This window comes from Pedobacter sp., from assembly GCF_039594775.1.
Taxonomy (GTDB): Bacteria; Bacteroidota; Bacteroidia; order Sphingobacteriales; family Sphingobacteriaceae; genus Pedobacter.
This window is the reverse complement of the sequence record NZ_JBCNMT010000001.1, coordinates 230,686-343,407: the sequence shown is the minus strand read 5'-3', so window position 1 is coordinate 343,407 and position 112,722 is coordinate 230,686. Positions and strand designations below refer to the sequence as shown.

The 112,722-nt window shown below is 39.2% G+C and carries 113 protein-coding genes and 1 tRNA gene (2 of these 114 cut by a window edge); 44 read left to right on the top strand and 70 right to left on the bottom strand.

Features of this window, described 5'->3' with window-relative positions:
• The 3 genes from ABDV71_RS01530 to ABDV71_RS01520 form a co-directional block, all read right to left on the bottom strand.
• Window positions 1-645, bottom strand: partial view of a TerC family protein gene (locus ABDV71_RS01530; protein WP_343530657.1) — the 5' portion only. The gene continues 144 nt to the left of window position 1, outside the view; only the first 645 of its 789 coding nucleotides appear in the window; its start codon is at window positions 643-645; the stop codon falls past the left edge of the window.
• A gap of 80 nt (window positions 646-725) precedes the next feature.
• Complete coding sequence (locus ABDV71_RS01525; RefSeq protein ID WP_343530656.1) at window positions 726-1,130, bottom strand: hypothetical protein; 405 nt, start codon at window positions 1,128-1,130, stop codon at window positions 726-728.
• A gap of 91 nt (window positions 1,131-1,221) precedes the next feature.
• Window positions 1,222-2,526 (bottom strand): DUF6600 domain-containing protein, encoded by a 1,305-nt coding sequence (locus tag ABDV71_RS01520; RefSeq protein WP_343530655.1) that lies wholly within the window; start codon window positions 2,524-2,526, stop codon window positions 1,222-1,224.
• Between the two features lie 285 nt (window positions 2,527-2,811).
• Between ABDV71_RS01520 and ABDV71_RS01515 the strand changes: the two genes are divergently transcribed.
• The gene (locus ABDV71_RS01515; protein WP_343530654.1) at window positions 2,812-3,525 is read left to right on the top strand and encodes an SAM-dependent methyltransferase; all 714 of its coding nucleotides are present in this window, start codon (window positions 2,812-2,814) and stop codon (window positions 3,523-3,525) included.
• Between the two features lie 8 nt (window positions 3,526-3,533).
• Here ABDV71_RS01515 and ABDV71_RS01510 read toward each other — a convergent pair whose 3' ends face one another.
• The 9 genes from ABDV71_RS01510 to ABDV71_RS01470 form a co-directional block, all read right to left on the bottom strand.
• Complete coding sequence (locus tag ABDV71_RS01510; protein WP_343530653.1) at window positions 3,534-3,968, bottom strand: hypothetical protein; 435 nt, start codon at window positions 3,966-3,968, stop codon at window positions 3,534-3,536.
• Entirely contained in the window at window positions 3,958-4,329 is a 372-nt protein-coding gene (locus tag ABDV71_RS01505) for a phage holin family protein (protein ID WP_343530652.1), read from the bottom strand. Before ABDV71_RS01505 ends, ABDV71_RS01510 begins: the two co-directional genes overlap by 11 nt.
• A gap of 27 nt (window positions 4,330-4,356) precedes the next feature.
• Window positions 4,357-4,623 (bottom strand): YtxH domain-containing protein, encoded by a 267-nt coding sequence (locus ABDV71_RS01500; RefSeq protein ID WP_113638336.1) that lies wholly within the window; start codon window positions 4,621-4,623, stop codon window positions 4,357-4,359.
• A gap of 197 nt (window positions 4,624-4,820) precedes the next feature.
• Window positions 4,821-6,263, bottom strand: a complete 1,443-nt coding sequence (locus ABDV71_RS01495) for an ATP-binding protein (protein ID WP_343530651.1) — start codon at window positions 6,261-6,263, stop codon at window positions 4,821-4,823.
• 10 nt (window positions 6,264-6,273) lie between these two features.
• Window positions 6,274-6,684 carry a response regulator gene (locus ABDV71_RS01490; protein WP_343530650.1) on the bottom strand — a complete coding sequence of 137 codons (411 nt, stop codon included), beginning with the start codon at window positions 6,682-6,684 and terminating at the stop codon, window positions 6,274-6,276.
• Window positions 6,681-8,981 (bottom strand): PAS domain-containing protein, encoded by a 2,301-nt coding sequence (locus ABDV71_RS01485; RefSeq protein ID WP_343530649.1) that lies wholly within the window; start codon window positions 8,979-8,981, stop codon window positions 6,681-6,683. The genes ABDV71_RS01490 and ABDV71_RS01485 overlap by 4 nt, the downstream gene beginning before the upstream one ends.
• Window positions 8,982-9,127: 146 nt before the next feature.
• Window positions 9,128-10,549, bottom strand: a complete 1,422-nt coding sequence (locus ABDV71_RS01480; protein WP_343530648.1) for a sigma-54 dependent transcriptional regulator — start codon at window positions 10,547-10,549, stop codon at window positions 9,128-9,130.
• Between the two features lie 138 nt (window positions 10,550-10,687).
• Complete coding sequence (locus ABDV71_RS01475; RefSeq protein WP_343530647.1) at window positions 10,688-11,470, bottom strand: enoyl-CoA hydratase-related protein; 783 nt, start codon at window positions 11,468-11,470, stop codon at window positions 10,688-10,690.
• Between the two features lie 5 nt (window positions 11,471-11,475).
• Window positions 11,476-11,895, bottom strand: coding sequence for a cobalamin B12-binding domain-containing protein (locus ABDV71_RS01470; RefSeq protein ID WP_343530646.1), 420 nt, complete (start codon window positions 11,893-11,895; stop codon window positions 11,476-11,478).
• A 199-nt stretch (window positions 11,896-12,094) separates the two neighbouring features.
• Between ABDV71_RS01470 and ABDV71_RS01465 the strand changes: the two genes are divergently transcribed.
• A complete protein-coding gene (locus ABDV71_RS01465) occupies window positions 12,095-13,744 on the top strand; it encodes a glutamine--tRNA ligase/YqeY domain fusion protein (RefSeq protein WP_343530645.1) in 1,650 nt (549 codons plus the stop codon).
• 80 nt (window positions 13,745-13,824) lie between these two features.
• Here the strand turns inward: ABDV71_RS01465 and nadD are convergent, their stop codons facing one another.
• The 4 genes from nadD to ABDV71_RS01445 form a co-directional block, all read right to left on the bottom strand.
• A complete protein-coding gene (gene nadD / locus ABDV71_RS01460; protein WP_343530644.1) occupies window positions 13,825-14,394 on the bottom strand; it encodes a nicotinate (nicotinamide) nucleotide adenylyltransferase in 570 nt (189 codons plus the stop codon).
• 108 nt (window positions 14,395-14,502) lie between these two features.
• A complete protein-coding gene (gene gmk / locus ABDV71_RS01455) occupies window positions 14,503-15,069 on the bottom strand; it encodes a guanylate kinase (protein WP_343530643.1) in 567 nt (188 codons plus the stop codon).
• Window positions 15,070-15,146: 77 nt separating this feature from the next.
• Window positions 15,147-16,010: a YicC/YloC family endoribonuclease gene (locus tag ABDV71_RS01450; protein WP_343531554.1), complete on the bottom strand. Its 864-nt coding sequence runs from the start codon at window positions 16,008-16,010 to the stop codon at window positions 15,147-15,149.
• A gap of 99 nt (window positions 16,011-16,109) precedes the next feature.
• Window positions 16,110-16,847 (bottom strand): lysophospholipid acyltransferase family protein, encoded by a 738-nt coding sequence (locus ABDV71_RS01445; protein WP_343530642.1) that lies wholly within the window; start codon window positions 16,845-16,847, stop codon window positions 16,110-16,112.
• 72 nt (window positions 16,848-16,919) lie between these two features.
• Here ABDV71_RS01445 and ABDV71_RS01440 point away from each other — a divergent pair, with 72 nt between their 5' ends.
• Complete coding sequence (locus ABDV71_RS01440) at window positions 16,920-17,657, top strand: hypothetical protein (RefSeq protein WP_343530641.1); 738 nt, start codon at window positions 16,920-16,922, stop codon at window positions 17,655-17,657.
• A 71-nt stretch (window positions 17,658-17,728) separates the two neighbouring features.
• Here ABDV71_RS01440 and rnc read toward each other — a convergent pair whose 3' ends face one another.
• The 3 genes from rnc to ABDV71_RS01425 all read right to left on the bottom strand — a co-directional run bounded on the left by rnc (window position 17,729) and on the right by ABDV71_RS01425 (window position 20,061).
• Window positions 17,729-18,457 carry a ribonuclease III gene (gene rnc, locus ABDV71_RS01435; protein WP_343530640.1) on the bottom strand — a complete coding sequence of 243 codons (729 nt, stop codon included), beginning with the start codon at window positions 18,455-18,457 and terminating at the stop codon, window positions 17,729-17,731.
• A gap of 85 nt (window positions 18,458-18,542) precedes the next feature.
• A complete protein-coding gene (fabF, locus tag ABDV71_RS01430) occupies window positions 18,543-19,796 on the bottom strand; it encodes a beta-ketoacyl-ACP synthase II (protein ID WP_343530639.1) in 1,254 nt (417 codons plus the stop codon).
• 28 nt (window positions 19,797-19,824) lie between these two features.
• The gene (locus tag ABDV71_RS01425; protein ID WP_008508386.1) at window positions 19,825-20,061 is read right to left on the bottom strand and encodes an acyl carrier protein; all 237 of its coding nucleotides are present in this window, start codon (window positions 20,059-20,061) and stop codon (window positions 19,825-19,827) included.
• A 153-nt stretch (window positions 20,062-20,214) separates the two neighbouring features.
• Here ABDV71_RS01425 and ABDV71_RS01420 point away from each other — a divergent pair, with 153 nt between their 5' ends.
• From ABDV71_RS01420 to ABDV71_RS01400, 5 genes are all read left to right on the top strand, one after another.
• The gene (locus ABDV71_RS01420) at window positions 20,215-20,634 is read left to right on the top strand and encodes an IPExxxVDY family protein (protein WP_343530638.1); all 420 of its coding nucleotides are present in this window, start codon (window positions 20,215-20,217) and stop codon (window positions 20,632-20,634) included.
• Between the two features lie 130 nt (window positions 20,635-20,764).
• Window positions 20,765-22,195, top strand: coding sequence for a pyruvate kinase (gene pyk, locus ABDV71_RS01415; RefSeq protein WP_343530637.1), 1,431 nt, complete (start codon window positions 20,765-20,767; stop codon window positions 22,193-22,195).
• An 85-nt stretch (window positions 22,196-22,280) separates the two neighbouring features.
• Window positions 22,281-22,368, top strand: a tRNA-Ser gene (locus tag ABDV71_RS01410).
• Between the two features lie 166 nt (window positions 22,369-22,534).
• Window positions 22,535-23,137: a Crp/Fnr family transcriptional regulator gene (locus tag ABDV71_RS01405; protein ID WP_343530636.1), complete on the top strand. Its 603-nt coding sequence runs from the start codon at window positions 22,535-22,537 to the stop codon at window positions 23,135-23,137.
• Window positions 23,138-23,229: 92 nt separating this feature from the next.
• On the top strand, window positions 23,230-23,724 hold the full coding sequence (locus ABDV71_RS01400; protein WP_343530635.1) for a GNAT family N-acetyltransferase: 495 nt from the start codon (window positions 23,230-23,232) through the stop codon (window positions 23,722-23,724).
• A gap of 240 nt (window positions 23,725-23,964) precedes the next feature.
• Here the strand turns inward: ABDV71_RS01400 and ABDV71_RS01395 are convergent, their stop codons facing one another.
• Window positions 23,965-24,153: a hypothetical protein gene (locus ABDV71_RS01395; RefSeq protein ID WP_343530634.1), complete on the bottom strand. Its 189-nt coding sequence runs from the start codon at window positions 24,151-24,153 to the stop codon at window positions 23,965-23,967.
• Between the two features lie 137 nt (window positions 24,154-24,290).
• Between ABDV71_RS01395 and ABDV71_RS01390 the strand changes: the two genes are divergently transcribed.
• Both ABDV71_RS01390 and ABDV71_RS01385 read left to right on the top strand, forming a co-directional pair.
• Entirely contained in the window at window positions 24,291-24,752 is a 462-nt protein-coding gene (locus ABDV71_RS01390; RefSeq protein WP_343530633.1) for a hypothetical protein, read from the top strand.
• 74 nt (window positions 24,753-24,826) lie between these two features.
• Complete coding sequence (locus ABDV71_RS01385; RefSeq protein WP_343530632.1) at window positions 24,827-25,864, top strand: S66 peptidase family protein; 1,038 nt, start codon at window positions 24,827-24,829, stop codon at window positions 25,862-25,864.
• A gap of 261 nt (window positions 25,865-26,125) precedes the next feature.
• Here ABDV71_RS01385 and ABDV71_RS01380 read toward each other — a convergent pair whose 3' ends face one another.
• Genes ABDV71_RS01380 through ABDV71_RS01370 form a run of 3 tightly spaced genes read right to left on the bottom strand, consistent with a single transcriptional unit; the run spans window position 26,126 to window position 28,382 of the window.
• Window positions 26,126-26,572: a GNAT family N-acetyltransferase gene (locus ABDV71_RS01380; protein WP_343530631.1), complete on the bottom strand. Its 447-nt coding sequence runs from the start codon at window positions 26,570-26,572 to the stop codon at window positions 26,126-26,128.
• A gap of 18 nt (window positions 26,573-26,590) precedes the next feature.
• Window positions 26,591-27,430, bottom strand: coding sequence for a GNAT family N-acetyltransferase (locus ABDV71_RS01375; RefSeq protein WP_343530630.1), 840 nt, complete (start codon window positions 27,428-27,430; stop codon window positions 26,591-26,593).
• A gap of 52 nt (window positions 27,431-27,482) precedes the next feature.
• Window positions 27,483-28,382 carry a DMT family transporter gene (locus ABDV71_RS01370; RefSeq protein ID WP_343530629.1) on the bottom strand — a complete coding sequence of 300 codons (900 nt, stop codon included), beginning with the start codon at window positions 28,380-28,382 and terminating at the stop codon, window positions 27,483-27,485.
• A gap of 94 nt (window positions 28,383-28,476) precedes the next feature.
• On the opposite strand from ABDV71_RS01370, the gene ABDV71_RS01365 reads away from it, so the two are divergent.
• A complete protein-coding gene (locus ABDV71_RS01365; protein WP_343530628.1) occupies window positions 28,477-29,901 on the top strand; it encodes a PLP-dependent aminotransferase family protein in 1,425 nt (474 codons plus the stop codon).
• Here the strand turns inward: ABDV71_RS01365 and ABDV71_RS01360 are convergent.
• The 5 genes from ABDV71_RS01360 to ABDV71_RS01340 form a co-directional block, all read right to left on the bottom strand.
• On the bottom strand, window positions 29,898-30,644 hold the full coding sequence (locus tag ABDV71_RS01360) for a type 1 glutamine amidotransferase (protein WP_343530627.1): 747 nt from the start codon (window positions 30,642-30,644) through the stop codon (window positions 29,898-29,900). The two genes, ABDV71_RS01365 and ABDV71_RS01360, sit on opposite strands and share 4 nt — an antisense overlap.
• Window positions 30,631-31,362 (bottom strand): YggS family pyridoxal phosphate-dependent enzyme, encoded by a 732-nt coding sequence (locus ABDV71_RS01355; RefSeq protein WP_343530626.1) that lies wholly within the window; start codon window positions 31,360-31,362, stop codon window positions 30,631-30,633. Before ABDV71_RS01355 ends, ABDV71_RS01360 begins: the two co-directional genes overlap by 14 nt.
• Entirely contained in the window at window positions 31,359-32,081 is a 723-nt protein-coding gene (locus ABDV71_RS01350) for an ATP-binding protein (protein WP_343530625.1), read from the bottom strand. Before ABDV71_RS01350 ends, ABDV71_RS01355 begins: the two co-directional genes overlap by 4 nt.
• A complete protein-coding gene (locus ABDV71_RS01345; RefSeq protein ID WP_343530624.1) occupies window positions 32,082-32,489 on the bottom strand; it encodes a GNAT family N-acetyltransferase in 408 nt (135 codons plus the stop codon).
• 61 nt (window positions 32,490-32,550) lie between these two features.
• A complete protein-coding gene (locus ABDV71_RS01340) occupies window positions 32,551-33,006 on the bottom strand; it encodes a GNAT family N-acetyltransferase (protein WP_343530623.1) in 456 nt (151 codons plus the stop codon).
• 95 nt (window positions 33,007-33,101) lie between these two features.
• On the opposite strand from ABDV71_RS01340, the gene ABDV71_RS01335 reads away from it, so the two are divergent.
• On the top strand, window positions 33,102-34,520 hold the full coding sequence (locus ABDV71_RS01335; protein ID WP_343530622.1) for a PLP-dependent aminotransferase family protein: 1,419 nt from the start codon (window positions 33,102-33,104) through the stop codon (window positions 34,518-34,520).
• Window positions 34,521-34,611: 91 nt separating this feature from the next.
• A complete protein-coding gene (locus ABDV71_RS01330) occupies window positions 34,612-36,930 on the top strand; it encodes a DPP IV N-terminal domain-containing protein (protein WP_343530621.1) in 2,319 nt (772 codons plus the stop codon).
• A gap of 96 nt (window positions 36,931-37,026) precedes the next feature.
• Here ABDV71_RS01330 and ABDV71_RS01325 read toward each other — a convergent pair whose 3' ends face one another.
• From ABDV71_RS01325 to ABDV71_RS01305, 5 genes are all read right to left on the bottom strand, one after another.
• Entirely contained in the window at window positions 37,027-38,751 is a 1,725-nt protein-coding gene (locus ABDV71_RS01325; protein ID WP_343530620.1) for a CocE/NonD family hydrolase, read from the bottom strand.
• Between the two features lie 34 nt (window positions 38,752-38,785).
• A complete protein-coding gene (locus ABDV71_RS01320; RefSeq protein ID WP_343530619.1) occupies window positions 38,786-39,493 on the bottom strand; it encodes a LytTR family DNA-binding domain-containing protein in 708 nt (235 codons plus the stop codon).
• On the bottom strand, window positions 39,490-40,551 hold the full coding sequence (locus tag ABDV71_RS01315) for a histidine kinase (protein ID WP_343530618.1): 1,062 nt from the start codon (window positions 40,549-40,551) through the stop codon (window positions 39,490-39,492). Before ABDV71_RS01315 ends, ABDV71_RS01320 begins: the two co-directional genes overlap by 4 nt.
• A gap of 175 nt (window positions 40,552-40,726) precedes the next feature.
• On the bottom strand, window positions 40,727-40,954 hold the full coding sequence (locus ABDV71_RS01310; protein WP_343530617.1) for a hypothetical protein: 228 nt from the start codon (window positions 40,952-40,954) through the stop codon (window positions 40,727-40,729).
• A gap of 36 nt (window positions 40,955-40,990) precedes the next feature.
• The gene (locus ABDV71_RS01305) at window positions 40,991-41,893 is read right to left on the bottom strand and encodes a class I SAM-dependent methyltransferase (protein WP_343530616.1); all 903 of its coding nucleotides are present in this window, start codon (window positions 41,891-41,893) and stop codon (window positions 40,991-40,993) included.
• 139 nt (window positions 41,894-42,032) lie between these two features.
• Between ABDV71_RS01305 and ABDV71_RS01300 the strand changes: the two genes are divergently transcribed.
• A complete protein-coding gene (locus ABDV71_RS01300; protein WP_343530615.1) occupies window positions 42,033-42,629 on the top strand; it encodes an RNA polymerase sigma factor in 597 nt (198 codons plus the stop codon).
• The gene (locus tag ABDV71_RS01295; RefSeq protein ID WP_343530614.1) at window positions 42,626-44,008 is read left to right on the top strand and encodes a hypothetical protein; all 1,383 of its coding nucleotides are present in this window, start codon (window positions 42,626-42,628) and stop codon (window positions 44,006-44,008) included. Before ABDV71_RS01300 ends, ABDV71_RS01295 begins: the two co-directional genes overlap by 4 nt.
• Before the next feature lie 4 nt (window positions 44,009-44,012).
• Here ABDV71_RS01295 and ABDV71_RS01290 read toward each other — a convergent pair whose 3' ends face one another.
• The 4 genes from ABDV71_RS01290 to ABDV71_RS01275 form a co-directional block, all read right to left on the bottom strand.
• The gene (locus ABDV71_RS01290) at window positions 44,013-44,417 is read right to left on the bottom strand and encodes a cytochrome c (protein WP_343530613.1); all 405 of its coding nucleotides are present in this window, start codon (window positions 44,415-44,417) and stop codon (window positions 44,013-44,015) included.
• 2 nt (window positions 44,418-44,419) lie between these two features.
• Window positions 44,420-45,592: a PQQ-dependent sugar dehydrogenase gene (locus ABDV71_RS01285; protein ID WP_343530612.1), complete on the bottom strand. Its 1,173-nt coding sequence runs from the start codon at window positions 45,590-45,592 to the stop codon at window positions 44,420-44,422.
• Between the two features lie 114 nt (window positions 45,593-45,706).
• Entirely contained in the window at window positions 45,707-45,880 is a 174-nt protein-coding gene (locus ABDV71_RS01280; protein WP_343530611.1) for a hypothetical protein, read from the bottom strand.
• 138 nt (window positions 45,881-46,018) lie between these two features.
• Complete coding sequence (locus ABDV71_RS01275) at window positions 46,019-46,642, bottom strand: porin family protein (protein ID WP_343530610.1); 624 nt, start codon at window positions 46,640-46,642, stop codon at window positions 46,019-46,021.
• A 378-nt stretch (window positions 46,643-47,020) separates the two neighbouring features.
• Between ABDV71_RS01275 and ABDV71_RS01270 the strand changes: the two genes are divergently transcribed.
• Entirely contained in the window at window positions 47,021-48,727 is a 1,707-nt protein-coding gene (locus ABDV71_RS01270; RefSeq protein ID WP_343530609.1) for a glycoside hydrolase family 3 protein, read from the top strand.
• Window positions 48,728-49,137: 410 nt separating this feature from the next.
• Here the strand turns inward: ABDV71_RS01270 and ABDV71_RS01265 are convergent, their stop codons facing one another.
• A complete protein-coding gene (locus ABDV71_RS01265; RefSeq protein ID WP_343530608.1) occupies window positions 49,138-49,632 on the bottom strand; it encodes a thioredoxin family protein in 495 nt (164 codons plus the stop codon).
• 111 nt (window positions 49,633-49,743) lie between these two features.
• On the opposite strand from ABDV71_RS01265, the gene ABDV71_RS01260 reads away from it, so the two are divergent.
• The 11 genes from ABDV71_RS01260 (at window position 49,744) to ABDV71_RS01210 (ending at window position 62,996) form a co-directional block, all read left to right on the top strand.
• Entirely contained in the window at window positions 49,744-50,400 is a 657-nt protein-coding gene (locus tag ABDV71_RS01260; RefSeq protein WP_343530607.1) for a TatD family hydrolase, read from the top strand.
• A 78-nt stretch (window positions 50,401-50,478) separates the two neighbouring features.
• Window positions 50,479-51,282 (top strand): tRNA threonylcarbamoyladenosine dehydratase, encoded by an 804-nt coding sequence (locus ABDV71_RS01255; protein WP_343530606.1) that lies wholly within the window; start codon window positions 50,479-50,481, stop codon window positions 51,280-51,282.
• Between the two features lie 89 nt (window positions 51,283-51,371).
• Window positions 51,372-51,830: a 6-carboxytetrahydropterin synthase gene (locus ABDV71_RS01250; RefSeq protein WP_343530605.1), complete on the top strand. Its 459-nt coding sequence runs from the start codon at window positions 51,372-51,374 to the stop codon at window positions 51,828-51,830.
• Between the two features lie 38 nt (window positions 51,831-51,868).
• Window positions 51,869-55,117, top strand: coding sequence for a UvrD-helicase domain-containing protein (locus ABDV71_RS01245; RefSeq protein WP_343530604.1), 3,249 nt, complete (start codon window positions 51,869-51,871; stop codon window positions 55,115-55,117).
• The gene (locus tag ABDV71_RS01240) at window positions 55,117-55,737 is read left to right on the top strand and encodes a hypothetical protein (RefSeq protein WP_343530603.1); all 621 of its coding nucleotides are present in this window, start codon (window positions 55,117-55,119) and stop codon (window positions 55,735-55,737) included. Before ABDV71_RS01245 ends, ABDV71_RS01240 begins: the two co-directional genes overlap by 1 nt.
• Window positions 55,738-58,575 (top strand): PD-(D/E)XK nuclease family protein, encoded by a 2,838-nt coding sequence (locus ABDV71_RS01235; RefSeq protein ID WP_343530602.1) that lies wholly within the window; start codon window positions 55,738-55,740, stop codon window positions 58,573-58,575.
• A 65-nt stretch (window positions 58,576-58,640) separates the two neighbouring features.
• Window positions 58,641-59,192, top strand: a complete 552-nt coding sequence (locus tag ABDV71_RS01230) for a GNAT family N-acetyltransferase (RefSeq protein ID WP_343530601.1) — start codon at window positions 58,641-58,643, stop codon at window positions 59,190-59,192.
• A gap of 5 nt (window positions 59,193-59,197) precedes the next feature.
• Window positions 59,198-59,554 (top strand): VOC family protein, encoded by a 357-nt coding sequence (locus ABDV71_RS01225; protein WP_343530600.1) that lies wholly within the window; start codon window positions 59,198-59,200, stop codon window positions 59,552-59,554.
• 155 nt (window positions 59,555-59,709) lie between these two features.
• On the top strand, window positions 59,710-60,696 hold the full coding sequence (locus ABDV71_RS01220) for a pyruvate dehydrogenase complex E1 component subunit beta (protein ID WP_113647347.1): 987 nt from the start codon (window positions 59,710-59,712) through the stop codon (window positions 60,694-60,696).
• A gap of 300 nt (window positions 60,697-60,996) precedes the next feature.
• Window positions 60,997-61,632: an OmpW family outer membrane protein gene (locus ABDV71_RS01215; RefSeq protein ID WP_343530599.1), complete on the top strand. Its 636-nt coding sequence runs from the start codon at window positions 60,997-60,999 to the stop codon at window positions 61,630-61,632.
• A gap of 320 nt (window positions 61,633-61,952) precedes the next feature.
• Complete coding sequence (locus ABDV71_RS01210) at window positions 61,953-62,996, top strand: hypothetical protein (RefSeq protein WP_343530598.1); 1,044 nt, start codon at window positions 61,953-61,955, stop codon at window positions 62,994-62,996.
• Between the two features lie 11 nt (window positions 62,997-63,007).
• Here ABDV71_RS01210 and ABDV71_RS01205 read toward each other — a convergent pair whose 3' ends face one another.
• From ABDV71_RS01205 to ABDV71_RS01185, 5 genes are all read right to left on the bottom strand, one after another.
• Entirely contained in the window at window positions 63,008-64,195 is a 1,188-nt protein-coding gene (locus ABDV71_RS01205; protein ID WP_343530597.1) for a hypothetical protein, read from the bottom strand.
• A gap of 30 nt (window positions 64,196-64,225) precedes the next feature.
• A complete protein-coding gene (locus tag ABDV71_RS01200; protein ID WP_343530596.1) occupies window positions 64,226-65,047 on the bottom strand; it encodes a GMP synthase in 822 nt (273 codons plus the stop codon).
• Between the two features lie 4 nt (window positions 65,048-65,051).
• Window positions 65,052-66,152 (bottom strand): carboxylate-amine ligase, encoded by a 1,101-nt coding sequence (locus tag ABDV71_RS01195; protein WP_343530595.1) that lies wholly within the window; start codon window positions 66,150-66,152, stop codon window positions 65,052-65,054.
• Between the two features lie 23 nt (window positions 66,153-66,175).
• Complete coding sequence (locus tag ABDV71_RS01190) at window positions 66,176-67,204, bottom strand: hypothetical protein (protein ID WP_343530594.1); 1,029 nt, start codon at window positions 67,202-67,204, stop codon at window positions 66,176-66,178.
• 95 nt (window positions 67,205-67,299) lie between these two features.
• Complete coding sequence (locus ABDV71_RS01185; RefSeq protein ID WP_343530593.1) at window positions 67,300-68,004, bottom strand: alpha/beta hydrolase-fold protein; 705 nt, start codon at window positions 68,002-68,004, stop codon at window positions 67,300-67,302.
• Window positions 68,005-68,217: 213 nt separating this feature from the next.
• Here ABDV71_RS01185 and ABDV71_RS01180 point away from each other — a divergent pair, with 213 nt between their 5' ends.
• The gene (locus ABDV71_RS01180; RefSeq protein WP_343530592.1) at window positions 68,218-68,967 is read left to right on the top strand and encodes an alpha/beta hydrolase-fold protein; all 750 of its coding nucleotides are present in this window, start codon (window positions 68,218-68,220) and stop codon (window positions 68,965-68,967) included.
• Between the two features lie 3 nt (window positions 68,968-68,970).
• Here ABDV71_RS01180 and ABDV71_RS01175 read toward each other — a convergent pair whose 3' ends face one another.
• Complete coding sequence (locus ABDV71_RS01175; RefSeq protein WP_343530591.1) at window positions 68,971-69,786, bottom strand: anti-sigma factor; 816 nt, start codon at window positions 69,784-69,786, stop codon at window positions 68,971-68,973.
• A 1-nt stretch (window position 69,787) separates the two neighbouring features.
• Window positions 69,788-70,339 (bottom strand): sigma-70 family RNA polymerase sigma factor, encoded by a 552-nt coding sequence (locus ABDV71_RS01170; protein WP_343530590.1) that lies wholly within the window; start codon window positions 70,337-70,339, stop codon window positions 69,788-69,790.
• A 155-nt stretch (window positions 70,340-70,494) separates the two neighbouring features.
• Here ABDV71_RS01170 and msrB point away from each other — a divergent pair, with 155 nt between their 5' ends.
• The 4 genes from msrB (at window position 70,495) to typA (ending at window position 74,445) form a co-directional block, all read left to right on the top strand.
• A complete protein-coding gene (gene msrB / locus ABDV71_RS01165) occupies window positions 70,495-70,977 on the top strand; it encodes a peptide-methionine (R)-S-oxide reductase MsrB (RefSeq protein WP_343531553.1) in 483 nt (160 codons plus the stop codon).
• Between the two features lie 68 nt (window positions 70,978-71,045).
• On the top strand, window positions 71,046-71,618 hold the full coding sequence (locus tag ABDV71_RS01160; protein ID WP_343530589.1) for a fasciclin domain-containing protein: 573 nt from the start codon (window positions 71,046-71,048) through the stop codon (window positions 71,616-71,618).
• A 277-nt stretch (window positions 71,619-71,895) separates the two neighbouring features.
• Window positions 71,896-72,345, top strand: a complete 450-nt coding sequence (locus tag ABDV71_RS01155; protein ID WP_343530587.1) for a VOC family protein — start codon at window positions 71,896-71,898, stop codon at window positions 72,343-72,345.
• 291 nt (window positions 72,346-72,636) lie between these two features.
• Window positions 72,637-74,445: a translational GTPase TypA gene (typA, locus tag ABDV71_RS01150; protein WP_343530585.1), complete on the top strand. Its 1,809-nt coding sequence runs from the start codon at window positions 72,637-72,639 to the stop codon at window positions 74,443-74,445.
• Window positions 74,446-74,572: 127 nt separating this feature from the next.
• Here typA and ABDV71_RS01145 read toward each other — a convergent pair whose 3' ends face one another.
• From ABDV71_RS01145 to ABDV71_RS01135, 3 genes are read right to left on the bottom strand one after another with little or no spacing between them, the layout of a single operon-like run.
• On the bottom strand, window positions 74,573-74,974 hold the full coding sequence (locus ABDV71_RS01145) for an energy transducer TonB (protein WP_343530583.1): 402 nt from the start codon (window positions 74,972-74,974) through the stop codon (window positions 74,573-74,575).
• Window positions 74,975-74,979: 5 nt separating this feature from the next.
• Window positions 74,980-76,944: a TonB family protein gene (locus ABDV71_RS01140; RefSeq protein ID WP_343530581.1), complete on the bottom strand. Its 1,965-nt coding sequence runs from the start codon at window positions 76,942-76,944 to the stop codon at window positions 74,980-74,982.
• Window positions 76,941-77,318 carry a BlaI/MecI/CopY family transcriptional regulator gene (locus tag ABDV71_RS01135; RefSeq protein ID WP_113647333.1) on the bottom strand — a complete coding sequence of 126 codons (378 nt, stop codon included), beginning with the start codon at window positions 77,316-77,318 and terminating at the stop codon, window positions 76,941-76,943. Before ABDV71_RS01135 ends, ABDV71_RS01140 begins: the two co-directional genes overlap by 4 nt.
• 176 nt (window positions 77,319-77,494) lie before the next feature.
• Here ABDV71_RS01135 and ABDV71_RS01130 point away from each other — a divergent pair, with 176 nt between their 5' ends.
• Window positions 77,495-78,901: an MBL fold metallo-hydrolase gene (locus tag ABDV71_RS01130; protein WP_343530579.1), complete on the top strand. Its 1,407-nt coding sequence runs from the start codon at window positions 77,495-77,497 to the stop codon at window positions 78,899-78,901.
• A 79-nt stretch (window positions 78,902-78,980) separates the two neighbouring features.
• On the opposite strand, the gene ABDV71_RS01125 is transcribed toward ABDV71_RS01130, so the two are convergent.
• From ABDV71_RS01125 to ABDV71_RS01110, 4 genes are all read right to left on the bottom strand, one after another.
• Window positions 78,981-79,622 carry a response regulator transcription factor gene (locus ABDV71_RS01125; RefSeq protein WP_343530577.1) on the bottom strand — a complete coding sequence of 214 codons (642 nt, stop codon included), beginning with the start codon at window positions 79,620-79,622 and terminating at the stop codon, window positions 78,981-78,983.
• Window positions 79,622-80,413, bottom strand: a complete 792-nt coding sequence (locus ABDV71_RS01120; protein WP_343530575.1) for an ATP-binding protein — start codon at window positions 80,411-80,413, stop codon at window positions 79,622-79,624. Before ABDV71_RS01120 ends, ABDV71_RS01125 begins: the two co-directional genes overlap by 1 nt.
• On the bottom strand, window positions 80,371-80,949 hold the full coding sequence (locus ABDV71_RS01115; protein WP_343530573.1) for a hypothetical protein: 579 nt from the start codon (window positions 80,947-80,949) through the stop codon (window positions 80,371-80,373). Before ABDV71_RS01115 ends, ABDV71_RS01120 begins: the two co-directional genes overlap by 43 nt.
• 111 nt (window positions 80,950-81,060) lie before the next feature.
• Entirely contained in the window at window positions 81,061-81,552 is a 492-nt protein-coding gene (locus ABDV71_RS01110; protein ID WP_343530571.1) for a hypothetical protein, read from the bottom strand.
• A gap of 155 nt (window positions 81,553-81,707) precedes the next feature.
• Here ABDV71_RS01110 and ABDV71_RS01105 point away from each other — a divergent pair, with 155 nt between their 5' ends.
• Entirely contained in the window at window positions 81,708-81,935 is a 228-nt protein-coding gene (locus ABDV71_RS01105) for a LuxR C-terminal-related transcriptional regulator (RefSeq protein ID WP_343530569.1), read from the top strand.
• A 71-nt stretch (window positions 81,936-82,006) separates the two neighbouring features.
• Here the strand turns inward: ABDV71_RS01105 and ABDV71_RS01100 are convergent, their stop codons facing one another.
• On the bottom strand, window positions 82,007-83,572 hold the full coding sequence (locus ABDV71_RS01100; protein WP_343530567.1) for a M20/M25/M40 family metallo-hydrolase: 1,566 nt from the start codon (window positions 83,570-83,572) through the stop codon (window positions 82,007-82,009).
• Window positions 83,573-83,670: 98 nt separating this feature from the next.
• Between ABDV71_RS01100 and ABDV71_RS01095 the strand changes: the two genes are divergently transcribed.
• Entirely contained in the window at window positions 83,671-85,029 is a 1,359-nt protein-coding gene (locus ABDV71_RS01095) for a M20/M25/M40 family metallo-hydrolase (protein WP_343530565.1), read from the top strand.
• 54 nt (window positions 85,030-85,083) lie between these two features.
• Here the strand turns inward: ABDV71_RS01095 and ABDV71_RS01090 are convergent, their stop codons facing one another.
• From ABDV71_RS01090 to ABDV71_RS01080, 3 genes are read right to left on the bottom strand one after another with little or no spacing between them, the layout of a single operon-like run.
• Complete coding sequence (locus ABDV71_RS01090) at window positions 85,084-85,881, bottom strand: ABC transporter permease (RefSeq protein ID WP_343530563.1); 798 nt, start codon at window positions 85,879-85,881, stop codon at window positions 85,084-85,086.
• A 4-nt stretch (window positions 85,882-85,885) separates the two neighbouring features.
• Window positions 85,886-86,794 carry an ATP-binding cassette domain-containing protein gene (locus ABDV71_RS01085; protein ID WP_343530561.1) on the bottom strand — a complete coding sequence of 303 codons (909 nt, stop codon included), beginning with the start codon at window positions 86,792-86,794 and terminating at the stop codon, window positions 85,886-85,888.
• A gap of 1 nt (window position 86,795) precedes the next feature.
• On the bottom strand, window positions 86,796-86,975 hold the full coding sequence (locus ABDV71_RS01080) for a hypothetical protein (protein WP_343530559.1): 180 nt from the start codon (window positions 86,973-86,975) through the stop codon (window positions 86,796-86,798).
• Window positions 86,976-87,224: 249 nt separating this feature from the next.
• On the opposite strand from ABDV71_RS01080, the gene ABDV71_RS01075 reads away from it, so the two are divergent.
• Together ABDV71_RS01075 and ABDV71_RS01070 are read left to right on the top strand one after the other, a co-directional pair.
• On the top strand, window positions 87,225-88,262 hold the full coding sequence (locus ABDV71_RS01075) for a sensor histidine kinase (protein ID WP_343530557.1): 1,038 nt from the start codon (window positions 87,225-87,227) through the stop codon (window positions 88,260-88,262).
• A complete protein-coding gene (locus ABDV71_RS01070; protein WP_343530555.1) occupies window positions 88,259-88,999 on the top strand; it encodes a LytTR family DNA-binding domain-containing protein in 741 nt (246 codons plus the stop codon). The genes ABDV71_RS01075 and ABDV71_RS01070 overlap by 4 nt, the downstream gene beginning before the upstream one ends.
• On the opposite strand, the gene ABDV71_RS01065 is transcribed toward ABDV71_RS01070, so the two are convergent.
• From ABDV71_RS01065 to ABDV71_RS01040, 6 genes are all read right to left on the bottom strand, one after another.
• The gene (locus tag ABDV71_RS01065) at window positions 88,996-89,529 is read right to left on the bottom strand and encodes a hypothetical protein (protein ID WP_343530553.1); all 534 of its coding nucleotides are present in this window, start codon (window positions 89,527-89,529) and stop codon (window positions 88,996-88,998) included. The two genes, ABDV71_RS01070 and ABDV71_RS01065, sit on opposite strands and share 4 nt — an antisense overlap.
• 20 nt (window positions 89,530-89,549) lie before the next feature.
• Window positions 89,550-90,287, bottom strand: coding sequence for a lysophospholipid acyltransferase family protein (locus ABDV71_RS01060; protein ID WP_343530551.1), 738 nt, complete (start codon window positions 90,285-90,287; stop codon window positions 89,550-89,552).
• Between the two features lie 3 nt (window positions 90,288-90,290).
• The gene (locus ABDV71_RS01055) at window positions 90,291-90,995 is read right to left on the bottom strand and encodes a glycoside hydrolase family 16 protein (RefSeq protein WP_343530549.1); all 705 of its coding nucleotides are present in this window, start codon (window positions 90,993-90,995) and stop codon (window positions 90,291-90,293) included.
• 2 nt (window positions 90,996-90,997) lie between these two features.
• Window positions 90,998-91,549, bottom strand: a complete 552-nt coding sequence (locus ABDV71_RS01050) for an NUDIX hydrolase (protein ID WP_343530548.1) — start codon at window positions 91,547-91,549, stop codon at window positions 90,998-91,000.
• Window positions 91,550-91,635: 86 nt separating this feature from the next.
• Entirely contained in the window at window positions 91,636-94,083 is a 2,448-nt protein-coding gene (locus ABDV71_RS01045) for an outer membrane beta-barrel family protein (RefSeq protein ID WP_343530547.1), read from the bottom strand.
• Between the two features lie 176 nt (window positions 94,084-94,259).
• Window positions 94,260-96,758 (bottom strand): TonB-dependent receptor, encoded by a 2,499-nt coding sequence (locus ABDV71_RS01040; RefSeq protein ID WP_343530545.1) that lies wholly within the window; start codon window positions 96,756-96,758, stop codon window positions 94,260-94,262.
• A gap of 97 nt (window positions 96,759-96,855) precedes the next feature.
• Here ABDV71_RS01040 and ABDV71_RS01035 point away from each other — a divergent pair, with 97 nt between their 5' ends.
• Window positions 96,856-97,458 (top strand): thioredoxin family protein, encoded by a 603-nt coding sequence (locus ABDV71_RS01035; protein ID WP_343530543.1) that lies wholly within the window; start codon window positions 96,856-96,858, stop codon window positions 97,456-97,458.
• A gap of 153 nt (window positions 97,459-97,611) precedes the next feature.
• Here ABDV71_RS01035 and hisS read toward each other — a convergent pair whose 3' ends face one another.
• The 4 genes from hisS to pdhA all read right to left on the bottom strand — a co-directional run bounded on the left by hisS (window position 97,612) and on the right by pdhA (window position 102,789).
• Window positions 97,612-99,396, bottom strand: coding sequence for a histidine--tRNA ligase (gene hisS / locus ABDV71_RS01030; protein WP_343530541.1), 1,785 nt, complete (start codon window positions 99,394-99,396; stop codon window positions 97,612-97,614).
• 231 nt (window positions 99,397-99,627) lie between these two features.
• A complete protein-coding gene (locus ABDV71_RS01025; RefSeq protein ID WP_343530539.1) occupies window positions 99,628-99,966 on the bottom strand; it encodes a TfoX/Sxy family protein in 339 nt (112 codons plus the stop codon).
• 147 nt (window positions 99,967-100,113) lie between these two features.
• Window positions 100,114-101,760, bottom strand: coding sequence for a 2-oxo acid dehydrogenase subunit E2 (locus tag ABDV71_RS01020; protein WP_343530537.1), 1,647 nt, complete (start codon window positions 101,758-101,760; stop codon window positions 100,114-100,116).
• Between the two features lie 33 nt (window positions 101,761-101,793).
• On the bottom strand, window positions 101,794-102,789 hold the full coding sequence (gene pdhA, locus ABDV71_RS01015; RefSeq protein WP_343530536.1) for a pyruvate dehydrogenase (acetyl-transferring) E1 component subunit alpha: 996 nt from the start codon (window positions 102,787-102,789) through the stop codon (window positions 101,794-101,796).
• Between the two features lie 453 nt (window positions 102,790-103,242).
• On the opposite strand from pdhA, the gene ABDV71_RS01010 reads away from it, so the two are divergent.
• The 3 genes from ABDV71_RS01010 to ABDV71_RS01000 are packed head-to-tail and all read left to right on the top strand — an operon-like array spanning window position 103,243 to window position 105,145.
• Entirely contained in the window at window positions 103,243-103,797 is a 555-nt protein-coding gene (locus tag ABDV71_RS01010) for a C40 family peptidase (protein WP_113647306.1), read from the top strand.
• A 57-nt stretch (window positions 103,798-103,854) separates the two neighbouring features.
• On the top strand, window positions 103,855-104,961 hold the full coding sequence (locus ABDV71_RS01005; protein WP_343530534.1) for a CapA family protein: 1,107 nt from the start codon (window positions 103,855-103,857) through the stop codon (window positions 104,959-104,961).
• On the top strand, window positions 104,951-105,145 hold the full coding sequence (locus tag ABDV71_RS01000) for a hypothetical protein (RefSeq protein WP_343530533.1): 195 nt from the start codon (window positions 104,951-104,953) through the stop codon (window positions 105,143-105,145). The genes ABDV71_RS01005 and ABDV71_RS01000 overlap by 11 nt, the downstream gene beginning before the upstream one ends.
• Window positions 105,146-105,151: 6 nt before the next feature.
• On the opposite strand, the gene ABDV71_RS00995 is transcribed toward ABDV71_RS01000, so the two are convergent.
• On the bottom strand, window positions 105,152-105,337 hold the full coding sequence (locus ABDV71_RS00995; RefSeq protein WP_343530532.1) for a hypothetical protein: 186 nt from the start codon (window positions 105,335-105,337) through the stop codon (window positions 105,152-105,154).
• Window positions 105,338-105,484: 147 nt separating this feature from the next.
• Here ABDV71_RS00995 and ABDV71_RS00990 point away from each other — a divergent pair, with 147 nt between their 5' ends.
• Entirely contained in the window at window positions 105,485-106,420 is a 936-nt protein-coding gene (locus ABDV71_RS00990; RefSeq protein WP_343530530.1) for an SPFH domain-containing protein, read from the top strand.
• Window positions 106,421-106,652: 232 nt separating this feature from the next.
• Here the strand turns inward: ABDV71_RS00990 and ABDV71_RS00985 are convergent, their stop codons facing one another.
• Complete coding sequence (locus ABDV71_RS00985; protein ID WP_343530528.1) at window positions 106,653-107,153, bottom strand: DUF1579 family protein; 501 nt, start codon at window positions 107,151-107,153, stop codon at window positions 106,653-106,655.
• 152 nt (window positions 107,154-107,305) lie between these two features.
• On the opposite strand from ABDV71_RS00985, the gene ABDV71_RS00980 reads away from it, so the two are divergent.
• Window positions 107,306-107,872: a thiamine pyrophosphokinase gene (locus ABDV71_RS00980; RefSeq protein WP_343530526.1), complete on the top strand. Its 567-nt coding sequence runs from the start codon at window positions 107,306-107,308 to the stop codon at window positions 107,870-107,872.
• A gap of 85 nt (window positions 107,873-107,957) precedes the next feature.
• Window positions 107,958-108,452 (top strand): GNAT family N-acetyltransferase, encoded by a 495-nt coding sequence (locus tag ABDV71_RS00975; protein ID WP_343530525.1) that lies wholly within the window; start codon window positions 107,958-107,960, stop codon window positions 108,450-108,452.
• A gap of 61 nt (window positions 108,453-108,513) precedes the next feature.
• Here ABDV71_RS00975 and ABDV71_RS00970 read toward each other — a convergent pair whose 3' ends face one another.
• Entirely contained in the window at window positions 108,514-111,825 is a 3,312-nt protein-coding gene (locus ABDV71_RS00970; protein ID WP_343530524.1) for a PDZ domain-containing protein, read from the bottom strand.
• 10 nt (window positions 111,826-111,835) lie between these two features.
• On the bottom strand, window positions 111,836-112,722 hold the 3' portion of the coding sequence (locus tag ABDV71_RS00965) for a M20/M25/M40 family metallo-hydrolase (RefSeq protein WP_343530523.1). Its footprint extends 424 nt past the window's final position; only the last 887 of its 1,311 coding nucleotides appear in the window; its start codon lies off the right edge, out of view — the gene reads right to left on this strand; it ends in the stop codon at window positions 111,836-111,838.

Genomic DNA, 112,722 nt, shown 5'->3' with positions numbered 1-112,722 from the left:
GCCTTCTGCTAATAATGAAACACCAATTAACAACAGAAATGATAATGCGAGCATTTTTACCGTTGGGTGCTTGTTTACAAAATTGCTGATGGCACCTGCAGAGATCATCATGATAATTACTGCAATGACTACGGCAGCAATCATGATTTCGATATGGTCGGCCATGCCCACCGCGGTAATAACTGAGTCAAGAGAGAAAACAATGTCCAAAATCAAAATTTGGACAATGGTGCCGGTAAAAGAATGTGGTTTTACATTGCCTTCGCTTTCATGCTCCCCCTCTAGTTTATTATGTATCTCGTGGGTACTTTTATAGATGAGGAACAAACCTCCTATCAGTAAGATTAAATCTCTGCCAGAAATAGCCAATTTTTCAAGCCAAACAGTGTCCGTAATGCCAATCCAATCACCAATGTTAAATAACGGCGTGGTAAGTCTCATGATCCAACTTAAGGACATTAGCAGTAGCACACGGGTAATCATGGCTAAGGCCAAACCTACTTGACGCGCTTTCTTTTGCTGGTTTTGCGGGAGCTTTCCTGCTAAAATGGATATAAAGACAATGTTGTCTATCCCCAGTACGATTTCTAAAACAGTTAATGTGAGTAGTGATATCCAGGCTTCTGGACTACTTAAAAATTCCATAAATAATTTCTAAAATATACGCTCGAAGATAAAACAAAAAAGGGAAGCTTTTGCTTCCCCTGGAACGAATATTTTTTTGCTTAGATAAATAAGGCTGATACGGCGTCTACCGTTGGAGAGGTCTTTAAGCCTAACAATTTTGCGTATTGTGCTGCGGTAAGCACTGTTTTTAGCTTCGAAAACATGCCAGAATTTAAGCCGCTCAGCTTAGAGGTATAAGCACTAGCGTTAGTTGTGGCTAAAGATGACAAGTTCGCTTTGCTTTTTAGGTAATCAGTAACGATGGAAGCAACCTGTGGTTTTTGTGTATTGGTTAAACTTAAAGCAGTATTTAGCTTCGTAGCAATATTGGTTGCTTGTGTGGCATAATTACTTGCGGTAGTTGCTGTTTTGGTAGCCTGATTAAGCTTTGACGTTAAATTTGTTTGAGCGAATACTGTTGTTGCACCTAGTGCAATAGCAAGAGTTAAGATGGTTTTTTTCATTAGAATTTTAAGGTTGAGTACTTTGCCTCATTTTACGTTAAAGATAATATTAAAATAGAAAGGATGGTAATTTACCATCCTTCCCTTTTGTTTAACCCCTTCCGGGTCTACCTCCGCTTTCGCTTCGGCTAGGTCTTCCTGAGCTCGAAGCACCAGATGATCTGTTGTTTGAGCCAGATGATTGTTGAACTCGTTCTACGCGTTCTGTTCTTTGTGGCTGAGAACGCTCCATCCTTTCTGGGCGTTCCATTCTTTCTGGACGTTCTACATTTCTTTGCGGAGGAGGAGTTTGTTGACTCCTTCCTTCTGAAGAAGAACGAGAAGGGAATACTGGTCTGCTACGATCCGCTTCACGATTGGTTTGTTCCGTAGGCGCTGTGGTTTCTCTTTCTCTAGATCTCCCAAAAATATTTCCTCTATCGTCACCACGTCCGTTGTTGTTTTCAACCCTGCTTTCTCTGCTAGGAACATTAGTGTTTCCGCGTTCTCTGGAGATATTGCTATTGTCGACATTGCGATTGTTAGTTCTATCGCCTCTATTGGTGTAAACATCATCTGCACCACCACGACCTGGTCTACTTACATTACCGCTTCTATCAATCCTATCTCTGGTTACGCTGCCATCTACTACTTGTCTTGGAGCAGCTTTGGCATTATCGCTTCCTCTACTTGGACGTGGAGCATAAATATTTACGGTATTGTTTTCGATCCTGCTACCACCAGATCTGCTCACTCTCGATACATTATACACGGTTACATCACGATTGGTTGCTCTTCTGATATCGTCAGCTCTAGGACCTGTGTAATAAGTCCTATTGTTGCGTACGTACGTGTTGTTAATGATTACAGTGTTTTGGATATATACTCTGTTTCGTCCGCTATAATATCTTGGATAACTATTATAGTAGATGTTTCTTTCGGGAATAAAGTTCCAGCAGAAATCAGGCATTACATAACGACGTCCGATATTGATGTTGATATTAATGCTGGGACCCAATGGAGCCCATCCGTAATAACCGCCGCCACTTCTCCAACTTACCCATGCTGGTCCCCAAACGGTGTCTGGAAGCCATACCCATCTGTTGTATCTGTTGTATATCCAACGACCGTAGTGGAACGGCGCCCAGCCCCAATCGTAATTGGATACCCAAGTGTTGCCATATTCGGTCATTGCCCAACGGCCATTGGTATAGTAGGGTCTAAATTCATCTTGGTCTACGTCTGGTCGCCAAACGTAACCATACTCTGGATCATTGATCCAAGTTCCATAGGGAGAAAGCTCATCATAAAATGTTTGCAGAGAAACATCATCATATTGAGCTTTTGCTTCTTGTGTGGTCCCGGTGAGGAGCAAAAGTCCAAGCACCACTGCCGGGAATTTGATCAAGCTTTTCATGTCTGTGTGTTTTAAATATTTTAATTAATTAACCTAACGGTTAGTGAATATCAATTTGAGAACCAAAGAATGTTAAAAACCGTTAAAGCAACGAGAAAGTTGCGGCTTTGTGATATTTAACGTATGTTTCACCACTTTAAGTGTGTGTCTCTGTCTTAAAATTATGTCATTTATAAGTTGATGTAGAACTAAATTTGATACAGAAACAACTTAACGAAACACCAATTGGTGCTTTGTTGTTTTTAAAAACTTTAATTTTGTATTGAATAGCTAACCCATTTATAGATGAAAAAAGGTACATTATTTTTAATCCCAGTTCCCTTGGCAGATGATGCCGCCCACAAATCTTTCACTCCGTTTTTGGTAGATACGATCAATAGCATCAATACTTATATTGTTGAAAATGAAAAGACGGCCCGTAGATTTTTAAAGGAAGCAGGATTGAAGATGCCTCAAAGCGAACTGCTTATACACGACTATGGTAAGCATAAGAGAGGGAGTTCGCTAGTGCCTTTTTTTAAAGAATTGAACGAAGGAGTGAATGTTGGGTTGATGAGCGAAGCAGGTTGCCCTGGCGTAGCAGATCCAGGTGCGGATATTGTGGCCGAAGCGCATCGTAGAAATATTAAGGTAGTGCCTTTAGTTGGTCCAAATTCCATGTTGCAAGCATTAATGGCCTCAGGATTTAGTGGGCAGAGTTACGCTTTTAGTGGTTATTTGCCTATTGACAAGGGGGAAAGAAGCAAAAGGATTAAAGATCTTGAGCAGTTATCGCAGCGTTACCGACAAACTCAATTATTCATGGAAACGCCTTTTAGAAACAATCAGTTATTGGAGGAAGTTTTAAAAAATTGCCAGCCCAATACGCTGTTATGCATTGCCAGCAATATCAATGGGGAAGATGAGTTTATTAAAACATTGCCCATTAGTTTATGGCGCAAAGAAAAAGTAGACCTTCATAAAAAGCCTACTGTATTTTTAATTTATAAAGGGAATTGATTTAGAGATTAATAAGTCTCGCTATCTGGCGGAATTCCGTAATCTACAAAGTTTACTTCGTCTTTCTTTTTCTTGGAAGTGAATAGCGATTTCACTTTGCTAAAGATGCCCGTTAAACTTTCGGCATCTAATGATTTGCCAATTTTGCCGGATACCAATGCCGCAATACCTTTGGTTAAAAAGCCTGAACCTCTAAAAACGGTTTTATTTAAAAATAATGGCAGAATTAAAGACATGATGCTTCCACTTAAATTGGTTTTCTCATCTAACTTCAGCAAGCTTTGCGGATTAAAAAAATCCTTGATTAAATTGAAAGGAGAAAACTGTTTAATGTATGCCCTGGTATCGGCCTTAAGTTGGTCTTCTTTTGCCAAGTATTCGTGCTTTACACGACTAATTTCAAGCTGTAAGTCAGCCAAGGATCCTATGTCTCTACGCTTCATCGTCTTTATCTGCTATTTTATCAAAGTATTTTTTAATAAACATATTTACCAATATCCTTTCGATAAATTTATCCTTGGTTAAGAAAACGATAATGGATAAAAATAAATAGATACCTGCTACGCAGCCAAAGCCAGCAACATAACTGCCAAACAAATCCGCCAGATATAGGGCCAGTGTAACCGTTCCTAGTATAAAGGCGAGTAAAAAGCACACTACCACTACAGTGTTGGTAATGAGGTCTGAAAATAGCTTTGAGCCTTTTTCTACCGATTTTAAGTGTATATACTCTAATCGGCTATCTATATAGCTTTTGGCATCTGAAGCAAGGTCCTCAATATTTTTTTCTTTTTTTTCTTCCATTATCGTTTATCAAAGGTTTACTATACTTTATACGTGCTCTACCTCGTCTGAGTATTCTTGCTCCACATCACGAAGTTTGCCTTTTATAGAGTTTACAACTTTGTCTTTTAAACTGCTTAGGTTATTGATTTCGTCTGCTGCTCTTTCTTTAATGGAATCTCCAAAATCTTTTAATGATTGACCCAGCTTGTCGCGGGTATCACTGCCTTTATCTGGGGCAAAAAGTATTCCTAGGGCTGCTCCTGCAGCTAAGCCGGCTAACAAGGCTACTACTACTTTTGAATTGTCGCTCATGTTTTTATAGTTTTATGTTAAAAAATGAAAAATTATCTCAACCTACGTTAATTAAACCTTGTACAAATGCAAATTGTTTTAAGTTTTTGCATTTACCTATCAGCAAAATCTGTGCCTGTTAAGTATCCTAATATAAATAAAAAAATGCCTTAGACAAGCTAAATAGGATATTTTCCGTTATAGCTGCTTAAGGATTTTTAGTTAATCGGAAGTTGTACAACGAATAAGCTACCGTGTGACTGAGGTTTAAAAATGATTCGTCCGTTATGTGCCAAGATAGAACGTTCGGCTTCTGTTAGGCCTAATCCTTCTGCTTCTTTTTTGGTAGTGAAAAAAGGTTCAAATATTTGATGTTCTAACTCTGGGTCAATGCCTTTTCCATTATCTTCTATCAAAACTGAGTACATTCCACTATCGTTAATGGCGCTAATGTTCAATATTTTGGGGTAGCTTTCCATGCTTTCGATGGCGTTGATCAGTAGATTGACAAATGCTCTTTTGATTTGTTTGGCATCTATTGACAGATAGGTTTCGGAAGGCAGAAGATGTTTTTCGAGCACGATTCGATGGCCTAGAATAAGGTCGCTAATTTCAATTATAGCATCTTCAATCAAAGCATTGATGCCTGTTTTCTGCTTTTGTACAGGCTTATTTTCTGTACTTGCAATAAAGTTTTTGGTGAGCTGATTGATATTGTCCAAATTGGTTTTAATGATGTCCAGATTGTTCTGCAATGTTTCATTGTAGGCCAAAGCATCATCAGAGGTAAGTTCGTGAAGTATCAAATTTATAGTAGAAAGTGGATTTCTAATTTCTTCCACAAAACCTTTGGCAATATGTTCCGAAATGGAAAACTTGCTTTCGTGAATGAACTTTGTTTCCTGATGCTTTCTATAAGTGAGGTCGTGTATAATGGTATGGTAAACCTCGACCATATTTTGCGGGTCGATTTGTAGGAATGATGAAAGGCTACAATAATATACTTGCCCTTTACTAGAGACCATTTGACATTCAAAATCACTTACAGCACCCTTAGTTTCCAGTTCTTGGATAAAGTTTTCGCGATCTTCCTGTGTGTAAAATAAATTACGGTCATTGGTTTCCAGCATTTCTTTGATGTGGTATCCAAAGAAATTAAGCCCCGCCTTGTTGATGTCTCGGATTTTTCCTGTATAGTCTGAAATGAGAATAGGTTCTTTGGCCTTATCGAAAATGATTTTGAACTTGTGTTCACTTTCTTTTAAAGCGCTCAGTGTTTCGCTTTGCTTTAAGGCGTAACGGAGGCTCCTATCTAAAGTATCGGGCTCAATTTTGTCTTTGATCAAATAATCAGCGGCTCCCACATTCATGGCCTCTTCATCTATTTTATAGTCGCCTTTTCCAGTAAGGATAATGATGGGTTCCCTAATGCCCGAAAGCACGGCTTCGTTTACCAGATCCACACCGGTGTGTTTTCCCAATCGGTAATCAACCAGATAGATGTCGTACTGGCGTTTGAGTACAGCGTTTATTCCTTTTTCAAAAGTGTCTATCCAAGTTAATTCATATCTTTCAGCTTGACTAATACGGCTGAAAATGTCTCGTGTGATAATGAAATCATCCTCATCATCATCAATTAACAAAACCCTCACTTTGTTCATACGTTAATATTTAGGTGTTGAGCCATTTATTGGCAATGGTATTGGTAATGCCTACCAGATCGCTAAAGGAAGTGGGTTTGGTGAAAAACTCGGAAGCTCCTAAAGCCATTACCGAATCAATATCTTCCTTGCTTTTAGTGGTAGACAATACCACTAGTGGAATATTTTTGGTCTCGGTGTTTTTCCGAAGTTCTTTAATTACTCCCCTGCCATCTAAAACAGGCATGTTTAAATCTATAACGATTAAATTTGGTAATTTATTGGTTAATAAAAGGTGTTGTATATGTTCTATCAATAATTTTCCATTGTTTAAAAAGGTTACCATGTTTTGGTCAATTTCCGAGAAAGCGTCTTTAAGCATGAGCGCATCGTCGGGATCGTCCTCAGCAATTAAAATAAGCGGGTTGTGCATAGTGGTCATTGAGCAGCGTTAGATTTGAGTGGTAAAACAATAAAAAAAGAAGCTCCTTCACCTTCAATACTTTTGGCAAAGATGAATCCAGAGTGGTTTTCTACAATTTTTTTGCATATCGCTAGGCCAATTCCTGTTCCCTTGTATTCCGTTCGGGAATGTAGGCGTTGGAAGAGGTCAAAAATCTTACCTGCATAACTTTCATCAAAGCCAATTCCATTGTCGGTAATTTTGATTACACAGTACGATACGTTTGCTATTGCACCATTTACAGGGACGTTATTTCCCATCAATGTTTGTGAAGAAATGTCTATTCTCGGTTGTATATCTGGCTTAATAAACTTTAGTGAATTGCTAATGATGTTTTGGAAAACCTGTGCTAATTGTGGTGCTATACCTTCCACGGTTTCATTTACGGATAAGGATATTTGGGCATCGGAGCTCTCAATAGTATAATCCAAATCGCGAAGGACCTTAGAAATCAATTGATGGAGGTTTACGGGTTCAAATGCTTTCGCTTGTCGGGTAACCTTAGAGAAGGCCAGCAGATCATCAATCAAAGTTTGCATGCGTTCTGCAGCATTTTGCATGCGATTGATATAGTCTTTGCCTTCCTCATCTACCTGCTCGGCAAATCGGTTTTTTAACCTGTCACCAAAAGCACGGATTTTTCTAAGGGGCTCTTGTAAATCATGTGAGGCCACGTACGCAAACTGTTCCAAATCTTTATTGGATACATTGAGTTCGTTAATTTTTTCTTCTAGTTTTCGTTGTGCTTCCTTAAGCAGTGTTACATCTTGGGTGTTGCCTAAATAGGCATAGCCATCGCCCACTTCATCTGCTTTGAACTTGGCTGTGGTCGACATGTATCTGATTTCACCACTAGGTCTAATAATGCGATAATTTGCTTTAAAAGAGGTTTTGTTTTTTCTTGCTTCCGCGAAAATCTTTCTTAGCTCTTGCGAATCTTCGGGATGAATAAAATTGAAGTAGGAGCTTATGGTGACAATGGTAGAATGAGGGAGATACCCATGGATGTTGAACATTTCATCAGACCAAAAAATATGTTCGTGGTTTGAATGCCATTCCCAACTGCCGTTATGTGATACTGCTTCACCTTCACGCAATAAAGTTTCGTTTTTTCGGAGTTTTAGGGTTGCTTCCTTAAGTTCGGTAATGTCCTGTATGGTACCAACAAGCTTGTTTTCCTTGCCTGAAAAATAACCTTGATTAAGTACGTAACGCTTGGAGCCATCGGGCTGCATAATTTGATATTCGGCCGCAAATGAGGTTTTGTTTTTTACCGCATTTGAAAGTTCCTTGCTTAGTTTTTTGCTGTATTCGGGAACTACTACTCGTTCGGCAATGGCGTGTGTTGGCTGAAAAGAGTTGCCTTCAAAGCCGTAAATCCTATAAAGCTCGTCAGACCATTTGTAGGAATTGTTCCTAATATCAAGCTCCCAGCTGCCTAGTTTCGAGATTTTTTCAGCATTTGCCAGCAATGCTTCTCTTTCTAATAAATTGGCGGTTAACGTTTGTTTTTCTTTTACCTCTACATCCAGTTTGGCAATGATTCTTTGCTCGTTTCTAACGGTTTCTATGTAGTTAAGGATGATGCCCGCCAAAGGAACCAAATAACTAATGAAACGCAGGTAATGAGCAGCATTAAAATAGGTGTCGAAAGCGGTAGTGCTTAAGGCCATAAACAGTTGCGCCAAAAAAAGGGGTGCAATGCTCAATATCAATAATTTTGAGAAAATGCTATGAAAACGAAGCATAAATTTAGGCAGGTAAAACGCGGCCCAAATGAAAAGGAATATAAGTGGAAGAAAAGAAAGTAAATCGATTTGTACCATTCGGTCCAATATCAATTTTCGTTGTAATATGGTGCTTGTATTGGCAATGATAAGTACGCAGGTAATTCCAGCAATCACACAAATGATGGTAGTACGTCTTATAATTCTGCTCTTCTGCTCGGGCAGTCTTAGGTTCTTCGATTTTAATTTTAAATAAAAAGCAGTGCCGATTAATAGTGTTAACGAATAAAATAGCCGATTAACCCACCATATAAAATAAAGTGCCTCTGAGATGTTTTGTGCATTAACTGCATTCTCGTTTAGGATGAGCAGATAGTACACATCCAAAATGGCAGAGATAAAAAGCGTGATGCCAAACAAGGTTATGGTCAGCTCTCTTCTGATGGTATAGTCAATCATGGCCAATATACCTGTAAACAGGGCTGCGGCTATGCCAAAGCTGGTCCAAATACTCGTGTAAAAATTTGGCCTAACATTGAAAAACAGCACGGAGGATTTGCCAACTGCAATTGATAATATTATAGATAGCAGCGGTGCAATGCACAACAGCATAACTATCCATAATATCTTCTTAGAAATATTGTAGCGGTTTTCGAACCTTGGAGCGCCAGAGTTTTTGAAAAGACTAAACACTTTTATTTGTTGTCAAGATCAATAGCTTTCATTTTATTATAGAGCGTTTTCCTATCGATGTTCAATATTTTTGCTGCTTTTGTCTTGTTAAAGTTTACTTCCCGTAGCACTTTCAGGATTGTTTCGTATTCTGCTTCTAATGCGGCGTTCTTTAAATCTCGAGGTTTGCTACGTTCGGCGCTTTCAGCATTGCCATTTGAGGCTAAAAGTGGTGCCTTGGCATAAGTTGAAATTTCCAATGGAAGCGCCTTTAATTGTATTTCGTCGGTTTCGGTAAGCAATGTTGCCCTACGTACCACATTTTTCAGTTCCCTAACATTACCTGGCCAATTGTAGGTCAAAAAGCAATCGATTACTTCTTCTGAAAAACCTTTAATGTTTTTATTAAGTTCCTGATTGGCCAATTGCAAGAAGCTTTCGGCAAAGGCCAAGATGTCTTTTCCGCGTTGGCTGATAGGAGGCAGGTTGATCGAAAATTCATTAAAACGATGGTAAAGGTCCTCCCTGAATTTACCTTTTGAAATGGCATCTTGTAGGTTTTCGTTGGTTGCCACAATAATCCTCACATCCAAATCAATTTCTTTGGTGCTGCCAATACGTTTGATTTTTCTTTCTTGTACCGTTCTCAATAATGCCGCTTGGATATCGTAGGAAAGGTTGCCTACTTCGTCCAAAAATAGCGTTCCACCGTTAGCCATTTCAAAATGACCGATTTTGGTATACAAAGCACCAGTGAAAGAGCCTTTTTCGTGGCCAAAAAATTCACTGCCTGCAAGCTCCTTGGTTAAGGAACCGCAGTCCATGGCCACAAAAGGTTTGTCCTTTCTTGGGCTATTGAGATGGATGGCTTTAGCGACTGATTCTTTACCCGTACCGCTATCTCCCATCAAAATAACGCTATAAGCGGTTGGAGCCACCAACAAAATCTGCTTCATCAATTCTTTTGAAGCACCACTTTGTCCTATAACGAACTCATCCGTTAAAATGTAAGTGTTTTTGCTTGTCTTCGTTTTTTCCTGCTCCTGAGCGCTCTCCGTTTCGGGCAAACTGGCATTTAATGCTATTTGCGTTTCAATAGCCTTGTTAATGGTATTCAGAATTTCATCTGGATATAAAGGCTTTGTTATATAATCGTAAGCGCCAAGCTTGATCAATTCAACGGCTAGTTTAATGTCCGAATATCCGGTGATAATGATTACACCTGTTTTTGGATAACTTTCCTTGATCTTGATTAGCATTTCCTTGCCGTCGGTATCTTCCAAACGGTAATCGCATAAAACCAAGTCATAACTATCCTTGGCGAGATACTCCATGGCAGAATTTCCGCTAGTTGCGCTGGTTACATCAAAAGAATTTCTGGTTAAAAATTTCGAGAGCAACAACCCGATATTTACCTCATCGTCAACTATTAATATTTTCTTCATACGCGTATATAAATAGGGTAGATTAATATTTTAGCTAAAATATAGAAAAAAAACGCATGTGGGAAATATTTTCTACACTTTTTCGGAGTAGGATTAATTAATGAGCTGGGCGATTAGATTTTGTGGCCTCGTTTCAGGTTATTCGCCTTTAAAATCTGCTTTTCGTTTTTCTAAAAATGCGGTCACCCCTTCTTTAAAGTCTTGGGTATCAAAGCATCTGCCGAACTCGTTAATTTCTACATCGTAACCATTTATTTTGGGGTTGAAACCCGCATTTACCGCTTTTACGGCACTGGCCAATGCTAAAGGGGCCCTAAGTTTAATTTTTTCTAAGATCTCGTTGGCCTTTTCCAAAAGGTTGGCAATGGGCACTACATGATTTACCAGTCCAAGTTGCAGTGCTTTCTCTGCCGAAATCATGTCTGCAGTAAAAATCATTTCAAAAGCATTTCCCTTACCTACTAGTTGGGCCAAGCGCTGTGTGCCTCCATAACCGGGAATCAGTCCTAGTGTGACTTCAGGGAGCCCTAATTTGGCATTTTCGCTAGCAATTCTGATATGACAGGCCATGGCCAGCTCTAAGCCTCCTCCTAAAGCAAATCCATTAATAGCGGCAATTACCGGTTTAGCTGAATTTTCGATGGCATCAAAAACAGTTTCCTGGCCATTTTTGGCCAATTGCTTGCCCTCTTCAAGGGTATAATTTTGGAATTCGGAAATATCGGCACCAGCTACAAAAGCTTTTTCTCCTGCACCGGTTATTAAAATTGCTTTAATTCCCTTGTCTTTTTGGGCATTGGCAACCGCAACCGATAACTCGGTCAAAACTTCTTTGTTTAGCGCATTGAGTTTTTGTGGTCGATTGATGGTAATGTATAGTATGTTGTTGTTGGTTTCTACCAATAATTGTTGATAATCCATAACGCTTAAAATTTTCGGTGCTCTGCCACCCAGTTTTCAATATAATCTACAATATCTTTCATGGCGGTACCAGGAGCGAAAAGTTCTCCAACGCCAATTTCCTGCAATTTTTTCATATCCCCTTCAGGAATAATACCACCCCCAGTCACCAAAACATCATCAAGTTGTTTTTGCTTCATAATGGCCATTACCTTAGGAAAAACCGTCATGTGGGCACCTGAGAGTATTGAAATGCCAATCGCATCTACATCTTCCTGTATGGCCGTGTTCACTACCATTTCAGGCGTTTGCCTCAAACCGGTATAAATAACCTCCATGCCAGCATCGCGAAGCGAGGTTGCAATTACTTTTGCGCCACGGTCATGGCCATCCAAACCAACCTTGGCTACAAGTACCCTAATGGGCCTATTTAGAGTTTTTTTCATATTTGGTTTCTTGATGTAGGTAAATGTAATGAAATAGTTGTTTGGTTGGTTAGTTATTTGGTTTTTTGGTATTCTTTTAGGTTCAAAATGCTCTATTTTGAAAGATCTTTATGCTTTGCTCCTTGTTCTTTATTCCATGTATCTTCCCCTTTAAAATACCCTAAATTTGGTTAACTTTGGGGCTTAAACACAGATTTATATGAGCGAGGAAAAATCATTAAACTTTATAGAAGAGATTATAGAGAATGATTTAAAAAGCGGAAAGTACGAAACACTAGTCACACGTTTCCCACCAGAACCAAATGGTTATTTACATATCGGCCACGCTAAGGCGATATGCTTGAATTTTGGATTGACTCAGAAATACGGTGGTTACACTAATCTTAGATTTGATGATACCAATCCGGTTACTGAAAAAACAGAATATGTAAATAGCCAGCAGGAAGATATTCAATGGCTGGGTTTTCAGTGGAAAAACGAACTTTACGCTTCTGACTATTTTGATCAGTTGTATAGCTATGCCGTGCAGTTGATTGAAAAGGGACTTGCTTATGTAGATGAAAGTACGGCTGAAGAAATTGCCGCACAAAAAGGTACACCTACCGAGCCAGGAACTCCTAACCAGTACAGAGAGAGAAGCATCGAAGAAAATTTGGAGCTTTTCACTAAAATGAAAAATGGGGAGTTTGAGGATGGTGCTTGTATCTTAAGAGCTAAAATTGACATGGCTAGCCCTAATATGCTGATGCGCGACCCCATTATCTATCGTATTAAACATGCTCACCATCACCGTACCGGAGATGCTTGGTGCATTTATCCGATGTATGATTTTGCGCATGGACAAAGCGATAGCATCGAAAATATTACCCACTCTATTTGTACGTTGGAGTATGTTTCTCACCGAGAATTATATGATTGGTTTATCGCCCAGTTGGGTATTTTCCCTTCAAAACAATATGAATTTGCTCGCTTAAACCTTACCTATACGGTAATGAGTAAACGTAAACTGTTGCAATTGGTAAATGAAGGCCATGTAAGTGGTTGGGACGATCCTCGTATGCCTACCGTTAGTGGTTTGAGGAGGAGAGGTTATACTCCGGAAAGTATCAGAGAGTTTTGTGAACGTATCGGTATTGCAAAAAGAGAAAACCTGATTGAGTTGAGCTTGTTGGAGTTTTGTATCCGCGAGGATCTGAATAAAAAAGCGACCAGAGCGATGGCGGTTTTAGATCCAATTAAATTAGTGATTACCAATTATGAGGGCGATGGTGAGATTTTAATCGGAGAAAATAATCCAGAAGCAGAAGATAAAGGTGGTACTAGGGAAATTCCTTTCAGTAAAGAACTTTGGATTGAACGTGAAGACTTTATGGAAGAGCCTGCTAAAAAATGGTTCCGACTTGCTCCTGGGGCAATGGTGCGCTTGAAGTTTGCCTACATTGTGAAGTGCGAAAGTTTTGTTAAAGATGCCGATGGGAAAGTAACAGAGGTTCATTGTACATATATTCCCGAATCGAAAAGTGGTAGTGATACTAGCGGAATTCACGTTAAGGGAACCATTCATTGGGTAAGTATGGCTCACGCCAAAACAGCGGAAGTAAGACAATATGATAGATTATTTAGCGTAGTATCTCCTGACGCTGAGGAAGGTGATTTTAAAGATTACCTTAATCCAAACAGCAAGGAAGTACTAAGTAACGTTTATATTGAACCTGCTTTGGCCAATGCAACATTAGGCACTGGTTACCAGTTTATTCGTAAAGGATATTTTTGTTTAGATAAAGACTCTACTGCTGATCATTTAGTGTTTAACCGAGTGGTTTCGCTAAAAGACAGCTGGAAAGGATAAGGGGGTTGTAGATTTACGAGTTACGATTTTAGATTTATAGCGCTTAATTCAATCGTAATTCGTCAATCTGAAATCGTAAATTATTTATAGAGGCTTTTCTTATCCATAAAATCGATTACAGCATCCGGAACTAAAAACTGGATGCTTTTTTCTTGCTTTACTGCCTGGCGGATAAAAGTAGAGGAAATGTCCATTTGTGGTGTTTCGGTAATCACAATAGACGAGTGATTTTTCCATTCGCTGACATCGGCGTTGGGACGTGGGTAGACAAAAATTTGGTGATTTTGAAGTAGTACTTCGTAGTTTTTCCACTTTTTAAGTGATACGAGGTTGTCCGCACCCATGATTAGGGCAAATTCCTTTTCAGGATGTTTTTCTTTGAGGTGTGCCATGGTATCAACCGTATAGGAAGGTTGGGGGAGTTTAAACTCAATGTCACTCACCTTTAAGTGGTCGGCATTTTCTGTTGCTAAGCGGGCCATTTCCAACCGATCGTACATATCAGCCAGGCCTGCTTTCTGCTTTAGCGGATTATGTGGGGAAACCACAAACCATACTTCTTTCAGATCAGTATAATTGGCCATGTAGTTGGCAATTACCAAATGTCCTAGATGAATGGGATTAAACGAACCGAAGAATAGACCAATCATTTTTTCTTTATCTATGCCGTCATTTCGATAAGGAGGTACGACGAAGAGAAATCTAGCGTCTTGTTAGATTTCTCCTCATTCTTCGTCGAAATGACGATTTATTTACGGTTAACTTTTTAAGAAATCCCCTACCAACTGTTCCGCCTCAGCGCAGGCTGTTTCTAATTCGTAGTTTTTAAGGATGATATCAAATTTCTCTGCGTATGCAAGTTCTTTTTCCGCTTTGGCGTAACGCTCCTGTAGCTTTTCCTCGCTATCGGTTCCTCTACCAGCTAAACGTTCCTTTAACACTTCTAATGATGGTGGTTGCACGAAAATCGCTAATGCATCGTCTTCAAATTTTCTCTTTAAACGTAACCCACCTTCTACATCGATATCAAAAATAACATGTTTGCCTTCATCCCAAATACGTTGGATTTCAGAGCGTAAAGTACCATAAAATGTCCCGCTGTATACTTCCTCAAATTCTACAAATTCTTGGTGGGCAACCTTATGTAAAAACTCCTCCTTACTAATAAAATAATAGTCCTTGCCATTGGTTTCGTCGCCTCGGAGCTCTCTAGTAGTTGCCGAAATGGAAAAGCTGAGGTTGCTGAATTTGCTTAACAGATGCTTTACAATGGTAGTTTTACCAGCGCCTGAAGGAGCAGAAAATATAATAAGTTTGCCTTGCATTCTTTAAAAAGGTTGGAAGGTTGGAAGGTTTGAAAGTCTCAACGTTGCAACATTACAACATTACAACTCCCATAACATTACAACACATTCAATAATTGTTCTTTAATTTTTTCTAGTTCTTCTTTCATCCCTACCACCAATTGCTGTATCTGTGCATCGTTGGCTTTTGCACCCATGGTATTGATTTCTCTACCAATTTCCTGGGAGATAAAACCAAGTTTTTTACCATTGGCATCTTTGTCATTAAGGGTAGCGATAAAATAATCACAGTGACTTTTTAAGCGGGTTTGCTCTTCGGTAATATCTAATTTGTCGATATAATAAATCAACTCCTGCTCAAAGCGGTTCTGATCTACATTTACTTTTCCAACGCTATCTTCCAAGAACTGTGTTAAACGAGCTTTAATTTGCGGAACCCTTAAAGGGGCTAAGGTTTCTACCTGAGCAAAAAAAACAAGAATGTTTCTGATGCGGAGTTCCAGGTCAGCTTTTAGTACCTTGCCTTCATCCACCCTAAACTGAGTAAAGTTCTTAAGTGCTTTATCGAAAGTTGCCTCCAAAATTTCCCATTCACTATCACTCGCTTCTTCCTCGGTATAGCTAATTACCTCTGGCAAATTAAGCACGGCTGGCAATATTGTCGATAAATCTGCAGCAATATCTTTATTGATTTCTAATAATTGGGTATAATATTTTTTTAATAATACCTGATTAATAGAAGCGCCTTTTTGTGCTTCTTCGCTACGTTCAACAGTAATGGCAATGCTTACTTTACCACGCTCTATCTCTTTATTGCAGACATTACGCAGGTAGAGTTCTTTGTCGGAAAATGCTTTTGGAATTTTGAGTCCAAGCTCAAGAAACTTCGAATTTAGCGATTTTATCTCTACTGAAAACTTCACACTTTCGTGGTCGGTAGATGCCAAGCCAAAGCCGGTCATTGATTTTATCATGTGCAAAGATATAAAAAGTACTTAGTAGTTAGTATAAAGTAATTAGATAGCGACGCCTGAACATATCTAATCGATCAGGATTTCATGCTAATAATGCTCTAAAATTGCTTCTTTCATAAGATCGTATACTTTCTTTTTTAAGGCTGGTAAATCTTCCAAACTTAATCCAGCTACGGCTACTTCCGGCAACAAAATGGTATTAATGATGCCTGGCCTAGCCTTTAATGGGTGCTTTCTTGGAAGTAGTTTCCTGTTATTGATCATCACAAAGGGAATGATGGGCGTTTGTGTTTCGATGGCAATTCTAAAAGCGCCATCATAAAAATCGGTTAAGGGCTGTTCGGTTTGGTTCATGGTGCCTTCTGCAAAAATGAGAATAGACTGCCCGTTGGCAATATCTTTCTTTAATGCATTTACAGATTGTTCACGACTTTCTTTGCTACTTCGGTCTATCAATACCACTATCCGTTTATAAATCAGTCCAAAAACAGGCACCTTTGTAATTTCTACCTTGCCTAATGCGCTAAAATATTGTGGAATGCTCAAGCAGACTGCTACCGCGTCTAGGTATGAGCCGTGATTTCCTACATAGATATGAGATTTGCTGAGATCTATGCTCCTTTTATTTTCGGTGCTTATCCAAAATAAACTTAGGGCACTGAATAGCCAGGCCCAAGTTCTTAATATCACTAGAATAGCCCTTTTTCCGGCGTTTAAAGGTAAAATTGCCGAAAAGAGCAATACAAAGGGCAAAGCAATAAACATCAGTATAATAAAGATGATTGCTGCATAAAGTAGGTAGATTGATGAAAGTATTTTGCGCATGAATTAACCTTTTTTAACGTCCTAAACGCTAAACATTTGTTAAGTTTACAAAATAAAAATATAACGCTGCAAATGCTAGGCAAAGTTAGGCTCACATTTTATTCGTTAATCATACTCTGCATAAGTACAACTTATCAGGGCTTTGCCCAACAAGATTTTGTGCTTACTGGAGTACTTTTTGAACGTGGCGCCAATATTCGCATCGCTTTGGCCGAAGTAAAAAATAAGCGGTCCGGCTTCTCTGCGGGCAGTAACGATATGGGGATTTTCTCTATCAAAGCGAATATAGGAGATACCCTAGTGGTGATGAAACGTAATTTTAACGATTTGGAAGTGGTTGTACGCAACAATAAAGATTTGGTATTATATCTAAATCGTGGTACTACCTTGAATGAAGTTGTGGTAACTGGGCAAACCAAAAAGCAAACCTTAGAGGAACTGAAAAGAGACTACAGGGATAAAGGTTCTTTTTATGGTGGGAAACCCCCGGTTCTTTCTTTTTTATCTAGTCCACTGACTGCGTTATATGAGCTTTTTGGTAAAACCCCTCGGCAGGCCAGAAGATTTAATAGGATGTACCAAACGGAAATGCAGGATAATGTTGTTGATCAACTTTTTAATAAAACATCCATTAATCAGCATACGGGGTTGACCGGGAAAGCCTTAGAAAATTTTATGGTTGATTATAGGCCAGATTATGAAAAGGCCAAACATTGGACTAATTACGATGCCATTAAATGGATCAACGAATCTTTTAAGAAGTATAGTGATACTGCTGGAAAGACAAAAGTTCAGAACCAGAACAATTAGTTTTTTCGTTGTTTGGACAGTTGGTTTTTTGGGATGGAATAATCGGATTTGCTAATCGTCACATTAAGGGATTAAATAGCCAAGGCCTCACAAGCCTTTTCTGCTGCAAGTTTTTCAGCATTCTTTTTGTTGTAGTCCCTGCCAATGCCGTAATTCTCATTTTCAATCATTACCTGAACAGTAAACAGTTTGGCACTTTCTCCCTCGCCATTTTCAACAACATCAAACGAAATATCTTTGCCTTGTCGCTGGCACCATTCGATCAAACGGCTTTTGAAATTTGTTTCCGTAATTTCCAGATGGTGAACATCTACATAAGGTTTAATGATGCGCTTAAGGATAAGATTTTTGGTGAAATTATAGCCTTTGTCTAAATAAATGGCCCCAATCAATGCTTCAAAAGCATCGCCATACATAGAGTGGTGTTTTGATTGGAAGTTTACCGTCTTTTGATCAAAAACGATAAGTTCATCGAAACCCATTTTACGCGCCAATTGATTTAAATTTGCTCTGTTTACAATCTTAGACCGCATTTCGGTTAAAAAGCCTTCCTCTTTATAAGGATAACTTTTAAATAGCATTTCTGCCACTACAGCACCTAAAATAGCATCGCCCAAAAACTCTAAGCGCTCATTGCTGCTCCTGCTGCCATTTTTCAATATCTTGGCCGCCGAACGATGCCTAAACGCCATTTTATAGAGCGCAATATTACCCGGGACAAAACCAAGCACATTCTTTAATTTCTTTAAGAACTGCTTATTTGGCGAAAGATATAGTTTATAAATGCTGAGCAAGGACATCAACTAGCAACACAAAATTTAATTATAGAAAAAGCATTTGTATAAATATACAATACAATTGCTCTTAAACCATAAACTTTTTGGCTTATTCTTCGTATTTCTTGAAAACTACAGAAGCATTATGGCCTCCAAAACCAAAAGTGTTACTTATTGCAGCTCTAACTTCTCGTTTTTGAGCTTTGTTAAAAGTAAAATTAAGTTTTGGGTCAAACTCAGGGTCATCTGTAAAGTGGTTGATCGTTGGCGGAATCGTACTATTCTTAATGGCAAGAATAGCAGCCAAGGCTTCAACGGCACCGGCAGCGCCCAACAAGTGGCCCGTCATAGATTTAGTAGAGCTGATGTTCAGTTTATAAGCATCTTCTCCAAATAAGTCTACAATAGCTTTTGCTTCTTGTATATCTCCAAGTGGTGTAGAAGTACCATGCACATTGATATAATCAATTTGATTGGTTTCTAACTTAGCATCCGCTAACGCTTTAGTCATTACCATTTTAGCACCAAGCCCTTCTGGGTGAGGGGCTGTAATGTGATGAGCATCTGCGCTCATACCACCACCAACAATTTCAGCATAAATCTTGGCGCCACGCGCTTTAGCGTGCTCCAGTTCTTCTAAAATAATGGTACCGGCACCTTCGCCCGCTACAAAACCATCACGGTCTTTGTCAAATGGACGGGAAGCTGTTGCAGGATCATCATTACGGGTAGATAAAGCATGCATTGCGTTAAAACCTCCCATGCCCGCTTCGTTAATAATCGCTTCTGAACCACCGCTGATAATGATATCAGCCATGCCCAAGCGAATATAGTTAAAGGCATCAATCATCGCATTAGTTGATGATGCACAAGCAGAAACGGTGGCAAAGTTTGGTCCACGCAATCCATACTTCATCGAGATATGCCCTGGGGCGATATCAATAATCATTTTCGGGATAAAGAAAGGATTGTATCTAGGTGTGCCATCTCCTTTGGCGAAGTTGGAAACCTCGTCTAAGAAAGTTTTTAGACCTCCAATTCCAGCGCCCCAGATTACACCAATGCGGTTCGTGTCAAGTTTAGAGAAATCATATCCCCCATCTTTAACGGCCTCTTCGGTGGATACCAGTGCGTACTGCACAAACGGATCCAGTTTGCGGGCTTCTTTTTTATCCAAATGATCTTCTGGATTAAAGTTTTTAACCTCGCAAGCGAATTTTGTTTTGAATTTTTCGGTATTGAAACTCTTGATAGGCGCTGCGCCACTCACACCATTTACTAATGCTTCCCAAAATTCGGGAACACTATTTCCTATAGGAGTGAGCGCACCCAACCCAGTAACTACTACTCTTTTTAATCCCATTTATAAGTATTGTACAGAAAAAGTATTTCTACTTAACGTTTTTTTCTAAATAAGCAATTGCTTGACCTACAGTACCAATAGTTTCAGCTTGGTCATCTGGAATAGCTACATTGAATTCTTTTTCAAACTCCATGATTAGCTCAACAGTGTCTAGTGAATCTGCACCTAAGTCATTTGTGAAAGACGCTTCTGGCGTAACTTCACTTTCATCAACACCTAGTTTTTCTACGATAATAGCCTTTACTCTTGAAGCAATATCAGACATAATATTATAATTTAATGGTTAAATAATTCTGTGCAAAGAAAAATAAATTCTAACACATTTCAAATGTTTTTATTTCTCTGTCAATTTTAATGGGTTTAAAACCCAAAGTAAAATTAGTTTTATAATTTCGTAATTCTAACAAAAATATACATTTTGAACAAAACTTATTTAAAACTATCGCTCGATCTGGATTTTGTCCTTATCGCTATCACTGCATCGTTAAAAGACTACGTTTTGTGCCACAAGATAAACACAAATCTTAACCTAGAGTTTTACAAAATAGAAGATCATGAGGTGTATTTTAATACGGATGAAGCACCATTGGCTTTTTCCAAATACTTTTTCTTTGTAGAAGAGGGCGAACGGGAATATTTTTTGGTGAGCAATAGGAACAGCGAGGGCTTTCTGATTCCTGAAATGAACAAAGTGGATTTCTTTATCGTTATCCATCAGTTTATTGATAAGGAAGATCTCAATTTTATCCTCACTAGTTTGAATAAAATGCCTGATATTCAGGTGGCTGCGCAGATAGATGTGCGTAAATTAAAGTCCAAAGAAAATTTGGTAATGTAAATTTTATATTGTTAGTGTAGTAAATACACTATATTTGAATCTTAAATCAAACTGAAATAATATAATTAAAGCTTAAACAAGTCGTAAATTTAGGCGTTATTGTTTGGGTGGTAATAACAAGATAATTTTAATGAAACCTTTTCATTCCAGAACCAAAATCGTGGCCACTTTGGGCCCTGCTTCGGCTAAACCAGAGGTGTTGTATAGTATGTTTAATGCAGGTTTAGACGTATGTAGGCTAAACTTTTCACACGGTTCACAGGCCGACCACCAAAAGGTGATAGACACCATCAGAGAAATCAATCAAAAGCACAAATATAACGTAGGTATTTTGGCCGATTTACAAGGTCCCAAAATCAGAATCGGGATGGTGAAAGATGGGGGGATTAACCTCGTTAATGGAAGCAAAACCATCATCACCACCCAAGAGTGCATTGGTAACGAAGAACGTATTTATATCACTTACGAAAACTTCCCTCAAGATGTAAAAGCCGGAGAGATTATCCTTTTGGATGATGGTAAATTGCAAATGCGAGTACTGGAAACCAACTATAAGGATGAGGTAATTTGCGAGGTGGTTCACGGTGGTATCTTAACTTCCAGAAAAGGTGTTAACCTTCCTAATACAAAAGTTTCTATTCCTTCTTTAACGGTTGAGGATAGAAAAAATTTAGATTTTGTATTGGAAAGCGATGTAGAGTGGATAGGTCTTTCTTTTGTGCGTAATGCCGCTGATATTGTCGAGTTAAAAGATGTTATTAAAGAAAGAGGTAAAACGGCGAGAGTAGTTGCTAAAATAGAGAAGCCTGAGGCCATTGCCAATATCGATGAAATCATTGCCGTAACTGATGCGGTAATGGTTGCTCGTGGTGACCTTGGTGTGGAAATGCCAATGGAGGAAGTACCCTTGTTGCAAAAAATGATTGTAAACAAATGTAGAGCTGCCTCTAAACCGGTAATTATTGCTACACAGATGTTGGAAAGTATGATCACTACCCCTCGTCCAACCAGAGCCGAGGTGAACGACGTAGCTAACTCTGTGCTTGATGGTGCAGATGCGGTAATGCTTAGCGGAGAAACTTCAGTGGGTGAGTTTCCGCTAATTGTGATCGAAACAATGCAGAAAATTATTAATAACATCGAAGAAAATAATTATCCTTTTTACGCCGAGAAATTTTTGAAGCCTAAAACTGATAGCTTCTTGGGAGATGCGGTATGCGACTCTGCTTGTTTCTTGGCTAAACAAACAGATGCTATTGGTATTGTTACCATGACTTCTAGTGGTTACACTGCTTTTGAGGTAGCTAGTCATCGCCCACAAGCACCTATTTTTACTTTTACCAGTAACGAGAGCTTGTTAAATACCTTAAGCTTGGTTTGGGGTGTAAGAGGTTTCTTCTACGATAAGTTTGAGAGTACCGATAAAACCATTGAAGAGGTAAATGACCTGTTAAAGAAAAAGAAATTGGTTAAAAAAGGAGATGTGGTGATCAATACTGCTGCCGTTCCTTTGGAAAAAAGAAGCAGAACCAATATGGTAAAAGTTACCGTGGTTGAATAAGCATCCGATACTAGATAAAGAAAAGCCTCGGTCGATTGACCGAGGCTTTTTTATTGCATTAAAAATCTTATTTTTGCGGCTTAACGGAGAAGTGTCCGAGTGGTCGAAGGAGCACGCCTGGAAAGTGTGTATGCCCCAAAAGGGTATCGAGGGTTCGAATCCCTCTTTCTCCGCTGAAAGAAAAACCGCTGTTACAGCGGTTTTTTAATGTTGCTTTATGAGATAAGCTATACTTTAATGCTACAAAATTGACTAGGAATGGGTAATCTCAATATCTATTCTTAAAACTGTAATCATTTTGCCGAGATTATAAGATATAAAGGAAAGCGACTTGCCCTGATGCCAGTAATAACCATGGATGAACTGTTGATGCAAAAGTTTAGGATAAAGATAAATTCCTACTCTCCTATCTCGGAAGCTTCATTTGAGAAACTGTTAACAATAACTACGGTAGTAAACCTAAAAAGAAACGAAATACTCGTTAAGGAAGGTTTTGTGGCACGACAGTTTTGCTTTTTGTATTCTGGTTATGTCATTTCTTACATTAGTGACGATAGTGGACGTACATACAATAAGAATATTGCTGCGAGTACTGATTTTATCGCTTCAACTGTTTCCTGTATTTTAAGTCAGCCGTCAAAATTTACAATTAAAGCTGTAACGGATTGTGTGTTGCTGAACCTTCCTTATAAACAGTTCAGGGAAATGATTTTCCAAACGGAAGACCTCAAATCGTTCTATATTCATTACCTGGAAAAAAATTGGGTCATAGATAAGGAGGAAAGAGAAGTCTCTATTGTAATGGAGGAAGCGCTGGCGCGATATGAGAAATTATTGAAGAACCACGCCAATATTGAAAAATATGTGCCTTTACAGGATATTGCTTCACATTTAGGCATTACGCCTACACAGTTGAGCAGAATACGTAAGCAATTAAAATAATCACTTCTCAACATATGTAAAAAGCTATACGGCTTTAGCGAGGTAGTTTTGCAATGTTAAAAAACATTGTATAACAGTATAGTTTTATCAATATGATCATCAAAAGCCAGAAATCACATTTTAAGGATATCTACGAAGTTATAAATAATGCCGCATCTGCATATAAAGGCATTATACCAAAAGACCGGTGGAAGGAGCCCTATATGGAGGAGTACGAGCTACAGAGCCAGCTAATGGATGGTGTGGAATTTTGGTGTTACCTTCAAGACGATGTTATTATCGGGGTAATGGGCATACAGCATAAACGCGATGTGACCCTAATTAGACATGCGTATGTGAGAACAATCGCCCGAAACAAGGGAATTGGGGGCAGACTACTAAAACACCTGTCAACGCTTACGGATAAGCCCATTTTAATTGGTACCTGGGCTGATGCTGATTGGGCAATAAGCTTTTACCAGAAAAATGGATTTAGGCTGGTGTCGCCTATAGAAAAGGAACAATTGTTAAAAAAGTATTGGGATATACCCTTGCGACAAATAGAAACATCGGTAGTGCTAGCAAGCCCTGACTTTTGCAAAAATTGAAATAGGCGCTAGTAGGTGAGGCAAGCAAACCAAAGTTGGTTGGACAATCTTTGGTTTGCCTAATAGTATATCTGCTAAAGCGACCAAACAGCAAGTTCATAATCATCTGGATCCAGAAAATGAAAGCGACTTCCTCCGGGAAAATCAAATATCTCTTTTGAGATGGTCCCGCCTGCAGCAAGTACGTTTTCCCTGCTTTAAGATAGATTCTCGGAATAAAGTATAACTAGATTACTTCCTTTACAGGCTCGCCACTGGTAAAGCCTTCGTCAACATAACTCCTTCAAAAGCAGTATAATGTGGTCCATAGTCTATAAAATTCCAATTGAATGCCTGTATGTAGAATTTCTTTGCTTTTTCGAGATTGTGCGACAGGAATTCAAGGTACTGCACCTGCTGGTGTTTTAACTTTTCATGCATGTCGCTCATTACTTCAATTTTTTTATAAAAATAGAATTAAAGTTTGTTTGGGTAGCCCGTTTCCTAAAATATCTAAGGTTTGCTATAGGGTTCTTTCTGTCATATTAATTGATTAAATTACAGTCCTAACCATTTAAAATATAACTATGAATGTTAAAATGCCTCTTTTATTGGTTTCTATTATCTCTTTTTTGTCCTGTAATTCTGTTAAGACGGAAAATGCGCCTGTTCAGCTTATGGGAACTTGGCAGTTGCTGTCAGCGACTACGGTCGAAAACGGAAAAAGCACCGAAACGGACTATACCAAAGGCCGACGTATGATAAAAATTATCAACGATACCCATTTTGCCTTCCTCAATCACAAGCTGGATATGCCAAAAGACAGCAGTAATCATTTTGACGGAGGCGGAGGTAGGTATATTTTAAAAGGAGATGAGTATACTGAGTTTTTGGACTTTTACAAGGATAGAAACTGGGAGGGGAAAAGTTTTAACTTTAAAGTGAGCATCAAAAACGATACGTTAATCCAAACAGGGGTAGAAAAAGTCGAAGGAGCTGGGGTAGATCGCACCATCACCGAAAAATATTTGAGAATAAAAGCGAATTGAGGCCTTTATTGTTAATTCCCCATATATCGATAGATTTGTAGGCGACTCGGCGAATACGAACCTATTCTTTAACTATGGTAAAACTAATTACTCCAAAAGCATTAACTAATGGCGATAAAGTTGCCTCGATTTCCCTTTCTTGGGGAGCAGCAGGCGATTTGCCACATCGTTATGCAAAAGGGAAGGAAAGGTTAGAACATATTTTTGGGCTAAAAGTTGTTGAAACGAAACATGCATTGAAACCTGCCTCTTGGATTTATGAAAATCCGCAAGCAAGGGCTGAGGATTTAATGGCAGCATTTGCAGATTCCTCCGTGAAAGCTATCATTTCTAATATTGGTGGCGAAGATAGCATACGTATCTTAAAGTATGTAGATATTGAAGTGATTCGAAATAATCCCAAAATTTTTCTGGGCTTTTCTGATAGTACCATTACCCACTTTCTTTGTTTGAAAGCTGGATTAGGGTCTTTTTATGGAACTTCTCTTTTGGTTGGATTTGCTGAAAATGTTGAAATGCACCCCTATCAAATCGAAGATATCAAAAGAACGTTCTTTTCTCCAGCAGCAATAGGAAACATTGCGCCAAATAAAGGTGGGTGGACCTCTGAATTTCTTGATTGGTTTGATATTTCTTTACAAGATACAAAAAGGAAAATGAATGTAGGAGAGGGATGGCGCTTTGTTCGTGGTAATTCCATTGTAAGAGGACATTTAATGGGCGGATGTATGGAAGTAATGGAAATGCTTAAGGGAACAGCATATTGGCCTGATTTGGAGTTGTGGAAAGACTGTATCCTATTTTTTGAAACCTCAGAAGACCAACCAAAACCTGCGCTAATAAGATATTGGCTTAGAAATTATGCTGCTTTGGGTATCCTAAAGCATGCCAGTGGAATTATCTTCGGTCGTCCTTATGATAATTGTCATGCCGAAGCTTACGAAAAAGAGCTGTTAAAAGTATTGGATGAGGAAGGTCTATTTGATATACCAGTAATTACTCTAATGGATTTCGGTCATACCTGCCCAGTATTTACGATTCCATACGGGAGAATGGCCGAAATAAATTGCTTAGCTAAAACCTTCTCTGTGCTAGAGCCTGCAGTGGTGTAATTTCCATTGATTAGGCCGGCTAGCTTGTTTAGTGTAAGTTCGGGATAAGCGGTTTGTAATTTTTCATTATCTCCAACTCCAGCAAATCCTGTTTGGCATGGACTCTTATGTGTCTATGTGGTTTATTTTTTTACCGAAAACGCAAAAACCTCGTTAAATAAACACATAGGTACATAGTAAACTCAATGGTATTAACAAAATGCCCTAATCTGCATTAATCCGACAATTTGAGAGGTGATTTGTGCTTGTACGATTTCAAATTTAAACCGTCATTAATTTCATCCTTAGCAAAGGATAATCTTTCCCAAGGTCATCTTTTTCGGTTCGTTCAAATGTAGTAAACCCAAATTTTTGGTAGAAAGCCACCGCATTTGGATTTTGTTCGTTCACATCTACAAAAGTTGCTCCATGCTCAGATAGGGCAAACTCCATGAGCTGTTTACCCAAGCCCTTTCCAATATAATCCGGGTCTAGAAATAGCATTTCAATCTTTTTCTCGTCTATGCCGATAAATCCAACGACTTTCCGTTGGTCTAGCAAGCAATAAACGTTGAGCATTTCAAAATCCATCCCTTGCAGAAGTGATTTGATGAACACAAAATCTTCCTGCGATAAAAAATGATGGGTAGCCAAAACAGATTTCTCCCAAACGGTTAATAACTGGTTTTTATCACTAGGATGATATTTTTCTATGAGTAATGTGGACATGTTGTTTTGCTTAAAAATTTATACTGCTCGCTCCATCTCAAATTGGTTCACTTTTTCTTTAAGTCCCAATGCCGTTAAAAATGAAATACAAGCTGGTGAGGCGCCATCAATATTGTAGACGTATATTTCGCTGTTTAACACTTGCTGTAAATGACTAAATAAAGCCGTGGCAATCCCTTTTTGACGATGTGATGCTGACACCGCAAACTGGTTGACCTTTTTGCTGTTGGGGTTGTAAATGAGATAACCTACCAGCTCGCTGTCAAGGTAGGCCTCTAGCGCTTTAGAAATGGCTTTGCTGTTTTCTGCCGATTGAACAGCATTTTGCCATGAAGGCTGAATATCCCAAAAACTTAACCATTTATTCCATTGAAATGTGGTGGCCTCTTTAATGCTGATTTCTTTTGGTGTCTCATCAACTTGAACAGTTCCCGAGAAGCAAACTAACTTTCTGGAAATGGTATAGCCCATTTTCTCGTAAGCTTTAATGGCTGGGTCGTTTCCTTCAATGACCTCCAATACCATTTTTTGTACTTGTAGTTCCTTTAGTTTTGGCACCAATAAATCATACATTTTGCTCACCAGTCTCTTCCCTCTGTAAGTAGGGATAATACCCGTAGCGGCATTATAGGCTACTAAATGATCTTCGTTTTTACGTAAGCCATGCAGCATTAGCCCTACCAATGCCTCACCATCAAAAACACCTACAGATAAATCCAGCTTCACGTCTTCCTGTATGATTTTATACTGTAACTGTTCCGCATTCAATTGAAAGGGTACGATGTAATCCGAAAAGGATTGGTTAATCGCTTCTGCAATTTGAGGAATATCTATATCAGCTAAAGTCTTTACCGTCATGTCATACAATTTGTTTCAAATTAAGGGATTTTATTTGGGCTTGCCAACCTAATTAACGTTGGGGTTTTGCAAATTTTCTAGTGCCTGCAACACACAGAATAACGCCGACGGTAACGGCCAACATGCCCAAACTCACTTGTTCGTGCAACAACGAAGCCGCCAAAGCCAATCCAAAGAAAGGCTGTAGTAATTGCAGTTGGCCTATGGTAGCCGTACCACCTTGGGCTAGGCCTCGGTACCAAAAAATAAACCCAATAAACATGCTGAATAATGATACATAAGCCAAGCTAGTCCAAGCTCCCACGCTAATGTCCTCAAAAGAAGTGGGTAGGTAGCAAAAACTAAGGGGCAACATGATGGGCAAAGAAAGTACCAGGGCCCAAGAAATAACCTGCCAACCGCCTAAAGTTTTGGTGAGTTTTGCACCCTCTGCATAGCCCAGTCCGCAAAGAATAACGGCCAATAGCATCAAAATATCGCCAATGGGAGAAGCGCTGAGCCCCTGCGCAAAGGCGTAGCCTACAACCAGCAAACTACCTATCAATGAAAATAGCCAAAAAATAGGTCTTGGTCGTTCGCCACCACGGAGAATTCCAAAAATAGCGGTAGCCAAAGGTAGAATACCTACAAAAACAATGGAATGGGCCGAACTTACATATTGCAAAGCCAAGGCACTTAGTAGAGGGAAACCAACTACCACACCCAAAGCCACGATGGCCAAAGGGAAGAGCTGTTCCTTGCTCGGTCTTTTTTCTTTAAAAATCAATAAGGCAATTAAGGCAAGTATGCCCGCAATAGAGGCTCTGGCCAAAGTCACAAATATTGGATTAAATTCTAAAACCGCCATCCTTGTGGCTGGTAGTGATCCGCTAAATAATACCACGCCGATAAAGCCATTTACCCAAGCTTGGGTGGTATCTTCTTTTACTTTATGAATACTGATTTCTGTCATGTGCTAAAATATTTTGGTACAAAGCTCCATATAGGACACGAACAAACACAGTCACAGTTTTTGATTTTACAACGGGTACAGTTAGTTTTGTGAGGTGAAGAAAAATTTCATCTATAATGAAATAGCGGATAACATTGCCCGTAAGATTAAAACGGGTGTTTTGCAGGCAGGCGAACGTTTGGCCTCCGTGAGGATGTTGAGCAAGGAACATGGCATTAGCATCAATACCGCCAAAAGAGTGTTTCTTGAGTTGGAAGCTCAATCGTTGGTACAATCAAGGCCACAATCGGGATATTTTGTAAGTCCGCTTCATTACCTAAAACTTCCTTTGCCACAAGCCAGTCAGCCTTTGCCTACGGCGAATATTACCGAGCCAAACGAATTGATTGACAGTGTGTATTCTAATATGGGAAACAAGGAATTGACCCTTCTTTCTATTGGTGTGCCTTCAGGTAATTTGTTGCCCTTGGCCAAATTGAAAAAGGAAGTTGTATTGGCAACCAGGGCATTAAAAGAAGGAGGTACGGAATACGAGCCTTTACAAGGCAATGTGAAATTGAGAAGAATGATTGCCGCTCGTTCCTTGGTTTGGGAAGGACACTTAAAGGAGAGTGATGTGGTAACCACAGCAGGTTGTATGAATGCTTTAACTTTATGCCTAATGGCGCTGACAAAGCCAGGTGACACTGTAGCCATGGAGAGCCCCTGCTATCCGGGTATTTTGCAACTGGCATTGAGCTTACGGTTAAAGGTATTGGAAATAGCTACAGACCCTGTGAAGGGTGTTGATATTGATGCGCTAAAAGTCCTGCTACCCCAAATTAATGTATGTTTATTGGTGCCTAATTTTAACACACCTTTGGGCTATTGTATGCCTGATGAACAAAAGAAGGAAGTGGTAAGTCTTTTGGAAAAATACAATATTCCCTTAATCGAAGATGATACTTACGGTGACCTTCATTTTGGAGCCGAACGTCCAAAGTGTTGCAAGTCTTTTGATACCAACGGAAATGTGTTGTATTGCGGTTCCGTTTCTAAAACCTTGGCACCTGGTTACCGGGTAGGCTGGGTTGCTCCAGGAAAGTATAAGGAGCAAATTATGAGGTTGAAAATGATTCACGCTTTGTCTTCCACCTCTGTGATCAATGAAGCGGTAGGCAATTTCCTGATGACAGGCCGCTATGAAAACCACCTGCGCCATCTCCGTAAGACATTACAGGAAAACTATCAACGTTACGCGTTGGCCATTGCAGAGTTTTTTCCTTCGGGGACAAAAATCAGTAGGCCGCAGGGAGGACTTGCTTTATGGGTAGAATTTCCCGAAGGCATAGATACGGCAACGTTGTATAACTATGCAATGAAGAAGCAAATTAGCATTGCTCCTGGTCGTATGTTTACCCTGCAAGAACAGTTTCACAACTGTATGCGCCTTTGCATTGGTTTGCCTTGGACAGATGATTTGCGATTGGCCCTGAAGCAAGTTGGCAATTTAGCCAAATGGATGATGGCTAAGGCTTAGTGACTGCTTTTGAGGTAAGCGTTCGTCAAATGATCAAGAAAACGGAACAGTTTGTTATTCATTTCACTAAAATCATGCTGGCGGATGACCTCGGGTTTTTGTACAAATTGATGAGTACTGCGGCGAGGGAAATCTTCCTCTGCGGCGATCAGCAGTTCAACCACTTTTGGGGTAAGTTCCATGTGGCATTGAAAACCGTAAACCAAATCTGTATAAGCAACAATTTGTCGTGGACAACCTGCGCTAGTGGCTAGTATTTTACTGCTTTCGGTAAGGCCGGGCATATCGCTGTGCCAATGTCCAACCGCTAAGGAAGAACCAAAATGGTGGATCTTTTCATCCCTTAAGCCCTGTTCGGTAAGTTTGATGGGAAAAACGCCAATTTCTTTTTCGGGACTGTGTTCAAAGACAGCGCCTAGGGCTGCGCCAATTAATTGCGCTCCCAAACAAACGCCTATAACCGCTTTGCCTGCGTGTATACATTTTAAAATGAGCACTTGCTCTGCTTGCGAGTCAAAATGAGGGCATTCGGCTAACGCGGTATCTGGACTTTGTGGACCTCCCATCACCAACAACAAGTCAATATGTTCCACCGTACTGGGTAGGGCTTGGCCTTCATATACTTTTGAAAAGCTGACGCTATAATTTCGCTGTTCTGCCCATTCCAGATAGGCGCCTGGAGCTTCAAATGTTTCGTGTTGTACAATATGGATGTGCATTGTTTCTTTTTTATTGGTTTTCATTCCAGTAATAACTGTCTGGTGTGGGTCTTGTTCCAAAAATAGCGGTTCCTACCCTCACGATGGTGGCACCTTCAGCAATAGCAACCTCCAAATCGCCACTCATGCCCATTGATAATTCCTGCATTTCAACGTTGGATATTCGTAGGGTAAGAATTTGTTGTTGAATGTCTTTCAGTAACCGAAAGCATTGGCGTACTTTTTCTACCTCGGCGCTTAACAATCCTATCGTCATTAAGCCTTTTATTTTTAGGGTAGATAGTTGCGCCACTTGTTGGGTTAGTGCAATGGTCTCTTCTGGGCTTACCCCAAACTTACTCTCTTCAAAAGAAGTATTCACCTGTATCAAAACCTCCATGGTTTTGTTTTCAAATAGTAAACGTTGGTGCAGTTTTTCGGCCAAATCAAAACGGTCTAATGACTGGATGCAGGAAACATTGTATTTCAGCAAGTCTTTAATCTTATTGGTTTGCAGGTGCCCAATAAAATGATTGGCATGAGGAATTTCACTTAAAGCCTCATATTTTTCCTTAAGTTCCTGTACTTTGTTTTCGGCAATAAGGAGTTGTCCGGCAGCCAGTGCAATTTTTATGCGGTCAGCAGTAACGGTCTTGGTTGCCAACAAAAGTTTTACTTCGCTTTGGTCTCTGCCACTTAAGGCGCATGCCTTTGCTATTCTTTCGGTAATGGTATTGATGTTGATGAGTATATCCTTGCTCATGCGTTCTCCATGTTTTTCTTTTCTGCTAGTGCTTTAATGAGTTTGGTTTTCACCAAGGTAAATGTAAGGTCCCTCGCTTCGGCAAATGAGAGGTCGTACTGGCGCTCTATGTTTCGCAGATGTTCGGGAAATCGTGAGAGTAGCTGGTCGTAATAGTCATCCAAAACTTCCACGGCGGGCATGTCAAACCCTATTCGTAATTGAAAACGTCTAATGAGGGCACTATCGATGATCTCGAGATGATTGGTTGCACAAATCAATAGCGCATCTTCTGGGTAATAATCGATCAGTTGAATCAAGGTATTGACCAATCTTCTCATTTCGCCAACATCCTTATCATCATTTCCCCTAGCTTTTCCTATTTGGTCAAATTCATCCAAAAAAAGCACTGCCTTCTCTCGGGCTGCTTTATCAAATACCAGTTTGATGTTTTGTGATGTTTCGCCAATTTTTGAACAAATGACATTGCTCAAATTAAGGATCAGAATGTTTTTGCCCAAGGCGCTAGCAATGGCTTTGGCGGTCATGGTTTTACCACAGCCCGAGCTACCGTATAATAAAACCTTGTTATTTACCGGCAATTCATATTGGTGCAGTTCCTCTATATAGATGTGCTCCTGTAAAAGTTGGGTTAAGGATTCTTTACGGGTTTCATCGAGAAAAATATCATCTAGGGATACCTTTTCCCTGTCGTTTATGATAAGGTCAACTATATTCATTTATCTAAGATAGTCCACTTGTTCCAATGTATAACAATATTCCCATTGAGCCATCCCAATTTTGGGATAATAGTCAATGGCTTTAGGAGCGGCCAATAAAATCAGTTTTGCTTGAGGACTATGGTTTTTGGTGAGGCGAATCAATGCTTTTCCAATGCCCATTTTCTGATAGCGCTCATCTACGGCCAGGTCGGAAAGGTAGGTGCAAAATCCAAAATCTGTTAAGGATCTTGCTATCCCAATTAGTTTACCCTGATCACGGGCAGTGGCAATAAGGTTGGCGTGTTGTAGCATTTGGGCAATGCGTTCAGGGTCATTTATAGGCCTTCTTTCGGCCAAGGTAGAGGCATTCAGCACCTCAATAAATTCCGCTGCGGTGATGCTTTCCTCAATTTGATAAGTAATCATATACGCTGTAATTAAATCATATGTGTAATTGGAGCAAACCTTATTTGGCTTGCTCCGGTATTTATTTCCACCAATGGTAGTAATTGTGCAGGGCATCGTACTCAAATCCGCAACGAGGATAAAGCTTGTTGCCAATGTCGTTGGTTTTCTCTGTTTCAAGTATTAAGCCACAGGCACCTGTTTCTTTGCACCATTGTTTGCTACGATCGATCAGGGCTACCGAAAGTCCATGGCCCCTGTAATCGGGATGTACAAATAAATCGCTAAGTAGCCATTGCTTTTCTAGTTTGGTGTAGTGAAATAACTTGTACAGCTGTACAAAACCTACCGCTTTTCCGTCTACCATCGCTAAAAAAATATCAGATTCGCCATTAAGCAAGCGCTCTTTTAAAAAAGCCTTTCCTTTTTCTAAATCTGAAGCTTGACGATAGAAGATGCGATAAAGGTTAAATAATTCAGCGGCTTGGTCTAGCTCCTCGAGGCTAGCTTTTTTGATTTGGTAATTTGATTGTTCCATTCTTGATAATGTCTTTCTGTTTTGTTTTGCAACACAAAATTAGATTATCTTTGGACTGCCATACTGGTGCAGTTTTTATATAAATAGCTAGTCCAATGTTGCGTTCATGGAAGTTTGAAGTACAGTTAGATAAGAAATCTGACAAAGCCGTTTACCTGCAGATTGCCGACGCCATGATCAAGGATATTCAATCAGGCAGGTTAAAAGCGGGCGAAGCGCTACCAGGCGGTAGAAACCTTGCGCAATTACTGAAAGTGAACCGAAATACTGTTGTGGAGGCGCTCAATGTGCTTATTATAGAAGGTTGGCTGGTTTCCAAAGAACGACAAGGAACTTTTGTTGCCAAGAACATCCCTAAGCTCACCTCAACCATAAAAAGTAGGCAACCTACTTCAATGACGATGGGGCAGCTAGAAAAACCTTTCCATATTCAGTTTGATGATGGCCATCCGAATGCCAAAATTGCTCCCGTTACCGAATTAGCAAGGGCATATCGGCAAATTTTTAGCTTCAAGACCAAATGGCAATTGATGAATTATGATGGTAATGCGCTTGGCGATATAGCTTTCAGACAAGAAATTGCTCAAATGCTTAATCATCAACGAGGAATGCAGGTGCATGAAGACAACCTATGCATGACCAGAGGAAGCCAAATGGCGATGTATTTGACTGCACAATGTTTATTGGAAATAGGCGATGAGGTGATGGTCGAAAATCCTGGTTACCAACCGGCTTGGAAAGCTTTTGAACATGCTGGGGCCAACCTTCTTCCTGTAGGGGTTGACGAAGAAGGTTTGGTGATTGACGAAGTCGTGCAATATCTGAAATCTAATAAACGGATTAAGGCCATTTATGTGACACCACATCATCAATACCCCACTACGGTAACCTTAAGTCTCAAAAGACGTTTAGAACTGATTAGGCTTTCTAATGAATATGGTTTTGCCATTATTGAAGATGACTACGACAATGAGTTTCATTTTGGTTATCGGCCAGTATTGCCTTTGTCGAGCTATCCAGAGCTTAAAAATTATGTGTACATCGGTACCTTGAGCAAAGTGGTTTCTCCAGTATTACGCGTGGGCTATTTAGCCAGTAACGATAGTTGCTTAATTGAGAAAGTGGGACAGCTAAGGAAAATAATTGATGTAAATGGTGATAGCATTATGGAACAGGCTGTTTTGCAATTGATTAAGGATGGAGCCATTAAGCGACATATTAAAAAAGTAACTAGTTATTATAAAACAAAAAGAGATTTTACTGCCGGACTTTTGAAAAAGCACCTTAAAGACAAAGTAAATTATAATATTCCAGACGGAGGATTGGCTTTTTGGCTAGCTATAAAAGTACCTACAGATTGGGTATCACTTTCCCAAAAGATGCTTCAAAAAGGGGTTAAAATTACAAGCCTTTATACTTTAGATGGTAATACAAATGGATTGAGGTTGGGTTACGGCGTTTTAACCGAAGAAGAATTAGAAGAAGGCATTGTTGCCTTGAGCTGTTGCTTGTGAACAAGCGACCAACAAAAAATGTATCATTATTAATACCTTAATTTGTAAATGACCAAACCCTATTATTTTAGTTTTTTATTCCTATTTAAAAATGAAAAGACACATACTAAGTATTGGTGCAATTTTAACCGTTTTTACATTGAAGGCTCAAAATAAACCATTAACCGAGCAAGATTATGCGAGGGCAGAACAATTCCTAAGTTATAATGTTGAACCTTTTGTAGATGGTACTACGGTTCGCCCAAATTGGACTAATGGAGAGCAGCTGATTTATTTAGCGACCACCAAAAATGGCAATGAGTTTCTATTAGTAGATCCAGTAAAGAAAACAAAAGTAGCCGCTTTTGACCATCAAAAATTGGCTGAAGCCTTAAACAAAGCAACGGGTAAAACTTACCAAGCCTACAAGCTGCCTTTTCAAACCATTGCACTTTCCAGCGATGAAAAGAGCTTTCAGTTTTTTGCGGATGAAAAATCCTGGACTTATCAGATCGATAAAAATGAACTTGGTGGTGGAAGAGCAAGTGCTGCGGCAAGACCATTTGGGGCTGAAAGAGCTGGTGCCCAAGTCGGGTCATTATCGCCCGATGGTAAAAAAATGGTATTTATCAAGGATTGGAACTTATGGTTGAGAGACATTGCGTCCAAAAAAGAAACACAGCTTACTTTTGATGGTGTAAAAGATTATGGTTACGCTACCGACAATGCGGGCTGGAAATCGAGTGATAGACCGATTGTACGTTGGTCGCCAGATTCTAAAAAACTAACTACTTTCCAACAAGATCAACGCCATTTGAACGACATGTATTTGGTGACCACCAATGTAGGTTCACCAACCTTAAAGGCGTGGAAATATCCCTTGCCTGGAGATAAAGAAGTGGCCAAGTTGCGTAGGGTGGTGATTGATGTGGAAAATCCTAAAGTAATCAGTTTACAAATTCCTTTGGATGATCACAGAAGTTCGTTAAGCGATGATATTGTTGATGGAGGACAATTGGCGGATATTGATTGGAATGCCGATGGTAGCGAATTTGCTTTCTTATCAACCTCAAGGGACCACAAAATTTCTAAACTGCAAATTGCCAATGCAAGTACTGGCGCAGTAAGAGAGGTATTTACCGAAACGGTTAAAACACAATTTGAGTCGGGCGTAAATGCGATTAACTGGCGTTATCTACCTAAAACCAACGAAATTTTATGGTACTCGGAACGCGATAACTGGGGACATTTATATTTATATGATGCCAAAACAGGAAAGGTAAAAAACCAAATCACCAAAGGCAATTGGTTAGTGGGAAGATTATTACGTGTAGATGAAAAAAGCAGAACTTTGTGGTTTACAGGACATGGTCGCGAAAAAGGCAACCCATATTTTGCATACTTGTACCGCGTAGGTTTTGATGGTAAAGGTTTAGCCTTGTTAACGCCAGACGCAGGTAATCATCAAGTGTCGTTTTCTCCTGCGTTCAACTATATCGTTGATACTTATTCGCAACCTAATGTGCCAGGGGTAACGGTTTTGAGAGATTTAAAAGGTAAACAGATTGAAGAACTGGGCAGAACTGATATTTCAAGGTTATTAGCCAAAGGCTGGAAAGCTCCTGATGTAGTACAAATGGTAGCTGCGGATGGACAAACAGATATTTATGGTTTGGTGTTCACGCCAACTAAAATGGAGGCGGGTAAGAAATATCCTGTGGTCGATTATATTTATCCAGGTCCGCAGGGCGGAAGTGTAGGCAGTTGGTCTTTCTCTGCTTCGAGGTCTGACCACCAAGCGTTGGCCGAACTAGGATTTATTGTGGTGGTGATTGAAGGTACGAGCAATCCTTATCGTTCGAAAAGCTATCACGACATGGCCTATGGCAATATGGGCGAAAACACTTTGCCAGATCAAATTACCGCCATTAAACAATTGGCACAAAAATATCCTATGGACTTGGATAAAGTTGGTATTTGGGGACACTCTGGAGGTGGCTTTGCTACTGCTGCGGCCATGTTCCGTTACCCTGATTTCTTTAAGGTGGGTGTATCTCAAGCAGGTAACCACGAAAATAGAAACTACGAGGACGATTGGGGCGAGCGTTATAACGGCTTGTTGGCCAATTCAGACTATGAGGCACAGGCGAACCAAAACCATGCAAAAAACTTGAAGGGTAAATTAATGCTGGCACATGGGATGATGGATAATAACGTACCTCCATATAATACCTATTTAGTGGTTGATGCCTTAAATAAAGCCAATAAAGATTATGATTTAGTGTTGTTCCCACATAGTGCACATGGTTTTGGAGCAAACAATCCTTACATGATGCGTCGCCGTTGGGATTACTTTGTGAAAAACCTGCTGGGTGCAGAACCACCAAAAGAGTATCCATTAAGAGGTACGACGGCAGCGCCACGTAACTAATAAATAACTTAAGAATCGTCATTGCGAGGAACAAAGTGGCGAAGCAATCTCTTCTAGAGATAAGATTGCTTCGCCATCCTCACGATGACGATTCTTTTATTTCAGAATGGGCAGCTTGATATAGCTATCGTTGTACCATCTTACTATAAGCGGTTCTTTCGCATCTTTAATGCTTTCTAAGTTTACATCGCGGCCAGTACCGTAATTGATCTGCTCACTGGCGCTTTTGTTAATGTTTACCAAAATCACGATCTGGCTTCCCTTGCTTAATTTTTTGGCGCTGATATAGGTATTGCTAAAGGGAATACTTTCTTTTTTGCCCGGAGTTAAAAGTTTTCTTTGACTTGGATTTTCAGCATAGCTGGCACGGCCCATAAAATAAGAAAGGTAGAAGTATTTGCCTTCGGGCGTATGCTCAAACAGCACCACGCTATAATCCATGTCCTTTTTGTTGATCATGGCCTTTATTTGACCGGTAAACTTGTTGGTTAAGGTAACGTCGTTCTTTAAAGGGTCGCTTAAAAACATGACGCCGTTATGGTATAGTGTATCATAACTGATATTACGTTGCCAAAAGTAACTGTGTTTGTCGCTGCGATCTTTAAAATCGATGGTTTGATTGACAAAGGCCTCCTTTAAGGGTTTTTTTAGGCTGAGTTTGTGCTCATTGCCCAAACGTTGGTTACTGAGATAAAGCACCAGCGAATCGTTGCTCATGGCTTTAAGCGATGGCGCATGATACCATTGGTTGCTGCCCATTACCTGATAGTTGATTTTATCTTTTAAAATTTCTGGCTTTTTCCCACCTTTTAAAATATAATCGAACCATTGGTAAATGATATCGTGGATGGGAATTTGGGCTACAGGATCAATTTTATAGCCGTTGTATACCGAATCAGGGTACCCTTGTGCGCCAAAGTGGCCATAAGGGCCAATAATGAGATAGTGCGCTGTATTGGGTCTGTATTTGAGGTGTTCGCGATAATAATACATTTCGCCAATTTGGCCACCATCATAATAACCTGTTGTACTTAAAATTGGAATGTCGATCTGGGCAAAATCTTGTTGATAGGGTATCATGGCCTGCCAATATGAATCATAAGAAGGGTGTGCCAGCCAACGCCTGAAGACTTCGTTTTTTGGTCGACCCATTAAACTATCTAAAGTTGGGTAAGGCGTACCAACTGCAAACCATTTATCATCTAAATCGTTCCATTGCTTACTGTTACTGTACTCGGTGTTGTCTAACAGTTTATTGTTGGTAGTGTAATAAGTCCAAGGGAAAAGAAAGTTCATAGGCACATTATTGGTCATGGGTACATCTATGCCTGGTGCTGCCGACGCCGAAGTAACAATAGTTTTTAAGGCCGGATGAAGTTTTTTAGTGGCGGCCCATTGGGTAAAGCCGTTATAACTCCCACCGTACATGGCTACTTTCTGATTGCTCCAAGGCTGCTTGCTTATCCAATCGATCACTGCCCGAGCATCCTGTCCGTCGTATTCATAAGGAACGGCCTTACCCGGGCTATTTTTCTTGCCTCTGGTATACGCCACTACACCTACATAGCCTTTATCGGCCGCTTCTATGGCTTTGTTGATGTCGGTTAAACGGGCATAAATCGTAAAACTTAAAATGGCTGCCTGTTTTTCGTCAGCTCCTTTTTTGCGTACCACCAATGCCGAAAGCTGTGCCCCATCTTGGGTGGGAATCAGTAAACTATCTAGGATTAAATAGCTGCTCAAGTCTTTTTTATTGGCCTGTGCTTTTGAGTTGGTGCTTATCAAAAGGCAAAGCATGGCCAAGATGAAGAGTTTTCTCATCAAATTCATATCATTAAAATAAGGGTTAATTGGGTTAGAACATATTTCTGTTTTTAAATAAGGCGCTTTGGCGACTAGAAGCCGTGTGGGTTTCACCATTTTTTAAGCGAAATAGCAAACGTCCATTAGCATCGGGGCTTAATTGTTCGATAAACCCAGTATTAATAATAGTACTACGGTTGATCCTGAAAAAAAGGTTGGAATCTAAAATCTTTTCCAGTTGGTTGAGCGATCGTTTGAAGAACACTTTCTCATTGTTAAAATAAAGCCGGGCGTAGTTCCCTATCGATTCTATTTGATGAAGCTCCTGCAGTGCAATGAAATGATATTTTTCGCCCTCCTTCACAAATAGATGTGCTGGCTTCTTAGTGTGTTGGCTATGATGAAATTGCTGTCTGATTTTGGCAATTGCTTTTTCTAGCCGTTCTTCGCGAACGGGCTTTACCAAATAATCGAGCGCATTCATTTCAAAGGCCTGAACAGCGTATTGATCAAAGGCGGTGGTAAAAATAACTACGGGTACTTGGTCTAAGCTTTCTAACAGTTCAAAGCCTGATTTTCCGGGCATCTGCACGTCCAAAAAAATAAGATCAGGCTGTAGTTTTTTAATCCGTTCTTCGGCCTCGAAGGCATTTGTGGCTTCGCCCAGCAATTCCAAATCGGGATAGGGCTTTAAGCTCCACTTCATTTCTTCGCGGGCCAAGCGCTCATCGTCTATGATCAAATACCTCAGCTTGCTCATGTTAATGGTGTTTTTAGGGTGGCCAAAATGACATTCGAATTTAAGACCTCCAAGCTAAAGGAAGCTTTGCCATTAAATTGTAGCGCTAACCTTTCTTGTAAGTTTTTAAGGCCTAAACCAGCGCTTTTCTCTTGTTTCAAGGTGCCCGGATTTTGTACGGTGGCTTTTAACTCGTTGCCTTCTTTCGTTACCTTAATAGCGATGGTACCACCGTCAGGCTGTTGGGCAATGCCATGCTTAATAGCATTTTCTATTAGTGTTTGCAGGCTCAAAGGAAGAATTTCTTTGTCTAATAATTGAGGAGCTATATCGAAATTTACCTGTAGACGTTCTTCAAAGCGCATCTTTTCCAGTTCAACGTAATCGTTGATCAGATTAATTTCTTCCTGTAGGGTAATTAAGGCATTATCTCGGTTATAAAGCGAGGTACGCAACAAATCAGACAGCAGATCGATGGCCCTACGGGCGGCTATTGGATTTTCGTTTACCAGCGCTTTGATATTGTTCAGGGAGTTAAAGAAAAAGTGCGGGTTAAGTTGGGCAGTAAGGTGATCCAGTTGTGCATTTTTGGCAATGAGACTTAAACGTGCACTTTCTTTACTGGCCTTAATTTCGGCCTGGGCATAATGGTAAAGGTAATAGGCCAATACCCAGATAGACATGAGGCGTATGCCGGTCATCCAGGTAGTAAGCCAGGCATCTTTAAAGGAAGTAGATAAATCTCCTACAAAATGAGGTTCCCATGTTGAGCGGATCCAATAGTTTTTGCCAATAGTAAGGAGCATGAAAATTAGTCCTAAGAAAATAACCGCCAGAATAACGATGGGCAATAATTGTTTAGGTCTTAAAAGTTCCCACTGCTTGCATTTGGAAATGGTTCTGAACAGATGGGTGGGCAAGATGTAAATGCATAAATCTCCAAAGAAATGCACAACAGCCAGCGGAAAACTGAAATTCGAGCCCAAATAGCCTACAATGGCCCAGTAAAAGGAAGCCAACGACCAGCCAATGAGCTGACATTTCCAGTATAGTGATAATCCTCTTTGCTGTTGGGACATTGCTTTTAATGTTTAACGGAACAAATGAAGCAAATCTATTTCAAAGCAAAAAGGAAAAGTACACGAGCGTTAGTGAAATGAGGATGAGCGTAGGGCTCACAAATAAACAAAAGCTTGAAGTGGCAAGTATGCTAGGGGCAGTAAAAAAACAACCTAAGATTCTACATGATTAATATTAGTATTGTCTTTTCCTAACGTGGTCGGCTAGTTGGTAGCCCTTTTTTTCTTCCTTAGCTTCTTTAGGTTTTTTGTGATCGATAACCAATAAAACTATCAATGAAATAATTGGGATCAGAAAAGAAATAAAGAACCAAAACCAGAAACTTTTACCAATGCTATGCGCATACACGCCCGCTACTATTTGCGGAATCATCAGAAAAAACAAAAGTAATAGCTCTGGCATTGACGGTGGATTTAACCAACAGCAAAGATAGTGACATTATTGGTAAGGGTTATGCGGAATATTAACGATTCGGTAACCCGTGTCTTTCAAGTTTCGAAGTGTTTTTTCATCAGGTATTGTTTTAAAAATGATGGCAGCCAACACTTGGGATGGAACAATTCCTATTTTGGCAAAAAGGTCGCGTACTAACTTTTTAAGGGATATGATAAGGAATTTAAAGTTTTTCCTATTGGCTAGGCTTTCATTAGCACCCTCAAAATAAAAATTAGGGTTCAGTTTTTTAAATGCAACCATAGGTAAGTTAAGACCTGCGGCAAATTTCTCAAGCTCTCTTTCTGATATTTTGTAAATAAAGTTGCCCACAGGTTCATACGAAAAGCGGTTTTTCCATAGCTTTTTGCTTAATTGGTCGCTGAAAGCACTGACGACATTCATCAGGCCTAATAAAAGGGGCATTTTGAGTATGGGGTCTTGCGGTTCCATTAAAATGAAACCTTTTTTGGCCACACGGGCCATTTCATATAAAGCAGCATAGGGTCTTGGAAAATGATGATAAGACTCCTTGCACAAAATGTAATCGAAGGCATGATTGGGATAGCTCATTGCTTCGGCATTTTGTAGGGAGAAATCTGTAATCACCTGTTGGTCTTTTGCAATGGTCAAAAAATCGGTGTTAAGGTCGCTAGCGATAGCTTTGTTGCCCGCTTTGAGAATGTACTGCGCATCAAAGCCATAAGCATCACCAAGCGTAAGCCATGTTCCATTTTTATCGGCAAGCAGCGGATTTAGGCTTTTGAAGAAAATTGCTTGCAACCATTTGCCAATAGTAGGCTGCTTGATATTCAAATGGTTTTTAAGGTAAGTTGATTTGGACTCCTCGGTAGGGAATTTTTGGTTGTACCATTGGCTGTGCTTTTCGTAACTATCTAAATTGAACATGGGCTTTTTTGGATATGTACGGGCTAAAAGCCAAAGATGTTGGGCAGAAAAAAATAAAAAAAATCTTCCCAACGTTTAGTTGATAAGGCACGTAATAGTGAATAGGGATTGATGTATAAACAAGGATTTACATATTTGAATGAGCGATTTGGATAAGGAGACAACAGCATTAGTAAAAGCTTGTGCTGAAGGGCATCGTCTATCACAGGAACGCTTGTACAAGTTATTTTATGCAGATATGTTACGTACCTGTATCCGATACGTGAAAACAGATGACTTGGCTAGAGAAGCATTAAATACTGCTTTTTTGAAAGTGTTTCAACACATCCAAACTTATGATGCATTTAAAGGTACACTAGAAGCTTGGATGCGAACCATTATGATCAGAACGTGCATTGACCTGAATAGAAAAGAATGCAAGTTTGAAGCCTTTGCTTTAGCGGATGATTTTTCCCATGAACAAGCTTTTGTAGCTCCTGAAATTTTAGATAAACTATATGCCCAAGACCTCATCAGGTTAATTAGGCACTTACCTTACGCTACTCAATTGGTTTTTAATCTTTCTGTGATTGATGGTTACTCACATAAAGAAATAGCCGACAAGCTGGAAATAGGCGAGGCCACCTCTAGATGGCATCTCTCTGAAGGAAAAAAGCAGCTTCGGAAATTGCTGCTTTCCAATACAGAAAATGGCATTCATCATCATCATGCTGAAAACAAAGGAGGGAAAAAATGAGAAAGTCGGTATGGTATGATAAGCTTTGGCAAAAGAAAATGGCCGAACTTCCAGTAAACGATGACTTGGATGCTGCATGGCAGCAAATGAATCATTTGTTGGATCAACAATTTTTGCCAACAAGTGCCCAAGAGGTCCCTCTTCCTAAAAATGGTTTATTCGCTCAACTTGCTCAAATCATTAAACTGATTTTTCCTGTAGTGTTAATTGCGGGGGGGATTTATTTTGCTTTTTATCAAAAGCCAAAAGGTACAGTGCAGAAAAAAAGGACAAAGGAAGAGCTGGTTAAAGTGCCGAGGGAAAAACAGGCGGTAGAAAACTTGGGGGTTGTTGATACAGCAATATTGATACGTGCTGAGAGGACTGTTAAAGGAGAAAAATCATCCTCAAAAAACAATTTGAAGGAAACTCCTTCGACCTCCCAAATTGAGCGTCAAAAAATAGAAAATTTAAAGCGAGGAATTGATGGCGCTATCCTTTTAGACCAAACCAAAATACAAACTGAAATTGAAGGGCCTACAATCGCTAAGGCGAGCTTACTTCCTTATTTGGATAATAGGGTAGGCCTAACGGCACATCAGGCAACAGCGGCTTCATTGAAGTGGAAGCGTAATGACTTAATGCAAAAAGATCAAAAGGACCTAAAGTCATCCTTTGTTTTGTCTAAACGTGAGCAACGTCGTTTGAGGAGGGCTTTTGTCAGAGATTCGGTAAGGAAAGTAAAGAAGGCGAACCAATTGCAGCTGGCCAACTTAAAGTCAATTAGGGAGAAGCTGAAAAAGGAAAAACCAAAGGAAATGATCACGCCTAAATTTGGCTTTGAGCTACAAGGTGGGCTAATGTTTACCAATCAAAATAATACTCCCTATTTAGGTATTCAAGCCCAATGGGCCTTAACCAATAGATGGTTGCTTGGCACTGGAGTTCGGTTTAGGCAAGGTAAACTTAATGGAACATATGAGCATCCAGGGTATAATACGGTGACCACAGGTAGTCCTTTTCAAGTGATTGATTCAAGAAAACACACTAATTTGGTACTTCCGCTAAATATCGGTTATAGGCTCAATAAACAGGTTAGCTTAAAAGCAGAAGCCAACTTGGCATTTACCCTTGCGCAAAGTGGAGGCAGTAGGGTGGGGTATGTTGCCAGCTATTTGGATACCGTTTTCCATAGCAAGCAAATTCAGCAAGCACTGTCCGAAACGAGTGTGAACAAACTGCATTTTAATATGGGAGGTGGGGTCAATATTCAGCTTAAGCGATTTAACATCGAAGCGATGTATTTTTACCAGCCAAGCCCTTATCGGGTCAGTAGCGATTTGGGTAGTTACCAGCAACGCTACCGAGCCTTTAGCATTGGTTTGGGCTATCGGTTTTAACCAGCTATTTTTCTTTTACAGCAGCAACCATTTTTTCCGTCACCATTTGCGTGTTTTTATTGCCAAAAGAATTGCGGATATAGTTCATCACATCAGCAATTTCATCATCAGCAAAACCCGAAGGTGGCATCGCATTGTTATAGGTTACCCCATTGACCACTACTTTACCATTCATGCCGAATTTAATGGAGTGAATAGATTTTTCGGGATATTTTACCAAGAAATCGGATTTGGCCAGCGGTGGGAAAGTGCCTTTTAGCCCTTGTCCATTAGCCAAGTGACAGGTTACGCAGCTTTCCATATAAAGTTCTTTACCCCGTTCAATACTTTGGGCCAAATTGTCCTGAGCATTCAATGAGAAAATAGCGGCATATGCTAGCCCACAGCTAATAAAGGTCAGTAACTTCATGCTTATGCTTTAGGACTTATTTTAACAATAGAACCTGTATTTTCCACTACTACGTAAATGTTGCCATCAGGGCCCTGTTTCACATCTCTCACCCTGCCTATCTTGTCAAAAATGATTTCTTTTTTAACCACTTTGTTGCCTTTAATGGTTAAATGTTCCAAATTCATGAACTTTAAAGAACCTACTAGCAAATCGCCATCCCATTCTTTAAATTTCGGGCTATTTACAAAGGTCATTCCGCAAGGAGCAATAGAAGGTTTCCAATAAATCACAGGTTGTTCCAAGCCAGGAGCTTCGGTTTTATCAGAGATGATGGAGTTATCGTAATCAATCCCGTAGGTGATCAATGGCCAGCCGTAGTTTTTTCCTTTCTCTACAATGTTCAGCTCGTCGCCACCTTGAGGCCCATGCTCATGTGCCCAAATGGTTCCAGTAGTGGGGTGCATGACCAACCCTTGCGGATTTCTATGTCCGTAGCTCCATATTTCTGGTAAAGCATCTTTTGTTTTTACAAATGGATTATCGCTAGGGATTTTTCCGTCTTCGTGTAAACGTACCATTTTCCCTTGTGCTTTGCCTAAGTTTTGAGAGTTTTCCTTCTGTCCGCGCTCACCTAATGAAAGGAAAACATACCCTTTATTGTCGAATAAGATTCTACCCCCAAAGTGTACACCACCTCTTACATTCGGGCTGGCTTTGTACAGATGCTCAATGTTGGTCAATTGATGTCCATCTAGTTTTGCACGCATCAATGCCGTGTTGGCGCCATTATCATCACCAGCTTCTCCTTCTTTTTTAGGAGAAGAATAACTGATGTAAATCCAGCCATTTTCTTTATAGTTGGGATGAAGTACTACGTCGAGTAAACCACCTTGTCCGCGATAATAAACCTTCGGAATACCAGTAATTTCTTGTGGGTCTAAAATTCCGCCCTTTACTATTCTCAATTTTCCACCCCTTTCAGTAACCAAAACTCGGCCGTCTGGTAAAAAGGCCATAGCCCAAGGCATGGTCAAACCTGTTACAATCGTTTCCGATTTTAGGTTTTTCTCACTAAGCTCGGTATCATTTGAGTTAATGTTACAGTGGCTCATCAATAAGCCGGAAGCCAATAAAGCTACGGGTAAAAGAAAAAACTTAAAAGACTGTTTAATCATCGAAAATGGAGATTTCATAAAGGACATTTTTTCCTAAAGATATTAAAATAGTATTTACTTGTAAGGATGTAAGAAGAGCTTTACAAAAAGAAAGGGTTGACTAATGCAGGCCAACCCTTTGGTTCTTTTTATTTATTGTCCTCGTTTGCGTTCATTATCCTTGTTAGAGGTCTGGTCTGATCGCTGACCACCTGCATTGGTAATGCCTATTTTCTTTTTGTCCAACTTTACATCGTAATTTGCTCTGTCGGCAATGGTGCTGCCATGAACACGACCATTATTCTTTGGAAGATTGGTGCCTTTCATAATCTCTAAATTTTAAGGTTGATTAAAATATTGATTATAGAAATAACCTGTAAGTACTAGTTTTAGTTTTAGAAAAAAGAAAAAGCCCATCCTTTTCTAGTGGATGGGCTTTCGATTTATAGAGAAATCGCAATGCGATTAGAATTTTATTCCTAAACCTACTTGGAAGCCTTGGTTTTTAAATTCAGGGGTAGTTGTAGAACCGTTTTCGTTATTTTTTTGGAAGTCTATGGCGTAACGACCATAAATACCAACCTTATTGCTTAAATCGAATCTTGCTCCAATTACACCGCCTAATAAACTCTTTTTAAAACGGTCGGATTCGTCTTCTACGATTTGTTGCTCTGCAGAACTAAATCCGTTTTCGAATTTATTCTTGGTAGAGAGCAAGAAAGATACCTGTGGACCCGCCACTACATTGAAGCCTTCGGCCAACTTGATGCTGGCCAAAATTGGTACATCAATAAAGTGGGTAGTTTGAGTGAATTTGCCCAAGCCCGACTCCAATTTGTAACCTTTGGTTGAGTAAAGTAACTCTGGCGTAAAGGCCAAATTTTCCAATAATTTGATATCTAAGGTTGCCCCTACATGATAACCTACTAAATAATCAGTTTTAAAATCGTTGTTGCCGTCGTCTTTAATAATGTTTGAAAAACTGGCACCACCTTTAATACCAAGTCTAATAAAACTATCTGTTGACTGAGCGTTTGCAGTAAGGCCAGTAATAAACAGGCCAAGTACCAGAATAACTATCTTTTTCATTTCTTTTAATTTTAGTTCAATTAACGAAGGAGCTACGTTGCCCTTTCGCCAAAACCTCTCTCAAATAAATGTGCCAAAGGTGCGGGGCTGATGTTTCTCGATGTGTCAGCTATCTTTTAAAAAGCAGGTTAAATCTCAGATTTTTAAAAGATTAAAAATTTTAAAACGCTTTTTGAAGTTAAGGTGCAAGCGAAGCAAAGGTGTATCAAATTTAATACAATTGACGATGGAGAATAGGCTCGGCGTGTATTTTTTACACCTCTTTGCAAAAATGTGCTACAATTTATTGGCAACAACAAATGTATTCCGCATCTTTAAAGGATTTTCCGCAAGAAACAGCATTCTCGGAAGGCAACAACCAAAATTTTTAACACAAAAATGAACAAGAAACTTATCTATGCATTGGGTGTGGTTTCCTTAATTTCAATAGGGAAAGCCAGTGCACAACAATCATCTTACCTCGACTTACTGAAACAACAGCCGCATTGGGTTGACTCGGTATTTAACAAACTGAGCACCAAACAAAAAATAGCACAGTTGTTTTTCGTTAGGGCACATACCAATCTTAGTCAAGCCTATCAAGATTCTGTTGGTAAGGTCATCAAAAGAGAAAAGTTGGGCGGCGTAGTGTTTTTTCAGGGAGGGCCAGAAAGACAGGCAATTTTGACCAATAAATATCAGCGAAAATCTAAAGTTCCATTGCTGATTGCCTCTGATGGCGAATGGGGACTGGGTATGCGATTAGACAGCACCATTTCTTATCCTTACCAAATGGCTTTAGGTGCGGTACAAAATAAAGAACTCATTTATAAAATGGGTTTAGAAGTAGCGAAAGATTTTAAGCGCATTGGGATGCACATGAACTTGGCTCCTGATGTTGATGTGAATAACAACCCACGAAATCCAGTAATCAACTTCCGTTCGTTCGGAGAAAATAAATATAACGTAGCCGAAAAAAGTGCTGCTTATTTAAAAGGAATGCAAGAAGGAGGTTTATTGGTGAGCATTAAACACTTCCCAGGCCACGGCGATACCGATGTGGATTCCCACTATGATTTGCCGCAGCTTAAATTCAGTAAAGAGCGTTTAGATTCGTTGGAATTGTATCCGTTTAAAGAACTGATTAAGCAGGGAGCTGCGGGGGTAATGATTGCCCACATGAACATCCCTTCGTTAGACCCTACCCCAAACATGCCTTCAACCCTTTCGAAGCCAATCGTTACAGACTTGTTGAAAAATGAGCTTGGATTTAAAGGTTTAATCATTTCAGATGCGATGGACATGAAAGGTGTAACCAAATTCTACAAAGATGGTGAAGCTGAAGTAATGGGGTTAATTGCAGGAAACGATATCTTGGAGTTGGCGCACGACACCAAACAGGCAGTGAAAAAAGTGAAACAGGCCATTAAGGATGAGCGCATCACGATGGAGCGTATTGATGAGAGTGTGAGAAAAGTACTGACCGCTAAATATTGGGCAGGCTTAACCGTAAAACCACATATAGATGAAAACAATATTGCTGCGGAAGTTAACCGTCCAGAAAGCATAGCACTGGTACAACAATTGGCCGATGCCAGTATGACTTTGTTAAAAAGCAGAGACGGCTTGGCTAGCTTAACTCCAAACAAAAGAACGGTCATTGTAAATGTTGGAACCCCGCAAGCTACTTTGTTCCAAACGGAAATATCGGGCATTTACAAAAACTCTATCGCTTTTAATGTAGATAAAAATGCCAGCGCAACCGCTATTGCAGAGGTTTTAAAACAAATTAAAGGCGACGACCAAATCATATTGGCCATTGTAGATACGAGGTTACGCCCTGGAAATAACATTCCTTTAAATAAAGATGTGAAGGATTTAATTACTTCCCTATCTGCTAGAAACGCGATGGTGGCTTTCTTCGCCAACCCTTATAACTTGGCGAACTTGCCAGGTATAGAAATGGCGAGGTCAATTGTGGTGGCCTACCAAAAAGAAGACTTTATGCAAAAAGCAGCAGCGGCCGTATTCAACAAAAAATTAGTGCCAACGGGCAAGTTACCTGTTACCGTGAATGCCATGTTTAAATACGGCGACGGCTTGTAAAATTTGTCAATAAATAGGAAGCGTTCAGTTTAACTGGACGCTTTTTTGTTTTCGAAGCGCAATATCACTGCTGCTATCGTCGGCTGTCCCGCTTTCACTTCAAGTCCGCACTCCCGCTCACTGGCGAATCGCTTGCGGGCTTTCTGTTCAATCGGGGCTATTTTAAATAGTTTATTGCAATAAACGTTGGTTTGCGTCAGTTAGCAAAACGTCAGAGATAGGGCAAAGGTGGTTTTACACCACCCTTTCAGGGTTTTATTAGAGGTGTGTATGTTGTTATAATCATTTCAGCCCTTCGGGGTTATGCCTGAAGTCCGAAGAATTGATATTATTATAGAATCGTGATATTATTTTTTAACCAACATTGTTTTTTCAAAAAAATCCCGTTCGTTATGAACGGAATTAGAAATTTATTTTGTGGCCGTTGGATTAACCGCTTTGTAAGTCCAATTCTTCAAGAAATCCGTAATCAGTTTTACGCTATGGCCTTTACCTTCTTCCAGGTAGGCAGAGTTTTGGATATGAATGACTTCCCCGTTGCCATCTAAAATCAAAAATACCGGAAAGCCAAAACGTCCAGGGTTTTTCAATTTCTTCAATACTGCTTCGTTTTTATTTTCAGGGCTATAGTTTACTTTAACCGTTTCGAAATTAGCGGTTAGGTAGTTCTTTAAATCAGGAGTTTCTTCCACAAGGTTATGGAAACGGATACACCATACACACCAGTTGCCACCCACTTGTACAAAAACATGTTTATTTTCTTTTTTAGCTTTTGCTACGGCAGCATCTATATCAGCTTGTGCATTTGCTGCTGGATTATAAATTTTTACGCCTTCTGTGGAGGTTTGGCCAAAACTTGCTAGTCCAAAGCTCATCGCCACAAAAAGAAATAGTAATTTTTTCATTTTCTAAATATTAGATTATTGACAATGATACAAATATAGACGAATTAAAATAGTCTACTGTTTTTGTAGGGTAATTTTTTGCGGAGCTATTTCTGTACTTTTGTGAAGCTAATGGTTCCCTTTTTAGATATTCATACGCACGAAGCAAAGCAAAAGGATGGAGTAATCGCCATTCAAAGTCTTTCATTAACAGAAAGTACGTTTTTGGCAATGCCCAAAACTAAGCCTATTTCCATAGGTATACATCCATGGTATGGTCATTTAGAGGAGCTTCCTAAGAGCATGAAATATTTGAATGTGCTGGCTAAGCAAAACAATGTTCAGCTGATTGGTGAGTGTGGCCTAGACAAATTGCGAGGCGAGGAAATACCCAAACAACTCCAAATGTTGGAAGCACAGATTAATTTGGCCGAAGAACTGAAGAAACCTGTGATTTTGCATTGCGTGAAGGCATTTGATGAGCTTATTGCTTTAAAAAAAAGATTGAAACCCTCAGTGCCAATGATTATACATGGCTTCAATAAAAAGTATGAAATGGCGCAACAACTGATGGCAAACGGCTTTTATCTTTCCTTTGGTGCGGCAGTTTTAAAATCGGAAGAAATCGCTCAGATTTTAGAGGAAATCCAACAACCTTTCTTCCTAGAAACAGATGATTCGGATATTGACATTGTTACGATTTACGAACGAGTGGCAGAAATAAAGAAAATAACCGTTGATGAATTGAAAGATGTTATTTTTGCAAATTGGAGAAAATTAGTTTTTTAGTTGATTGGTTTTTTGGTTGTTTAGAACGTCAGCCCTTTAACTTTTTAACTTTTGAATTTTTAACTTTTTACTTAGTAAATGTCTGATTTAGCTTGGTTATCGCGTTCGGCGTTATTGGTGGGCAACGAAGGAATAGAATTGTTGCAACAGAAACATGTTTTAGTGATTGGATTAGGTGGTGTTGGCTCTTTTGCGGCAGAGTTTATTTGTCGTAGTGGAGTAGGTGAAATGACCATTGTAGATGGAGATGTTGTTGACCCGAGTAACAGAAATAGGCAATTGCCGGCTTTGGCTACCAATCATGGGGAAAGTAAGGCTCAAATTATGAAAGAGCGCTTATTGGCCATCAACCCCGAGCTGAAATTGCATGTGGTTCAGGATTTCTTAACTCCACAAAAATGTAGGGAGATTTTGGCCGCAAAATTCGATTATGTGATGGATTGTATCGATAGCATTACCCCTAAGGTAACGTTATTATCTACCGCCTTGCAATTTAACTTGCCCATTGTGAGTTCTATGGGGGCTGGCGGTAAGTTAGACCCGACCAAACTTCGCGTAACCTATTTGCCTGATACCTATCAATGTGTTTTTGCGCAGTATGTACGTAAACGCTTAAAGAAGTTGGGCAACGCTGGCACCATTAAAGCAGTGTTCTCCATTGAAGAAGTGATGAAAGAGTCCTTGATTATGACCGACGGCTCAAACTTTAAAAGGTCGGCTTATGGTACCATTTCTTATTTGCCAGCAGCTTTTGGTGGTGTTTGTGCTTCAGTGGTGATTAGAGATTTGTTAGGCTATAAGGTGGATATTGAAAAGCGCCCAGAACGTATCAGCAAAAAATCAATTGCCAAAAGCAAAAAGAAAGTGGAAAAGAAATCCTAATTCGCTTTTGCGCTAAATAACTTTTATATCTGACAATGCTCATTTTTCCCTGAGTGCCCTTGCGGTAACTTGGCGGCATGCAAAATCAGATGATAAGAGTTACAAAGGAATTTACTTTTGACATGGCGCATGCCCTTTTCAATTATGATGGCCCCTGTAAAAACATTCATGGACATACCTATCGTTTACAGGTTACCGTGTCTGGCTATGCCAACCAAAACCCGCAAAACGTAAAATGTGGTATGCTCATCGATTTTGGCCAACTTAAAAAGATAGTTGTAGAACATGTGATTGATAAATATGACCATGCTTTGGTATTGAACGAAGCAGTCCCAGCATCGTTGCGTGCCAGCTGTTACGCCATTTCGGAGAAAGTGCATTTTGTTTCCTTTCAACCTACCTGTGAAAATATGCTAATCCATATCAAATTTACACTCCTGCCGATTTTGGAAAACATTGGATTTGCCCTACAAACAGTACGGTTGTATGAAACGCCAACCTCTTGGGCCGAGTGGCGAAGGGAAGACCAACCTAAGTCTTTTCAATAAAAGTTGAGCGATTAGCTGAGTTTGGTTAACTTCACTTCATGGTAGTCAAACCACTCAAAATACTTCAGGCATCGGCGGGCTCGGGCAAAACTTTTAGCCTAGCAGCGCATTACCTTACCCTGCTTTTTAGTGGTGAGCACAAATATCGGGAAATATTAGCGGTAACCTTTACCAATAAGGCTACCGAAGAAATGAAGACCCGTATTTTGGAAGTACTCAAAGGCTTTGCCGAAGGCAACGCGTCTAAAAAAATCGAGGATTACAGGACCATTGTATTGGCGGCACATCCTGATTTGAACCCAGAAACATTAAAACTAAAAGCAGATAAAGTTTATCGTAGAATTTTGCACGACTATAGTCGCTTTGCGGTAAGCACTATTGATGGATTTGTGCAAAAAGTAATCCGTGGTTTTGCTTTTGAGTTGGGCCTTAATGCCGATTACACCTTGGAAATGAACTACGACAAGGTGAAGAATGAACTGGTAGAAAAGCTTGATGAAAGCTTGAACCATAATCAGCAACTGCTTCAATGGATCATTGACCTAGCCCTTGAGCGTATTGGCGACAATAAGAGTTGGAATTACAAAGCCGAGCTGATGAACCTCATTAGTGAGGTGTTTAAGGACAGCTATGAAGTTTTTGAAATCTCAGTAAATTCCTTGGGCTTAGATAATTTAGATGAGCTCTTCAAAAAATATATCAGCGTTACCAAAAGCCAAATCCAAAGTTTTCAAGAGAGATTGAAGGAGCTTGGTGCCGCCGCTTGGCAGCTTTTGGAAAACCACGGTGTAAGTGCCGACCAGTTAAAGGGAAAATCTCGTAACGGCTTGCTGAAAATCCTCAACATTGCCCGAGGAGATTTTTCCAAGCTCGATGCTGTTTTCAAATTGATAGATGAACCCGACGAGTGGTTCCAAAAAGGGGTAGACCTGCCTCAATTCTATCAAGAGCTAAACGGGCAAATGACCGCTATTAAAGCATATTATGATGCTAATTTGGCGACTTATAGCCTGTCCATCGCTTTTAATAAAAACCTTTACTATCTGCGTTTGATGCAAGAAGTGGCGGTGCTGCTTAGCAATTATCGAAACGAGAATGACAACCTTTTAATTAGTGATGCACAGAAGCTGATTACTGGAATTACCGACGATGCAGGTGAAAATCCTTCCTTCATTTGGGAAAAAGTAGGCAGTAAGTACAAGAACTTTCTTTTTGATGAATTTCAAGACACTTCGGTGAACCAATGGAAAAGTTTCAGGTCTATCCTATCAAACGCCATTGCTTCCCCAAGCCAAAAACATATCGATAACCTGATTGTGGGGGATACTAAACAATCCATCTATCGTTGGCGTAATGGCGATTGGAATATCCTCCATCAACAAGCGAAAAATGAAATAGGTGCCGCAAATGTGCTCGATGATCATTTGGAAGAGAATTATCGCAGTACTGAAAATATCATCAGTTTTAACAATTATTTGTATCAGGCGTTGCCGTTGGTGGTGCAAAATAAACTGAACGAAAACGTTACCGAAAAATCTGATGACTTGTTGCAATGGTGGGACGAAAACGGTTACGGCGATATTGTCACTTCGGTATATGCCAAGGCCAAACAAAACCTTTCCCCATTTACCAAAGCTGGTGGAACCATTAAAGTAAAACGCTTTGGGAAGGACGATGTAAGTGAAGAAATAGAAAGGTTTTCAGAAACTGTTTATCGCGAAATAGCTTTACATGACGTGATTGAGGAAATTAAATTCCTTAAAACCGAGAAAGCCTATCAGGAAAAGGATATGGCTATTTTGGTGCGTTCTAATATGGAAGCGATGCTTTGTGTAACCCGCTTAATGGAACATAACATTCCTGTGTTGTCTGGAGAAGCATTGATGATTGCCAACAATAGTGCCGTGCAACTCGTCGTGAATACGCTGAAAGTATTAGTTGGTATTGATTCGCAAACGGCCTTATATAAGGCTAATTGTATTTCATTGTACCATCGTTTGCAACAAAAAGCAATTGAGCCATCGTCATATTTAGCACTAACAGGTAAATCGTTAAGTAGCTTGTCTTCATTACTTCCAAAATCGCTTTGCGAAAACTGGCAGACTTGGATGCAGCTGCCTTTGATTGAGCTTGTAGAAAACCTTATCGAAGCTTACGGATTGTCTAAATTAAAGCAACATATTCCTTATTTGTTAGCATTTAGAGATTTGGTAGCCAGTGCCACGCGTTTGGGCGAGAAAGGAATTGTCAGCTTCCTCACTTGGTGGGATGAAGACGGGGTGCGACAGTCCTTGCCTTCGCCAGATGAGGCGAATGCGGTTCAAATTGTGACCATCCATAAATCCAAGGGATTGGCATTTAGAGCAGTTTTTGTGCCTTTTTGCAATTGGGAGCTTAAAACAAAAGCCAACTCTATTTTTTGGGTGTCGGCCGAAGATACCATTTACAAGGAGTTGGGTGGTATTCCATTGAAATTTGCCGAAGAACTTAGTAATTCAACGGTCGCCAAAGCGTATTACAAAGAGCTGTTGGATAGTAATTTGGATGCTTTAAACATGCTTTACGTGGCTACCACTCGTTCCAAAGATTACCTGTACCTATCGGTAATGGAGAAAAAGGACGCTTCAAATATAAGTTCCGTGGGCGATGCGTTGGCGCAAGTAGTAGGGCAATTGAGCTCGGTTGATGAAGAAGGTTTTGACGCTACGAATCGATATGAAATTATAGACCATGTACTGGAAAAATCTGAGGTAAGCGAAAGCAGTGGATTTGAATTGGAGGAATATCCCACTACCAATCGACTGTCGGCTTTGTACGTGCCTTCGCAGGATAAACATTTGCAGCACGTACTCAACATAGAACAATCAGGTCGTTTAGGTTCAATCAAGCACGAAGTATTGGCCAACGCGGCCAACCAAAAAGAAGTACAAAGTTACCTCGATGAGTTATTGCTTAGCGGAGTGATTGCCGAGCAGGAAGTGGAAACCTTGCATGAAGAAGTCATGGAAGTTTTAAATCATCCTGAGTTAATGGCTATTTTCGATAAATCCACCGAAAGTATCATTGAAAAAAATATTATTGACGCCAATGGGAAGCTACATCGACCAGACCGCATTTTAATTGACGACGAAGGTGTTGCTATTTTAGATTATAAGTTTACTTTGGAGCAAAGCGACCAGCATATTGAGCAGATATTGAACTATAAGGACCTGTTACTGCAAATGGGCTTTCAAAAGGTAAAAGCATACCTGTTTTATGCGGTAACTAAAGAATTAAAACTCGTATAATGATGAATAAGGTTAAGCTGTTGATTGAGAAATATCCAAAAGCCTTTGGGTTCGTAGTCTGGATTTTATTTTACTTTTTATTGAGTAAGGTTCATGAGCTAGCCTCAACAATTTTTATGGTACTAGCTACGCTAGTAGGATTGGCCTATTCACTTTTGACGAGTTATAACTATCGTCGAGGAAAGTTAGGATATGTAGTGTTTCCCGCCTATAATGATGATCATTCTCAATTTCAGTCCTTTTTCTTTAGCGGTGCATTGTTGGTGGGTTTAGTCATTGCCTATTATGCAGGCTATACCACTGTTTTTTGGTCTTGTGCTTGCTTGTTTATTATTCTGCTTTTATTTTTTAGTGCTCTTTTTAACATGCCTGAAGGTTTTTTAAAAGTAAAATCCAACAAGATAACCTTGTACGGAGTGCCAGAAGCAATAGAAATAGAAGAAATAAATGATATTGATGTGTATCATGATCGAATAGTTGTTCGCAGTCAAAGAGGGAAAATATGGCTCGCCTCTAATCTTAAAATTGATCAAGCCTATGCAGAGAAAATCGCAAGTTACTTATCAACCAATTTGATTAATCATTCAGTTAACATAAACAACCAAGTGATTGGGAATTAAATGACACCATTTTTAAAAGAAGTTGCAGAAGATTTAGTTGCCAAATTTGGTGAAAATTTACAGTATTGTGCCATTGTTTTCAATAACAACAGGCCAGCAACCTATTTGCGTAAATATTTGGCCGACATTATCCAAAAACCGTTCTTTAGCCCTGCCATATACACCATACAGGAATTTTTTGCTGGAAGTGTAAAGGAAAAGCCGGCAGATTTCTATTTGCAGTTCTTTTCCTTGCTTAAAGTATACAACAGGCTGTTGGAGGAAGAAGGACTTGCGCCGATGAAAAGCAGTCAGTTTTTTCCCTTGGCCAAAATTATGCTCAGCGATTTTGCCCAGATAGATAATGATTTGGTAGATGCCAATAAGCTTTATCAGGAAATGGAAGATGTAGCGCAAATCAATCTGGAATTCGATTACCTCAGTAAAGAACAATATGATTTTTTAGCGCAGTTTTGGCAATCTTATAGCGAAGGAAAACATAAAAAACAGCAAGAGCTTTTTATCAAAATGTGGCGACGCATGCCGCGTTTGTATCAGCTGTTTCATGAAGCGCTAAAATCACAAAATTATATCACCAATGGTCAAGTTTATCGCCATTTGGCTAATACAGATCTAACGGCTTCTGATTTTATCAACTCCTTTAATCGAGGGAAAATCATATTTGTGGGCTTTAATGCGTTGACCAGAGCCGAGGCAAAAGTGTTTACACAATTACAAGAAGCAGATAAGGTTTTGTTTTACTTTGATGTAGATACCTATTACCTAGAAGACGAACTTCAAGAAGCGGGATTGTTTTTGCGAAAGAACTTTAAGCAGTTAGGCTTGAAAAATGTCTTTGAGGACGATGATAATGGTTTTACTTCCGAAAAACATACAGTGAATGTCTATAAGGTTCAGGGGCAAAGTGCACAGGCAAAAATCCTCAATCAAATTGTAGGGAAGGGAGATGGGGAGGAAGAGGTGGGTACAACCGCTGTTATTTTAGCGGATGAGCAATTGCTGATGCCTGCGCTACAAACCATTAATGATGGTATAGACCTTAATGTTACCATGGGATTTGCCTTGGCGGGCTCTACCGTTTTTGGACTGGCTGATTTATGGCTGACCACCCAGTTAGAATTGAAAGAAACAAACAAGGTGACCTATCAAACCTTGGAGGCTTTTGTTACTCACCCGCTGACAGGACTAAGCGCAAAATTAAAAGCTAATGTGCAAGAAGCATTATTGCGTGATAATGTAGTAAGCATTGATTTACACCGTTTAATTAAGCAGGGTGGTATTTTCGAAAGGTTTTACCAAAAAATAGATGACCCAGCCCACTTAGTTGAGGAGCTGTTAAGTGTGATGAAGTATCTTTTGGCACGTTTATCTACACAACAGTCGTTGAAAAAAATTGATGCCGATTTGTTGGTGAAAACCATTGAAGAGCTCACTCGCTTGAACGATACTTTAAGGATGTTTGTGGCAGGAGAGGAATTTCGTTTTGTAGTTCAGCTCATACAGAAATCTTTGTTGGGCGTTTCTGTGCCTTTAAGCGGAGATCCCCTAAAAGGAGTGCAATTGATGGGGTTGCTGGAAAGCCGTAACCTTAATTTTGATAAAATCGTTTTCTTAGGATTTAATGAAGGAATTATCCCCAAGACATCCATAGGTAATAGTTTTATTCCTGATAGTATTCGTAGAGCTTACGGTTTGCCCGTGTTAGAAAATTTGGATGCGATTTCCTCATATATGGTTTATCGTCTATTACAAAGAGCGAAAAATATCAATTTTGTTTATAATGGTTTAACGGATGAGCGAAATAGTGGTGAGGTTAGTAGGATTTTGAAACAATTAGAGTATGAAAGTAATTTCAGTTTTAACTATCAATCTTTAAATCTGCCAGTAAGTACAGAGCCTAAAGAGGAAATTTTTATTGATAAAAAAGATCCTGTAATACAGGCTGCTTTGCAACGATATCTAAAGGGAGAGAAGATTTTATCACCATCGGCCTTAACCATGTATATCTCTAATCCTATAGATTTTTTCTTTAGATACATTGCTGAAATTAAAGAGCCAAAGGAAGTGACCGCAGTTATAGAAGCCAATCAGATCGGTTCTATATTACATAAGGTGATGGAGTATTTCTATATAGGAGAAATTGGAAAAGAAGTTACAGCAGATGTGATTTTGGTGAAGAGAAAATCATTGAAACAAATGGTAACCAAAGCTTTCAATTTTGTAATGACCAACAAAGAAGAGAATACCTTGGAGTATTCTGGCATGCAAAAGGTGATTTTGGCGATTGTGGAAGCTTACGCAAATATCATTTTAAATAGAGATGAAGCCGATGCTCCTTTTACGATTCTTAGCTTGGAAGAAAAAATAAGCACCGAATTGGAGTTTGAGCTCGATGGAGAAATGCAACAGGTAAAACTATTTGGCTTTATTGATAGGGTTGACGAACGCAATGGCGTAACCCGTATCATCGACTATAAAACGGGAAGTGATAAACTTACTTTTTCAGAAATAGACAAACTTTTTGACACAGATGGTAAAAACATCAATAAGGCCCTCATTCAAACATTGATTTATACCTATGCTTACGAAAGGCAGTCTGGGAGGCAAGGCGTTGAGCCTAGCTTGTTTGTGGTAAAAACCATGGCTGATGGTAACGTGTACTTTAGGTCTAGAAAGTCTACATTGTCTGATGCTTATTTAGAAGAGGTTAAGCCTTTGTTTTTAGCGCATTTGCAGCAAAAGGTTGCAGAGATTTTCGATTTGAATATTCCATTCAGAGCGAGTGCCGTGCCAGATAATTACAGCTATTCTATTTACAAAACCTTGTTTGGAGCTTAGTTATGGTTGATTGTTAGTCGCAAATGGTATTCGTAACTCGTCAATCTAAAATCGTAAATTAGTAAATGCTTAACCTAAATTTTAATCCATTTCCAATTTTACAAACTCAACGCTTATTGCTACGGCAGGTGGTTGAAACCGATGTGCAATCGGTCATCAAAATAAGAGGTAATGAAGAAGCGATGCGTTATATTCCACGACCAAGGGCAAAGACAGAGGAAGATGCGCTCGGCGTAATCGCAATGCTTACTAATGGTATTGACGAAGGTAAATCAATTAATTGGGCCATTTGCAATGCTCAGAACCCTTCAGAAGTTTATGGAATTATGGGTTATGTCAATTTCTATCCGCAACAGCTCAAGGCCGAAATAGGTTATATGCTACATCCTGATTATTGGGGAAGAGGTTATGTGCCTGAAGCCATCATTGCTGTAGAGAAATTTGGCTTTGAAAATATTAATATCGATATCATAGAAGCTAAGATAGATCCAAGGAATGATAACTCTAGAAAAGTGCTTTTGAGGAATGATTACCAGTTTGATCGATTGATGGAAAAAACGATGACCTTTGAAAACGAGGAATTAGATTCAGAGTATTACATCAAACATAAACGATAATAATTATGCTGAAATCTGCTGTACCTATACTCGCTTCTCTAAACGCTGATGAAACCATTGCCTTTTATACCCAAAAGTTAGGTTTTACCTTTCATGCTAATTGGGATGGTTATCTTATTTTCAGTAGAGATGAGATCCAGATCCATCTTTGGCCAACTTCAGATGAAGAGGTGCCTAAGAATACGGGTTGTTATGTAAACGTGACCAATGTCGACCAACTTTACGGAGAGTTTTTACCGTTGGATATTGTACATCCCAATGGGAAGTTGGAAAATAAGCCTTGGGAGATGAGGCAGTTTTCTATTTTGGATAATAACGGCAATATCATCCATTTTGGAGAAGACATTTCGGAGGAAGGCTAAGGGACATTTCAAATTTTCATTTGGCGAATTGGTTGTTTTATAACATTTTCTATGGCTTGCAAGCTAATTGCAATATTACAATTATGAGCTTTTTGAACCTTTGCATTGCAACAAAGTAATATTTATATTTGCCATCGTTAATTTTCAACAAAACAATGAGAGAAATCCAATTCAGAGAAGCATTACGCGAAGCATTGAGCGAAGAAATGCGCAAAGACCAAAACATTTTCATGATGGGTGAGGAAGTTGCGCAATATAATGGAGCCTATAAAGTAAGTCAAGGGATGTTAGATGAGTTTGGCGACAAACGCATCATCGATACCCCAATTGCTGAGCTAGGTTTCGCAGGTATTGGAATTGGAGCGGCAATGAACGGCCTTAAACCAATTGTTGAGTTCATGACCTTCAACTTCTCGTTAGTAGCGATTGACCAAATTATCAACTCGGCAGCAAAAATGTTGTCAATGAGCGGAGGTCAATTTTCAGTGCCAATCGTTTTCCGTGGCCCAACAGGTAATGCAGGACAATTAGGAGCGCAGCACTCTCAAAACTTTGAGAACTGGTATGCTAACTGCCCAGGTTTAAAAGTGGTAATTCCGGCTACACCTTATGATGCTAAAGGTTTGTTAAAGCAAGCTATTTTGGATCCAGATCCAGTAATTTTCATGGAATCTGAGGTAATGTATGGTGATAAAGGAGATGTGCCAGCAGAAGAGTATTACTTAGAGCTAGGCAAAGCTAACGTGGTTAAAGAAGGTACTGATGTAACCATCGTTACTTTTGGTAAAATGTTAACCCGTGTAGTTAATCCAGCAGTAGAAGAATTAACAAAAGATGGTATCAATGTAGAAGTAATTGATTTACGTACCGTACGTCCAATTGACTATGCAACCATCATCAACTCTGTGAAGAAAACTAACCGTTTGGTAGTGGTAGAAGAAGCTTGGCCATTGGCTTCAATCTCTTCTGAAATTGCTTTCAACGTACAAAAAAATGCATTCGATTATTTAGATGCGCCGGTAATTCGTGTTACTTGTGCCGACGTTCCTCTTCCATATGCACCAACTTTAATTGCTGCTAGCTTACCAAATGCTGAGAAAGTAGTTAAAGCGGTAAAGGAAGTAATGTACGTTGCCAAATAAGAAATCAGTCGTCGACTTTTGTCGGTAAAATATAGAAAATCCCGTTCTGCAAAGAGCGGGATTTTTTTGTTCCTTACTGTCATTCCGAGGAAGGAGGAATCTCTGAGTAAACCTAATAATAAATCTAAAAACGATGAACGGTTTTATCGCTACCGTAGTTTCGACAACAAACGAAAATAATAAAGACAAAAGGATTCATCTATGCGCTGCAAGTAACTAATATCACGAAACAAGCTGTCCTCGCTCATTAATTACCTCAATTTCTCATGCTAATATTGTCCTAACAAATAACATAATACGATGAGAAAAATATCAACCCTACTTGTTTTAATTGGATTAACCACAAGCGTATTTGCACAACAAAAAGGCGATTTTAGAATGCGTCTCCGTGCCACAGCAGTCATTCCTCAAGAAAGTGCAAGCATCAGCACCATTAACGGCAATGTAGATATTTCAAATACCATTATTCCCGAGCTTGATTTTACCTACTTCTTGGCTAAAAACTTCTCTGCTAACCTTATTTTGGGAACTACCAAACACGAGGTGAGTGCAGTAAATACCGCTTTGGGTAATGTAGATTTGGGAAAAGTTTGGCTGTTGCCACCAACCTTGACGCTTGCCTACCATTTGCCTGTAGATAAACAGGTGCAACCCTATATAGGCGCTGGCGTTAATTACACTATTTTTTATGGAGTTAAAGATGGTCCCGCGATTGCCAAAACCACTTACAAAAATACCTTTGCACCAGCGGCTCAATTGGGGGTAGATTTCGATATCAGCAAAAAGCTATTCCTAAATTTTGATGTGAAGAAACTATGGTTAAGTACAGATGCTACCGTTACAACCATTCCTTCTGTAGCGGGAGGAGCTACCGTATTGGCTGATACGAAAATAAACCCTTGGCTGTGTAGTTTCGGTATCGGCATAAAATTATAAACTTTTAAAACCAAATATTGGCCCCATGTTTCATCGCATGGGGTTTTTGTTTTCTTTAAACTTTTAAAACGCATCATTTTTATTTAGCCAGAGTTCGTAAGAATTATCTGCTGCAATCTGTGAGCGTAATACCCCTATGTGTTTATGTGGTTATGTTTTTTCTCAAAATAAGAAAAAGCTATCTAAACGAACCACATAGGTGCGTAGCAAACTCAATAGCGTTGATTAAGTTTTTCCGTTGCTTCTTAAATACTGATTTTTTTATTTAAGTTTTTTTAATATTTCTTAAATAAGGGTTATCTTATTCAAAAATGATTGCCATGGAAATAACAGATGTAAAGATTTCGAAAAAGAAGCCCATATTTCCAGTTAGCGAAAATTTGCATAAATACCTGCGTACCTACCAACGTGATGCACGTTTACCTGTAAATTACGAAGCGCTGAAAGCATTTACCGAAAGCTATCCGATATTAGATAAAAATGGCAAGGATACCCTATGGGAAAGCCCTATATATGCTCAAGGGCAAATGGATGAACTGCATAATGGCTTAAAAGTCATTTATGCCAAGTTAAAGGCTTCAGGTAATTTGCGTATCGTTGAGCATAAATATATCGATAGAATTGACTATTGTACTTTTGGGAATACCCATCCCTTTAGGATAAGAATTGTGAACCGGTTGAACGATGTTTATGATTATTTCTACGTGAAAAAGGCAGATGCATCAAGGATTTATGGCTTAGAGTTGGAAGAAATTTTATCGCCCAACCAGGTAAATTATCTGGTAGATGGAGACACCATGATTGAAGAACATATTGTGGGACTACCTGGTGATGTGTTTAACAAAGGAATGATCCATCAAGCAGAATATAACCCTACCCGTATTGCAAAGGAGTTTGTAAAATTTAACGAACGCTGCTTGGTCACGTTGCTGGGCGATATGCGCTCTTATAATTTTGTAGTGCAAATTACCCCTGATTTTGATGATATCCAATTTCGCATACGAGCAATTGATTTTGACCAACAGTTTTATGAGGGAAACATCAAGGTTTATATGCCTCAGTTTTTTAAGGAAAACTATCCTTTGGTAAAATTATGCATGGAGCATCTTACCGATAAGACCGTTCTGCAATATAAACAAGAAGAACTTTCTTCCATTGTGCATAGGGTACGTAGTGAGCGCCACCGATTGACCGATTTGAGGGACGTTTCATGTAAAGAGGAGCTAACCAGTAGGGAAAATATTGTGAAGTTAAAAGAAAGCATGGCCGTGTATTATAATGATAAAGCCTATCGGGAATGTGAAAATATGACCGATATCATTGAGCTCAACCTTAAAAATATCATCAGACAGGTGAAGCTTTAATATTGTAATTTTTAAGATTCCATAAGGCCAACGGTGCCACCTACCCAGTCAAAATCGGCGTTGTAACGTACACCTATCATCTTTCCGCGACTTAAACGGGCCAAGTTTACGGAAAGTTGAGGTTCTTCACCATCAGGCCATAAGTACATTAATCTTAATTCTGCTTTTACACCTCCATCTGGGGCTTCAATCACAGGTTCGTAACTCACTTTTCTTTGAAGAATCCAATTCTCAGGGTCTTTGATGGACAAAATATCGCTTGCTTTCACGTCAATAATTACCCCCATTCCAGCGAAAGAAAAAAGTGGCTTAAGTACGTAATTTTCTAAATCGGCAGGAATTGTATCTAATTGATTTAGAAATTGGGTTTTAGGTACGAACTTTCCTTTTAAAAAGGGCATAGTGTATTTGCTAATGCGATAGAACCAATTTGGGTGGGTAGCCCATTCAATGTCGAGCTCTTCCCTTGGGTCGAAACCTTTGCTAAAAACAGTAGTGTCATCTGCAATTTCATCAAAGATCAAGCGGTTGTAAATTCGCTTGATTTGAATTTTATTTGCGCCTTCTTGATAAAATAAATGCTTTCCTTCTTTCGTGATTTGTTCTGGGGAAAGTATTTTAATGCCTGTTTTTTTAGCAGTTACAAAAAAGTCGATAGCCGTTTTTTGATTAATGGCATCTACATCCATCAATACGACCTCGTGAGGTAGATGCTTGCCCATAATTACTTTTTTCAATACATCAAAATACCCCCCTTCGGTCATTCCATTAAAAAGTGGAGTAAGCGATTTTTCAAGACCATAAACTTTTTTATAGGTGTTAGCTAGGTGCATTTGAAAACCATATAGAGAAGGAAAGCCCTGCATCTCTATCAACATCGGAACTATTTCACCATTTTCGTCCTTACAAAGTCCAAAATCAAAAGTTAGAAAATGCGGATGGTTGTTTTCGTTGGGTACTGTCCAATCTTTTGGAATCGCTTTTTCGGTAAGTTCCTTAAAATTTGGCTGCTTAATTAAGTTGATAATTTCATTGCCAGCCGTTATTAGCTGTTGTTTTAGCTCTTCAGGAATAAAAATAGGGCACTCGGCTACTCTAAACGGAATAGGAGGATAGCCGTCTTCTAATTCGTTTAAAAACGTGTTGTATTTTTCTTGACTGAAGCCTGAATTAAATGCCTGTCTATATTTTTTAATCATAAACTAAAGTCTCAGGATTTGTAAATATGATTATGCCAAATGAGGAGTATTAATGGCTTGGTCTAAAAAATTGGGTAGAATAACACGTTGGGTAAGGATAATCCTATCTGGGTTTTCCAAGCTACTTAGCATGTCTTCATATTTCTTCTTGCCATGTGCTTTAATAATGCCTTGTTTCTTCTCATCAATAGACAAATGGGCTTTCATGCCAACAGGGTCTGCTTCTGGATGAAATTGTGTGCCAATAACATAAGGCGAGAAACGGATAGCCATAATGCACCGCTCCAAATTAATGTGGGGTCTTTCTTTTTCTATAGCCAGCAACTTCGCCCCTATTTTTTCAAAAGCCTTTTCATTGGGTTGTATCACTTGCCAATCTCTACTGTCAACTGCATAAAAAGGATTATGAAGACCGTCAAAAATAGATTCCTTTTCTCCCTCAGCTGTTAAAGTGATTGGGAAAATTCCCAATGCACTCGATTTACGGGGTGCAACTTCGCCAAGCCCATATTTTCTACAAGCTAGCTGAAATGAATGGCAAATCAGGAAAACATGTTTTTTGTCGTCGTTGGCAAGGTTAAAATGGTCAATACGGTTTAGCAAGTCAAAAAAATCATTTTCCCATTTTTGATCTTTACCATCAAATGGGCTTCCTGGACCACCACTAGAAATATAAATGTTATAATCCAAATTGGGCACTTCTCCCTTTTGTCTAATATCAAAAACATCAACAGCTAATTTGAGTTGATTTTCTGAACTGTATTGGTGTAAAATTCCTAATATGCCCCTCATTCCCTGGTTAGGGAACCCGTTATTCATGTCGATAACGGCTACCTTAATGTTGTTGTTCATTTTTTTATTTTGCACCAATTAATGTTTGCGTAGTGATATAATCCACTACCGATTCGTAGCTTTTTGTTTGCTCGTAAATTGCCAGCTGCCTGTCGGCACCGGTACCATTCGCTAAAATTTTGTGTACGTAGTTAATGTCTTCGCGGCTTCCTAGTTCATCTACCACATCATCTACAAAGTCTAATAATTCAAGCACCAAATTTCGACAATTTACTTCCATTTCCTTGCCAAAGTCTATCAAATTTCCGTCAATTCCGTAACGGGCCGCTCTCCATTTGTTCTCGTTAATGAGTGCTCTGCTGTAAGAAATGAAATTTAAGTTCTGTAAACGCAGTTTGTACAATTTGGCGCATAACGCCTGAAACAAAGCGGTAAAGGCCATCGTTTCATCAATCAGCATCGGACAATCACATACCCTAAACTCTATGGTTTCAAAGAAAGGATGTACCCTAATATCCCACCATATTTTTTTGGCATTGTCAATACAATTCGTTTTGATTAACAGCTTCACGTAGTTGTCGTAATCCTCAATACTGTTGAAAATATCGGGGATACCGGTGCGTGGAAACTTGTCAAACACTTTTGTCCGGAACGATTTGTAGCCCGTATTTCTTCCTTCCCAAAAAGGGGAGTTGGTAGATAAAGCAAAAACGTGCGGTAAAAAATACCTTACCTGGTTGGCAATGTGTATGGCAAGTTCTCTTGATTGGAAGCCCACGTGAACATGTAGGCCAAAAATAAGGTTGGATCTGGCCGCTTCCTGCAGCTCATTTACAATTTCGTTATAGCGAGGGTGCTCGGTAATCAATTGCTTTTCCCAATGCGAAAAAGGATGGGTACCCGCTGCACCAATACGTAAACCCTGTTCTCCAGCAAGCTGGGCTACGGTGTATCTTAATTGTGAGATCTCTTTTCTCGCCTCCTCCGTATTTTTACAAATTCCAGTGCCTACTTCTACTACCGCTTGGTGCATTTCGGCCTTTACTTGGTCTTTATGGATTTTTTGAGCGGCGTCAACAATTTTTTGGTCATGAGACGTCAGCTCCCGGGTTACGGGGTCAACGATCATGTACTCTTCCTCTATGCCTAATGTAAATTCATTCATAGATAGTTTTATTTAATGATGGTCTATTTGGTTGGTTTTTTGGCAACTGTTTTACTTTTTGTAGGAGCCTTGGCACTACTTGCCTTTGTGGTTTTAGGATTCAATGGCAAATTTCCCGCTGCCGACTTGATATAGTTGCCCCATGTGAGATTATCCTTGCCAAATTCTTGCTTCAAGGCCCTTTCTATAGCATAGTTGGCCGCAGTTTCCACCACCCATTCAAAGTTTTCAGCACCTACACTCTCTAAACTAGCATCAGGAGCGGGATTGCAAAAATCAATAGCGATAGGAACACCATCGCGTACGGCAAATTCTACCGTATTAAAATCATAACCAAGATATTGGTTTAGCTTTAAGGTGTAATCTTTTACGGTTTTCAAAAGCTTTTCGCTTGGCTGAGGGCCGTCAACTACATAACGCAAATGATGTGGGTTGCGTGGCTCATACTGCATGATACGGACATGTTTGCCACCAATGCAGTAGCATCTAAAATACTGGTCGAAAATGATTTCCTCTTGCAGCATCATTACCGTTTGTTTGGTTTCGCTATGCTTTTCGAAAAATTCCTCTTTGCTGCGTAGTTTGTAAACTTCTTTCCAGCCGCCGCCGTCAAATGGCTTCATGTAAGCAGGAAAGCCAGTGTATTCAAAAATGGCATCCCAATCAAAAGGCATTACCAAATTGGTGAACGATTGGTCCGTGGTATCATCGGGATGCTCCCTAGAAGGAATGAGCGATGTCTTTGGAACCGGAACCCCAATATTTTCAGACAGTGCATTATTGAAAAATTTCTCATCGGCACTCCACCAAAACGGATTGTTGATTACGGCAGTACCTCCCATAGCCGCATTTTTTAAATAGGCACGATAAAAAGGCACGTCCTGTGAAATACGATCTATGATGACCGCATATTCAGGGGCTTCTGCTTGGAAGACCTTATCAATTTTTACAAATTCAGCGGTAATGCCTTTGATAGCTTTTTGGTTCACCCTGTCTACAAATGCTTGTGGAAATGAACGTTCTTGGCCAAATAAAATTCCTATTTTCTTCATTGCGCTGATATGTTTTTAAGTATAATTTTTATTGTTATAAAGTTGAAGTGTTGCAAGGTTATTTAATCATTCTCCCATTCAAAATTCAATCGATTTTAAAGCTGATAAATATATTCTGGGAACATTTCTCTCCATATGGGCCAATCGTGTTCGGCATTAGGTCTGATGTCTAACCAATGGTTAATTCCTTTTTGGTGTAAAATACCAGATAGCCTTTCATTATCTCCCCTGCAAATGTCTCTGTCGCTGGTGCCCAATACTATTTTTAGTTGCCAAAGTTCAGGGTTCATATTGTTAGGCAAATAGTCAACGGGATTGTTGAAGTAAACATCGTCATTGTAAAACCCATCTAACTGGCCTGTAATGTCAAAAGCACCGCTCATGCTAAACATATGGCTAACCGCCCAAGGATGTCGGAAAGCAAAATTGGCTGCATGATAGCCCCCAAAGCTACATCCAGCAGTAATCACCTTATCTCTTCCGGTTTCGTTCTTTGCCAAGGGTAGCAACTCTTCCAATAAAAATTTATCGTACCAAAGGTGGTTTTTAACCCTTTCAGAGGGGTGGATATTTTTATTATACCAGCTCATCGCGTCAATACTATCAGGACAATAAATTTTGATTTTACCCTCATCTATAAAATGTTGAACAGCATCAATCAGTTTAAAATCCTTGTTTTCGTAATAGCGGCCCATACTGGTTGGGAATAGGATAATGGGGTAGCCGCTGTGGCCAAAAACGAGCGTTTCTATGTCTTTGCTCAAACTTGGACTGTACCATTTCTGTAGTTCTTCTCTCATGGGCAAAAAAATTGGATGTTTTAAGATAAGTAAATCATTTTCAATGACAAAAAATATCCTATAAATATTTTTAGGCATCAAATAAAGCCCGCGGTTGTCTGTTTTTTTTAGATCATGTACCTTTGTCTTCGAAAAGGAGTATCTATAAAATGGCTCCGAGTAACCTTTTTAATCTTATTCGTTATTAAAACTTCCTACCAAATAAAATCAAAATTGCTGCAACGTACCGTTGAAGTGGATATGTATGTGCCGGAGAATTTGTTGGGCAATGAGACAGTACACCTGCTACTGGTAAACGATGGCCAAGACCTAGCACAGATGGAGCTGGAGCGAAACCTTAAAGCTTTATACTCGAAATGGCGCATTGAGCCCGTTATTGCTGTGGGAATAAAAGCTGGTGAAGAGCGTTTGCAGGAATACGGGGTTGCCCATAGACCAGATTTTAAGGGAAGAGGTGGCAAGGCCGATCTGTATACTGGATTTGTGATGGGTGAACTATTACCTTTCGTACAAAAGCAGTTTGGGAACGCAATTAATGGCAAGAAAGCTTTTGCGGGATTTTCTTTGGGCGGTTTAACGGCTTTTGATATTGCTTGGCACCATAGTGATGTTTTTGACTTGGTAGGGGTGTTTTCGGGTTCTTTTTGGTGGCGCAAGAAAGATCTGGCCAAAGATTATACCGATGATGACCGAATTTTACATGAAATGGTCAAGCAGACTTCTTCGAAACCAGACCTGCGATTTTGGCTAATGACCGGAACGGAAGATGAAACGGCCGACCGTAATCAAAATTTCATTATCGATTCCATAGATGATACTGTGGATGTGATTAAGGAACTCGTGAAAAAGGGTTATCAACGTCCCGAAGAGATTTTCTATTATGAAATGGTGGGAGGCAAGCATAATATACCCACTTGGGCTGAAGTTTTGCCGAAATTTTTAGAGTGGGCGTTCGGTAGGTAAAACCTATATTTTACCCATTACGTACATGTTTTCCATGGTTGGAGTTTCACTGCCCCCTCTTTTTTCTAAAGTAATGGCAAAGGCTTGTGCCGATGCTATGGCGGTCATTTTTTGCACTGCAGTTTCCGAATCTTGATCGTACACGCCTAAGCTAACAGGTTTGCCATCAACAATGGCCCACAACTGATATTGTTGTTCTTTGGAAGTAGCAGGCAAGTTTTCCAAAGCCAGATATACATTATTGGATTTTTGTTCCAAATAGACCATGGCCTTCATGTCTGGGTGCTTTTCAACTCCCAATAATGGAATGGATTTCATTTGTGGGTTACTGGCCATATCCCATTTGCTCTTCAGGTTTTGGTAAGCAAGTTGGGTATCTTTTTGAGTTTCAGTTAGGGCGGCAACTTGATTTTTTACCGTGTTTTGTACATTATTGAGATAAAAATTCAAGGATACGCTGGCAATTAATAAAATGGAGGCTGCTATGGCAAACCATTTTAGGGCTGCTTTATTGTTGTCTGTGTTTTGTGCTGGATAGAGCGGTTTTGCGATAGGTACTGTTTGCTCTTCCTTTGCGTCGACGGGGTTTTCTTGTTCGTCGGCAATTTTTGCCCATATTTCTGATTTAAGATTAGGAGGTGGGGCAATGGCTTGTTGCGATGCAAAATCTTCCAACGTATTTTGTGCGTCAATAATGGCCTGTTTAACCTCGGGATTGTTTTTTTGGATACAGTCCAAAATACGTATTTCCTCCTCAGAAGCTAAACCCATCACATAGGCTTCTATAATACCAGACGATATGTAATCTTTAATGTCCAATTTATCGGTAATCTTTTAATAATCTTTTCAACTCAATCAGGGCGTTTCTAGTTCTCGTTTTAATGGTTCCAATAGGGATATCAAGCCTTTCTGCTATTTCCTGTTGTGTATATCCTTTAAAATAGGCTAATTCTATCAGCTCCTGCCATTCTCCTTTTAGTTGCGATAACACGTTTTTCATGCCAATGTGGTCAACGTTGGGGGTGGTGGCATATTGTTCGCTATCATTTACGAATTCTGGAATGCTTTGGTTTTTTTGTTCGTTCTGATAGCCTTTCGATCTGATGTAGTCAATAGCGGTATTGCGGGCCAAATTAATCATCCACGTATACAAACGGCCTTTTTCTGCGTCAAATTGTGCAATGTTTTTCCAAATCTTAACAAAGACGTCCTGTATAACTTCATCGGCATATTCCTTTAAGTGCACCACTTTGGTAATGATACCATAAATAGCTCCTGCATAATTATCATATAGATAGTTAAATCCTTTCTCATCTCGCTTTAAGAGCAAAGCGATGATTTCTTGTTCGGACAATTTAGGCTGTGTACTCAAAAAAATAAAGTGCTTTTAACAAAAATATAAAAATATCTGAAAGCCAAGTCTTTTTTAAATCTGTTTTTAATACTTTATCGTACATCCTTCAAAAAGGAGACTACATGAAAACTATTTTTAAAAGGGTAATATGTTTATCGCTGCTGAGCTTTGCGCTGGTTGCGCCAACATTTGGACAGCAACAAAGTAAAAACCCCTACTATTCTCGAACAGATCGAAGCAAACTCCACGTAAGCAATAAAGAATGGAAGCGCATTTTAGAACCTAATTTATATGCGGTGGCAAGAGAGGGTGCAACCGAAAAAGCCTTTACAGGAAAATATAATGAGTTTGATGTAAAGGGAACCTATTATTGTGCGGTTTGCGGCAATAGGTTGTTTCGGTCAGGGGCAAAATTTGCAAGTACTTGCGGCTGGCCATCATTTTTCGAGCCTGGGGCCAAAGGGAGTGTGACTTATCGAGAAGACAGGTCTTACAATATGGTGCGTACAGAAGTACTTTGCGGTAGATGCGGCTCTCACTTAGGCCATGTGTTTGATGATGGTCCCCAGCCCACAGGAAAGCGTTATTGTATGAATTCTATTAGTCTTGATTTTGAGGCGGATAAAGGGAGTTCTTTAAAAAATATCCAAAAATAAAAACCGAGTGCTTGCACAATTTCGTAAGTGTAGGCAAAGACATAAATCACAAATAAAATTTAAACATCATGAAAAAGTTAACAAATCTAGTAGCCTTAGGCGTATGCGCATTAAGCTTGATCTTTACAAACGCTACTATGGCACAAACTTCAAAAAAAGAAAAAACAGTAATGGTAGGTGGGGCACCAATGTACCCTTCTAAAAATATCGTAGAAAATGCTGTAAACTCAAAAGATCATACCACTTTGGTAGCAGCAGTTAAAGCGGCAGGTTTAGTAGAAACCTTATCGTCAAAAGGCCCATTTACCGTTTTTGCCCCTACTAATGCCGCTTTTGACAAATTGCCTAAAGGCACCGTTGAAACCTTGGTGAAACCAGAAAACAAAGCAATGCTTACTAAAATTTTAACCTACCATGTAGTTGCAGGCAACCATAGTGCTAAATCTATTTGGGCTGCAGTAACTAAAGGTGGAGGTAAAGCAACGATGACTACCGTTCAAGGTGAAAAATTGACCTTCTGGACCAAAGGAAAAGATTTATATGTGAGAGATGCTAAAGGTAATGACGCAAAAGTGACTATCGCCGATGTGAACCAATCGAATGGCGTTATCCATGTAATTGACACTGTTCTAATGCCTTAGTTTTCATTGTTGATTAATAAAAGAAGCCCCTTTTTTGGGGCTTTTTTTATTTGGGAAATCTTTTTTGAAAAAAAGTATAAAATTTTATGCCTCAAATACAATAAAGCTTTATTAAGGGAGTTTATATTACTGAGAGCGTTAATTTAGATGGCGGGGACAAGGTGGTATGCTGAGTCCCCGTTTCTTTTTATCTTCACCCAAACTTGATAGATATTCTTGATGAATAGATTGAGATAAGTGATTTTCTTTCATGCTCGTCTCAGTGTAACTTCACCACATGATTAAAGGATTATTTGAAACACACCTTTTCGTAGAGGATTTGGAGAGGTCTGTTGATTTTTATAAGAATGTATTAGGTCTTATTGAATGTGGCTATAATGACGAGCGTAGAGTTGCCTTCTTATGGATAGGCGAACCTAAAGGTGCTATGCTTGGTTTATGGGAAAAGCCGAAGAGTGAAATTGATATCCGTCATTTTGCGTTTAGGTGTGAAGTTGATGATGTTTTGAACAAGTCAATTGTTTTTTTGAAAGAAAGAAACCTACAGCCCTACAATTTCTTAAAAGACGGCAAGGAGAAGCCAATGGTTTTTGCTTGGATGCCGGCAGTAGCCATTTACTTTAAAGATCCAGATGGGCACGATTTGGAATTTATTGCCATGTTGGAAGGAGAAGGAAAGCCTGAGTTGGGGGTAATTAGTTATGAGGAATGGTTGAGGTTGACTTAAGGTAATGCGATGATATTTTAATTCACAATCCTGATGGCTTTTTTATCCTTTTTGTTGCTGTCATCCTGAGCTTGTCGAAGGATATTTGTCAATATGTAGCACTTCAATTAACTCGGTGTGACAATGGACGGTAGCTAACGTTGGCAAAAAGATTGAAATGTAAAGCGGAACAGGTGCCTGCGATTGGTAATGCAATTGATTTACAAAAACTTAACATATTTTGTCTGGCGTTTATGTTTCGTTTTTCGGCTTTTTTTGCTACCTTTGCGCCCTTAAATACTATCGCATAAGATGCAAAATATTAGAAACATAGCTATTATAGCCCACGTAGACCACGGTAAAACCACCACGGTAGACAAAATTTTACATGCTTGCTCTATTTTTCGTGATAACGAGGAAACAGGAGATCTGATCTTGGATAACAACGATTTGGAGCGTGAACGAGGCATTACCATCGTGTCTAAAAACGTTTCGGTTAAATATAAGGACGTTAAAATTAATATTATTGACACCCCTGGTCACGCCGATTTTGGTGGTGAGGTAGAGCGTGTGTTGAAAATGGCTGATGGCGTGCTTTTGCTTTGCGATGCTTTTGAGGGAGCAATGCCTCAAACTCGTTTTGTAACTCAAAAGGCTTTGGCTTTAGGCTTAAAACCTATTGTGGTTGTAAACAAAGTTGATAAAGAAAACTGTCGTCCAGAAGAAGTTTATGAGCAGATTTTTGAGTTGTTCTTTAACTTAGAAGCTACAGAAGAGCAGTTGGATTTCCCTGTAATTTACGGTTCGTCTAAAAATGGTTGGATGAGCACTGATTACAAACAACCAACAGACAATTTCTTCCCTTTATTGGATGCGATTGTAGAACACATTCCTGCTGCACCAGTAAACGATGGTACTTTGCAAATGCAAATCACTTCTTTAGATTATTCTTCTTTTGTAGGCCGTATTGCTATTGGCCGTGTACACAGAGGAACAATTAAGGAAAACCAACCTGTTACTTTGATCAAACGTGATGGTAAATTGGTTAAATCTAGAGTAAAAGAATTATATACTTTCGAAGGTTTAGGTAAGGTTAAAACTACCGAGGTTAAATCTGGAGATATTTGTGCGGTGGTAGGTATTGATGGTTTTGATATTGGTGATACTATTGCTGATTTTGAAGCACCAGAGCAACTACCAGTAATTAAAATTGATGAGCCAACCATGAACATGTTGTTTACCATTAACAACTCTCCGTTCTTTGGTAAAGAAGGTAAATTGGTAACCTCACAACGTATTAAAGATCGCCTATCGAAAGAGATGGAGAAAAACTTGGCCCTTAAAGTGGTTGAGACCGAATCTCCTGATGCTTGGTTGGTATATGGTAGAGGTATTCTTCACTTGTCGGTTTTGATCGAGACCATGCGTCGCGAAGGTTATGAACTACAAGTAGGCCAACCACAGGTTATTGTTAAAGAAATTGACGGACAGAAATGCGAGCCAGTAGAGACTTTAATTGTTGACGTTCCTGCAGAGGTTTCTGGTAAAGTAATTGAATTGGTAACCCAACGTAAAGGGGAGTTATTGATCATGGAACCGAAAGGCGACTTACAACACTTAGAATTCGAAATCCCATCTCGTGGTATTATTGGTTTGCGTAACAACGTATTAACTGCTACTGCTGGTGAGGCCATTATGGCACACCGTTTTAAAGCTTACGAGCCTTGGAAAGGAACTATTCCTGGTCGTATGAATGGTGTTTTGATTTCGATGGATAAAGGCCAAACTACGGCTTACTCTATCGATAAATTGCAAGACCGTGGTCGTTTCTTTGTTGACCCGGGAGTTGATGTTTACGAAGGACAAATCTTAGGTGAGCACATCCGTGATAACGATTTAGTGATCAATGCTGTTAAAGGTAAAGCTTTAACCAACATGCGTGCTTCAGGTTCTGATGACAACGTTCGTATTGCACCAGCTATTAAATTCTCTTTGGAAGAAGCTATGGAGTATATCCAAGCTGACGAATATATTGAGGTTACTCCTGCAAGTATGCGTTTACGTAAGATTTTCTTAACAGAGAATGAGCGTAAAGTTAAAGGCAAGATTTTTCAATCGTAATTGATTGTATGCTAGCATAGTAAATTCGGAAAATTGAAATTAATTTATTAACTTTAATTGTCCGAGACATAGGAGAAATTATAAAGCCCTCCCGATTTTTTTCGGGAGGGCTTTTGTTTGTGTGCGACTAAGGAAGGAACTTAATAGGGATGTTGTATTGAGTTCTAACAAGTTTCCCGTCTGATGTGCCGGGATACCATTTGGGGCTCATTTTAAGAACTCTCTCCGCTTCTTCGTTAGTGCCATATCCTAAACCTCTAAGTACTTTAATATTGGAAAGTGAACCGTCTTTTTCAATAACAAAGGATGTAAACACATTTCCTTTTATTTTTTTTGCTCTCGCTGCTTCTGGATATTTGAGATTATCTGAAAGGAACTTGTAAAATTTGGGTAGCCCACCCGGAAATTTTGGCGGATTTTTCAGCGTAACAAAAGAGTAAAGTTCATCTTCTTTGGACGTAGCCGTTTGGGCCTGCCCCGAGTAATATCCTAATAATGCAACCAATAAGATAAGCGTACTTTTCTTCATTTTTATTATTGGTTTTGTTTTTTAGCGGGCTGTCCAATTACTACTTTTTCGGCGGTTTTTGAAGTAATAATGATTACCCCGTTTTTGCCTCTTTCGCCATAAAGTGCCGCACCGCTGCCATCTTTCAATATCTGGATATTTTCAATATTTTTGGGGTCTAAACTACTAATCTTTCCATTTTCCATAATTTCACCGTCTAAAATATAAAGTGGCGATTTCCCATCATCAAAATCTGACCCTTTTAGGGTAAGCTGATTTCCCTTGATTTGCACAACACCGTCTTTAGATTCGAATTTAACACCTTTTATAGTGCCAGTCTGTCTTTTGCTAAGGCTAAATTTGATAGGAAGATTGTACTTTACCCTAACAGCCTTACCGTTTTGAGTGCCTGGGTTCCATTTCGGGCTAAGTTTTAAGATTCTTACGGCTTCTTCGTCGGTACCATATCCTAATCCCTTGTCTATTTTAATATCATTTAATGAGCCATCTTTTTCGACAATGAAGGATACAAAAACATTTCCTTCGATGTCTTGCTTCGCAGCTTCTTCTGGATATTTAATGTTGTCGCCTAAAAACTTATAAAAATCATTGATTCCCCCAGGGAATTTTGGTGGATTTTCTAAGCTCACAAAGCTATGTACTTCATCTGGCTCAAAAGCATATCCAACAATAGAAATGGTATTTAAGCTGATGAAATTAGCTTTGTTTTTTGCATTTTCATTAAGAAACGGAGCTGAGGAACCCTGAAGCATAAATGCTACTTTTAAGCTATAGTTCCCATCTTTTAGAGCCCCTTCTTTATAAGCAGCTATCCTTTTAACCATCTCTTCATCGCAGCCTGCGCCTAATTTGGTTTCTATTTTAATGTCGGTGGTCTTTTTGTCAACTACTTTAAAGGTGACCACCAAGTTTCCCTGAATTTTGTTTTCGGCTGCTTGTGAAGGATATTTTACCGTATTGCCTAAATACTTATAAAAGGAGTTAATGCCTTCAACGTTCTTACTGCCTTTGGGAAGTGGAAACCTTACGATAGGATCTGCAAGAACAACTTCAACAGATTTTTGTGGCGTTAAATTCAACACCTCAGCTACAGTTGCTTTTGCATCTTCAAGCTGTACCTGCTCTGCTGCAGCCAAAAGCTGTTCGTTTTTTCTAATGGTTGAAGAAGATAACAATAGCGCTAGGGCAAAAAGAGGAACGAAAATACCGTACTTGATTATAGCCGTTTTTCTTGACCTTTCTTTATAAAGCATAAAAATTCGCTTTTTAATCATCGATTTTTTGAAAAAACCATTGGTCAAAGTGTTGATGTTTACGCCAAAAGCTTGATTAAGCAATAACATAGAATAAGCTTCTTTATCGCCCTGAAATTTAGCCGCAGCTTCATCGGCCAAATATTCATGAATGTTTTTAACGGTAGATTTGTATAGATAAATAATAGGGTTGAACCAGGTAAGGATGCCCAAGGATTCGAAGAACAGGACATCAAAGGTGTGTAGTTGTTTAACGTGGATATCTTCATGATGGTTCACCGTTTCAACTCCAGGCAGGTTGTCGGATACTATTTTTTTGTTCCAGAAAGAAAATGCCAAGCCATTTTTAATGCCATTGAACATTTTTTTTACACCCATTAATTGAATGATAAAGCGGCCCAAAAAAAACAGTACACCCAATAGGTAAATAAGGGCGATGATATTGCCCCAGCTAAAACTTTGGGCCTCGGCAGCTACTGGCCCCTGGCTAATGAATTGATTAAGTTGTTCAACCTGAACATAAATCTGTTGACTAATTTCCTGTTTGCTAAACCAATCAAGCTGTATAAAGGGGATTGCCAACGAGAAAATGCCTGAACAAATCAAGTAAACCCTATTCAGAATAAAATAGGTTTCTTTGGTAAGTAATAATCTATAAAAGGTATAAAAAACAACCAAATAGATATTTACCTGTAATAAATAATGTGACCAGCTCATTTAGGTTTATTTTTAAATTTGTTAATCATTTTAAGAATTTCATCCACATCGCTCAGGTCAAGCTTTTCTTCTTTCACAAAAAAGGAGAACATACTTTCTACGGAATTTTCGAAATAATTGCCCAAAAGCTTTTCGGTGGCATGCCTTTTATATTCGTCTTTTGAAATTAAGGGATGATATTTGTGCGACTTGCCATAAGCCTCATGCCCTATAAATCCCTTTACCTCTAAGATTCGGATAATAGTTGATACGGTATTGTATGCGGGCTTAGGTTCAGGAAGGTAGTCAATCACCTCTTTTACAAAAGCACTATCAAGTTGCCACATTACCTGCATAATTTGTTCCTCTGCTCGAGTTAAATCTTTAATTTCCATGTTGTCTTTATTTAAATACTTTCCTTTAAAGCACAAGCTTAAGCGAAATATTTTAATACTAATATATAACTAATTAATTAGTTACAAAATTTTATGTGGAAATATTTTCTATTATAAATGGTTTCCGTTGTTTAAATGAGGCTGGTTTCTTAATATTGAATACTAAAGAACTTAAAATGAAAATAGCTTTTCATGGTGCTGCCAGAAATGTAACAGGGAGCAAACATTTGCTCAAGTTGGACAATGGGACTAATATTTTATTGGACTGTGGAATGTTTCAGGGAATGGGACAGGACACAGAAGCCCTAAACGAAAACTTTGGTTTTATGGCTGCCGAAGTAGATGTTTTGGTATTGTCGCACGCCCACATTGACCACAGTGGATTAATCCCACGGTTGGTGGCGCAAGGTTTTAAAGGTAAGATTTATGGAACTCCTGCTACCAAGGAGCTCGCCAAAATTTTGTTGTTGGACTCCGCAAAGATACAAGCTGGCGATTTAAACTATAAGAACAAGAAGTTAGCAAAACGAGGCTTGCCTTTAGAAGAAGCACTATATGAGGAAGAGGATGTACTGAAAGCAATGTCTTTCTTTGAAATTGTTCCTTATCAAAAAGAAGTAACAATTGCCGATGGAGTTACCTTGCGGTTTATTGATGCTGGGCATATTATTGGGAGTGCTTCGGTGCATTTGAAGATTACCGAAGAAGGAAAAACTTCGCAGTTGAGCTTTAGTGGTGATGTAGGGCAGTATGGAGACTTACTTTTGCGTCCACCGCAGTCATTTTCACAGGCCGATTATATTTTATTGGAATCTACCTATGGTGATAAGCTCCATCAAGATGCCCAACCCACCGCACAAGCATTATTGGATGTGGTGATTAAAACCTGTGTAGAGAAACAGGGAAAGTTGATTATTCCCGCATTTAGCGTAGGTAGAACACAGGAAATTTTGTACGTGCTCAATAATTTGGATTTAAAGGGGCAGTTGCCCAAAGTGAATGTGTATGTAGATAGCCCACTTTCTGCAAAAGCTACCCAAATTGTAGAGAACCACGCCGAAGGATATAACGATGAAGTATTGGATATCATGAAAATTGATGACAATCCTTTTGATTTTGATCGATTACATTACGTAGAAACTGCGGAAGAATCAAAGGCTTTGAATGCTAACCCTGCACCTTGTATTATTATCTCGGCTTCGGGAATGGCAGAAGCAGGCAGAGTGAAACATCATATCAAGAACTGCATTGGAGATCCTAAACATACCATTTTGTTAGTGGGTTATTGCGAGCCGAATTCGTTGGGTGGTAGGTTAAAGAATGGCGCTAAAGAGGTTGGTATTTTTGGGGATCGGTTTGCGGTACACGCGGAAGTGCAGAGTATTCAATCGATGAGTGCCCATGGCGATTACAATGATTTGCTAAAATTTCTTTCTTGTCAGGATGCTAGCAAGGTAAAGAAGTTGTTTTTGGTACACGGTGAATATGAAGTGCAGTTAAACTTTAAAGAGAAACTTCATGCGGCTGGTTTTAGGGATGTTGAAATTCCAGATAGACATCAGTCTTTTGATTTACGATTTTAGATTTACGAATTACGATTGGTCGAATGGTACATCTTCAGTTAACCAAATAATCAGTTCAGCATTTAAACAATTAACCCAATCAAATCTTTATTAAATCATTCTTAATACCATAAACCACTAAACCGGTTCTAGATTTTAGGTTAAGTTTAGCAAATAGGGATTCACGGTAATTATCTACTGTTCGAGGACTTACAATCATTAGGGAGGCGATTTCCTTGTAGGTAAGCTCGGAAGCACAATACTGTAAAAAGGTAAGCTCTTTTTCGGTAAGGATGTTTTTGGGCTCATCATTCTTAATAGATACCAGTAAACGGCCAGATACCAACTCATTTACATAAAAGCCCTTTTCGAGCATCGCATTTATGGCAATGAGCACTTCAGAAGGTTTTGATTCCTTTAACAGATATCCACTTGCCCCCGCCTTGATCATGTTGATGATGGATTTTTCATCTTCGAACATGCTGAGGGCCAAAACGTAAATATGAGGATAATGCTCTTTAACCCATTTCGTTGCAGTAAAGCCATCCATCATTGGCATGTTAATATCCATGAGGATTAGCTGTACATCTTCATGCTTTTTAATTTTCGATTGCAGATCATTGCCATTTGTAGCTTCAAAAACAATGGTAATTTCCTCGAACTCACTTAATAAACTGGCTAAGCCAGATCTAAACAGTGTGTGGTCGTCTACTAATGCTATTTTTATGGGCTGCTGCATCATTATGGATAGGGTATGTTGAGTTTAGTTTGTGTTCCTTTGCCAATTTCCGAGTCAACTTGAAAAGTTCCATCAATTAGTTTTACTCTTTTCTCTATAGTGTGAAGACCTAACCCACTATTGTTTTTAGATACGTCTTGGTAATTAAAGCCAATGCCGTTTTCTTGAATGAAGATGAGAAGGTTTCCCTGTTTGTGAGCTGCGCCGATGGTAATTTCGGTAGCTTGTGCATGTTTAATAATGTTATTGATAATTTCCTGAAAGAGCCGTAGGATAATCAATTCCTTTTCGGGAGAAGCTTCTAAGCTCTCTCCAAGTTCATCGATAAAGATGATTTCGTAAATCTCGGCTTTTTTAAGCCAGCTCACTTCTTGTGCAATAGCATGGCCTATTCCTTTTTCGAGCAATCTTTCTCCTTGTAGGAGCTTGGCAAGCTCCCTTAACTCTTTAATGGATTTGTTTACTAGGTCTGTAGAAGCATCAATTTTTTTATTTGCTTTTTCCCTATCATCCATATTGATGGAAGCTAAGGTTAAATTGGTAAGGCTCAATAATTGGCCGATATTGTCGTGCAGGCTGCTGGCAATGGTTTGCATAGTTTGCTCCTGTACTTCTATTTGGGTTTTTAGAAGTTCTGATTCAAATTGTTGTGCCATCATCTTTTTCTCCTCCAGATCTTTGATTTTGCGAAGATTGTACTGCCTGATATAGACCAGCAGAAAAATAGGGGCCAATACAAAAATGAGGCTGCCTATTGCAATGATGGTAATAATTTCCGATGGCGAGAACTGCATATGTAAGAGTAGGCCCAAATACTATATAATAAAAAGTTGAGAACTAACATGGTGTACACTAATATACCTAAGCTAAAATTACGCTTTACAATATAAAACATGAATAAATTGTATATGGTGCCGCCGAAATAATAAATCAATATTGCCGCAACCCACCAAAAGCTACTGTACGTAATGATCCTCACTATTTTTTCTTGTTTCATGAGCATATAAAAATAATATAGGCTCAATAGAACAAAGCATATAGAAACAATGGTGTTGGTAATAATATGATACTTAAAAATACCATGGCTAGCTGCCTCTATGGTATAACTGATAAGGAAAATCAAATAGGTTGCGACAATGCCCAAACGCAATTTCAATTCCATTTTTAGAAATAAGAAATAGAAACCCAAGCAAATATAGCTTGCTTCAAAGATGCTGAAGATGTTAAATATCCATGAGTTATTTTTATGGTAAATCATTCGCCATAGCGAGCCGCTTGCTTCCGTAATGAGGATAATGCATAGGTAACCAATGGTGATTTTTGAAAACATATCTCTGTTTTTAGTTAAAAAAAACAGAGATATGCATAAACAGCAAAACTCAAAGACGATATTTAATAAGGAGAGATTCATCCGATGTCTTGATATGTCATTATAGTCAAATTAACAAGGTTCGCCCTTAATTAATATCTCATCGCAATCACAGCCCGTATCTGGAGGGCATAGAGTTCCTTTATTTTCGGGTAAAGTGTCCTTAGATTTTGTTCCTTTTGTAAGTGGAAGTTCGTAGTAATAATCTCGTTGAATGAAAACGGGCTTGTTATTTGCGTCTCGCATCTGGGTGCCATTTGGACCGAATACTGGGTCCCCCTTTTTTGTAGAAACAAATACTAAGGTGTTTTGATGTTTGTAAGATGGATTCTCCTTTCCTTCTATGCCATCGGCACCATAGTTGGCAAAGTAAATTCTAACGCCACTTGCGTCTTCTTTTATTAAATCGTCGGCAAATTTGATGAACTTGTCTCTATCAAACCAAACTGATATCGTTTCATTGATTTTTCCATCATTACCTCTCGATGCCTTTCTGAGGTAGTTTTTAATAATGGTCTGTGCTTCTTCTTTGGTGAATCCGTTGATTGAAAATTTTTCTTCCATAATAGTTTAGTTTAAAAGTAATTGGTTTATTAACTTCTTCAAAGTAAAGCGTTTTTACAGATGGTCAATACCGTAAAAACACCCTGTAAATTAAGGTAATATCTCGGAAGTTTAAACAGGAACATCTAAATAATTTTGGTGTAAACTAAAGAGCTATGACAATCCAAATTAATGAAGAACATCTACAAGATAGTATCAGTACCCGAGAGGTGGAAGTTTTGAAGTTGATCTCCATGGGCTACTGTAATAAGGAAATTGCCGATCGGCTTTTCATTAGCAGGCTTACGGTAGAAACCCATCGAAGAAATATGGTAAAAAAAATGGGTTTTAGAAATGCTTACCAGTTGGTAGTATGGGCGTTTAAGGAGAGGGTATTTGTATAAAAACCACATAGAAACATAGTTTTCTTATTTCGATACTATGTTTCTATGTGGTTGATATATTTTTTAGTTACTTAGTTTCTTGGTGCAACTGGTTTTGGTAATTCTTTACGTGGAATCTTCTCCGCACGTTCTGAAGTATGATAAACAAAAGAAGCAATAATGGTTGCCGATTTTTTCAAATCATCCTCTACCAATCTGTCATAAGTATCTTGGTTGGTATGGTGGGTACGAGTGTTGTAGTCCATTGGGTCTTGAATGAACTGGAAGCCAGGTAGTCCCACTGCATCATAAGCTTGGTGGTCTGTACCGCCAGTGTTGCTAATGGTTACGGTTTTTGCGCCTAAATCAGCAAATGGATTTAACCAAGCTTGGAAAATATCTTTAGCACCCGCATTGCCTTGTAAGTAAATACCACGTACTGCTCCGGTACCATTGTCTAGGTTATAGTAGGCACTTAACTTGCCGTGCTCAGGTAATAGCTCCATTTTGGTTGGGTCAGCAAAATGTTGTTTTACATAACCTCTTGATCCATGTAAGCCTTGCTCTTCGGCATCCCAAAGGGCAATTCTAATGGTTCTTTTTGGTTTAAAGTCAATGGCTTTTAAAATTCTCATCACTTCAATCATCACGATAGAACCAGCAGCATTATCGGTTGCACCGGTTCCTGAGTGCCAAGAGTCAAAGTGACCACCTAGCATTACAATCTCATCTTTTAATTTTTTATCGGTACCTGGAATTTCAGCAATTACGTTGTAACCTTTTACATCTTGTGGATAGAAAGTCGTCTTCACTTCAGCCTCTACTTCTACCTTTTGGCCAGCACGCAACAAGCGTAAAATATGTAAGAAATCTTCGGCAGAAACTTCTAGTTCAGGAGCAACCGGCTTGGCATCTACGGCATAAGAAGCGCCGTTGCTGGTAAAGAAAGTGCCGTAGTTTCCACGAGCATAGGTTAAAATCAAACCTACTTTCTCTTGCAATAATAATTCATTAATGGCGGCTCTGTTTTGGCGCATGCGCATCATCATGGCCATTTGGTTGTTGTTGCCCGCAGGACGTCCTTGTCTTGGTGCTGCAGGTTCTGCGGCAGCCATTTCGGCAAGTTTTTCATCAGTGTAGCGAGTCACATCTGGTGTATATGAGTTTTTAAGTGGCTGTACCATTACCGATTCAATCACTACAATTTTGCCAGTTAGTTTACCTTTGTATTTTTCAAGGTCAGTAACCGTATCTGCTTTAATTAAAACAACGTCTGATTTAATTGGTCCGTTGGTGCCTGGTGTCCAAGCTTTAGGATAACCAATAATTGGTCTGTAAAAAGGGGCTGTAGTCGCAGCATAATATTTTTCTACCGACCAGCCTTTTCCAAAATCACCCCAACTTTCTTGTTTGGCATTTTTAAGTCCAAGCTCATTGAAATATTTCACGGCCCAGTCTCTTCCTCTTTTAATACCTGGAGAATTGGCCAAACGAGGACCAATCACGTCGGTAATTTGGAAAGCAATGTCCATTACTTTCGAATTTTCTAATCCTTCCTTTCTGATTTTTTGTATAGCCTCGTTATTAACGGGTTCCTGTGCAAAAGCGCTGAAAGAAAAGGCAATGGCTAATGCGCCAATGGTAAATCTTTTTATCATAAATTATCTATTTAGGTTAAGTAACAATATGGTGTGAATTTACAGGTAATGTCAAATAGTTGTAACTTTCTATTCAGAATTTTACAACCTAAATAAATATGAAAAATCTTGGTCTGGCTTTGCTAATTTGCATTAGCTTTTCGGCTAACTCTTTTGTTTTTGCACAAAAAACAGAAATTAGAGACCCTCAAATAACCAATATGTTAAATGAGGTTTCGGCAACTAATCTAGAGGCTTTGATTAAAAAGATGGTCTCTTTTCATACCCGTCATACTTTGAGCGACACCTTAAGTAAAACCAAGGGGATAGGTGCTGCCAGAAGCTGGATCAAGAGTGAATTTGAAAGGTATGCTACCGAGAGTGGGGGAAAACTACAAGTTTCTTATGATACGTTTTTGCAGCCTGCTGATGGACGAAGAATTAAAGAACCTGTAATCTTGAAAAATGTGATGGCTGTTTTGCCCGGCACTGATCCAAATGATAAAAGAATGCTCATGGTTTCTGGACATTACGACTCGAGAGTTACGGATGTAATGAACATTAAGGATTTTGCTCCTGGGGCTAATGATGATGCTTCTGGGGTAGCTGCAGTGATGGAGATGTGCCGTGTGATGAGCAAATATCAGTTTAAAACTACTTTGGTCTTTGTGGCTTTTGTTGGAGAGGAGCAAGGTTTATATGGAGCCGCTAATTTAGCAAAGCGAGCAAAAAGCGAAGGTTGGGATGTTCACCTATTGATGAATAACGATATTGTGGGAAATTCATATGGAATGGAGACGGACCTCAAGGATAATAAAAGTGTAAGGGTGTTTAGTGAGGGTGTTTCAGCTAGCGAGACCAAGGAACAAGCTGCTGCTCGTCAATCGGCAGGAACAGAGAATGATGGCAATGCTAGACAAGCTGCTAGATACATCAAAGAAATTGCTGAGCGTTATGTAGATCAACTGGAAGTAAAACTCGTTTACAGAAGGGATAGATATTTAAGAGGCGGCGATCATACGCCATTCTCACAACAGGGATTTACAGCGGTTAGGGTTACCGAGATGAACGAAGATTTTAACAGGCAACACCAAGATGTAAGAACCGAAAATGGATTTAAATATGGCGATTTACCTGAATATGTCGATTATAATTACCTCCAAAAAGTCACACGTATGAATATGTCGGTAATGGCGAATCTGGGTCAATCTACACAAGAGCCGCAAAATGTAATCGTAATAACTTCTGGCCTAACCAACAAAACCCAACTAAAATGGAATGCGCCAAAAGGGCAGGCTCCACATGGCTACTATGTGCTCATGAGGGAAACCACTAGCCCATTTTGGGAACGAAAATTTTTCGTAAAAGAACCTACAGCTACTTTAGCGTACTCAAAGGATAATTACTTTTTTGCGGTACAATCCGTTGATGAAAATGGCCACGAAAGCTTGATGGTTATTCCTAAGCCAGGCAGATAAAAAAAGGCGGTAACCAGCCGCCTTCTTATATTAACTAAAACTAAACTAAAATCTTTATTTAATATTTCGCTTTGCGAGAATAAAATAACCTGCAATAAATAAAATAATACCGTATGCGATACTTACCCAAACTTCTTGGGTAAATATGGGAATTTCCTCAGGGTTGGCATTTTTACTAGCTTTTGTTAAGCGCAACGCTAAAGCAGGATCACTATACGGAATAAGGTAAGCATGTTTCCAGCCTACATTGGCAGTAATAATTCCCATAATGGTTCCTACAAAGCCAATGCCCATTGGCTTTAAAAAATCAGACCATGCCAAGCTCAATATAAATTGTAGAGAAAGTATGCCCAATGAAGCCAAGAAAAGCTTGCCGTAAAGTTTGCTTAAAATAACAGCGGGACTATAGTCGCTAAAAGTATATTTAGGGACCAAAGCTTGAAGTAAATACCCTGTAGAATACGTTAATAAGGCAAAAAGAAATAAACAGATAAATAATAAGGCAACCGCATAAAGATACTTGGCCGCATAAATAGAAAATTTATTTAAGGGTTGTGAAAACAGGGTTTTCCAAGTGTCGTTTTTGTGCTCGATATTGTTTACGGAAAAGGCCATAAACATGACATAGAATGGTAAAATAAGCATGCCCATTACGCCAAGCGCAGCACTGCTGTATTTAAACCAGAGCATCATGCCTGGATAATTATACTTTAATACTTTTTCTGAGTCGTGGTAATATCCGAAAGCAATTAGCCCACAAATGATTAGAGGCAAAATAATTGCTGCCCAAAAGGCTAGGGTTTTGCGTGATTTGTAAAACTCGGAAATAAAAGATATGTAGAAAGAACGCATGATATTAGTTTTTAGAGGTGATGTCTAGGAATAAATGTTCCAAATCTTTTTTCTCGGTATGAATGGCATATACCGTAAGACCATTGTTCACTAAAAGACTATTGTATTTACCCATTTCGGCTTTGCCGGTATAGGCTATTTTTACCAAGCCTTCGTCATTGCTAATGATTTCGGCTCCTGCACTGCTTAAAATATTAACAGCGGAGGCACTATCATCTACTTCAATTTTGATAATTGGTTTGCTGAGGTCATGCAGCTCGTTGATATTGCCTTGAAAAAGTAAAGCTCCTTTATTGATGATGCCTACATGGGTCGCTGTTCTTTCAATTTCCGCAAGTAAATGGCTAGATACTAGAATTGTTTTTCCATGCTTGCTCACCAACTCGATTATCAAGTTCCTGATTTCAATAATCCCGTTGGGATCAAGGCCATTGGTAGGCTCGTCCAATAACAATAGCTCTGGATCGGCTATTAAGGCCAAGGCTATCCCTAAGCGCTGTTTCATGCCCAAAGAATATTTGCCCGCTTTTTTATTCGCAGCTTCTGTTAGGCCAACCAAGGCCAACATTTCCGAAGCCCTATGTTTATTTATTCCTAAAAGGATACAACGATTAAGAAGATTTTCTTTACCTGTAAGGTGTGCGTAAATAGCTGGCTGTTCAACCAAAGACCCCATTTGCCTTAAGCAGGCAGTACGATTGCTATTTAGCTCTTTGCCAAAAATGAAAACCGTGTCGGAAGGTGATTGCAACAGGTTAAGTAGTATTTTAATGGTAGTGGTTTTTCCAGCACCATTTGGACCTAAAAAGCCATAGATACTTCCTTTGGGTACCTGTAGCGATAAATCCTTAACTACACTTTGTGATCCAAAACGGTGATTCAACCCTACGGTTTCAATGGCAAATCTGCTCATGTTATCTTAAGATTGCGCTAGCAGCTTTAACAATGGTAGTATTTTCGGTAGTGGTGGTTTTTACCATACCCTCTTCATTGTTGTTTACCTCGCTATTGTTTGACACAAATGCCAATAACATTACCACAAATACGGGAAATAATAAAAGTAGAAATGGCGATACGTTGGTCAACTTTTTCATGGTTCTAAGGTTTAAAGTTTAATATTCTTTGCGTTTTCGTTGAACAAATAGAATAATTCCTGAAAACCTATGAAAATGTTTTAGACCAAGTGTAAAATATCCTAGATAAACGGTAAAAATGTCTGTTTGTCGAATAAATGGGCTAAATTGCCTATTCGTAGAAAAAAAATGCCAGTTGGTCGAAACCATTAGGTTGAAATAATGGCTTATGGCTAGTTTAGATAAATTTATTGTAGGCAAAATTTAATAATGAAGAATAGCAGTAAAGCATCGTTAATACTGAATTGTGTGTTTTGGGGTATCATTATCTCGATCATTGCAGTTGCTTTGTTCTTTTCCAATAAACCGCACCCTTTAAAAGAGCTGGTCATTGATTATGTGGTTTTTGGAGCCATTAACGTAGCGGTCTTTTATATCAACTATATTGTGCTCATTCCAGAGCTATTAAAGAAAAGAAAGCAATATTGGTGGTATATCATCTGCTTTGTTTTGCTTATCGTGGCCAGTGTAGGCGTAAAGCTGCTTATTGGCTTGCTTAATCCTGAGCATGTATTTTATTATGAGTCCGACAACGGTACACGTAACCAAATCTCTATGAGCAATTACGTGATTACCGTTATATTCATTGCTGGCTTTTTCTTGGTTTCTAGTAGTATCATCAAGTTTGTGGTCGACTGGTTTTCTAATGAACGAATTCAACGTAATTTGGAAAGTGAGAAGAAGGATATGGAGTTGCAGTTCTTAAAATCACAGCTTAATCCACATTTTCTATTCAACTCTTTAAACAATATCTATTCGCTAGCTTACCAAAAATCTGATAAAACTGCCGATGCCATTTTAAAGCTGTCGGAAATTATGCGTTATATGATATACGAAAGTAACGATAGTTGGGTGAGCTTGGACAAAGAGGTGCAGTATGTAGAAAGCTATGTGGAATTGCAAAAATTACGGTTCAAAGATGGTGCTGCGGTTGAAATCAGTATCAACGGTGTAATAGATGGGCAGAAAATAGTGCCGTTGATTTTAATATCCTTCGTGGAAAATGCATTTAAACATGGTGTAGCCAATGATAATACCGATCCTATTAAAATCAATATTATTGCCAACCAAAAGATATTGCATTTTAGCGTAACCAATAAAAAGAATGCAACCAACAAAGACGCCATAGGAGGTGTTGGCCTAAACAACGTAGAGCGCAGATTACAATTGTTATATCCCGATAGGTATAAGCTAAATATTGTAAATTCGTCTACACATTACACAACAGAACTAATGCTTGATTTATGATTTTAAAATGTATTGCCGTTGACGATGAGCCACTAGCGCTGGATATTATTGCTGATTATGTGGCCAAAGTACCTTTTCTAGAACTAGTAAAGCGAACAGAAAGTGCTATTGAAGCAATGCAAATTGTGCAGGAAGGTAATATTGATCTGGTTTTTTTGGATATCCAAATGCCTGAGCTTACGGGGATACAGTTTCTTAAAATAGCCGGAAATAAAGCTAGCTATATTCTTACTACTGCCTATTCGCAATACGCATTGGAGAGTTATGATTTGAATGTTTCTGATTATTTATTGAAGCCAATTGCCTTTGATAGGTTTTATAAGGCCGTTGAAAAGGTGCGTAACCAACGTCAGAAACAAGATGCTCCAACACCTGTGGTTCCTGAACCTGTGACTGCCCCAGCCGCAACACCATCCATACAAGATTTTATTTTTGTTAAAACGGAGCATAAAATCCAAAAAATTGAGCTTGACGACATCCTTTACATTGAAGGACTGAAAGATTATATCTCCATTTTCACCAAAAACGAGCGTGTAATTACGTTGCAAAACATGAAAAAAATGGAAGAGACTTTGCCCAAAAAGGATTTCATTAGGGTACACAAATCTTACATTATTGCAGTAGATAAAATTGAAAGTATCGAACGTAGTCGTATCGCTATCGCCGGAAAGACAATTCCCGTTGGAGATACCTACAGAGATGCGTTCTTTAAACTGATAGATACCAAAAACGTTTAGTGAGCCAAATTGAGTTTTGGTGTTTCTAACTTCATATCTATTTTGGTATTTGGAAGTGCTGCACGAAGTTTTTTCACGGCGTTCTCATTAAAATCCGTAGCAATGATGTTAAGGTAATTCAACCATTTCATTTGCTTTAGTATTTTTAGTTCCGATTCGATTTTTAAATCGAAGTTGAAGGAAATATCTAGCGTGTCTAATTTTTTCAATGTAGTTAACTCAAAGGGAAGAGTTTTCAGATCATTATAACAAAGATTTAAGAGCCTTAAAGCACCTAAATTCGCTATCTCTTTTGGTATGCTTTTAATCTTGTTTAACTTCTTGTCTGAGTAATGTTCTGGTGTTCTTGAAAGAGGTGGGTATAGCGTAAATTCATTTCCAAGATGGAGAGACCGTAATTGGGTTAAAGAGAATACACTATCGGGAATTATTCGCAAATTCTGATTAGAAAGATTAAGTGTAGTGATGTTAGATTTTGGCTTACATCCAATGATTAAGGAAGTTAAAATAATATAGCTTAGTACTCTCATAAGTTTTGATTGAGGAGGAGCTATAGCTGTCCAATATGCTTCCTTATAGCATTTTCTGCCTGTAGTACTAAATCTTCAGGAGCTTTGTCTTCCCTTTCAATCGGGTTTAACACCGTCCATTTTAATGGAAGTAAGGTGCCTAATGGATAAGAACCATATCTCACAATTTTCCAGGAGTTTTCTATAGCCACAGGAACAATAAGCGCATTAGGAACTATTTTAAGTAAGGTAGCAATACCGCCTACTTGAAAAGGTTTCAACTGACCGTCTTTGGCCCGCGTGCCTTCGGCAAAAATTACGGTGCTCCAATTGTTTTCGTTCATGCGCCTTCCCAACTTTATAATTTCACCAATGGACTGCTTGCTATCTTTTCTGTTGATGTTGGCCCCACCGCCATATTTCAAGTTAAAGGAAATAGAAGGAATGCCTTTGGTCAATTCAATTTTTGAGATGAATTTTGGGTGGTGTTTGCGTAAGAACCAAATTAGGCTGGGAATGTCGTACATGCTTTGGTGGTTGGCCACAAAAATAATTGATCGGTCTTTCGGCAATTTAAAATCATTCCTGAAACTCACACCATTAAGCAGCGTTAATTGTGAATAGGTCAGGAAAAAGTTAAGCACATCTACCGACCATTTATGTGCCGAATAGCCAAATACTTTATAGCAAACCCATTGTATGGGATGAAAAATGCCCAGAAAAAGGCCAAACACAAGATAGAATATTGGCGTTAAGAGGTAGCCCAAAAGCTTCTTCATTAATTATTTTTTATAAGGTGTGTACTTAAACGAATCAATTTTTGCAAAGGTAGGAAGTTTTGCGTCTTTTATACTACCTGCCCATTTGATAGATTTAGTAGCCCATAAATTAAAAATCACTTGCATGGCCTTATTGGGTACTGCTGTAGTGGCACGATGGATGACTTGTCCGTCAATTTCCCATTCAATTAAATTTGGTTTCCAGTGGATCACGTAGGTATGAAAATCTTGCGAGCTATCAAAACTTAACGGAATATCTTTGTCATGCGAGCGCTTATCTACCCAGTGGTTTAAGGTAATTATCTTGGGGTATTTGCCACTGATTTCAAAATCAATTTCCGTGTTTTGGGCAGCATTGGGGCGGTACAGAAAGAAGGCTGTAATACAGCCCAGCGCATCCGAAGCTTTTAATCGGGCTTCAAAACGGCCATACAAAAACATCTTTTTGCTTCGTAGTTCGGCTCCGGTGTAGTACTTGCCTTGATGTTTATTCTGGTTAAGTTCTAATACAAGGTTCCCATTTTCAATGCGGGCATTATTGTCTGAAAAATGGGCAAGATTATTTTCGAATGTATGGCTCTCGGCATACCAATCCACATCGTAACGATTGTTGAAGCTTGTTGTAAGCTCCGTTTTTTGCTGCAATTTTTGTGAAGTAGAGCAACTTAGGAAGAAAAGGATAAGTAGGAGGAAATAGCTAAAACGCATGTTTAGATCACTCCTTTCTGTATCATTAGGTGTACTTTAAGGATTGCGGCTACACTCATGCTATCGGTAATTTCTCCATTCATTACCATTTCGACAGCTTTTGTGAAAGGCACTTTAACCAACTGAAGGTCTTCTGTCTCTTCGGGTGCTGCTTCTCCCAGCTCTAAATCTTGGGCCAAATAGATAATCGCCAGCTCATCGCTTACCGAATTGGAAAGGTGCATGCGTTGTATCTCTGTAAGTTTTGAAGCAATTAGACCCGTTTCCTCTACCAGTTCCCTTTTAGCGTTCCGTTCAGGGTCGGTGCCCAACGGGCCACCACCTTCGGGGATTTCCCAGCTATAGGCTTTTAGCGGGTAACGATATTGTCCAACCAGCCAGGTATTATAATTCTCATCCAACGGCAGCACTCCTATAGCAAGGTTTTTAAAATGTACTTCTCCATAAATCCCTTCCCCTCCCGAGGGGTTAATTACTTGATGTTCGGTAACGGTAATCCAGTTGTTGTTATATTTCTCTTCGCTGCTCAGTGTTTTCCAGGGGTTGTCGGTCATCAGAGGTTAGTTTATGGTTATATATGCCAGTAAATAAAGGCAAAACTAACAAATAATGCATTTGTCGCTAAGTCTTTATCTTAATTCTAGTTCTGCGATGTGGTTGGAGGCGGAGGTACAGTGACCTTATTGGTTTTCACTTTCGTAAAACGATAATTGATATTGAATACAAAATTGTTGGTATTGCTCACGCCATAAGTGTTGGAGAAGAAGTTTAGTCCTTCGTTAAAAGTTGAATTTCTTCTTGCTCGGAAAGGGTCATTGGCACTAATACGAGCGGTAAGGGTATTTTTTAAAAAAGTTTTGCGTGCCCCAAAACTGGTGTTAATGGAAGCGCTATTTCGTCCAATGGCACTTACATTGTTATTGTAATTCAGGTTAGCTTCAAAAGCAGTTTTGTAAGGTAATTGCATTGAAATGCCAGCTCTTGATCTAATACTTATTCCCCCTCTATTTAATGCACTATTTAAGCTGGAAGTATAGTTACTCTGAATAATACTAAAGTTCCCGTTCGCTGAAATTTTCTTGGTTGGTCTATAGTTCCCAATAAGCATAAAGGCCAATGAGTAGTTGGTGCCCACATTGTCGAACGTGCTCTCCGAAATACCATTGTCGTTCACAAAGCGATAGCGTTCAATTACTCCACTAGCTCTTGAGTAAGAAATGCGGGGTGTAAAAGACCATTGTTTGCCAAAAGCGCCAAAACTGATATCGAATTGATGAGTGTAAGATGGAGAGAGGTCTGGATTTCCATAGGAGATATTCAACGTGTCGGCATTGTTTACCTGGGGGTTTAAGGTATTTTCTCTCGGGCGGTTGATCCTTACGCTGTAAGTAGCGCCAATGTTATATCTCTTTCTGAAAAATCTATTTAATGATAAAGAAGGGAAAAAGCTAAAGTAAGGATTCACATTATACACTTCTCCTGTAGAAAGGTCGAAATTAACGTTGGTATATTCGCTTCTTAGTGCCGCCTTTGCCGACCAGCCTTTGTTTCGATAATTATAAGAAAGATATCCCGCTAAAATATTCTCGTTGTAAAAAAATTCGTTGCTCAGTTTGTCATTGGCCACAAACTGTTGTGTTTTGTAGTTAAAATTATCTACTATTAAATCATTTTGGTTTTTACGATAGTTATAAGCAACCCCAAACTCCAGTCGATCTCTTTTGTTAAAAACAGGTTTATCGTAATCTAAGTTGAAATTGATTCCGCGATTGCCGATTTCGTTGTCGTTTTGTTGTAAGCTAGGATTTAAATTGGCTGGAAAAGCATAGCTCCGCTCAAAGCTTCTGGTCGAGTTACTGCTATTGGCATTTAACGTAAAGCCAGCTGTTAGCTTGCCGCCAGAGGTATCGGTAGCTAAGCTATAGTCCGTGTTAAACACGAAGTTATTACTGTTCGCATCGCCTAAATTAATTTGATTTCGTAGGCGTTTAGTAATTTCATGCTGGTCGATATAATAAAAGTCATTGCCCGATGAGCTATTGCTATTGTTTACATTATAACTGGTATTTACCCGTAGATTCTGCTTTTTGTTAATGTCCCAATCTAAGGCAACTCTGAAGTTTCCCCCGTTGTTTTCGCTGCGGGAGTTGGTGAATTGGTTATAATAAAAAGTTGTGTCTGGATTTTTATAAATATCAGGATCACGGTCTTTAAAAAAGTTAGTTCTATAGCTCTCACTGCTACTTTTTCCAATACCCATCCTATAAGCTCCGCCGCCTGTTATGCTATATTTTTCGCCTTTATAAGAAGCATTCGCGTTGGCATTGTTGTTCCCCTGTGTACCTGCTGAAAGACCAACGTTGCCATTAAAACCTACTTTAAAGCCTTTTTTCATCACAATATTAATGATGCCTTCTCCATCCGCTGAATATTTGGCAGGCGGATTGGTCATGACCTCAATTTTTTCGATGGCATCAGATGGAAGCACGTTTAATAGATCGGCGATGTTTGAGGTCATATAGTCAGAAGGCTTACCGTCTATAAATACCCTTGTGCTTCTTTTGCCAGAAATGGTGGTGTTGCCATCAATATCAACCTCAACCATCGGTACATTTTTAAGAAGGTCGGTAGCCGTGCTGCCTTCGGCCAAAATGCTCGAACCTACATTGTAGGTAATTACATCGGCACCTACTTCAATAACGGGTTTTTCGGCAGTGATCACCACCTCATTCAAGTTATTTTGTTCAGCGGCTAATTTTAAGGTGCCTAGGTTTTTGTCAGATTCTTTTGGGCTAACAATCACTTCGTTAACAAACAGCGGCCCAAAGCCTACATAGCTTACTTTAACTTTATAGGTGCCAAATTTGATATTGTTGAACTTGAAGAAACCATTTTCGTCAGTCTGAAACGTAATCATCGGTTGTTCTACACCGCTTTCAAAAATGGAAACTACTGCAAAAGGGATAGGTAATGCACCAACTTCCTCGATAACTTTACCTCTAATAATGCCTTTTTCGGATGTTTGTGCGCTGGTTAGAAGGGGAGTGGTAAATAAAATAAAAAAAGTTAGGGCAAGTAAATTCTTCAACGTTGGTTTAGGTCTAAATCAATACTAATATATTAAGAAACTCTCTAAATTTCAATTTGATAGGGCTGATTGTTTCAAAAAGATAGTTTGTTAACCTGTTTGGATAAAAAAAAGTCCTTAAGGTTTAATTTTCTTAAGGACTTTTTCTGTTTTTTAAATATTGATATCAGAAGGTTTTAAAATGTTTCCTCGTCTGATCGTGGAGCTTCTTGGGTTTTCTTTTTCTTTTGGCTGAAATCTGTTTTTCCAAAACGATAAGAGAAAGTTAATGATCCCATGTTGCCAGCTCTTGCTCTGCTAAAGTTAATGGTGGATCCTGTGTTAGCTGGGTTGGTGTTGTCAAACTCCATTTGGAACTTACGGGTGTTGAACAAGTTTCTGATGTTAAAGCTTAAGCTTGCTCTTTTGTTCATCAAATCCATTTTTGCTCCAGCATCAAACCCATACATGGCCTTAAAGGTACCTTGTGCGGTTATTTCGCTAGATCGATAATCTGCTCTTAATTGCAAGGTAATGTTGTATGGTAAGGTAATGTTGTTGGTGATGTTGGCATTATAGGTCATTCCATCAACATCTTTTGTTCCAAATGCGGCTACGCCCTCAATTTTTCTGTAGTATAAATTAAAGTTGGTAGTGAAGTTCCATTTTTTAGAAACATCAAATTTTCCAATCAATTCCATACCGCTATTTTTTGCGCTGGTAAGGTTTTGGGGGATGGTTAAGCTAATGCCTTGTTGCCCGTTATAATCATCAATCCTGATACGTTGGATTACATCATTGGTTTGACGGAAATAGGCTGTAGATACCAATGAAAATTTCTTAAAGAACCTGCTGTAGCTAAATTCAAAGGCATGTACATCTTCGGGCATTAAATTCACATTACCCATGCGGTGGTTAATAGGGTCTGAAACATCTAAGAACGGATTGGTGTCCCACCCGCGGGGGCGGTTCACACGACGGCTATAGCTTAACTGTAGTTGTTGTTCATTTTTAAGTTTCTGTGTCAAGAAAACACTTGGATATAAACGAGTATAGGCAACTCTTCCTGGCGTATAGCTAATGTTTCTGCTTGCATCATAGGTGCCCATTTCTGTTTCTAACGCAGCATCTTCTCCCCTTAAACCAAGTTGGTAACCGAAGTTTTTAATTTGGTTCTGGTAGTTTACATAAACAGCATGTACATAATCGTCACTATTAAAATCATTACTTAGTGTACGGCTAAATTCGTAGGCTCCATTGATCAGTGAATCTGCAATGGTTCTGCTATTTGAAACTCGGAACTGGCTTCTATAACCAGCTTCGATACGAGAAGTTTCAGTTAGCGGCAAGGTATAATCTAACTGTACGTTGTAGTTTTTGTTATCACTTGGTCTAACAGTACGTTGTTGCAGAAACGATGTAGGAATCGACGAACCGTTTTCAAAAAACTTGTAGGTGTCAAAAAATTGATAGGTATCATTATCGCCAGTTGCATAACTAGCGTTAAAAGTAAGCTCAGATCCTTTTTTCTTGAATTTTTGTATGAAATCTAAGCTTAAATCATAATTGTTTCCTTTACGTTCTCTGTTATTAACCCGGTTAGATAAATTTAGAGGAGAGTTAGCCGCATTATAATCGCTGAAGCTAATATTCTCTATTTCATCGCTGTTTCTAATGTTGAAACCTCCAGATAAACTTACAGTACTTTTTTCCGTTAAGTTATAATCCACGCCCAATTTAACATTGTGCCCCTTTTCCAATTCATTAGAGTTATTGCTTTGGTTGATATGACCTCCGCCTCTTACGCCGCTTTGATAAAACGTATTGTTATAACCATTGCCTGGCCTGTTGCCATAGCGGTAACTGTAATTGGCGTAAAGGTTAACGTTTTTATTTTGAAACGACAGGTTGGTGGAACCATTGTAGTTGTCCCTGTTTCCAGCAGTTACGGCCACGTTACCATTAAAACCTAATTTCTTGTTTTTCTTTAAAACAATGTTGATGATACCTGTTTGACCTTCTGCATCATATTTGGAAGAGGGATTGGTAATTACCTCAATGGTTTCGATAGAACTGGCAGGGATTGAGGCTAAAATTTGCGCCACATCGCCACCGCCTATTAATGATTGTTTGCCATCAATTAATACCCTAGCTGCAGAGCCTCTTAAAGAAACGCCGCCATCCATATCGGTTTGCACAGAAGGTACATTTTGCAATACATCAGTAGCAGAACCGCCTTCGCTTACTACACTTTGGTCTACCGAGAAAACTTTTTTGTCGATGCCCAGCTGCATGGTTGGTTTTTGTGCGGTTACCGTTACTTCGTTAAGAATGTTTCCTTTGCCCGTTTTCATTTTGATGGTGCCCAAATTAATGCTTCTGAGTGCACCAGTGATAGAGATGGAATCTCTAACCATGGTTTGGTAACCTACGTAGCTAGCCTTAAAAGAGTAAGTTCCATCTGCTAAATTTGGAATGGCAAAATTTCCATCCAAGTCAGATTGAACAATTCTAACGGTTGCTTTTGTTTTTCTGTCTAATAATATTGCCGAAGCATAGGGAATTGTTTCGTTGGTTTGTGCGTCTACAATTTTGCCACTTATTTTTCCGGTATTACCCGATTGTGCGTAAATTTTTACAGTTGCAATACAAATAACAGCAGCTAATAAAAGAACTTTGCGCTTAATCCTATCCATTTAAATTCAGTTGAGGTTTGTGTGTTAAATAAGGGCACAAATCTCGTTAATAAAAGATTTAAAAAAAGGGGCGTAACCATTTTATTACAGCGTTTTTATGCTTGATTACAGTAATATTTTTGATAAAGAAGCGCTAGACTATCCTAGCTATAGAAATTTGGTAGATGAGCTATTGGCTCAAGGACAAACTACAGGACCTGACAATTCGGAAGCGATGTTGCATTACACTAAAATGAATGTGCAACGCATGAACAGAGTTGATAAAACTACTGTATTGGGCGAAGAGATTTTAGAAACCTTAAAAGGAATTAAAGGGAAATACCACTTTTTGGTAATTACTGAAGGTTGGTGTGGTGATGCAGCGCAAATTGTGCCTGTCATCAATAAAATTGTTTCAGAAGCTCCCGAGAAATTCAAGTTGAAATTGACCCTGCGTGATAAAAACCTTCCGTTGATTGATGCGCATTTGACTAATGGAGGTCGTTCGATTCCAGTTTTGTTAATATTGGATGAGGCTGGAAACTTACTGTTGCCCAAATGGGGACCTCGCCCTGCCGTTTTACAAAACTTGTTGGCCGAGTGGAAAACAGAAGGAGTTGAAATGCCTGAATTAGCCGAAAAGCTTCATGGTTGGTACGCAAAAGATAAAACTGCTACTACACAGCAGGAACTTAATGAATTGTTGAAGCAGTTGCTTTAATAGCAGCTTTAGATATGTTCGTCATTTGCCAATGACGTTAATACTCCGTCATTTCGACGAAGTATGAGGAGAAATCTTTGGATTTGCTATTGCATATAAAGTTCAAAGATTTCTCCATTTCGCTACGCTTCAGTCGAAATGACGGGTTTTTGCTTACTTTAATCGCTCGATAATTTCTGCAGCGATCAATTTCTGTTGTTCTCCGCTAGCCATATCTTTTAAGGTAAGTAGGTTGCTTTGAATCTCTTCCTCGCCAATTAAAATCACATAAGGAATGTTTTTGGCATCGGCATAGCTCATTTGTTTTTTAAGCTTGGCTGAACTTGGGTAAAGCTCACTAGCAATGCTCGCTTCTCTCAGTTGCTGCAGAAGTGGTAAGGCATATAATTCTGCGGCCTCATCAAAATTGCTAATTAAAACTTTAGTGCCCTGCTGTGCCGAAGTTGGGAATAGGTTTAGTTCTTCCAGCACATCATAAATACGATCGGCACCGAAAGAAATGCCTACGCCTGTAAGGTCTTTAAGACCAAACATCCCTGTTAGGTCATCATAACGACCACCGCCGCCAATACTGCCCATGGCTACTTCGTTGGTTTTTACCTCGAAAATACAACCTGTATAATAGTTTAGACCACGAGCTAGGGTGATATCTAATTCTATTTGGGTGGTGAGCTTTGGATTGTCGGTTACAAGCTTGGCCACATAGTTGAAAACTGTTTCAATTTCCCCGATTCCTTTTAAGCCAGTTTCAGAAGCTGAAAGAACAGATTTTAAGCTCACGAGCTTTTCTATATTAGAGCCTTGTAATAGAATCACGGGCTTTAATTTTTCAATATCGGCTTCGGTAAATCCCCTTTCAATGAGTTCTTTGGCAACACCATCCAAACCAATTTTATCCAATTTGTCAATGGCTACCGTCATGTCAACAATCAATTCTGGTTTGCCAATAATTTCGGCAATGCCGCTTAATATTTTACGGTTATTGATTTTGATGGTAAAATCTTTCAGGCCCAGCTTGCTTAAGGCTTCGTGATAAATCAAGACAAATTCAGCCTCGTTCAATAGAGATGGAGAACCCACTACATCGGCATCACATTGATAAAACTCACGATAGCGACCTTTTTGTGGTCTATCTGCACGCCAAACCGGTTGCACTTGGAAACGCTTGAAAGGAAAAGCGATATCATTTTGGTGCATCACTACGTAACGAGCGAAAGGTACGGTTAGGTCGTAGCGAAGGGCTTTTTTTGAAATTATCGGAGTTAATTCGTTAACATTTAAGAGTTTTCTAGCAGATATCTCTAAATTAATTATCCTTCTAAGGCTTTTGCTTTGGTTTATTACATATAAAAAACCTTTATATATCTCATCAAAGCAAAAATCTTCATTTAAGATACTGCCATAATAATCAAATCTATTATTAAAATGAATAAACTTTGGATTTACAGTTTTTTTTGAAAATAAATATTTTACGAATATGTATTTGATTTCAAAAAAGCAGTCTATTCTTTTTATGTCCTCCAGGAATGTATTTGAATTAAGATTTATCAGTAAAAAATCCTTTTGATATAATGGGTTTTCATTTTTTATTTTCTGAATAGTAGAAGCAATAAATCTAGAAAAGTCTTTAGCTATTTCCCTGAAGTCATCCATAGTTTTTTCTTTTACTATCAAACTGTCTATTTTAGGGAGTAAGTTTTTATTTATATCAGAAGTATATTCTCCAGATTCAAGAATTTTGAAAATCAATTTGTCGCCCTCGTCACCATATTTACCGGTTAGGGTTTGCAGATTTTCCATGCTAGGCGTTTGTATCTCAGCGTAGCCATATTTCCTGAAAACGGTTTTAATGGTGTCGAAAATATAGTTACGTTTCACCATTTCCTGTGGCGAAAAATCTCTGGTTCCTTTGGGTAAGCTTGGCTTGGTTACTGACATAGTCGCAAAAGTAGTTAATTAAGGCGAAAGGTAAAAGGAATGTGGTTTTGCAATTACCGTCCATTTCGAGCGCAGTCGAGAAATCCTTAAAGATGTGTTTTGGGGCCTTAGGCTATTAGAATATATGATGATATCGCTCGAAGATTTCTCTGTTCGCTACGCTTCAGTCGAAACGACGCGTTATTGAACGGGCTGAGGCAAATAACTAGCAGTGGCCCTGCTTTTCAAAAACTATTTCGATGACTTTGCTTGGTCGTTGAAATCGAGGCACAAATTGAGCCAAAACTCGAAATCTTCTTTTCGGTTAAACCCAATGGGTTCTACATAGCAATAACCAGCCATTTGTTTCCCTTTCATGATCATTGGTAAGAAACCTGTTTTTTCGGCTACTTCTTCAAGTAAATTTGGGTTAAAACGACACATCAGGTTTTCGCCACTAACGTTAATGCACATTTTATCATTAACCATGAAAGCCAAACCGCTAAACATCCGTTTCTCTTCTATTTTGAGATTTGGAATTGCCGCTAAACGCTCCCTTATTCTGTCTGCTAGTTCGATGCTGTAAGCCATAGCTAAAGTTATTGATTTTGGCTTAAAAGAAAAAAGCCCCGAAATTTCGGGGCTTTTGATATAATGTGTCATTCTGAACGAAGTGAAGAATCTGTTAGTAGATTCCTAGTCGCTACGCTTCCCTCGGAATGACAGTATGAAGTAGTACTATGCTAGTAACGTAACAGGAGCTTCTAACAATTGCTTTAACGTTTGTAAGAAAGCTGCGCCAGTTGCACCATCAACTACGCGGTGGTCGCAACCTAAGGTTAACTTCATCACGTTACCTGGAACAACTGCACCATTTTTAACTACAGGAACTGCTTGAATAGCGCCTACAGATAAAATAGCTCCGTCAGGAGAGTTGATGATTGAAGTAAATTCATCGATACCGAACATACCTAAGTTAGACACGGTGAAAGTTGAGCCTTCCCAATCAGCAGGTTGTAATTTCTTAGCTTTTGCCTTAGCTCCATATTCTTTAACCTCCGCAGAGATGTGAGATAATGATTTGCCATCAGCAAAACGTACTACAGGAACCAATAAACCATCTTCAACAGCCATGGCTACACCAATGTTGGTATGCTCGTTGAAACGGATTTTATCGCCTTGCCAAGAAGAGTTAACAGCTGGGTGTTTTTTCAATGCTACAGCAACGGCTTTGATTACGATATCGTTGAAAGATACCTTTACAGGGGCAACGGTGTTGATTGCGGTACGAGCTGCCATTGCGTTGTCCATATCAATACTGATGGTTAAGTAAAAATGTGGTGCTGTAAATAAGCTTTCTCCCAGGCGTTTAGCAATTACTTTACGCATTTGCGAAACTGGTTTCTCTGTATATTTTTCTTCGCCAACATAAGTTGGGATTACTGGAGCTGCAGAAGCTTTTTCAGATGAAGCAGCAGGTGCATCAGCTTTAGCAGGTGCCGTTGAAGGCGTAAAGTTTTCTACGTCTTTTTTAATGATACGGCCACCTTCTGCGCTACCAGCAACTTGTGCCAGATCAATTCCTTTATCTTTGGCAATTTTCTTAGCCAAAGGCGATGCGATGATACGTCCGCCGTTAGCATTTGATACTGCTGTAGGAGCAGCTTCGGCTTTTGCTTCCTCTTTTGGAGCTTCAGCAGCAGGACTTGCATCTGCTTTTTTAGCAGGAGCATCGCCAGCAGCTAAAATGCCAGAAACATCTGTTCCTTCTGGGCCTACAATAGCAATGATGCCGTTTACTTTTGCAGCTTCACCTTTTTGTACGCCAATGTGCAATAAAGTACCGGTAGCATAACCCATTACTTCCATCGTAGCCTTATCAGTTTCTACATCAGCAAGTACATCGTCATCTTTTACTTTATCACCTACTTTTTTATGCCACTCGGCAATAACGCCCTCGGTCATGGTATCGCTTAGTAAAGGCATGCGGATTACGGTAATGCCTTTTGCCGAAAGCTCTGCTTCGCTTAATCCAGCGCTCTGTGCAGGAGCTGCTTCAGTTTTAGCTTCCTCTTTTGGAGCTTCAGCTTTTGTTTCCGTTTTGGAACCGTTAGTTTCAGCTTCTAAAAGTGCTTTATAGTCTTCGCCTTCTTTACCAACAATGGCCATTAGGGCATCAATTGGCACTGCTTGACCTTCTTCTACACCAATATATAGCAGTGTGCCATCCCAATAAGACTCCATGTCCATGGTTGCTTTGTCTGTTTCAACTTCTGCTAAAACATCACCACTTTTTATTTTATCGCCTACTTTTTTGTGCCACTTAGCCAAAACCCCTTCGGTCATGGTGTCGCTCATTTTAGGCATCTTAATTACTTCAGCCATCGATATATCTTTATTTGAATGCTTGTCTAAAAATTAAATTTGTTGAAAAGGGTAGTTTTGTTCTACATAAATATCAGTGAACAATTCTTCTGGCTGAGGCCATGGAGATTCTTCAGCAAATTTTACAGACTCGTCTACAATGCTTTTTACTTTTTCTTCAATTTCGGTAACCCAAGCCTCATCAGCATATTTTTCTTTAAGGATGATGTCTTTGATGTGTTCAATTGGGTCTTTTGCTTTGTACTCTTCCAATTCTTCCTTGGTACGGTATTTTGCAGGATCCGACATAGAGTGTCCTCTATAACGGTAAGTTCTCATTTCTAAGAAGGTTGGCCCTTCACCAGCACGAGCGCGTTGGATGGCTTCGTCCATCGCGTTGTGTACCGCTACCGGATCCATTCCGTCAACTGGTGCGCAAGGCATATCAAAACCTAAACCAATTTTATAGATGTCCATCATGTTGGTGGTACGTTCTACCGATGTGCCCATGGCGTAACCATTGTTTTCGCAAACAAAAATTACAGGAAGTTTCCATAACATGGCCATGTTGAAGGCTTCGTTTAAAGCTCCTTGACGTACAGCGCCATCGCCCATGTAACAGATATTTACATTGTTGGTGCCTTTATATTTTTCTGCAAAAGCGATACCAGCACCTAGAGGCATTTGTCCGCCTACGATACCATGACCACCATAAAAGTTGTGTTCTTTGCTGAAAATGTGCATTGAACCACCTTTGCCTTTTGAGCAGCCGGTAGCTTTACCATACATTTCGGCCATGATGCTATTAGCACTCATTCCTAACGCTAAGCCATGAGCGTGATCTCTATAAGAAGTAACCATTGAATCGCCTTTTTGCATTGCAGAGATTGCTCCCGCAACTACGGCTTCTTGTCCAATATATAAATGGCAAAAACCTCTGATTTTTTGCTGACCATAAAGTTGTCCAGTTTTTTCTTCGAACTTGCGCATCAGCAACATCGACTCAAACCACTTCAAATAGGTATCTTTATTAATTTCTACTGCACTCATGTTTTGATGATAAATTTTTTATTTACGAGAGCAAATCTAATCTATTTTCTTGTATTTTTTCATACGCATTTATGTAAAAACATCAAGAGGTAGTGGTTAAACCCCTTGTTGTACTGCTTTTTATACCGTTTTGAGAAATGGTAAATTTTACACTATTCATTTTGGGTGCATTTGGGAAAACTCAAAGCCTTTAAAAACAGAAATTTTATTTGGCATAGTTGCGGTTTGGCCTAATTTCTGTTTTTGTGCTCAAAAAGAAGTAGTTTCCAAAAAAAATGTACTTAATAATATGCCTGTAGATGGCCTCAGGATATAAAATGTTAATAACTCTACTTTTTAACATTTTAATATTTGGATTAAAGAACCTTTAATTATAATTTTGTTGGCTAACAATAAGCCCACGTTGGTGTGCGTTAAGTGTAAGTGTTGTTTACCCAAACTTAATAGTATAACATGATTAAAAAGTTTTTGTTTTCTACTTTAATCGTTCTCGCAGCTTTTTCGGCAACATTTGCCCAAAGCAAAACTAAAGAAGCTGCTAAGGTAGAAGATCCAGACAATTTAGCTTCGCAGTATTTCTCGCAAGTAATGGGAGTTGCAGTAAACGCAACGTCAAACCTAAAATTATATAAGTTTATTTACGAATGGATAGGAACTCCCTATCGCTTTGGTGGTAACACTAAAAAAGGAATAGACTGTTCGGCTTTTACCAAAGCTATTTACGACAAAGTTTTTAATACAACCATTTTACGTAACTCTCGTGATATCTTTAGCATGGTTAACCCATTGTCTAAGGATGAATTGAAAGAAGGAGATTTGGTTTTCTTTAAAATAAAAAGCCGTAGCATATCACACGTAGGTATTTATTTGGGCGATAATCGTTTTGCCCATGCTTCAAGTACCCGTGGTGTAGTAATCAGCAATTTAAATGAGCCATATTATAGCCGCTATTTTTATAAGGGCGGTAGAATTATTGAACCAGGCGACAAAGAGTTTATAGAGGAATAGTCAATTAAAACGATATTAGATGATCCTTCCCAATTTGGGAGGGATTTTTTTTGAGATATGATGAAGAAAATTTTTGGGTTACTTATTTGCATCGCCACCGTTTATGTGTTGGTCAGTTGCCAAAGCAAGTCTATAGAAGTAAAACAGGTTGTTGAGACAGATACGCTACCGAAAGCGAGAAAAATAAAAGATACGATTAATATTGTAGCAGTAGGTGATATGATGCTGGGCTCGGCTTTTCCAAGTAAACTCAATTTGCCTCCTGATGATGCCATTAACAGTTTTAAAGAGGTTGATACTTTGCTAAAAGGGGATATCGTATTCGGAAATTTGGAAGGTTGTTTCTTAAACTCGGGAAATTCTTCCAAATGCAAGGGTATCAATCCAAATAATTGCTATGCTTTTAGAATGCCCGATCGATATGCTGGTATTTTTAAAACAGCCGGGTTTAACGTGCTTAGTGTGGCCAATAACCATGTGGGTGATTTTAATAACAAGGGACGTAAGAATACCGCCAAGATTTTGGACTCCTTGCAAATCCGTTATGCGGGACAGTTGGATAAGCCTTTTGATTTGTTTTCTATTGATAGTGTAAGGTATGCCTTTGTGGCCTTTGCTCCCAATGAGAATACGGTTTCCATTAAAAATATAGATAGTGCTAAATTATTGGTGGCCGAATTAAAAAAGCAGGCTGATATTGTCATTGTGTCTTTTCATGGTGGTGGTGAGGGTGCCAGATTTGAACATGTTACCCGAAAAACCGAGATTTTTTACAACGAAAATAGAGGGAATGTATATGCTTTCGCACACGGTGTAATTGATGCGGGTGCTGATGTAGTGTTAGGACACGGGCCGCATGTGACACGGGCTGTGGAAGTTTATAAAAACAAATTTATTGCTTATAGTTTGGGTAATTTCTGTACTTATGGCATGTTTAGTTTAAAAGGTCCAAATGGAATAGCGCCTTTGCTACAACTGAAAATAAATAACCAAGGCAATTTCTTATATGCTGATGTGGTTTCTGTGAAACAGGATAAGATTAATCGTTTAACCCCAGATGATAGTGGTGCCGCATTTCAAAAAATAAAGACACTTACCAATATAGATTTTAAGGGTCATGGACTGAAGTTCGAAAACAATAGGATATCATTGAATGAAAAATAATAAACTAATCATACATTATATTATTGCAGTTGCAGCCATGGCCGTGGTGCTTTATGCTTTGTTTCTGCTTTATCAGGATCCAGAACGAATTCGATTTTTAATCCTTACTATTATTGCTTGTGCGGTAGTTACATTGGGTCAAATTCTTATTATTCGACAAAAGAAATCTTTAGGTAAGAAATAATGCGTATTAGGCTTCGTCCTTTGTATTCTTGATTAGTCCAATGCCCGACATGAAAAAGATAATGGCAATGACCGCTACTACAACAAGTTCTCTTGTTCCAGCAGTATGTTTTAGAAAACCCCAGCCTGCATAAATTAGGCCTACAATGCCGAGAATGGTTAAGATAGTGCCAAAGGTTCTTTTTACGTTCATCTCTCTATAATTCAATATTGCTTAAAAACAGCATAAAGTATTTTTTGTTTGTTAAGCTGTTTTGAGATTTGTTTTTTTGTTTAATGGAAGTAACGGTGCCATTTGCTGGTTTATTTTTAGTATTATTGGTCATCAAAAATTATGGCTATGGATTACTTCGGTTATGGTGTGCTTGTATTTGCACTAATTATTCTTTTCAGCTCATTTGTAACGGTTAAACAGGGGACTATTGCTGTTATTACCATTTTCGGCAAATATCAGCGATTGTTGCGTCCTGGACTTAGTCTAAAAATTCCTTTAATTGAGGTTATCCATTCGAGAATCTCTATTCAAAACCGTTCGGTGGAGCTGTCTTTTCAGGCGGTAACGCAAGATCAAGCAAATGTATACTTTAAGGCAATGTTGCTTTATTCGGTACTTAACCATGATGAGGAGACGATTAAAAATGTGGCCTTCAAATTCGTGGATTCTAATAACTTGATGCAGGCGTTAATTCGTACCATTGAAGGATCTATCCGTGCTTATGTAGCTACCCAGAAACAGGCAAATGTATTGGCGCAACGTAATGAAATTGTAGAGCACGTAAAACACCAAATTGACCAAGTGTTGGAAAGTTGGGGATACCATTTGCAGGATTTGCAATTAAACGATATTACTTTCGATGAGGAAATTATGCGCTCTATGAGTCGTGTAGTGGCCTCTAATAATTTAAAAGCTGCTGCTGAAAACGAAGGTCAGGCTTTATTGATTACCAAAACGAAAGGTGCAGAAGCTGACGGTAACGCGATTAAAATTGCTGCTACTGCTGAACGTGAAGCAGCACAATTGCGTGGTCAGGGTATTGCATTATTTAGAGAAGAGGTTGCGAAAGGTATGACCAATGCCGCTCACGAAATGCAACAGGCAAACCTGGATACTTCAGTAATTTTATTCACCATGTGGACCGAAGCAATTAAGCAGTTTGCGGAGTATAGTGAAGGCAATGTGATTTTCTTGGATGGTAGTACCGAAGGAATGAACAATACCATGAAGCAAATGATGGCCATGCAAATGAACCAAAAAGCATCTGCGGATAAGAAATAATTTGTTTTAACCTCCTTAGACATTTAAGGACATTTTAGTTTCGAATCATGCCTTAATTTCTTAATGTTTTAGTCGTATGGCTTAGATGAACTAAGGTGTCTTAGGTGGTTTTTAATTCTTTTACCATTTTAGTATTGAACCATTAAGATATTAAGTACCATTTTATAGTTCTAAGTTTCTTAATCGTATGGCTTAGATGAGCTAAGGTGTCTTAGTTGGTTTAAACTTAAATCTATAAATCCAGCCTCAAGTTAATCGTTTCAATAGCCTTAGCTTCCTCGCCGCTTGGAGAAATATTGTAGGCACGTAAAATAAACTGGTCAGAATTGATGATTTCCAGCTCGGTGCGCCAACCCCAAGGTTCTGTCATTTCACTGTTGCTATATTGCCCCGTTACCGAGAAGCCATTGCTGGTTTCCTCACCTTCGGAGAACATGATGCCTGTACCCATGTGAAAGCTATCGATCCAGCTGCAAACACATTTGTTGTTGCCCAAATCAAAGCCCCATACCATTAGCCCTTCGTGTGTTTTACCATTGATAATGCCACGATACTCGTAACGGATAAAACGCTTGTTGAGCAATGCGATAATTTTACTGCTCGTTGCCGACTCGTCTGCCAATACATCTTTCTCAAACCAAGTACGTGTACGGCCGTCCCAAGTACCTATTAAACTTAGCAGTCTCAAATGCGGACCGCCTTCTTTTGATAATTCGAATTTACTTTTGCTCATCACTCCAAGATAGTGTTTATGTTTTAAAGTTGAAATGTTGAAACGTTGTAAAGTTTTGGTTATTTGTTGAAACTGTTTAATCGGTTAACTGAAAATCGTAGACCAGCAATTGAAAACTTTTTACTTTTGCCTTTTTACTTTAACTTAGGCGCATGTCATCACACCATATCATCAGAGAGAAGCAAGAACCAGCGCTATACATCCACGAACTTGGGAACTTTAATGAAGAATATTTAGGTCAACTTTTAGAGTGGAGTCCAACGGTATTAGTAGCAGCTAGTGAATATGAAAAAGTAATTTCCCTAGAGCTCAAGGTAGATATTGTGGTTGGTAATTTACCAATGGGAGTGGCACTGCAAGAAGATATCCGAATTATTCCGAAACCAAAAGAGGGCTTGGAAGATGCCATGGAGTTTCTCGTGAAAGAAAAATATCCAGCAGTGAATGTTATTAGCAAGGTAAATAGTTTTGATGATTTAACCTGTTATTTGCCCGATATTAATTTGGTGCTTTTCACGGAAAGAAGTAAATATTATGCTGTCAAAAATGGATTTAGCGTTTGGAAACCCGCAGGTACTGTTTTCTTAATCGATGTGATTGCTTATTTTGAAGCTGATAACCTGATGCAACAAGAAACTGGTGAATTTATGGTGGTAGAAGACGGCTTGGTATCATTCAGGTTTCAAGTGCCTTATTTATTTATCGGAGAGCTACTTTAGTATTTAGATATTAGTAATTAGTATTTAGATAGGAGGAACTTATTTAACCCAATTGATTTCTTACACCTAACCCCTGACCCCTAAAATGATATATCTTAGAAAAGCAAAGGAAGAAGACTTAGCGACCATCAGAAGTTTAGCCGAACAGACTTGGCCTACCGCTTACGGTGACATCATCTCGCAGGAGCAGATTATATTTATGTTGAATAAAATGTATAACCATGGCGAGCTTTTAGAGCAATTGCACGACGGCCATATTTTCGTCATTGCATCTGAACTAAAGGAGGATGTTGGTTTTGCAGGTTTCTCTGTAATTGACTCGGAAAACCATGTTTATAAACTGCATAAACTTTATGTGCTACCTAAAATGCACGGCAAAGGTGTTGGAAAGATTTTAATGAACGAAGTGGTGGACCAGATCAAAACTCAAGGAGCAAAATTTTTACAACTGAATGTAAACAGAGCTAATAAAGCCAAAGATTTTTATGAAAAGGCTGGCTTTAAAATAAAAGAAACCGTTGACCTTGATATTGGTAACGGTTTCTTCATGAATGATTATGTGATGGAGAAAGAGATTTAATTCTCTATTCATTTCAAAATATAAAGGTCCTTGCAATTACAGGCTGCAAGGACCTTTTTTATTAATGACCTCTGATTGGGTCTTTAGGTCTAGCCGTATTAGGATATTTGTAGTTTTTCATTTCTTCCTGTAGGATCTTGATGGTTCTTTCCAATTGAGGATCTCTACCTTCCAATAAGTCTTTAGGTGTTTGTTCTACAAAAACATCAGGTGCTACACCTTCATTTTCGATGATCCACTTACCTTTCGTGTCGTAAATGCCAAAGTTTGGTGAAGTAATGCTACCGCCATCCAACAAGCGTGGATAGCCGCTAATGCCTACCAAAATACCCATCGTGGTACGGCCCACTAATTTACCCAAACCTTTCTCTTTGAACATGTAGGGCATCATGTCGCCGCCAGAACCTGCATTTTCATTAATGATCATGGCTTTAGGTCCATAAATGCCGTTGCCTGGTGTAGTGAAGCTTTTGCCATCTCTAATTGCCCAATAGCTCATCAACTCGCGGCTTAGCAAATCAATAACATAATCTGCTACCCAGCCACCACCATTGTTACGCTCGTCAATTAGTAACGCTTTTTTGTCCATTTGCGAGAAGTAATAACGATTGAAGTAAGTGTAACCGTCAGGCCCCGTGTTTGGCATGTACACATAGGCAATTTGACCATTACTTAATTCGCCCACTTTTTTGCGATTACGCTCTACCCATTCCATTCTACGCAATTCCATCTCGGCTCCTGGGGTAATTGGTACCACCACCACTTCTCTAGCGCCATCCAAGCTAGGTTTGCTATTCACTTTAATGGCTACTTGCTTGCCTGCTTTGAAATCGAAAAGACTGTATATAGAGGTTTCGGCTTTTAGTGGAACACCGTTAATGGCAACGATGTAATCGCCTTCTTTGATGTTTAGTCCAGGTTCTGCCAAAGGAGCTTTAAAGCTAGGGTTCCAATCTAAACGGTTAAAGATCTTGCCTATTTTATAGAACCCGTTTTCGATTTGGTAGTCGGCACCTAACATGCCTACCGTTACCGAAGTTGCTGAAGGTTCATCACCAGGATAGATATAGTTGTGGCCCACCACCATTTCGCCCATCATTTCGTTTAGCAAATAAGCCAAATCTGATCTGTGGTTTACGTAAGGCAAGAATTTTTCATACTTGGCTTTAACAGCGGGCCAATCGGCACCGTGCATATTTTCTACGTAGAAATATTCTTTTTCCATGGTCCAAACTTCATTAAACATCTGTTTCCATTCGGCTGTAGGATCTACCAATAACTTAATACCGTCTAACTTGATTTTTCCAGTTTCAGGTGTAGCGGGTTTTTGTGCTGCAGGTACAATGAAATAGCTTCCTCTTGAAGCATAGATCATGTTTTTGCCATCGGCACTCACACCCACACCAAAAACACCTTGTACCAAGCTAGTGCTTTCCATTTTGCTCAAATTTAAAGCACTTAACTCACCATTGCGGATATACAATAACTGGCCTTCAACGCCACCTTCAATGCTTGATAAACCACCAGCAGGAATGGGCAATGCAATAATGCGATTGCTCAAGTCATCCAAATCGACCTCAATTGGTTTTTTGGTTTCAGCAGGTTTTGCTGGTTCAGCGGCGGGTTTGGTATCTTTTTTAGCAGATGTCTTTTCGTCTTTTTTAGGTTCTTCCTTTTTAGCTGGAGCAGGTTCTTCGGTAACCTTTTCCTCATCACTTTCTGTTTTATACAACGAAGGTGTTTTTTTAGAAAGGATTAACGCATAAGCGGTGTAGTTCACTGGACGTTGGTAAGCCGACATGTGCAAGCCACTGTTGGTTAAACCAACATCGGTACTGGCCATAAAGAACAAGTATTTGCCATCTTTACTGAAAGTTGGATAAACGGCATTGCTCATGCCATCGGTTACTTGCGTGTGGGTTTGTTTCTCCAAATTATATAAGAAAACTGCACTCACACTGTTTGGCAAAGTCGCTACATATGAAATCCATTTTGAATCTGGCGACCAGCTTGGCATTAACTGATTGTAAGTTCTTGCAGTATGCGAACCCAATTTATCTTGTTTAACCAATACTGGTTTTTTAGCATTGATATCAATGTAGTATAAATTTAAATGCGCATCAGCGTAGAAAAGCTTTTTGCTATCTGGCGACCAAGTTGGCTGGAAGTAAAAATGAGAATCCCCCAAATTGATATACTCTGGCTCGCCTTTAGTAGCTTGGTTTAACAACACCAATTGGTATTTGCCATTTTTATCAGATAGGTAAGAAATATACTTTCCATCTGGTGACCACCCTGGATATTTTTCGTAGCTGCCTGGCGAATTAGATAGGTTGCGGGCATCACCTTTTTCCTTAGGTACAGAGAAAATCTCCCCGCGACCTTCAAATAAAGCTCTTACACCTTTTGGAGAAATATCAAAATTTCTGATATCACTAGCCAAATCAATATATCTGGTACGTTTATAAGGAGCGTCGGCTTGAATTAAAATCTTTAAGGTGTTGATCTTGTTGTTGCTTATATCCAATAAATGAATGCGACCACCTTGTTCAAAAGCAAGCGTGTTTTTAGCTCCAGTTAATGATTTGATGTCGTAATCCTTAAAATGGGTGATTTTATCAACTTTCTTAGATTTCACATCATAACTGTAAAGATTTAGAGTAAGGTCTTTATCATTCAAATAGTAAACTTTGTTGCCTACCCATTGAGGTTTTACATTGTTGGCCCCTTCCCCTGGAATGATCTCGATGTTTTTTGTTTGTGTATCAAAAATCCAGATTTGTGGCATACCACCACCACGATAGCGTTTAAAAGCAACGTTTAAACGGTCAGAAGGATCAGTATTTTTAATATAAGCCCAGTAACGTCCGTCGGCCGAAGGAGAACCTTGGGTTGCTTCGGGCATTGGTAGCGGTTGTTCGTTGGTTCCATCGGTTTTAATACGGTGCAAGCGTGGACTTAATGCATAATTATAATCACGAGTTGAAGTGAAATAAAGCTCGTCGTTATTTAACCAACCTTTGATTAAATCGGCACTTGGGTGGAAAGTTACTCTTTTAGGTTCGCCACCTTCTACAGGAATCACATAAACGTCTGTATTTCCATCATAGTTTCCAGTGAAGGCGATCATTTTACCATCAGGAGAAAAAACAGGGCTTTGCTCAACTGCCGGATTAACCGTTAATCTTCTAGAATTGCTGCCATCGCGATTGGCAATCCAAATATCGCCGCCGTAAACAAAAGCAACGTTTTTTTCACTCACCGTGGGGCTGCGCAGCAGCAAGGTTTCGGTATTTTGTGCAAACGAAATTTGTGTGGAAACAACCATGGACATGGCCCCTCCACATAATACTTTCAATAGCGTTTTATTCATTGTGTGTGAGTTAAGGTTTCAATTTTGGAATTCTGGTAGGGGTATCTGCTCCACTAATAATGCTTACGGCACTTTTAGCAATTGCTTTAATGGTCGACAAAATATTTTCTACATCCAAAGAACTATACTCATCTTTTACCGTATGGTAAAGTTTGTCGATGTCGATTTGGTCGGTACTGATGGTGTGTGCAGGTACACCCAACGCTGCTAGCGTTGCGTTATCACTTCTGTAGAATAAATTTTCTTTGATGTATGGATCTGGATGGAAGGTAAACTCAGTTCCTTCTAGATTTTTTTGAAGGATTTTACCAAAGTCAGATTTGTCATAACCAGTAATAAAAGCAGTGTTTTTGCCAAACTTGCTATCCTTGCCGATCATTTCGATATTGAACATGGCTACCACGTCATCTGGGTTTAACTTTTCTGAAAAGTATTTAGAACCATAACCTCCGATTTCTTCAGCAGTAAAGGCCACAAAAATTAAGGTGCGTTCATTTTTGTTCAATTTTTTGTAGTATTTAGCTAGTGCAATTACCGCTGAAGTCCCAGAAGCATCATCGTCGGCACCGTTCATAATGCTGTCGCCTTCAATTGGTTTTACAATGCCCATATGGTCATAATGGCCTGAAAAAACGACCAATTCTTTCGCTTTAGATTTACCAGGAATAACACCCGCTACGTTAAACAAAGGCATTTTTGAAACGGTGTTTTTTAACTCTACTTGGAAAGAACTTGCACTTTCTTTGTCCAATACAAATACCGTTGCTGGACCTTTAGTGTTTTTCAATTCCGCCTCGTCCACTACGGCTTCTCTACCAATCATTCCTTTTACTCTTTTAAAAGCATCTAGAAATTTCATGTCAACTAAAACCAACTGTCTTTTGCCACTGCGTGCTA

What these genes read in the sequence shown, in the direction of transcription:
- pyk (WP_343530637.1), top strand. Translation starts at nt 20,765, where the DNA reads ATGAAACCTTTTCATTCCAGAACCAAAATCGTGGCCACTTTGGGCCCT.
- ABDV71_RS01325 (WP_343530620.1), bottom strand. Translation starts at nt 38,751, where the DNA reads ATGAGAAAACTCTTCATCTTGGCCATGCTTTGCCTTTTGATAAGCACC.
- ABDV71_RS01010 (WP_113647306.1), top strand. Translation starts at nt 103,243, where the DNA reads ATGATTAAAAAGTTTTTGTTTTCTACTTTAATCGTTCTCGCAGCTTTT.
- ABDV71_RS01265 (WP_343530608.1), bottom strand. Translation starts at nt 49,632, where the DNA reads ATGAAAAAATTACTATTTCTTTTTGTGGCGATGAGCTTTGGACTAGCA.
- ABDV71_RS01060 (WP_343530551.1), bottom strand. Translation starts at nt 90,287, where the DNA reads ATGAAGAAGCTTTTGGGCTACCTCTTAACGCCAATATTCTATCTTGTG.
- ABDV71_RS01480 (WP_343530648.1), bottom strand. Translation starts at nt 10,549, where the DNA reads ATGAAGAAAATATTAATAGTTGACGATGAGGTAAATATCGGGTTGTTG.
- ABDV71_RS00980 (WP_343530526.1), top strand. Translation starts at nt 107,306, where the DNA reads ATGTCATCACACCATATCATCAGAGAGAAGCAAGAACCAGCGCTATAC.
- ABDV71_RS01500 (WP_113638336.1), bottom strand. Translation starts at nt 4,623, where the DNA reads ATGAGCGACAATTCAAAAGTAGTAGTAGCCTTGTTAGCCGGCTTAGCT.
- nadD (WP_343530644.1), bottom strand. Translation starts at nt 14,394, where the DNA reads ATGATTGGTCTATTCTTCGGTTCGTTTAATCCCATTCATCTAGGACAT.
- ABDV71_RS01065 (WP_343530553.1), bottom strand. Translation starts at nt 89,529, where the DNA reads ATGAGAGTACTAAGCTATATTATTTTAACTTCCTTAATCATTGGATGT.
- ABDV71_RS01405 (WP_343530636.1), top strand. Translation starts at nt 22,535, where the DNA reads ATGCCAGTAATAACCATGGATGAACTGTTGATGCAAAAGTTTAGGATA.
- ABDV71_RS01335 (WP_343530622.1), top strand. Translation starts at nt 33,102, where the DNA reads ATGTTGCGTTCATGGAAGTTTGAAGTACAGTTAGATAAGAAATCTGAC.
- ABDV71_RS01270 (WP_343530609.1), top strand. Translation starts at nt 47,021, where the DNA reads ATGAACAAGAAACTTATCTATGCATTGGGTGTGGTTTCCTTAATTTCA.
- ABDV71_RS01245 (WP_343530604.1), top strand. Translation starts at nt 51,869, where the DNA reads ATGGTAGTCAAACCACTCAAAATACTTCAGGCATCGGCGGGCTCGGGC.
- ABDV71_RS01215 (WP_343530599.1), top strand. Translation starts at nt 60,997, where the DNA reads ATGAGAAAAATATCAACCCTACTTGTTTTAATTGGATTAACCACAAGC.
- ABDV71_RS01260 (WP_343530607.1), top strand. Translation starts at nt 49,744, where the DNA reads ATGGTTCCCTTTTTAGATATTCATACGCACGAAGCAAAGCAAAAGGAT.
- ABDV71_RS01100 (WP_343530567.1), bottom strand. Translation starts at nt 83,572, where the DNA reads ATGATAAAAAGATTTACCATTGGCGCATTAGCCATTGCCTTTTCTTTC.
- ABDV71_RS00970 (WP_343530524.1), bottom strand. Translation starts at nt 111,825, where the DNA reads ATGAATAAAACGCTATTGAAAGTATTATGTGGAGGGGCCATGTCCATG.
- ABDV71_RS01400 (WP_343530635.1), top strand. Translation starts at nt 23,230, where the DNA reads ATGATCATCAAAAGCCAGAAATCACATTTTAAGGATATCTACGAAGTT.
- ABDV71_RS01425 (WP_008508386.1), bottom strand. Translation starts at nt 20,061, where the DNA reads ATGTCTGATATTGCTTCAAGAGTAAAGGCTATTATCGTAGAAAAACTA.
- ABDV71_RS01125 (WP_343530577.1), bottom strand. Translation starts at nt 79,622, where the DNA reads ATGATGCAGCAGCCCATAAAAATAGCATTAGTAGACGACCACACACTG.
- fabF (WP_343530639.1), bottom strand. Translation starts at nt 19,796, where the DNA reads ATGGGATTAAAAAGAGTAGTAGTTACTGGGTTGGGTGCGCTCACTCCT.
- ABDV71_RS01465 (WP_343530645.1), top strand. Translation starts at nt 12,095, where the DNA reads ATGAGCGAGGAAAAATCATTAAACTTTATAGAAGAGATTATAGAGAAT.
- ABDV71_RS01250 (WP_343530605.1), top strand. Translation starts at nt 51,372, where the DNA reads ATGATAAGAGTTACAAAGGAATTTACTTTTGACATGGCGCATGCCCTT.
- ABDV71_RS01095 (WP_343530565.1), top strand. Translation starts at nt 83,671, where the DNA reads ATGAAAAATCTTGGTCTGGCTTTGCTAATTTGCATTAGCTTTTCGGCT.
- typA (WP_343530585.1), top strand. Translation starts at nt 72,637, where the DNA reads ATGCAAAATATTAGAAACATAGCTATTATAGCCCACGTAGACCACGGT.
- ABDV71_RS01135 (WP_113647333.1), bottom strand. Translation starts at nt 77,318, where the DNA reads ATGGAAATTAAAGATTTAACTCGAGCAGAGGAACAAATTATGCAGGTA.
- ABDV71_RS01290 (WP_343530613.1), bottom strand. Translation starts at nt 44,417, where the DNA reads ATGAAGTTACTGACCTTTATTAGCTGTGGGCTAGCATATGCCGCTATT.
- ABDV71_RS01360 (WP_343530627.1), bottom strand. Translation starts at nt 30,644, where the DNA reads ATGAAAACCAATAAAAAAGAAACAATGCACATCCATATTGTACAACAC.
- ABDV71_RS01300 (WP_343530615.1), top strand. Translation starts at nt 42,033, where the DNA reads ATGAGCGATTTGGATAAGGAGACAACAGCATTAGTAAAAGCTTGTGCT.
- ABDV71_RS01190 (WP_343530594.1), bottom strand. Translation starts at nt 67,204, where the DNA reads ATGAAGAAAATAGGAATTTTATTTGGCCAAGAACGTTCATTTCCACAA.
- ABDV71_RS01140 (WP_343530581.1), bottom strand. Translation starts at nt 76,944, where the DNA reads ATGAGCTGGTCACATTATTTATTACAGGTAAATATCTATTTGGTTGTT.
- ABDV71_RS01440 (WP_343530641.1), top strand. Translation starts at nt 16,920, where the DNA reads ATGCTAGGCAAAGTTAGGCTCACATTTTATTCGTTAATCATACTCTGC.
- ABDV71_RS01075 (WP_343530557.1), top strand. Translation starts at nt 87,225, where the DNA reads ATGAAGAATAGCAGTAAAGCATCGTTAATACTGAATTGTGTGTTTTGG.
- ABDV71_RS01020 (WP_343530537.1), bottom strand. Translation starts at nt 101,760, where the DNA reads ATGGCTGAAGTAATTAAGATGCCTAAAATGAGCGACACCATGACCGAA.
- ABDV71_RS01210 (WP_343530598.1), top strand. Translation starts at nt 61,953, where the DNA reads ATGGAAATAACAGATGTAAAGATTTCGAAAAAGAAGCCCATATTTCCA.
- ABDV71_RS01080 (WP_343530559.1), bottom strand. Translation starts at nt 86,975, where the DNA reads ATGAAAAAGTTGACCAACGTATCGCCATTTCTACTTTTATTATTTCCC.
- ABDV71_RS01390 (WP_343530633.1), top strand. Translation starts at nt 24,291, where the DNA reads ATGAATGTTAAAATGCCTCTTTTATTGGTTTCTATTATCTCTTTTTTG.
- ABDV71_RS01225 (WP_343530600.1), top strand. Translation starts at nt 59,198, where the DNA reads ATGCTGAAATCTGCTGTACCTATACTCGCTTCTCTAAACGCTGATGAA.
- ABDV71_RS01105 (WP_343530569.1), top strand. Translation starts at nt 81,708, where the DNA reads ATGACAATCCAAATTAATGAAGAACATCTACAAGATAGTATCAGTACC.
- ABDV71_RS01305 (WP_343530616.1), bottom strand. Translation starts at nt 41,893, where the DNA reads ATGTTCAATTTAGATAGTTACGAAAAGCACAGCCAATGGTACAACCAA.
- ABDV71_RS01490 (WP_343530650.1), bottom strand. Translation starts at nt 6,684, where the DNA reads ATGACCACTATGCACAACCCGCTTATTTTAATTGCTGAGGACGATCCC.
- ABDV71_RS01350 (WP_343530625.1), bottom strand. Translation starts at nt 32,081, where the DNA reads ATGAATATAGTTGACCTTATCATAAACGACAGGGAAAAGGTATCCCTA.
- ABDV71_RS01395 (WP_343530634.1), bottom strand. Translation starts at nt 24,153, where the DNA reads ATGAGCGACATGCATGAAAAGTTAAAACACCAGCAGGTGCAGTACCTT.
- ABDV71_RS01375 (WP_343530630.1), bottom strand. Translation starts at nt 27,430, where the DNA reads ATGACGGTAAAGACTTTAGCTGATATAGATATTCCTCAAATTGCAGAA.
- ABDV71_RS01220 (WP_113647347.1), top strand. Translation starts at nt 59,710, where the DNA reads ATGAGAGAAATCCAATTCAGAGAAGCATTACGCGAAGCATTGAGCGAA.
- ABDV71_RS01475 (WP_343530647.1), bottom strand. Translation starts at nt 11,470, where the DNA reads ATGGATTATCAACAATTATTGGTAGAAACCAACAACAACATACTATAC.
- ABDV71_RS01040 (WP_343530545.1), bottom strand. Translation starts at nt 96,758, where the DNA reads ATGGATAGGATTAAGCGCAAAGTTCTTTTATTAGCTGCTGTTATTTGT.
- gmk (WP_343530643.1), bottom strand. Translation starts at nt 15,069, where the DNA reads ATGCAAGGCAAACTTATTATATTTTCTGCTCCTTCAGGCGCTGGTAAA.
- ABDV71_RS01005 (WP_343530534.1), top strand. Translation starts at nt 103,855, where the DNA reads ATGATGAAGAAAATTTTTGGGTTACTTATTTGCATCGCCACCGTTTAT.
- ABDV71_RS01275 (WP_343530610.1), bottom strand. Translation starts at nt 46,642, where the DNA reads ATGAAAAAGATAGTTATTCTGGTACTTGGCCTGTTTATTACTGGCCTT.
- ABDV71_RS01380 (WP_343530631.1), bottom strand. Translation starts at nt 26,572, where the DNA reads ATGTCCACATTACTCATAGAAAAATATCATCCTAGTGATAAAAACCAG.
- ABDV71_RS01090 (WP_343530563.1), bottom strand. Translation starts at nt 85,881, where the DNA reads ATGCGTTCTTTCTACATATCTTTTATTTCCGAGTTTTACAAATCACGC.
- ABDV71_RS00995 (WP_343530532.1), bottom strand. Translation starts at nt 105,337, where the DNA reads ATGAACGTAAAAAGAACCTTTGGCACTATCTTAACCATTCTCGGCATT.
- ABDV71_RS01505 (WP_343530652.1), bottom strand. Translation starts at nt 4,329, where the DNA reads ATGGAAGAAAAAAAAGAAAAAAATATTGAGGACCTTGCTTCAGATGCC.
- ABDV71_RS01450 (WP_343531554.1), bottom strand. Translation starts at nt 16,010, where the DNA reads ATGACCGGCTTTGGCTTGGCATCTACCGACCACGAAAGTGTGAAGTTT.
- ABDV71_RS01495 (WP_343530651.1), bottom strand. Translation starts at nt 6,263, where the DNA reads ATGAACAAAGTGAGGGTTTTGTTAATTGATGATGATGAGGATGATTTC.
- ABDV71_RS01070 (WP_343530555.1), top strand. Translation starts at nt 88,259, where the DNA reads ATGATTTTAAAATGTATTGCCGTTGACGATGAGCCACTAGCGCTGGAT.
- ABDV71_RS01510 (WP_343530653.1), bottom strand. Translation starts at nt 3,968, where the DNA reads ATGAAGCGTAGAGACATAGGATCCTTGGCTGACTTACAGCTTGAAATT.
- ABDV71_RS01315 (WP_343530618.1), bottom strand. Translation starts at nt 40,551, where the DNA reads ATGTCCCAACAGCAAAGAGGATTATCACTATACTGGAAATGTCAGCTC.
- ABDV71_RS01345 (WP_343530624.1), bottom strand. Translation starts at nt 32,489, where the DNA reads ATGATTACTTATCAAATTGAGGAAAGCATCACCGCAGCGGAATTTATT.
- ABDV71_RS01330 (WP_343530621.1), top strand. Translation starts at nt 34,612, where the DNA reads ATGAAAAGACACATACTAAGTATTGGTGCAATTTTAACCGTTTTTACA.
- ABDV71_RS01130 (WP_343530579.1), top strand. Translation starts at nt 77,495, where the DNA reads ATGAAAATAGCTTTTCATGGTGCTGCCAGAAATGTAACAGGGAGCAAA.
- ABDV71_RS01240 (WP_343530603.1), top strand. Translation starts at nt 55,117, where the DNA reads ATGATGAATAAGGTTAAGCTGTTGATTGAGAAATATCCAAAAGCCTTT.
- ABDV71_RS01035 (WP_343530543.1), top strand. Translation starts at nt 96,856, where the DNA reads ATGCTTGATTACAGTAATATTTTTGATAAAGAAGCGCTAGACTATCCT.
- ABDV71_RS01385 (WP_343530632.1), top strand. Translation starts at nt 24,827, where the DNA reads ATGGTAAAACTAATTACTCCAAAAGCATTAACTAATGGCGATAAAGTT.
- ABDV71_RS01115 (WP_343530573.1), bottom strand. Translation starts at nt 80,949, where the DNA reads ATGTTTTCAAAAATCACCATTGGTTACCTATGCATTATCCTCATTACG.
- ABDV71_RS01255 (WP_343530606.1), top strand. Translation starts at nt 50,479, where the DNA reads ATGTCTGATTTAGCTTGGTTATCGCGTTCGGCGTTATTGGTGGGCAAC.
- ABDV71_RS01295 (WP_343530614.1), top strand. Translation starts at nt 42,626, where the DNA reads ATGAGAAAGTCGGTATGGTATGATAAGCTTTGGCAAAAGAAAATGGCC.
- ABDV71_RS01370 (WP_343530629.1), bottom strand. Translation starts at nt 28,382, where the DNA reads ATGACAGAAATCAGTATTCATAAAGTAAAAGAAGATACCACCCAAGCT.
- ABDV71_RS01230 (WP_343530601.1), top strand. Translation starts at nt 58,641, where the DNA reads ATGCTTAACCTAAATTTTAATCCATTTCCAATTTTACAAACTCAACGC.
- ABDV71_RS01050 (WP_343530548.1), bottom strand. Translation starts at nt 91,549, where the DNA reads ATGACCGACAACCCCTGGAAAACACTGAGCAGCGAAGAGAAATATAAC.
- ABDV71_RS01470 (WP_343530646.1), bottom strand. Translation starts at nt 11,895, where the DNA reads ATGAAAAAAACTCTAAATAGGCCCATTAGGGTACTTGTAGCCAAGGTT.
- ABDV71_RS01055 (WP_343530549.1), bottom strand. Translation starts at nt 90,995, where the DNA reads ATGCGTTTTAGCTATTTCCTCCTACTTATCCTTTTCTTCCTAAGTTGC.
- ABDV71_RS01205 (WP_343530597.1), bottom strand. Translation starts at nt 64,195, where the DNA reads ATGATTAAAAAATATAGACAGGCATTTAATTCAGGCTTCAGTCAAGAA.
- ABDV71_RS00975 (WP_343530525.1), top strand. Translation starts at nt 107,958, where the DNA reads ATGATATATCTTAGAAAAGCAAAGGAAGAAGACTTAGCGACCATCAGA.
- ABDV71_RS01160 (WP_343530589.1), top strand. Translation starts at nt 71,046, where the DNA reads ATGAAAAAGTTAACAAATCTAGTAGCCTTAGGCGTATGCGCATTAAGC.
- ABDV71_RS01185 (WP_343530593.1), bottom strand. Translation starts at nt 68,004, where the DNA reads ATGAGAGAAGAACTACAGAAATGGTACAGTCCAAGTTTGAGCAAAGAC.
- ABDV71_RS01340 (WP_343530623.1), bottom strand. Translation starts at nt 33,006, where the DNA reads ATGGAACAATCAAATTACCAAATCAAAAAAGCTAGCCTCGAGGAGCTA.
- rnc (WP_343530640.1), bottom strand. Translation starts at nt 18,457, where the DNA reads ATGTCCTTGCTCAGCATTTATAAACTATATCTTTCGCCAAATAAGCAG.
- ABDV71_RS01525 (WP_343530656.1), bottom strand. Translation starts at nt 1,130, where the DNA reads ATGAAAAAAACCATCTTAACTCTTGCTATTGCACTAGGTGCAACAACA.
- ABDV71_RS01145 (WP_343530583.1), bottom strand. Translation starts at nt 74,974, where the DNA reads ATGAAGAAAAGTACGCTTATCTTATTGGTTGCATTATTAGGATATTAC.
- ABDV71_RS01280 (WP_343530611.1), bottom strand. Translation starts at nt 45,880, where the DNA reads ATGAAAGGCACCAATCTTCCAAAGAATAATGGTCGTGTTCATGGCAGC.
- ABDV71_RS01025 (WP_343530539.1), bottom strand. Translation starts at nt 99,966, where the DNA reads ATGGCTTACAGCATCGAACTAGCAGACAGAATAAGGGAGCGTTTAGCG.
- ABDV71_RS01355 (WP_343530626.1), bottom strand. Translation starts at nt 31,362, where the DNA reads ATGAGCAAGGATATACTCATCAACATCAATACCATTACCGAAAGAATA.
- ABDV71_RS01195 (WP_343530595.1), bottom strand. Translation starts at nt 66,152, where the DNA reads ATGAATGAATTTACATTAGGCATAGAGGAAGAGTACATGATCGTTGAC.
- hisS (WP_343530541.1), bottom strand. Translation starts at nt 99,396, where the DNA reads ATGTCAGTAACCAAGCCAAGCTTACCCAAAGGAACCAGAGATTTTTCG.
- ABDV71_RS00985 (WP_343530528.1), bottom strand. Translation starts at nt 107,153, where the DNA reads ATGAGCAAAAGTAAATTCGAATTATCAAAAGAAGGCGGTCCGCATTTG.
- ABDV71_RS01285 (WP_343530612.1), bottom strand. Translation starts at nt 45,592, where the DNA reads ATGAAATCTCCATTTTCGATGATTAAACAGTCTTTTAAGTTTTTTCTT.
- ABDV71_RS00990 (WP_343530530.1), top strand. Translation starts at nt 105,485, where the DNA reads ATGGATTACTTCGGTTATGGTGTGCTTGTATTTGCACTAATTATTCTT.
- ABDV71_RS01520 (WP_343530655.1), bottom strand. Translation starts at nt 2,526, where the DNA reads ATGAAAAGCTTGATCAAATTCCCGGCAGTGGTGCTTGGACTTTTGCTC.
- ABDV71_RS01120 (WP_343530575.1), bottom strand. Translation starts at nt 80,413, where the DNA reads ATGCAGTTCTCGCCATCGGAAATTATTACCATCATTGCAATAGGCAGC.
- ABDV71_RS01310 (WP_343530617.1), bottom strand. Translation starts at nt 40,954, where the DNA reads ATGCCAGAGCTATTACTTTTGTTTTTTCTGATGATTCCGCAAATAGTA.
- ABDV71_RS01155 (WP_343530587.1), top strand. Translation starts at nt 71,896, where the DNA reads ATGATTAAAGGATTATTTGAAACACACCTTTTCGTAGAGGATTTGGAG.
- ABDV71_RS01445 (WP_343530642.1), bottom strand. Translation starts at nt 16,847, where the DNA reads ATGCGCAAAATACTTTCATCAATCTACCTACTTTATGCAGCAATCATC.
- ABDV71_RS01110 (WP_343530571.1), bottom strand. Translation starts at nt 81,552, where the DNA reads ATGGAAGAAAAATTTTCAATCAACGGATTCACCAAAGAAGAAGCACAG.
- ABDV71_RS01000 (WP_343530533.1), top strand. Translation starts at nt 104,951, where the DNA reads ATGAAAAATAATAAACTAATCATACATTATATTATTGCAGTTGCAGCC.
- ABDV71_RS01235 (WP_343530602.1), top strand. Translation starts at nt 55,738, where the DNA reads ATGACACCATTTTTAAAAGAAGTTGCAGAAGATTTAGTTGCCAAATTT.
- ABDV71_RS01200 (WP_343530596.1), bottom strand. Translation starts at nt 65,047, where the DNA reads ATGAACAACAACATTAAGGTAGCCGTTATCGACATGAATAACGGGTTC.
- pdhA (WP_343530536.1), bottom strand. Translation starts at nt 102,789, where the DNA reads ATGAGTGCAGTAGAAATTAATAAAGATACCTATTTGAAGTGGTTTGAG.
- ABDV71_RS01320 (WP_343530619.1), bottom strand. Translation starts at nt 39,493, where the DNA reads ATGAGCAAGCTGAGGTATTTGATCATAGACGATGAGCGCTTGGCCCGC.
- ABDV71_RS01085 (WP_343530561.1), bottom strand. Translation starts at nt 86,794, where the DNA reads ATGAGCAGATTTGCCATTGAAACCGTAGGGTTGAATCACCGTTTTGGA.
- ABDV71_RS01515 (WP_343530654.1), top strand. Translation starts at nt 2,812, where the DNA reads ATGAAAAAAGGTACATTATTTTTAATCCCAGTTCCCTTGGCAGATGAT.